Origin of the sequence: Aeromonas sp. R9-2, from assembly GCF_040908025.1 — a bacterium.
GTDB classification, from domain to species: Bacteria; Pseudomonadota; Gammaproteobacteria; order Enterobacterales; family Aeromonadaceae; genus Aeromonas; species Aeromonas veronii.
This window is the reverse complement of sequence record NZ_JBFOCX010000013.1, coordinates 178,510-268,260: the sequence shown is the minus strand read 5'-3', so window position 1 is coordinate 268,260 and position 89,751 is coordinate 178,510. Positions and strand designations below refer to the sequence as shown.

Here is an 89,751-nt window from a genome sequence, read left to right as displayed (position 1 = left end):
TGTTAAAGAGCGTCACGCTTGTCGCGTTGAGGAGGCGCATATTACGCTTCTCACTTCGAAAGTCAAGCGATTGTTTTCGCTTTTCTTTCGGCGCCACTTCGCTAGGAAGCTGGCTCATCAGTTCGGCGTGTTCCGCCGTGCTGGTAGGGGCGCATTATAGTGAGCCGCGCCGCGATGACAAGGGCTTTTTCAGCAAAAAAGTTCGTTCGCTCAGATATCAAGCAACCACCTCTTTTTTGCTCAAAATAGCATCAACCCTGACTATTGCCGGATTTAAATTGAACATTTGAAAAGCCAATTTATAATTGCCATCTCAAATGTTCAATTGGAATACCCTCATGCATCAAATCCTCGATAGCCATAAGGAAGAGCAAATCGTCCCGCTGTTCCGCTTGGGGTTCCGACCCTTCTTCTTGTTCGGGGCTCTGTTTGCTGCCGTCGCCATGTTGCTCTGGCTGGGGCAGCTCAACGGTTGGCTAACCTTGCCAGGGATTGCCAACCCGATCTGGTGGCACGGCCATGAGATGCTGTTTGGTTTCGGGGCAGCCATCGTCGCGGGTTTTCTGCTCACCGCGGTGCAGAACTGGACGGCCCATCCCGGTGTTCGGAGCTGGCCATTGGCACTGGTTGTGGGGTTGTGGATGTTGCCAAGGACGTTGTTACCCTGGCTGGGTGAAGAGAATACGCTCCTGATGGCGGCAGACCTGCTCTGGTTGCCGCTTTGCACCTGGTTCCTTGCCAAGCCGATCTTGATAACCCGGCAATGGCGCAACCTGTTCTTCGTGCCCCTGTTGTTGATACTGACCCTGCTCAATGGCGCCAGCTGGTTATGGCAGGCCGATTGGACCACCGTTGAGCACCTATTGATCACAACGGTGCTGTTGTTTACCACCCTCATAGCCGTGATAGGTGGAAGGGTGATTCCGTTCTTCACCGCCCGGGCAACCGGTCAGGAGAAAGCTGCACCTCAGCTCTGGCTGGAGCGGGCGGCGCTCGCGACACAGTGGCTTATCTTGCTCTGCTGGCTGCTGCTCCCCACCCAATGGGTTACCAGCATATATATAGTGCCTCTCTATATAGTGGCGGCGAGTTTGCATCTGTGGCGACAACTGCGTTGGCATCTGCCATCGACCCTTGCGCATCCCCTGCTGTGGTCACTCCATCTCGCCTATCTGTTTATCCCTCTTGGCCTGCTCGCCCTTGCGGCACATAGCGCGGGTCTGCCCATCACGCTGTCAATGGCCAGTCACCTGCTCAGCGCAGGCTGTATGAGCACCATGATCCTGGGCATGATTGCGCGAGTCTCCCTCGGCCATAGCGGTCGGGCCTTGCAGGTAGGACGCAGGATCACTGGCGCATTCGCCCTAGTTATCGCTGCCGCTACAATGCGGGTGGCGATTCCGCTGTTCTGGCCTGCTTATACCCTGCATGGCTGGAACCTCAGCGCGCTTGCCTGGATCGCTGCCTATGGTCTGTTTGTCTGGGTCTATACCCCGATACTGATCCGCCCCAGAGCAGATGGTCGTCCGGGTTAATGACTGCGGAACATGTTCAGGGTGTTGCCACCGGATAGTGGATGAGGTTGTGGAAAATCGCTGGGGCTATGCCCAGATTGCGATAACCATGGGGACGGTCGGCAGCAAAACGCACAGCCTCCCCTTGCACCAATGAGCGCCACTCCCCTTCCACCAGCACCTCCATCATGCCACTGATGACGATAACATGTTCGGTCACTCCCGGCTCATGGGGCTCCGATTCACGCTGGTAACCCGGCAACAGGGTCAGCTCAAGCAATTCGAAGCCAAACCGGTTTTCATAAGGGAAGAGCGGCGCCACTTGCATGCCCTCTCCCGCTGGCTGCTGGCGAATGGCATCGGCGGCGCGATAGAGCACCTCTGTCTGCGCAGCGGGTGTGGGCTCAATAAAACTGGAAAATGAGACTCGAAAACCGGTGGCTATCTTCCACAGCGTCGCCACTGTCGGGCTGGACTCTCCCCGCTCAATCTGCCCCAGCATCGCCTTGCTGACACCCGTTTCGCGCGCGGCGGCATCCAGGCTCCAGCCGCGCTCGCTGCGCAGCCCCTTCAGTCGAGCAGCCAGATGCTGACTCATCTCTTGCATAACTGCCTCTTTATTACTCTTGCACGATGCGCCTTGTGCGCTATAGCGCACAGCGATATAGTCAAAGCTGTATTGTACGTAATAACGCACAGCGCGTCACAACACCAAGAGGAAGAGTCATGCCCTTCGCACTCCCCCATCTGGTCGCAGGCTTTATCGCCGTGATGGTCGGCTACACCAGTTCCGTCATCCTGATCATCCAGGCCGCCACGGCAGCAGGTGCTGATACAGCTCAAGTCGCCTCCTGGCTCTGGACGCTGGGGCTCGGCATGGGGGTGAGCTGCATCGGCCTCTCTCTCTATTACCGCATACCCATACTAACCGCCTGGTCCACACCGGGCGCGGCACTGCTGATCGCCACGCTGGGCAACTTCACTCTGGCGGAAGCCATCGGCGCCTTTGTGATCTCCTCCCTGCTGATCACTCTTTGTGGCATCAGCGGCTGGTTCGACCGTTTGATGAAACATATCCCGGCTCCACTGGCCGCCGCCATGCTCGCTGGCGTGCTGCTCAGATTCGGATTGGATCTGTTCAAGGTCGCCCCGCAAGATCCCTTGCTGCTTGGCACCCTGCTGCTGGCCTTCCTGCTGGGTCGTCATCTCTGGCCCCGCTATACCATGGTGCTGGTACTGGGAGTGGGGATGCTGATCTGCAGCGTGCGGGGGGATTTGCAAATGGGCACCCTTCACTGGCAACTCGCCAGCCCGCTCTGGACATGGCCAGCCTTCTCCCTTGATGCTCTGTTTGGTATCGCGCTGCCGCTGTTCATTGTCACCATGACATCGCAAAACATGGCGGGAATTGCCATCTTGCGGGCCCACGGCTATCAGCCTTCCACCTCCTCGCTGATCAGCTGGACTGGCCTGACTGGCCTGCTGCTCGCCCCTTTTGGCGGCTATGCCTTCAATCTGGCCGCCATCACTGCCGCCATCTGCATGGGCAAAGAGGTCGACCCGGATACCAAGCGCCGCTGGCCAGCTGCGGTATGGGCGGGTTGCTTTTATCTCCTGACCGGCTGCTTCGGCGCAACCGTCGCGGCCCTGTTTAGCGCCTTTCCGGCAGCCCTTGTCACCTGCGTCGCTGGTTTGGCCCTGTTAGGCACCATCGGCAGCAGCCTGCACTCTGCCTTGCAAGAGGATGAAGCGCGAGAAGCTGCGCTGCTCACCTTTATTATTACCGCGTCCGGGATCAGCCTGCTCGGCATCGCGGCAGCCTGCTGGGGTCTGCTGATTGGTCTGGCTATCTATCAGTTCCAATTATATCGACAAAGGAATCAATTGAACCTCAAACCGTGAACCTCTGCACACTATCCACATAAAATGATTCACAAGTGAAACTAATTTCCTTCTAGTGGCGTCAGGGCACCAATCTTCCCGGACATGGTGCCCTGTCAGGTTCCATGCAACGGAGTATAAAAATGAAAAATCAGGCTGTCTTGTTACTACTGGCCATACTGGGTGCTACGAGCGTCCAGGCTGCCGATACAGATCGAGAGCTGGCTCGCCAGCTCGCACTTCAGCAGAAAAACCTGCTGCCCCTGCTGAGCAATCAGCAATACCAGAGCCCGCTTCCCAACCTGCTGCAGAAGGCCAGCCCACGGCTTAAACGGCAGGCGAGCGATGCCAACCAGGCGGCCATCAGCCGGCAAGGACTGGATGGCGAGGTCAAGCAACTGATGCAGTTGCGACTGGCCAACACCGATCAGGCCACCGCACTGCAACAGGGTGTCGAACCGCTGGTCGCCTATGTTCCAAGTGGAGATGAGAAGAGCTGGAGCGCCATTGAAGCGTTCGACAGCGCTGGCAATCCCGTCTATCTGGATGTGGACAAGGCACCGGCCCGGCCGGTTCTGGTAGTCGAAGCCGATCCCGTCAAAGCCAAGAACGCAGGCTTGAAGGTGATGCGCAAGGCGCTGGCCAATGCGGATCTGCAAAGCGCGCCGCGAGTGGCGGCCAGCACGGCGCCGCTCAAGACCAGTATCCTGAAAAAGATCAGACTGAAGGATGATCAGGAACCCTGGCTGCTCGGCGCAGCCGAAGTGTATGCAGTGGTCGCAGGGGTCAATCCCAGCCGGGATGAACCAGTGGTCGATATTGTCGACATGCCCTACCTCGACTATGACAACACAGACTACACCCCCAACCAGATCCTGGTTTACTGGGATCGCTATCGCTGGGGTGCCGTCGATGTGGTGATGATGGAGCAGGATGACAACGTCAACTACAAGGAGCTGAGCGCCCTGCTGATTGAAGCTCTCAAACTCGGCTTTACTGCGGGTGGCGTGCCGGAAGCCCTGCCCTTCCTCGATCTCGGCGGTCGCATCGTCAAGGCACTGCCCGACTCCTGGATGACCAACAACGACGACTATCTGGATACCTTCTACACACTGGAGCAGGATCAGGTCTATCGCCAGTATCCGGGGGCTGCCGGTAATGCGGTTATCGATCTTGAGCCAAAAGAGATCGCCCCGACCAGACCTTGATAATCGGCCATAACGAAAAAGCCAATGAGCAACTCATTGGCTTTTTGCTTTTATCGCGGTGACCACCGGTCAACCCTTGGGACGAACCCCCAGAGTATGGCAGATGGCATAAGTCAGCTCGGAGCGGTTCAGGGTATAGAAGTGGAAATCCTTCACGCCTTCCTGACTCAGCACGCGCACCTGATCGATGGCGATGCTCGCCCCCACCAGATTGCGGGTCATCTGATCGTTATCCAGTCCCTCGAAACGCTGATGCATCCAGCGCGGGATCTTCACGTTGGTAAAACCGGCAAACTTGGCCAGGGTCTGGTAGTTGGAGACCGGCAGGATCCCCGGCACGATTTCGGCATCGATGCCGATGGCGGCGCAGCGATCCCGAAAGCGCAAGTAAGTTTCCACATCGAAGAAGAACTGGGTGATGGCGCGGTTGGCACCGGCATCAATCTTGCGCTTGAGGTTGAGCAGGTCGGATTGTGCACTCTTGGCCTCCGGGTGCCCTTCCGGATAGGCGGCAACCGAGATATCGAAGTCCGCCTCTGACTTGAGCAGAGCAACCAGATCGGTGGCATACATATCCGGCTTCTCCAACCCCTGCGGCAAGTCACCGCGCAGAGCCACAATATGGCGAATGCCGCTGTTCCAGTAATCGCGGGCGATGGTGCGCAGCTCGTCGCGGCTGGCATCGATACAGGTCAGGTGAGGCGCCGCAATCAGGCCGGTCCGCTCCTTGATGTCCTTGATCACCTTGTGGGTGCGATCACGGGTGCCGGAGTTGGCGCCATAGGTGACGGAGACGAACTTGGGTTCCAGCACTTTCAGCCGTTCGATGGACTGCCAGAGGGTATTTTCCATCCCTTCACTATTGGGCGGAAAAAACTCGAAACTGACCGATATATCGCCATTCAAATCTGCCAAGCTCTGGTTGAGCGCCTCAACCTGACGTGCACTGTGAAATCCCATCTGCTCTTCTCCCTGTCCTGCAATCCATCTGTCTACGTCAAAACGGATGTTTGGACGTCTAAACGTCTTTATATTTATGAGCAAAACGACACAAAGTCAACAGGGATTTACCTCACTTCCGACCTGACGAACTTCATATTTACAAAATTAACGGTACGTAACCGAAAAGTGCCCATCCCAAAATTGCCCCAGTCGAGTTATGATGGGGGCAGATCGTCCTGGACGTTCTGAATCTGCGTGTGATTGTTTGGCCGGAGGTTTCTCCGGCCCCTTTTCATCTATTTCCCACTCCTGCCGATAACAGAATGAGTCTTTGCAGGAGCACCATCATGGATACCCACCCCGGCTTTGCCACCGACTTGCTGTTTGATCGCTACCAGGGCGAGGTCATCCAGCATGAGCAGTTCTGGACGGTTCGCACGCCGGATGCTCCCGACTACTACTTCGGCAACTACCTGCTACTCCCCAACCCACCCAGCGACCGTGACAAAGGCTGGCTGGAAGCCGCCTTTGATCAGCTGATTGGTCACGACCACAGAGTCCGCCATCGCACCTTCCAGTGGCCACTGGCAGCAGGGCAAAACAGCCGGATCGCCGGTTTTGTCGCAACCGGATACCAGTATATGGAGTGCGTGGTGCTGGCGCTGGATAAGCAGAGCTGGCAGCCTCATGGTGATATCAATAGTCCCCAGGCTCGCACCTTCACCACTGCGGATTGGCAAGAGTGGCTCGACTTCGAACTCAATGAGCGGGATGAGGGGCACACGGCAGAGAGTTATCTCCCCTATCTGCAATCCCGCCGTGCGCTCTATCAGGCCATGATTGCCGATGGGCTCGGGGACTGGTGGGGTATCTGGCAAGAGGGGCAACTGGTCGCCAGTTGTGGCCTCTTCTTCTGCGGCCCGCTGGGCCGTTTCCAGTTGGTACGCACTCACCAGGCGTGGCGCAACAAGGGGTTATGCCGCCAGCTGCTGAGTCAAGTGGCTCGCGCAGGATTGTCCCGCGCCAAACAGCTGATCATAGTGGCCGACGAGCACTACCATGCCCAGCGCATTTACCGCTCTCTGGGGTTCGCTCCGGTAGCCCGCATCGGCAGCCTCTGTCGCTGGCCGCACGACACACCATAAAGCGATTCGCTCTGGCCGCGAGCCATCAATAAAAACGGGAGGCTGATGCCTCCCGCTTGTTATTTATGCTGATGAGTTATTGCTGCGGTGCTTCCAGCTCGTTGGAGAGCGCCTGCTCCACATCAGCCGCAGGAGCGGGGACTGGCGCCGTCGCAGCTGATACAGGTTCTGCGGGAGTCACAGCGGGTGTCACCACGGCCGGCGTGTCACTGGTCGCCGGTGCAGCGGACACAGCAGCCGGTGCTGAAACCGGAGCAGGAGTGACGGCATCGCACTGACAATCCGCGCTCTTGGCCTTGCTGCCCTGATGAGGGGCATACCAGCCCTTCAAGCCCCCCTCCAGTCGATCCGCGGCCGCCTTGGGCTCCATCTTGCCAAGCAGCACCGCCTGACTCACCTCGGCCAGTTCATCCCCCAACTTGGGCGTACCACGAGAGAGGATCTGGGTCGCCACCCGAATGGTCGAGTCACACTGATCGCGCCACTCCATCATCTCTTTGGCCGCCGGATTGGTGACATCGAAGAAGTGGTTGGAGAGGGAGAAGAATCCCGGCAGCGAGTTGGTATAGAGCTCGGCAAATTGCGGCGTCGTCAGCCACTGCAAGAAGGCCATCGCCCCCTCTTTGTTCTTGCTGGCCGGGTTCATTCCCATACCGATATCGGTGTGATCGGTAAAGAAACAGCCATCACCCTGTTTGGCCACCGGCGGACGCATGACACCAAAATCGACCTTGCCGGTGAAGGGGGCAATCTCCCAGGAGCCCGCCACGTAGAAGGCGGCCTTGCCCGAGGTGAAGAGCTCGTTACTGGTCGCATAATCGCGGCTCTCACCACCTTCACCGAGGTAGGAACGCCAGCGGGCCAGCTCGTCGAACACCTTCACATATTGCGGGTTGTCCAACCGCTCCTGCCCGCCGATCAGTGCCAGACGACCATCTTCCCCTTTCCAGTAATTGGGGCCAATGTTCTGGAACCCCAGTTCGGAGGCAACCCAGCTCTCGGAACCACTCATGGCCAGCGGCACATAACGCCCGTCGGCCTTGATCTTGTCCAGCACGGCGAAGAACTGGTCGCGGGTTTGAGGCAAGGTGAGTCCCAACTCACTGAAGATCTTCTTGTTATAGAAGAAGCCATGGATCACCGAGGCCATCGGCACACAGAAGGTCTGGGCACCGGAGTCCGTCTGCCAAGGTGACTGGGCAAAACTCGGGAAGTTCTCCATTCCTGCCATTTCGGTCAGCTCGGCCAGATGGCCCGCCTTGAACAGGGCGAGCGAGTCATCAAACGGACGACAGGTAATAAGATCCCCCGCCTTACCGCCTTTCAGGCTCTCCCACAGGGTGGGCATGTAGTTGACGTTCTGCACCGGATGAAAACTCACCTTGATACCGGGATGCGCCGCTTCAAAGGCCGGGATAATTTTCTGCTCCCACAACGCCTTGTCATCAGTTCGCCAGCTTTCAATCACCAGCTCGCTGGCCATCAGCTGGCCACACAACAGGAGACTCAGGGCTCCAATCCACTTTTTAGACATAAGCCCTCCTAGACCTTGAAATGTGCGATCAATTGCTGCTGTTTGGCGACCAGGTCAGCCAACACTTCACTGCTGCTGGCGGATTCCCGCGCCTCCCGCTCTGTCTCGTATGCCACATCGGCAATACCGGCGATATGACGGGCGACCCCCTGACTGACGGAGATCTGCTCCTGAGCGGCATGGGCCACCTGATCCGCCATCGACTTGATGGCCCCCATCCGCTCGGCAATGGATTGCAGCGCCACATCCATCTCTCGGGTCTGATCGACACAGCTCTGGGTCTGCTCCTGGCTACGCCCCATCACTTCAACCACATGCTTGCTGGAGCTCTGCAGGTTCTCAATCATCCCCTGGATCTCTTCGGTCGAAGTCTGGGTGCGATTGGCCAGTGCCCGCACCTCATCGGCCACCACCGCAAAACCGCGACCTGCATCGCCAGCACGGGCCGCTTCGATGGCGGCGTTCAACGCCAGCAGGTTGGTCTGCTCGGCGATGCTGCGGATCACATCGAGAATGCTGCCAATGTTGTTGCTGAATTCGCCCAGCTTGTAGGTGATCCCGACCGCCTCCTCCATGGCACCAGCCAGCTGCTCGGTGATCAGGCGAGTAGTGGCCACTTTCTGGCGACCACTACGAGCCTCTTCATCGGCCAGATCCACTTCGCGCTTGGTGCCATCGGTAGAGCGGGCCACCTCGGTGGCGCTCACTTCCAGCTCGGTAATGGCGGCGGCCACCTGATCGGTCTGGCTCTTCTGCTCCTGTACCCGGGACATGGCCCGTTCGCTGATCTCGGCGGCGCGGCTCGCCTCATCCACCAGATGACGGGAGCCCGCATTGATTTGAGAGAGTAGTTCACCGGTCTTGCCCGCCAGCGTATCGATGGAGCGAGAGAGGCTGCCAAATTCGCAACTGCTGCGGTAGTTGATGCGGCGGGTCATATCACCGGCCGCCATGTAATCGAGCTCCTTGTTGATCATCTGTAACGGGCGCTGAATGCTGCGCGCCGTGGTATAGCCGATCACCAGTGCGGCAGCGGCCGACATAGCGGCAACCACCAGGATCCAGAAGCTGGCGCTACTGACCGCTGCATCGGCATTGATCCGGCTATCGCTGGCGATGGCTCCGGCAGACTTGCCCATCTCATCGAGCAAATTTAGGCTGTTGACCAGACTGGCATCCAGCTGCTGATTTTGCGTGGCCAGCGACAGCGCCAGTTGCTGAGCCTGACGCATGGTTGCCAGCAAGCCCTGAGCGCCAAGTGCCAACTCCTGCATCCGATCCAGATTGGAGACAAAGCGCGCTTTCACATCATCGGGCACCAGCACCCGCTCCAACCGCTTGCGGGCCATCTCGATATCCTTGCTGAGAACCTTTTCCAGCTCGTTCAGGTCGGTTTTGGCATCGGCACGGCGGATATTCTTCAGATCGCGGGCGATACCCGAGGTAATAAGTTCCGCCTTGTTGCGCATGGAGCGTTTGCTGGCGGTCTGTTGCAGCAGCAGATCCGCCGCCCACTGGTAGGTATCCTCAAGGCGGATAAATTCCATCTCCAGCTTGTGGCGCTGCTCCAGCGCGCTGACCCACTGCCGATGCTGGGCCAACACCTGATCAGCCAAGCCATAAAATTGGGTGGTAGCACTTTCGACCTGCTGGAAGCGGGTACGAGCATCCGCTACGTCGGTAAATTTACCCATCTCCTGACTCAGCTGGGCAAAGCGGTTCTGCTGCTCCTTGAACTGATTGGCCAACTGCGGCAACTGGGCGGCATCTTCACTGGTGCGGTAGACAAGCACCCAGCGGTTACTATCCTGCAGTGCCCCCTTGAGACCTGCGACAGCCACCACCAGCGGGGTTGCCCGGTCAGATACGGCAGAGAGGCCGTCATTTATACCCTTGATTTTAAAGGTACTGATCACACCAAGCAGGATCAGCAACAGCAGCATCAACACGAATCCGGCGATGATCCGCTGCACGATAGATAAGCCCATGGAGACATCCTCACTCATTGGGGGAAGGTAAAGTGAACATAGTCACTATCGGCAGGGGTGGCGAATAACTGAAATAAAGCGGCAGGTATTTAATTGATTTGTATCGGGTTGGATCACAGTCCAGACAAAATCAGCCATACGAAAAAAGCCCGGCACAAGCCGGGCTGAAAGAGACGTACTTTGCTATCTTCCGCGGTCCGTTCAGAACCGCAGTCAGAATCATTAGAAGCGGTAGCCAACACCCACCATAAAGGCCATCGGGTCGACCTTGGTATTAATGGTGCCAATCGCTGTATGCACATCGGTATCGATATCCATGATCCAGGCTGAACCGTTGACAAACCAGCGGTCAGTGATCGCCATATCGATACCAACTTGTCCGGCAACACCCCAGGAGTCATCGACTTTGACATCGGTTCCTGACAGTGCACCACGACCCTCTTCATCAAAGAAGGTGGTGTAGTTCACGCCAATACCGACATACGGGCGAACCTTGCTTTGAGCATCGCCAAAATAGTACTGACCCATCAGAGTCGGCGGCAAATGCTTGATCTTGGCAACTTCAGCGCCACCCAGTTTGACTGAATGAGAGAAGGGGGTTGCAGCCAGCAATTCGACACCCCAGTTATCAGTAATCATGTAAGAGAGAGTCAATCCCAATTGCATGTTGTCATTAATTTCCAGCTCTACAGGCGTGCTGCTTTCCTGCGGCGATACAAATGCCAAACCACCACGAACCAGAATATCACCAGCCTGATGGGCCATGGCGAAAGGAGAGGTCACTGCAGCGGCAATCATCAGAGGAAGTAATTTTTTCATCACGTAATCCCTTTTTTTGTTTTCATTTGATGCTGTAAGCCCGCTGACTATATGCCCTTGTAAATGCAAAGTTATTGACTTGGAGCAAAGGTTGCACAGAAATAAATCGATTGGTGTGACATCTTTGCGCGCCATCCCAATCTCGTTGAGTCCCCAGACAACAAGCCGAAATACCTGTTTCGACAGGTTGTAACTACCCGCACCCAGCGCCAAAAGGAGCAAACAAACCACATCTTATTGCACGGCAGTGCGGCGATTAATTGTTGTTTATATGGGTAAATCAGCGTATTTTTTGCGCCATACAAGTTACTGGTAAGTAATGGTTTATTTATGAAAAATGAGTCGAAATGGCAAAAGGTGGGGGCCTTTCTCGCGGCCGTGTGGGGAATCGGATCCTTTCTCTTTATCCTGCTCGGTTTTATTGTCGCCCTGGCCTATCTGGTATTGGTACGGCAGGGTTAATCCGGATTGACAGAGTGCAGCAGGGTGATATGCCCCCCTTCGGCAAGCTGTTCCGGAGTCTGGCCCATTCCCTCCGCAGAGAGGCTACCAGCGTAGCCAAACCACCGATTTCGCCCACCGACTTTGGCCTGATACAGCGCCATGTCCGCCAGTTTGAAGCTATGACTCCAGAATGAATCCGGGTACTCCGGGTGCAACGGATAGCGGCAGAACCCCAGCGACACCGTCAACCAGAGTGGCGCATCCTCTTTGCCAAAGCGGTGCTGAGCGACACGCTGGCGCAGATATTCGACCCGCAGCGCCAACTCTTGCTCGTCATCCACCTGCAACAGCAACAAGAACTCCTCCCCGCCCAGCCGGATGATCGGCTCGCGCTCTCCTGTCACCACCTTGCGCAGCAGATCCGCCAGCTGTTTCAGCACCAGATCCCCGATGTCATGGCCAAGGCGGTCATTGATCCGCTTGAAATGATCCAGGTCCAGCAGCAATAACAGACAAGGTTTGGCCCGGTTGGCCTGCAACCAACCATCGAGATAGCGACGATTGAAACAACGGGTCAAGGGGTCGGTGAATGCAGCCATCTCCATCTGGCTGGATTTTTCCAACAAATCATCGTGTTGCTGACTGACCTTGCTGGCCATCTCCTTGAACTTGCCGCTCAAGGTCGCCATCTCGGCGCTGCTGTCGATATAGGGGATCAAGGTGGCATCTGGCCGATCGCCAAAGCGTTGCAGCGCCGACACCAGCTGCTGCAACGGGGTAAGCACAATGCTATTGAGCCGATACATGGCGATCATGACGCAGATAAAACTGATAAACAGCATGCCGATAAAGGTCCAGAGCGCCCCCTCCATGACGCCACTCAAGATCTTTCTCTCCTCCTCAATCACCAGAGTCAGCACCGGCTGGTTATCGCTGTTGAGCAGTCGCACCTCTCCCCTGAGCCGGGTGAGCCCAAGGTCGATCAGGCGATACGTTATTTGCGATTTCAGTGGTTTGAAGGTAGCGGTGACATCCAGATTGGCGTGGGAGATCGCCAGTGGCAGCGCGGTACGCTCCGATACTTGCTCGAGGTAGGCCTTGTCGAGCCAACGTACAACCAGCAAGAAACCGTTGAACGGTGCCGACTCGTCACTGTTTCTGATCGGCTGCCACGAGTACATCAGCGGCCCCCACTGGGAAGCACGGATCCCGTGCAGATTGATGCCCCCTTGCGCCACCGAGCGTTCTCTCAACTGCTTTTTCAGTTCATCAAGGAAGTAGGGAAACTGATCCGGATTGATCCCCGGCGCATCGGGTAGCAGGGTACGCGTCCAAATTTCGTAGCCGGTGAGATCCATGAAGCTCATCAGGTTGAGACTAAAATCCCGCATCGGCATATCACTGAACAGGTTGGATTCGATGTACCCCCTGCTTTTGTTGTCCATAAAACGATGGCTGTCATCCCAGATGCCCCAATCCCGACTGAATGCGTCCAGAGCTGCCACATCCGCCTGCACCGCCTTGGTCACGCGCAGTAGATGCTCCTTCATTCGCTGTTCTTCAATCCGGCTGGCGGCCGGGATCTGGGCCCATGCCAACAGAACCAGCAATAGCAGGATCGCCCCCAGCCAGATGGGGAACATGGAGTAAGCCAACTGATGATCAATCGTGCGCGGAGCCTGAGCCATAACCCGATATATCCATTACCATGATGCTGAGATGCCAAGCCTGCCCACACTTGACGAGCTTCCCCCTATGCTCCCGATTTTTATAACAAAAAGGGGCCAAAGGCCCCTCGATTATAACGGCTTATCGCGCCAATAGCGGTCGTAAAAAACGAGCTGTATGAGACTCTTTATTGGTGCAAATCTCTTCCGGCGTCCCCGTCACCAGAATGCGGCCACCACCGGCGCCGCCCTCCGGTCCCAAATCGACGATCCAGTCGGCAGTTTTTACCACATCCAGATTGTGCTCGATGATGACGATGGTATTGCCACGATCCCGCAGCTGGTGCAGCACCTTGAGCAGTTGCTGGATATCGTGGAAGTGCAGCCCGGTGGTCGGCTCATCCAGAATGTAGAGGGTCTGGCCGGTATCCCGCTTGGAGAGCTCCCGCGCCAGCTTGACCCGCTGCGCCTCACCGCCCGACAGGGTGGTGGCAGACTGGCCAAGGCGGATATAGGAGAGGCCCACATCCATCAGGGTCTGCAGCTTACGTGCCACCGCCGGCACCGGATCGAAGAACTCGCGGGCATCTTCCACCGTCATCTCGAGGATTTCGTGGATGTTCTTGCCCTTGTACTTCACTTCCAGGGTCTCACGGTTGTAGCGCTTGCCCTTGCAGACGTCGCACGGCACGTAGACGTCCGGCAGGAAGTGCATCTCTACCTTGATGACGCCATCCCCCTGACAGGCCTCGCAGCGGCCCCCTTTCACGTTGAAGGAGAAGCGGCCCGGCTGGTAGCCGCGTGAACGCGCCTCCTGGGTACCGGAGAGCAGTTCGCGGATCGGAGTGAACAGGCCGGTGTAGGTGGCCGGGTTGGAGCGCGGGGTACGGCCGATAGGGCTCTGATCGATATCCACCACCTTGTCCAGATGCTCCAGCCCTTCCACGCTGCGATAGGGCGCCGGGGTGGACTCGGTCGCCTTGTTGAGCTCGCGATGAGCGATGCGGAACAGGGTGTCGTTGATCAGGGTCGACTTGCCGGAGCCGGAAACACCTGTAACGCAGGTCATCACTCCGATGGGCAGATCCAGGTTGACGTTGCGCAGGTTGTTGCCGCTCGCCCCCTTGAGTTTCAACCACTTGCCGGTGAGCGGGGTGCGCTCGGCCGGAATGGCGATCTGTTTGCGACCGGAGAGGTAGTCACCGGTCAGCGACTCCGGATTGTCGATGATCTGCTGGGGGGTGCCCTGCGCAACAATTTCGCCACCGTGCACGCCAGCCCCCGGGCCGATATCCAGCACGTGGTCGGCGAGTCGAATGGCATCCTCGTCGTGCTCCACCACGATCACCGTGTTGCCGAGATCGCGCAGATGGGTGAGGGTCTTGAGCAACCGCTCGTTGTCGCGCTGATGCAGACCGATGGAGGGTTCGTCCAGTACGTACATCACCCCCACCAGACCGGCACCGATCTGGCTGGCCAGCCGAATGCGCTGCGCTTCGCCGCCTGAGAGGGTCTCGGCGCTGCGCGACAGGCTCAGGTAGTTGAGACCGACGTTTACCAGGAAGCCGAGCCGCTCGACGATCTCTTTCAGGATCTTCTCGGCAATCTGGGCGCGCTGGCCGGTCAGGTTCAGTCCTTCGAAGAAGGCCAGTGCATCCCCGATGGACTGCTCGGCAATGGCCGGCAGATTGCGGTTGTCGACGAAAACGTGGCGCGCCTCTTCCCGCAGTCGGCTGCCACCGCAGCTGGTACAGGATTTGTTGGCGATGTATTTGGAGAGCTCTTCACGCACCGAGTTGGATTCGGTCTCCCGGTAGCGCCGCTCCATGTTGTGCAGGATCCCCTCGAACGGGTGCTTGCGCACCACCACATCGCCGCGATCGTTCATGTAACGGAACTCGATCTCGGTGCGACCGGAGCCGCGCAGGATCACCTCCTGGGTCTTGACCGGCAGATCCTCCCACGGTGTTTCCAGATCGAACTTGTAGTGCTCGGAGAGGGATTTGAGCATCTGGAAGTAATAGAAGCTGCGCTTGTCCCAGCCGCGGATAGCGCCATTAGCCAGACTGATGGCCGGATCGCCGATCACCTTGGCCGGATCGAAATATTGCTGCACCCCGAGGCCGTCGCAGGTCGGGCAGGCACCGGCCGGATTGTTGAAGGAGAAGATGCGCGGCTCCAGCTCCGACATGGAGTAGCCGCACTCCGGGCAGGCGAAGTTGGCGGAAAAGGTCATGGGGGCGACCCCCTCCTCGCCGTCCATCGGCACTACCAGTACGATGCCACCGGAGAGGGTCAGTGCCGTCTCGAACGACTCGGCCAAACGCAAGGCCAGATCCTCGCGCACCTTGAAGCGATCCACCACCACCTCGATGGTGTGCTTCTTGTGCAACTCCAGAGTCGGAGGATCTGAGAGATCGCACACCTCGCCGTCGATGCGGGCACGGATGTAGCCCTGAGCCGCCAGATTCTCCAGCAGCTTGGTGTGCTCCCCCTTGCGATCGCGCACCACCGGGGCCAGCAGCATCAGCTTGCTCCCCTCCGGTTGGGCCAGCACCTGATCCACCATCTGGCTGATGGTCTGGGCGGCGAGCGGAATGGCGTGGGTCGGGCAGCGCGGCTCACCGACCCGGGCAAACAGCAAACGCAGGTAGTCGTAGATTTCGGTGATTGTACCGACGGTCGAGCGCGGGTTGTGGGAAGTGGATTTCTGCTCGATGGAGATGGCGGGCGAGAGCCCCTCGATATGGTCGACGTCCGGCTTCTCCATCAAGGAGAGGAACTGGCGGGCATAGGCGGAGAGGGACTCCACATAGCGGCGCTGCCCCTCGGCATAGAGGGTATCGAACGCCAGAGAGGATTTGCCCGAACCGGAGAGGCCAGTGACCACGATCAGCTTGTCGCGGGGCAGGGTCAGATTGATGTTCTTGAGGTTGTGGGTGCGAGCACCCCGGACCACGATCTTTTCCATCTTATTGCACGCTCGATACAGAAACCTGAGCGAGTCAGTATGGCATAGAGACTACTGGATGAATAGACAGTCATGAGATGAAATCCGCATCATCCGGCGCACGCCATCTGCTCTTTTTTCTCCACCAGCAGCCGCTCGTTTTGCCATATCCGGGCGGTGACCTCGACCCGATTGGGGCAACGTAAACCCAGCCCTATTTTGCCAACCGCCATGACCACTCCAGCCTGCAGCGACAGATTACGGCTCTGGCGCTGAGTCGTGCTCCCGGCCGCACCTTCGCTGCGCACCAGCAACCTGACACTCACCGTCACGTCGCGCTTGCTGAACAGCGTCGGTGCAAGTGACAGCACCTGCTCGCTCTGAATCATATTGAGGGACAAGCGGATCGACGGATCGGGTTCTATCTCGGTTTCCCTTGCAGTTACTGGTGAAGGAACGCGATAAACCAGCATCAACCCACAGAGCAGCACCAATAAAAGAGGGGCCCGCAGGCCCCTGAATCCGGAGATGACCATCAGTTGCTACCAGAACCCTGATAGACATAGGCCATGTTATCGCTGCCATAGACAGTCACATTGGCAGTGTTGAGGCTGTCGGTTTGTGCAACGTCGACTTCGTTATTGCCACCGCCCATGCCGCCATTGACGTAAACGTTGGCCACATGTTTTTCACCTAACTGGCTCACGGTGAGCGTGTTGTCGCTACCCAGATAGGATTCGACCTTGGCGCTGTTCAGTTTCCCATCCTGAGTCACTGTCACCACAGAGTCAGAGTGAGACGCATCGGCATAAGCCCAGTTGTCAGTGCCTTTCTGAGCCACGACCAGCTCGTTGTCCGAGCCCCAGGTCCAGGCTCCTTTGCCCTCAACGCCACGCGCGGCGGCAACCTGGTTGCCAGTGCCGTTCTGGTCAATATCGACCTTGTTGCGACTACCCTCCTCTTGCACTGCATTGGCATAGTTGTCGCTACCCAACTGATCGATAGTGACAGATCCACCCACGCTGCTGGCCAGCTGATCAACCACAGCCTGGTTATTGTTGCCACTCTGAGTGACCTGCGCAGTATTGCCAACGCCTTGCTGGTTGGTGTCGGTCTGGTTGCCATTACCCAGCTGAGTCACGACCGCCGTTTCACCAGTACCGCTCTGTCTGGCGTTGGCGATGTTGTCGTTACCATTCTGGGTGATGGTCAACAGATCCTCAGAACCTCTCTGCTCAGAGTCGATCTGGTTACGACTCCCGGTCTGGGTCAGAAGGGCTGTTTCACCGGAACCAGCCTGCTTGGCCAGCAAGTTGTTCCCTTGTCCGGCGGTCGCACCAGACTGCAGGGCTGTCACGCTGCCAGCGGTCCCGCCTTGCTCCACCGTTGCCACGTTGGCCAGCCCCAGCTGAGTGGCCTCGGCAGTGTTGTCATTGCCACTTTGCTTGACGACCGCAGAGGTGCCCTCGTTTGCGCCGTAACCGAAGTTGCTTGTACGTTGTGCGACTAAGGCCGTGTTATTGCCCCCCTCTTGAGCCACGCTGGCAACGGCACCATCGGATTCGCGTTGATCGACATCCGCAATATGCTCGCCTTCTCCTGACTGGGTAATGGTCGCGCTGGCATAATCAGACCAGTAGTTATTGATCTGCGCGCTGTTACCATCCGCTTGCTGCTCAATCACTGAATTGGCACGATCGCCATCATCCTGCTTGATGCGGGCATCGTTACCATCACCAAGCTGGCTCACCCTAGCCGTGGCCTCACCGTTGTAGTACTGCTGGGTAATCGAGGCCTTGTTCAGCTCTCCGTTAGTATCAATGGTCGCGGTCGATTTATTGGTCACCCCCTGCTGCAATACCTCCCCTTCGTTCTTGCCACCGGCTTGCTTGATATCAGCAGTGGAAGCACCGGTATTGCGCTGCTCGGTCAAGGCGAGGTTGTCGTTACCCTGTTGATAGATCGCCGCCTTGTTAGCCGTGCTCTCCTCGACCTGCTGGATGTACGCCAGGTTGCCGGTGGAGAATTGAGCCTGAGTCACCTCAGCCTGATTGCCAGTAGATGCCGCCCAAGCGGTGCTGGTCGCCAGAAGAACTGCCGAGGCAATGATGGTACGTTTAAACATGATTTCCCTCTCGTGCTAATGGTTGAGCCTAGGCTCAGTTGGTTTGAACGACATTTACTTGCTGATTGGCTCCCGTCTGAATAACGGTTGCCGCCAATCCGTTACCGTTTTGCTCGATGCTGGCCTGATTGCCATCACCCAGCTGGATCGCCCGGGCCTGATTGTCTGCCCCTTGCTGACTGATCCAGGCTTCATTGCCGCTGCCTTGTTGCAGCAGCCAAATCCGGTTATTGATGCCCGCCTGATAGAGCTCGGCGCGATTGCCCTCACCCAGTTGCGCGCCATTAACCCAGTTCTCTTCCCCCACCTGGGAGAGCGCCAACTCATTGGCCCACCCCTGTTGCAGCAGGCGCGCCTGATTCAGCTCCCCTCGCTGGGTGAGGTGCAGTTGCTGCTCGCTACCGAGTTGCCACAACAGCGCCTGATTCCCATCGTTCTGCAGACCGGAATCCAGCTCGCTTGCCATCGCCAGTTCATCGAAGGCGGCAGGCTCTGCGGAGAGCTGCGCTGCGCCCGATATCAGCAGAAAAAAGAGAGCACTCAACAGGTGTTTCATCGCGCCATCGCCTTGTTGGAAAACGCCCACAGTATCTCTGCCAGACAAGAGGCGGCCTATCAGGCACTCCGCTGATTCGAGGATGAAAAGCGCCGCCCGGGGGCTGAGCAGAAAGTCTTAAGTCGTACTCGATGGGGACCAAAAAAAATGCCCTCCACTAGGGAGGGCATTGCGAGAGCAGGAAAACTCAAAGCAGCGGGGCATTGTCTTGCAGGTACTCCTGCAGGATCGGATTGTCGATATCCCGCTGGTCGGCCAGTTGCCACAGATTGTCCCGCACGCCATTGGCAATCAGCCGGATCACCCCGGACTCGATAGCCGACATGACACACATCTGTACCGGTTCATTGGTACTGAAACCGGCCTCGGCCTCCAGCAGGCGCTTGTACTCGACGAAACGGAATACCCCGGCCTGCACCTGTTGCGACAATACGGTCTTGGAGGTCGTCACACTATTAAGGATCCGACCAGAACGGATATCGACGGCGCGCAGATTGACCGTCACCTGATCGACCCGGTACTCCCCGCTGGCACCGATGCCAAAATACTTGGCCCCCGCCCCGCCGGTTCGCACATTGCTGTCATAGGCGACGATCCCCCCCTCGATCAGGATGTTGGCGGCAACCAGCGAGGGCAGCTGATTGGCGTTGTTACCGGGAACATTGGGCTTGTTCTGGGCCGCCCGCACAATCTTGCGCTCGGTCAGCAGGTTCTGCAGCCCTTCCCGCTCCAGCGGTACAAACCATTGGGAATCCCACAAGGCCGTGCTCAGCATGGCGACCCCGCCCTGGGTGACCGCCGTGGAGAAGTTGGACGCCGGTGCAGGCAGGTACTGACCGGTCTGGTCGCGAAAATCGTAGACGGCCGCGACAATTTTCCCTTTTGGCTTGGGCAGACTGATCAGCTCCTTGTAAGAGACTGATCGCGGCATCAGGGTTGCCTTCTCATCGGCAACGGGAGAGCCGATATGGGTCGCACAGCCAGCCAGCGCAAGCAGGGGCACTATCAATAACAGTTGTCGTTTCATCGCGCCCTCAGTCGGCAATCAGGCCATTCACTTCGATCATGGTGGTCTGGTTGGTCACCCGGTCGGTGATCGAAACCACCAGGGTGCCATCTTCATCCACCACATTGATGGCAAAATCATCGGTTACCAGACTGCCGCTCTGGCTGCCATCCTTGCCGATATCGGCCAGCAGCTGGCTGATCAGGCGGGATTGCAGGTTGGAGGTCAGGCGATCCAGCGCCGAGGTGCCGCTGCTACCGCTGCCACTGGCGGGATCCTTGTAATCATTCTGCGCATTGGCGGTGCCAAGCAGATGACTGCTGTTGAGAGGGTTACCCCCAAAGCTGGGGTTGACGGGGCGATAGACAAGCTCCGACGCATGGAGCGTTGGCGCTATCAGTGCAGCAACTAGCCATAACCGGGCACGCATGAGAAATATCCTTATAGTTCATCATGTTCCAAATCGAAGGTATCCATGAACAGGGTCGCGATCTTCTGCTGTTCGAGGGTCTGCCTGACCTGTGACCAAGCCAGTTTGGCGCTCTGCTCCTGCTGATTACGGCCGGGAGAGAGCGCGGTTTTAAAAATCACCTTCCGGTTGTGGGTGATCCAGATCAGGCTGCCCCAGCGAGCTGTCGGGCGCTCATGAATCGTCAGATTTTCTCTGGCATCCGGGTCTTCATCGCTGCGCAATCGGGTAAATTCGTTATAAAAGCCCTGACCGAAACGGGTAAAAGTGCGATCCAGCACCAGACCATCCACATCCAGCCGATCACTCTCCTGCTCCGGCTGTACCGACTCCAGCGGTGCATCGGCCTCGGCCGCCACAACGGTCGTGCAGCCCCAAAGCAGCGCGAGGCAACACGCCACAGAGAGCGCTTTCATCAGTGGGAGTCCGGAGCATCGAGATACTCTTTGGCCCAGCTCACCGCCTGGATCCGGTTCTTCACATTCAGCTTTTTAAAGACGTTATAGAGGTGGGATTTGACGGTGTGCTCGCTGACAAACAGGCTGTCGGCGATCTCGACATTGGAGGCGCCCGTCATCAGATAACGGATGATCTCCTGCTCTCTGGCGGTCAGCAGGGTGTCGTTACGCAGCAGATAACTGTTGCCCTGGCGATAGTATTCGACCAGCTCGCACAGCAGGTGGCGCGGCATCCAGTACTCGCCCAACAGGATTTTCTGCAACCCGGCAACCAGTCGGTCGAGCGGATCCTGACGGAAAAACAGACCACAGATCTGCGGCCACATCAGCAGCAGGTCGCGATCCGTCGCAGTAGGAGCATTGAGCAGCACGGTGGTCGCCATGCCAAAGCGTTCGGAGATCGCCCGGTTCCAGCCCAGTGACTGGCCAGAGCGGATATAGTCGAGATCGATGAGAAACAGCGTGCCGTCACACTGGTTATCTAGCTGATTAATCTCGTGGATTAGCTGGACGGGACGGCTCAAATGAGAGATGAGGTATGCAGCAAATGTGCTGGCCTGCACATTATTTTCAGTGACCAGTGCGATCGGGCATGCGGCTTTCATTGTGTGCTCTTCCTTGAACCTGTAAACCACCTAATCTGGCCGACTGAGTCTACCAAGGAGGTATGGGAGCACAATATTAAAAAAGTATGAGAATGGATCTCATAAATATCGTAACCATATGTTTTTAGTCGATTTAAAAACCGATTCCAATTCGCCAATCGGCCAGCATAACAGGAATATATGGCAGAAATGTGATGCAGGACGCGCCGGAAACAGCTGCAACCCGACCATCACTGCAGCAGGAGCCAACAGTTACCTTTGGCACATCAAGCCGGTTAAGGATGCTGCCAATCCGCTTCGCAACTGTTACTATGACCGTCACATGCGTCTGCGGGACATTGCGCCCCGCACACAGCAACTAATCAGGTATCTAGTCGTGTTGGACCAGGTTTCGACCTGGCCGGTAAATAAGGTGGAAGAGAGATTATGGCCAGTCGAGGCATCAATAAAGTCATTCTGATCGGTAACCTCGGGCAAGACCCGGAAGTACGCTACATGCCGAGTGGCGGTGCTGTGACCAACATTACTCTGGCTACCTCTGAAACCTGGCGCGACAAGCAGACCGGTGAGCAGAAAGAGCGTACCGAATGGCATCGCGTCGTCTTCATGGGCAAGCTGGCCGAAGTGGCTGGCGAGTACCTGAAGAAGGGCTCCCAGGTCTATGTGGAAGGCAAACTGCAAACCCGCAAATGGCAGGATCAGAGCGGCCAGGAGCGCTACACCACTGAAGTGCTGGTCGACAGCTTCACTGGCGTGATGCAGATGCTGGGTGGCCGTCCGCAAGGCGGTCAGGGCATGGGCCAGAACATGGGTGGCCAATCCCAGGGTAACTGGGGTCAGCCGCAGCAGAGCATGCCTGCCCAGCAGCCGATGAATCAGCAGCGCCCGGCACCGGCTCCGCAGCAGAACATGCAGCCGCAAGGCGGTTATGGCCGTCCTGCCCAGCAGCCGCAATCTGCGCCGCCGGTATATAACGAGCCGCCGATGGATTTCGACGACGATATCCCGTTTTAAGAACAGAATATTGAAAAGGCCCTGATAACTCAGGGTCTTTTTTTATGCACTCAGGCTGAACCTCTCAGCCCGAAAGGGATATAACGCTTTATGGTTGCCTCCCCTACAGTGATGGATATCCTCCACAGGAGCGCCTTGTGAAAAGTGCAATGAAACTGCTCACCCCTTTATTGCTAATGCTGACCAGCTTGCTCTCCGGCCAGTTGCTGGCAAAGCCACTCAAGGTCGGGGTCAGCTTTGCCATCCCCCCTTATGTCATCGAAAGTAATCAGCGTGGCATTGAGCTGGATCTGCTGAAAGAGGCGTTCGCTGGCAGCGGCTATGAGCCCAACTTTGAATTTCTGCCGCTGGAGCGTACCTTCCGCCTGTTCGAGTCAGGAAAGCTGGATGCCATCATCAACGTCAGACCCGGTATGGTTGATCCTCACGTTCTGACCCAGCCCGTTATCACCTTCCATAACCGGATCTTCACCCTGCGCAGCACCCACATCAGCACTCTGGACGATCTGCATTCAAAACGGGTCACCGCCTTTCAACGGGCAAGGATCATTCTGGGGGGCGCGTTCGCCACCATGGCCAACCAGAATCCCCACTATGAGGAGGTAGCCAAGCAGCAGGTGCAGGTACATCAGCTAATGCGCGGCAGGGTGGATGCAGTCGTACTGGAGGAGCGGGTGTTCTACTACTACCTCGACCAGCTGATTGCCACCGCCCAGGCAGGCGAGCACTACGAGCGCAATCAGGTCAGGCAAGCAGACCTCTTCCCACCCACCGTCTATCACTTTGCCTTCCGAACGGCCGATGCCCGCAATCTGTTTGATAAGCGCCTTGAGGCGATGCGTCAGGATGGTCGTTATCACCAGATTTTCGCGGCTTACGGCGCCACACCGTGAGCCACAAACATAAAAGCCAGCCGGTTAGGGCTGGCTTTGTACTGGCTCCGAAGGAACAGCAGTAGGGTAGCGTTACTTCATTGCGCTGCCGTTTTTCAGTTCTGCTTTCTGACGTTTGGCTTCGCGTTTCTCTTTCAGTGACATCTGCGGTTTTTTCTTGGCATCTTTGCCGTTGTGATGTTCTTTGTTACTCATCATCAAACTCCAAAAATGTTACCCAGACAGTTGGTTCCTCATGGGAGCCAGCATGCCATCCGAATCATCAACTTCAGTACGCTTGGTGGGATGGTGCAAGACCATCACCAGACCCAGCATACCCTCCAGCGGCATCCGGATCCAGCCTCATTCTCGTCCAAAAAATGCCGCGCGCAGCCCCTTGAGCGGGGAGGCCAAACGACCTCGACAGGAAAGACCAAAAAAGAGTAATTCGCATTATTAAATGTTGTCACGCTTATATTAAGTCATCGTTACCTAGATATTTTCACGGATAAATATAAATCCCTCTCATTATTTATTGCCGCGCAAGAGGTCACCATTTTAATAAGCATTCGCAATATCATCAGAAACATCAGGTTACAACACCGAATAGGTTATTTCCGGTCAGCCGGATATAATGCGCGCCGCACCGAAATATCCGTTTTTATTCAGGAAGCTGTACATGAACAGAAAAACCAGAGCCGCCATGGTGTCGGTCTGCTCCAATATCAGTCTGATCATCATGAAAATGGTAGCCGGGTTCGCCAGCGGCTCGGTCAGTATCATCTCGGAGGCGATCCACTCCGCCATGGATCTGGTGGCGGCCCTGATCGCCCTGTTCGCGGTGAAAAAGTCCGATCTCCCGCCCGATGAGAGCCACCCCTATGGTCACGACAAGATTGAAAATGTCTCCGGTGTCATCGAAGCACTGCTTATCTTGCTGGCCGCAGGCTGGATCATCTTCGAAGCCGTCAACAAGCTGATCACCCCCAGCCCGATTGAAAGCATTGGCTGGGGCGTGCTGGTGATGGTGATCTCGGCGCTGGTCAACAGCGGCGTCTCAGCCTACCTCTACAAGGTGGCCCGGGAAGAAGAGTCAGTTGCATTGGCGGCCGATGCGCTCCATCTCAAGGCGGACGTGCTCACCTCCGCCGGGGTCGCTGTCGGTCTTGGCGGGATCTGGCTGGCAGGTCTGTTTGGCCATTCACTCGCCATCCTCGACCCGCTGGTCGCCATTGCGGTCGCCATCTTTATTGTCAGAGAGGCGATCAGCATGCTCAACGAGGCCTTCCAGCCGCTGATCGACCAGAGTATGAGCCCGGAAGAGCTGGCGATGACCAGCCGCATCATCACCGAATGCTGCCCTGCCGCCAGCGGTTTTCACGATCTGCGCAGCCGTCGTGCCGGTCGTCGTCGCCATATCGACTTCCATCTCACCCTGCCCCCGGAGATGAGCATCGGCGAAGCCCACGATATCTGTGATCGCATCGAACACGCCATCATGGCGCAGTTGCCCCACGCCATCGTGCTGATCCACGTCGAGCCGGAGGAGCAAGAGCTGCCCTCACCGCTCGCCATAAATTGAAATGTGGCAAACAGGCGGGAAAGTGGCAGCGAAATAACGGAAAGTTGGCACAAACCCGCATTTTTACTGCCGGAAAGCCGATTGCATAAGAAGTGATCGGCACAACTGTGTTAGGGTGTCTAACCACCCTGCCGCAGGAGCGCGCCGTGAAAAAGCTGGAAATGAAAGATCTGACCGAGGCCGAAAAAGCCGAGATAGCCTTGTTATTACAAAAGGCACAAGCCAATGCAGACCACCAGCTGACCAACGGAGAGCGGAACAAGATCCGCGAAGAGGGTCGCCTGAAAATTGTGGCGGACCGCGCCGAAGCAGCCAAGGCAGCCTCCAAGCTGGCTCGCGAGAAAGCCAAAGAGCGCGCCAAAAATCAGGTACTGCCGGAAACCTTCAGCTGGATTGATTCGGTCAGCAACAAGTTTCGCAGCAAGCGCTGATCCTTTCTTGCAAAACGCCCGCTGGCACTTGTGCCTGCGGGCGTTTGCATGTCTGGGCGATGCTCGATGAGCCAGATTTGGCGCTGCCATTGATTTGCATCTCAGTCGCTAATCGCAGCCGCAGAGGAATGATTCACATTGTGGATTAGAGAGAACGCAAACTGACAATCCCCATCTATCGCCAGCTTTTCATTTTTTCTCATATTTTTTGCCAGAACTGGCTACATAGTCAGGACAAAAAAGCCGAATCTGGCTTGTCACAGGGTGATATGAGTCTGCACTGATTTTTCTATGCCGTTGAAATGCATCATGTTTACTATAAAAAACGATATTTTTGGCTGTTACAAAACATTAATATCGAGATAAAGTTTGCTTTAAAAATGAGAGCGTGTTTTAATCTTTCTCGATGGTTCGGCAGTTCAGACCTGATTATGTTAGGCAGTCATTTTAGTAAAGCAGTGATTAGCATAAGCGTTATCCTCGGATAATTCTTATCAAATAATTCTCCTTCTTTAGTGCTCCCCATACGTATTGCTGACGAAAAATCAAAAATTGCCATTTAGGTGGCATTCAACACTATTTAAGGAAATTATTATGTCTAACAAAATGACTGGTACCGTTAAGTTCTTCAACGCTGAGAAAGGTTTTGGTTTCATCTCCCCGGCTGACGGCAGCAAAGACGTGTTCGTACACTTCTCCGCTATCCAGTCCACCAGCTTCAAAACCCTGGACGAAGGTCAGCGCGTTGAGTTCACCATCGAGCAAGGCCAGAAAGGCCCGGCTGCTGCCAACGTAGTTGGTCTGTAATTCAAGCCGGAGCATGCTGCTGATGGCTCATGCCAACTGCTGACAGCTCTGCAAGAATTTAAAAAAACCCGCTTCGGCGGGTTTTTTGTTGTTCCCCGCTTTTTTCCTCACTGATCTCCCCTCCACAGACCGCGTGATCCCGGCCTTACACGCTCTCACCGCTTGAGTCTTAGAATGAGCTCCGAATGGACTCAAAATGTAAAATAGTGACGAAAAAGTCAGGTTATCCGCTGTATTTGCCGCGAATTCTTGCTATTTTGCGCGCCACCAACGCAAACGATTTCCTTCACACTTTCAGGATTAGTTATGGCAAAGCAAGATATGGCCGCCCAAACAGGGACAGGCGGCTTTCTGGACTCTTATTTTTCCATTTCTGCGCGCGGCAGCAGCGTGCGTCAGGAGCTGGTCGCGGGGCTGACCACCTTCCTGGCGATGGTCTACAGCATCATAGTGGTGCCGAACATGCTGGGTGCTGCCGGCTTTGAGCAGGGCCCGGTGTTTGTGGCCACCTGTTTGATCGCCGCCTTCGGCTCCCTGCTGATGGGGCTGTGGGCCAAGCTGCCAATGGCTATCGGTTGCGCGATCTCCCTCACCGCCTTTACCGCCTTCAGTCTGGTACTGGGTCAGGGGCTGAGCATTCCGGTCGCCCTGGGCGCCATCTTCCTGATGGGTGTGCTGTTTACCCTGATCAGCGTCACCGGCGTGCGCCAGTGGATCCTGGACAACCTCCCATCCGGCATCGCCCACGGTACCGGTATCGGTATCGGCCTGTTCCTGCTGCTGATCGCCACCAACGGCGTCGGCATGGTGATCAAGAACGAAGGGGCCGGTCTGCCGGTGCAGCTCGGTGAGGTCACCGCCTTCCCGGTCATAATGACGGTGCTGGGTCTGGCCGCCATCTTCGGTCTGGAGCGTCGCAAGGTGCCGGGCGGCATCCTGATGGTGATTATCGCCATCTCCATCCTCGGCCTTATCTTCGACCCGAAAGTGACCTGGCAGGGTTTCTTCGCCATGCCGAGCCTGACTGGCGAGAAGGGCTCGCTGGTAGGCAGCATGGATCTGCTGGGCGCCCTCAATCCGGTGGTCATTCCGACCGTACTGGCACTGGTGATGACCGCCGTGTTTGACGCCACCGGCACCATCCGTGCCGTGGCCGGTCAGGCTGGCCTCATCAACGAACGTGGCCACATCATCAGCGGCGGCAAGGCCCTGACTGCCGACTCCGTCAGCAGCATGGTGGCAGGCGCCGTAGGTGGTGCTCCGGCTGCCGTCTACATCGAATCCGCCGCAGGCACCGCGGCCGGTGGCAAGACCGGTCTGACCGCCGCGCTGGTCGGCGTGCTGTTCCTGCTGATGATCTTCCTCTCCCCGCTGAGCTATCTGGTACCGGCTTACGCCACCGCACCGGCCCTGATGTACGTCGGTCTGCTGATGCTGGGCAACGTCACCAAGCTGGACTTCAGCGACTCGGTCGATGCGCTCTCCGGCATGCTGTGCGCCGTCTTCATCGTACTGACCTGCAACATCGTGACCGGCATCATGCTGGGCTTCGTGGCGCTGGTCGTTGGCCGCATCTTCGCTGCCGAGTGGAAGAAGCTGAACGTCGGCACCGTCATCATCGCCCTGGCGCTGGTGGTCTTCTACGCCGGTGGCTGGGCCATCTAACCCGTCCGCATATTCCGGTTATAGCGAAGGGCCCTGCGGGGCCCTTTTTCATGGCTGTGAGTCAGCTAACAGTTTCCCGCCCGTTTGCCCCGCACCGTTTCAGATTGAAACGCCTATCCCTCTTCTGCTGTTTCAAATCCGAACCAAAACGCCCGTCATTTTTATCCCTTTTTCTGTCGTTAGACTGGCTCCATCAACCATTTGTCCACCCGTGCGGTGGCAAGCCAAGGAGTGAGCTATGAAGAAACTGATCAATGCCGTCGATGCCGTGGTCCGTGAACAACTGATGGGGATGGCGGCCGCCCACCCCGAGCTCAAGGTACGTATCGAACCCCACTACATCACTCGCGCCGACTCCCCCGTGATGGGCAAGGTGGCGCTGGTCTCCGGCGGTGGCAGTGGCCACGAGCCGATGCACGGCGGGCTGGTGGGCAAAGGGATGCTGGATGGCGCCTGCCCCGGCGAGATCTTTACCTCCCCGACGCCGGATCAGATGTACGAGTGCGGTCAGGCCGTTGATGGCGGCGCGGGCGTGTTATTTCTGGTGAAGAACTACACCGGCGACGTACTCAACTTCGAGACCGCGGTCGAGCTGCTGCACGGCGACGGCGTCAAGGTGGGCTTTGCCCTGATCGATGACGACGTGGCGGTCAAAGACAGCCTCTATACCGCCGGTCGCCGTGGCGTAGCCACGACCGTGCTGTGCGAGAAGCTGGTCGGCGCCGCCGCCGAGGCGGGCTACGATCTGGCACGCTGCGAGGCGCTGGCCCGCCGCATCAACAACCAGAGCCGCACCATAGGCGTGGCCATGCATGCCTGTACCGTGCCTGCCGCAGGCAAGCCCTCCTTCACCCTGGCGGACAACGAGATGGAGTTCGGCGTCGGTATCCACGGCGAGCCAGGCATCGAGCGACGCCCCTTCACCGACCTCAATACCCTGGTGGACGACATGTTCAGCGAGCTTGCTGACAACACCCCCTATGGCCGCACCTTGCGCCACTGGGATCGCACCAGCGGCAGCTGGCAGGAGGAGCACACCTTTATCGAACCGCTCAACAAGGGCGATCGGGTCATCGCGCTGGTCAACAGCCTGGGTGGCACCCCCATCTCCGAGCTCTATGGCGTCTATGGTCGCCTCGCCACCCTGTGCGAGGAGGCGGGCATCCATCTGGTGCGCAACCTGATTGGCCCCTACTGCACCTCCCTCGACATGACCGGTATCTCCATCACCCTGCTCAAGGTGGATGATGAGCTGATGACCCTGTGGGATGCCCCCGTTCACACCCCCGCCCTGCGTCGCGGCTGCTAAGGAGAACCCATGTTAAGCAAGCATCACATCGTCAACTGGCTGCTCGACTGCGAACACATCTTTACCGAGCAGCGTGACTACCTCACCGCACTGGATACCGACATCGGCGACGGCGACCACGGCCTCAATATGCAGCGCGGCTTCGCCAAGGTGGCCGAGAAGCTGCCAGCAGTGGCGGACAAGGATATCGGTCAGGTGCTGAAAACCACCGGCATGACCTTGCTCTCCTCGGTCGGCGGCGCCAGCGGCCCGCTCTATGGCACCTTCTTTATCCGGGCCGCGGCCAGCACCGACGCCTGCCAGAGCCTGAGCCTCAGTCAGCTGTGCAAAATGCTGAGTGACGGGGTCGAGGGGATCGTCTCCCGCGGCCGCGCCGAGCCGGGCGACAAGACCATGTGCGATGCCTGGTGGCCGGCGCTGGCTGCCCTGCAACAGGCGCAGCAGCAAGAGTTGCCCCTCAACGAAGCGCTGGACAAGGCAGTAGCGGCCGCCGCAGCCGGTACCGAGGCAACCATCCAGATGCAGGCTCGCAAGGGGCGCGCCAGCTATCTTGGCGAGCGCAGCATCGGCCATCAGGATGCCGGGGCCACCTCGACCCTGCTGCTGCTGACCGCCCTGCGTGACAGAGCGAGATTGTGACATGATCGGAATCGTAGTTGTCTCTCACAGCACCCAGCTGGCGGCCGGCTTGAAAGCGCTGGCCGACCAGCTCGGCAGCCCGGCCCGCCTGCTGCTGGCGGCCGGGGTCGATGACCCCGACCACCCCATCGGAACCGATGCCATCGCCGTGATGAGTGCGATTGAAGAAGCGGATGACGGCAGCGGCGTGCTGGTGCTGATGGACTTGGGCAGCGCCCTCTTGAGCGCCGAAACCGCCCTCGAACTGCTGCCACCCGAGTTAAGCGCGAGGGTGCGGCTCTGCCCGGCCCCGCTGGTCGAGGGCACTCTGGCCGCCGTGGTGGCGGCCGGTTCCGGCCTGACGCTGGACGAGGTAGCCGCCGAGGCACTCGGCGCGCTGGGCCCGAAACAGGCGATGCTGCCTGCCAGCTCGGCGCAGGCCGCCACCGAGACAGCCCCCGTTGCCGACGACGGCTGGCTGCGCTGCGAAGTGGTGGTGGATAACCCCCACGGCCTGCATGTGCGCCCCGCCGCCCGGCTGGTGGCCGCCCTCAAGCCCTTTGCCGCCGAACTCAAGCTGCAAAAGGGGGGTAAAGAGGCCAATCCCCGCAGCCTCACCCGGCTCGCCATGCTCAACGTGCGTCAGGGCGACCAGCTCACCCTGCTGGCGCGCGGCGAGGATGCCACCGCCGCACTGACCTGCTTCCAGCAGCTGGCCGCCGAGCGCTTCGGCGACTGACGCCACTGCTTCAAGGGGCTGCACTCGCTCGCTGAGCCTGTGCAGCTTCATTCAAGACGAAGGAGTCCCCGGCACTGCCGCCCCTTCGCCCCGATTCTTAATTCATAAAGAGAGAGGGATAAAATATGGACCGCATTATCATCAGCCCCAGCAAATACGTGCAAGGCAACGGGGCCCTCGCCAATATCGGCAACTACGTCAAAGCGCTCGGCAGCAAGCCGCTGATCCTGGCCGACGCCTTCGTCACCAAGCTGGTGGGCGATACCGTGGCCACCAGCTTCCACGGCGCCGGTATCAAGCCGGAGTTCGACTGCTTCAACGGCGAATGCTCCCGCCCCGAGATCGACCGCCTGCTGGCTCGCTGCAACCAGACCCCGTTTGACGTCATCATCGGCATCGGCGGCGGCAAAACGCTGGATACCGCCAAGTCGGTCGCCTTCTACCAGAAGGTGCCGGTGGTCATAGTGCCCACCATCGCCTCTACCGATGCCCCCACCAGCGCGCTGGCGGTCATCTACACCCCGGAGGGGCAGTTCAGCGAATACCTGATGATCCCGACCAACCCCAATATGGTCATCATGGATACCGGCGTGGTCTCCCGCGCCCCGGTGCGGCTGCTGGTCTCCGGCATGGGGGATGCGCTCTCCACCTACTTCGAGGCGCGCGCCAACAAGGTTTCCGGTTGCCAGACTATGGCCGGTGGCGCCTCCACGCTGGCGGCGCAGGCCATCGCCGAGCTCTGCTACAAGACCCTGCTGGCCGATGGTTACAAGGCCAAGCTGGCGGTGGAGCAGGGGCTCTGCACCAAGGCGGTGGAGAACATCATCGAGGCCAACACCTATCTGAGCGGTATCGGCTTCGAGAGCAGCGGGCTGGCCGCCGCCCACGCCATCCACAATGGCCTGACCCAGCTCGCCGAGTGTCACCACCTCTACCACGGTGAGAAGGTGGCATTCGGTACCCTGGTGCAGCTGGTGCTGGAGAACGCGCCGATGGCGGAGATCGAGACTGTGCTTAGCTTCTGCCGCTCGGTGGGCCTGCCGACCAACCTGCATATGATGGGGGTCAAGGAGCTGGATATGGCGCGCCTGATGGAGGTGGCCAAAGCCTCCACTGCCGAGGGCGAAACCATCCACAACATGCCGTTCAAGGTCACTGCCGAGGATGTGCTGGCGGCCATCGTCACCGCCCACCAGCTGGGGCTGTAACCACGCTACCACTGACCTGCCATATAAAAACGGCCCCGCATCTGCGGGGCCTTGTCGTTTTCTGCGGGCCGATTGGCAACGACCTCAATAAACGTCAGCCGTGATAGTCGGCGGGATCGATCTCGAGCAGCTTGAGTCGCCGCCACAGGGTGGTGCGGCTGATGCCAAGATGCTGAGCCATCTGGCTCACCTGCCCCTTGCAGGCGTGCGCGCAGCGCAAGATAGCTTGCCGCTCCAGCTCCGCCAGCGTGAGCAGCGGTTGCCCCACCACCTCGTCTGCCACCCGCTGATAGCCGTGCCGAATGGCAGCGGGCAGCGCCTCCGGCGGGATCGGCCCCTGACCGGCGTGAAGCAGCGCATGCTCCACGGCGCTGCGCAGCTCCCCCAGATTGCCGGGCCAGGGATAGGCCAGCAGGCAGTCGAGGGCCGCCGGACTGAACTGGCGCACCGGCTCGCGCCCCTGCGCCCCTAGCTGCTGGCTGATAAGGCCCGGCAGATCGGCCGCGCGCTCCCGCAGCCCCGGTAGCCACAGCTCGCACGCCTGCAAGGCATAGAGCAGCTGGCGGCCAAACAGCCCCTCCTGCACCAGCTGCTCCAGCGGGGCGCTGCTGGTGGCGATGATCCGCACCTTGAGCGGCAGAATGCGGGCCGAATCGAAGCGCTGGATGCGACCGGTCTTGAGCAGTTGCAGCAGCGCCGCCTGCATGGGGGCAGAGAGGCACTCCACCTGCTCCAGCACTAACGTGCCGCCGTGGGCCAGCTCGAACTTGCCCGCCCGCTCCTGCCCCGCCTCGTCGGAACCCATCAGCTCCAGCGCCATCCGCTCGCTCGGCAGCGCCTTGCAGTTGAGGGTAATAAGCGGCCCGGCGGCCCGTTCACTGCCAAAGTGGATCGCCTCCGCCAACTGGGCCTTGCCCACCTCCTCCTCGCCACGCAGCAGGATCGGCCCCTGACTCTGGGCCGCCTGCCGGGCGTAGCGCAGCAGCTTGCGCATGGCGCTCGATTCGCCCACCAGCGCCGACAGCTCGGGCACCGTCTGGCGCAGCTGGTGAATAGCCCGCAGCCGATCGACCGGGTGCAGCAGAGCGATAAAGCTGACCCCCTCCGGCCCCGGCAACGGCTTGAGGCTCACCAGCGCATTGATAAACTCCCCCTCCTGCGCGCCGAGCCGCTCCAGCGTCACCTCCACATGGCTGAGCGGCGTCTGCCCCCTGATGGCCAACTGCAACCGCTGGGGCAACAACAGGTGCTGCTCCAGCGGCTGGCCGAGACAGAGTGCCGGATCGAGCCGCAGCCGGTTGGCCGCCAGCGCGTTGAGGTAGCGCAGCCGCCCCTGCGGATCCCAGGCCAGCACACCGTCATCCATGCCATCGAGCAGGGCGTAAAGTTCGCTCAGGTGGTGCTGGGACTCCTGCATCAGGGTCTCCATCTGCAGCAGATGGGCCAGCTCGCGCCCGGCGCTGACGGTGAGCGCCAGATCGCCCGCGCTCGCCTCCTCCACCTTGCAGATCAGGGCGATGATGGCGACCTGACGGCCATTGCTGTTGTAGACCGGACTGGCGCAGCTGTGCCACGGGTGCAGGGTCTGATTGAAATGCTGGGCACCGCTGACGCAGAGCGGCACTCCCTCCAGCGCCGCCAGATTGATGGCATTGGTGCCGATGCGCCCCTCGCTGAAAAAGGCGCCGGGGCCAAACCCCAGCGCCGCCAGCTCGCGCAGGGTGTCGGGATGGCCGGTCTGGGCCAGCAGGCAGCCGCTCTCGTCGGTGAGCAGCAGGGCGCAGGGGCGCCCCTCCATAAATTCGTAGAGATCCTCGAGGGCCATCTCGCCGGTGGTGAGCAGGTCGCGCTTGCGCTGGCGCAGGCTCTGCAAGGTCTGCCCCTTGGCACTGTGGGGCGGATGCCAGAGGGTGGCACTGGTCTGGTGGGCGCAGCGCAGCCAGGATGCCTGCAGATAGTCGGGCCAAGCGAGCAGCGGCTGAAGGTCAGATGGCATGGTCACAGCAATATCCGGCAAGATGTGAGCCGACCATTTAACCACGCCAGCGCCCCCGATTCAGTGACCTGCCTCAGAGGGTGGCAAGCCCGCTCTGCTCTTGGTCGGGTTCGCCCCCGGCAAATTGCTGGCCGAGACACTCCTTCAATCTTTTGATATATAACCCCGCTCACACTACTGACTAGTTTGTGAAAAGGAGGCCGAATGGCGCTTTCCATTGCCGCCCCAAAAGTGTATTTTTGCCAGACGGCTAAAAAAAGAGCCAAAGGAAGACGTCTGGCGAATACGTTCAGCACACGAGATTGGTCGGCAATGTTGTGATTTAAAATGAATTTCTCGTGGCGGTGATTAGGGCGAAACTGAGTTATACGGAAGGCTCTATTAACGGATTAGTACCGCCTTCAAACTAGTCACTTTATATTCAAGGGTATATATGAAACTGCTTCAATGGACTTTATTTATTGATATGTTGGGCTATCGAGACATTAATGGTTCGATAAACTCGGAGGAATCGGCTAAAGAATTCGTTAGCTTTATGGAAGAGAATAAAGCTTTATTCGATTATCAGAATGACGATTGTTTCGTTGAACGCTACAAAAATAATAGCCAGTTTGACCTTTATGAGTTTTATGAAGTTAAACATGCTTTTGTTTCTGACTCAATTATTATTACATTCTATCCTAAAGAGGTTGAGTCATTAGTTAATGTTGACAAAATGTATATGCATTCAGCGAATGCTTTATTCATTATAACCATGAGGCTTCAAGCATTTATTTAAAATTGTTTTAGTCAGAAAGGTGTATTTTTAAGAGGTGGGGTTTCTAATAAGTATTGCTATGTGAAAGATAATTTTGCTGTCGGTGAAGGTTTGATTGATTCTTACCTAGTTGAAAGCAAAATAGCAAGATATCCAAGAATTGCTTTGTCGCAAGACACGAGTTCAAATAAAAAGCTAATGGAAAAGATCAGGTTCCTTTCAAGGGTTATGTACAACGATAATCAACTTGTAGCCAAAGATCCTGTGGATAATGTTTATTACTTGGATTATCTGGCATATAACTTAGCTATTATCGATATTAGCTCAAAGCATGTTCAAGCTAGAGTGCAGGCTGATCGCTCAGGTTTTGATGCTCAGTTTGAATCCATACAACTATTTGTAAAGAATCATGCCAATGGCATCAAAGCGAAGTTAGTAGAACTAAACTCACGAATAGCTCCTTTACAGGGTAAAGATAGGGAGGCTGTAAAAAAGGTAATTGATAAATTTGAATGGTTGAAAACTTATCACAACAGTTTAGTCGTTAAGAGCTCTTTAGTATCAAAATACACGATAGAGTGAATATGACAAACAGTTTAAGCCCGTAGGTTCGATTAGCCGTCAGGCGTAATCGGACGTTCGCGTCAATCAATTCTCCCGCGATAACGGCCACCCGCATTTTCCCTCTGGTAGGCCGCCGCTGACTCACGGAGATAACCGTAAAATTAGGACACCCACCTTCCTGAGAAAACTGCTGTATCGCCAGCACGGCCAGGATGGATGCCCTTTTTATCGATAGTATGTTTCGAAAAATTCACGCCTACATAGCAAAGCATTTCAGAATGATTCGCAACGCTTGACATTTTCGGTGTAAGGTTGGGTTTCGTGTTTACGGTGCAATGGTTTAGGTTAGGTGGCAACGTAGCTCACCCCTTAATATGGCATTATCTCGTTTTAAAGGATTAGACATGATTAAGCTCAGACCCATGATCTCAAGTGAATATCCAGCGTATTGCGATTATTTTATTGATGATTACAGCCGTGAAATATCTCAAAATTATGGTCACTCAATAGATAGAGCGATCGAATTAGCTAATCAGGAGCTTCTTCATTGCTTTCCTAATGGCTTGGAAACCGATAAGCATGAATTATTGTGCATCGAATCAGATTTAGAATTAGTTGGTTATTTGTGGCATTCGATTAACGCCGATGATAAATCTACGTTTATTTATGACTTCTTCATTTTCTCAAATCGTCGCAATAATGGTTATGGGAAATTGGCAATTTCTGTGTTTGAATCAAAATTAACATCAATTGGGATTGCGCAAATTAAATTACGAGTAGCGTACCAAAATCAAAGAGCGTTAAAACTGTATCAAGATGTTGGCTTTGCCATTTCTGGCTACAATATGTCAAAAAAGATAGGCTTAAATTAGGAAATCCACCTTTCTGAACAAACTCCGTATAGCCAGCCCGTAGGTTTGATTAGCCGCAAGGCGTAATCGGACATTCGCGTAAATTAATTCCCGCTATAACGGCTACTCCGATTTCCCATCTGCCAGAGGCCGCTGACTCATGGATACAACCGAGACAGCGGCATCTCGATCGTCCGATTACGCTTCGCTAGTCGAGCCTGCATGCAACGGTAATATATGGGAGATGCAGGTTGGCGCGGATCTGCCAATCTGACGCCATCGCCATAATCAGAATCACCACAAATAACAGAGCCGCCCTTATGGGCGGCTCTTGGTATCAGCGATGGATGGCTGAATCGTCTTGTTACCGAATCGTCACTCGGTCTTGGGCGGTTCCACCGCAGCGGTCGCCGGTTGGTCATCTTCCTTGATCCAGGCATCCAGCAGGGTGTAGCCCACCGCCAACACTACCGGGCCGATAAACAGACCGATGATCCCCATGGTCAGCAAGCCACCGATTACCCCCACCAGAATGAGGATCAGCGGCAAGTCGGCGCCCCGCTTGATCAGGAAGGGGCGCAGGAAGTTGTCCATGGTGCCCGCAATCAGTGACCACACCAGCAGGAAGGTGCCCCAGGTGGTGTCACCGCTCCAGTAGAGGTAGCCGATACAGGCCAGCAGCACCGGGAAGGGGCCGATCTGGGCGACGATCAGCAGGAACATCACCACCACCAGCACCATGGCGTAGGGGATACCGGCAATCAGCAGGCCGACACCGGCTACCGAGGATTGCACCAGCGCAGTCACCACCACCCCCATCGCCACGGCACGGATCGCCTGTGAAGCGAGCACGGTGGCATTGTCACCACGCTGACCCGCCAGCCGGTGGGCAAAGCGGCGAATGCCGGTCGCCACCACTTCACCGGAGTGATAGAGCACACCGCAGATACCGACCGTCAGCAGGAAGTGGACAAACAACAGCCCCAGATTACCGGCCTGAGAGGCCAGCCAGCGGGCGGTCTGACCGAAATAGGGGGCCAGCTTGGCAAACAGCACCTGACCACCGCTCGCCAGAATTTGCTGCCAGAAGTCATAGAGCTTGTCGCCCACCAGCGGGATCTGTTGCAGCCAGAGCAGCTCCGGCGGCGGTGACTGGCTGATATGGGTACCCAGCTCGATCAGCATGGGCGCCTTCTCCGCCACATTGGCCAGCGTCATAAAGAGCGGGATGACAAACATCAGCAGCAGCACCAGCGTCATAAAGAGGGCCGCCAGGGTGCGCTTGCCCCACAACAGGCGCTGCACCATCAGCATCAACGGCCAGGTGGCGATGGTGATCATGGTGGCCCACACCAGCGCAGGCAGGAAGGGCTGCAACACCAGGAAACAGGAGATAATCAGGATGCTGAGAAACAGCACCCCTAGGGTTATCTTGGCCAAATCCACTTTTTTCACATTCATAGAGTTCCCTTGTCAGAGCCATTGCCCTTGGGTCGTGTGTCGCATTTCAAGAAAGAGAGTATCCACCAGAGGCCAGCGCTCAACCAGAGCCCCAGCCCGAAAAAGAGCACAAACTGGCCAAGCAGGATAGCCAGCGAACTGCTGGTCAGCAGCGGCAGCGCCCAGAGCCCCGCCCCTATCACCGCGCCCCCCACCAGGGTGACCGCGCCAGTCACAATGGGGGGATAACCGCCGCGGGTCAGGGTAAGCAAACCGCCAACCCAGATCCCGAGGGCCGCCAGCCCGATCCCGGCCAGATGGGCCGACTGGGTCAGGCCCGCGCAAACCAGTGCTGCAGCGATCAGCAAGCCCCACACGGATGAACGCTGATCCAGCCGCCAGTAGGGACGCGCGGCCAGCAGCAAGGCGCCAATCAGCAGGCCAACCGCCACATCGGAGATAAAGTGCACCCCGAGCCATACCCGCGCCAGACCTGTGGTCAGCGCCAGCAGCAAGGCCAGCGAATAGGCCAGCCCCCGCCGGGCAGGCCAGAGCCAGCCAAGCAGCGCCCCCCAGAACAGCAGGGCCGAGGCGGTATGGCCGCTCGGCATGCCAAAACCTTGCGCGCTCTGGGTTGCCAGCAGCGGTTGCAGATGGAAGGGACGCGGCCAGCCGATCCCCTCCTTGCTCGCCTGCACCAGCAAGCCAAGCCAGAGCATGGCGAACAGCAACTGGCGCAGTCGCGGCCACCCCAGCAGCGGGAGCAGCAAAGGTATCAGGGCAAGCTGAAAGCCGCCTGAACCAAACAGATTGCTGACCGACAGCCACCAGACATCGGGCCCCAGCCACTGCTGCAGGCGCATCATCAGCGGGATCTCGACCTGATGCAGCGCATTGCCCTGCGCCACGAAATCAGCCTGCCAGAGCATCTCGCTCTCGGGCACCTGATCAAGCCGGGATTGCAACCAGTCGAGCTGATCCGGGAAACGGCGCTGCTCGCGGGGCAGCTGGTCGATGGCGATCAGCCGGGCGTTAAGGATCTCCCCCCCCAGATTGGGAGCTTTCAGCAGCGAGACAAAATCGGAATCTTGCTGCGCGACAATCGGCTCCAGCGTGCGACAGGCGAAGATAACCGCCCGCTGCCAGCGGCCCAACTCCTGCACCACCTCCCCCCGCAAGCCGGTCTCCTCAAAGAGTTCGCGCAGTGCCGCCTGCTCGGGGCGTTCGCCGCCATCGATATAGCCACCGCTCAGACTGTAGCGGGAGGAGATGCGATCCTGCACCAGCAGCAGTTGATCCTGATGGCGGATGGCGCAGGCCGCTGCCGTCGGTGCCGCCGGTTCGGCGCTCAGGGCTGGCAGAGAGGCAAACAGCGCCAGCAAGAGTAAAAAGAGGGTTCTCGACATCAATTTGCTTTCCCTATGCACAATGGCGACAAGCCTCCCAGAAATCAGATAGTTGGGCAACGGTAGCGGCCGGATCGCCGCCGTTCCCGCCGCGCTGGCGGTGCACGGAAGATTGCGATGAAGCAGGGCACTCCCTACTATTGGCGGCTATCTTCAATGTCATGCAGCAAATGCTGGAGCCCTCCATGAGACAGTTCGGCTTTTTCCTCGGCATCGCCATCGGTGTCATTTTGATCCTGTTCGGCAGCATCGTCATCTTCCAGGCGCTCCCTGCCGCACTGGATGTACTGGAGATGCCAAGCCGCATCCCGTTCGTGCGCGAGGTCTACACCTGGCTGATGACCAGCGCCAACGGCCTGACCGCCCAGCTGGAGCAGAATTTCCTGGAAGCGTTCCAGACCGTGCTCAAGCTGATCCTGCTCATCACCTTCATGTGGGTCTGCGTCAAGCTGGTCAACATGGGGGTGCTGATTATCCGTGCCGGTGTTGATCTCATCCGCACCGCCATCGCCCACAGCGAAGGCCCCCACGACCAGAAGAAGCCGGATCAGCACGATCACTTCTGACTGAGCCGTGGTCAACGGATGTGAACGCTGCCGCCCCCAACCGGGGCGGCAGCTTTATATGCGCGGTATGAAGGCCCCTCCCAGCCCCCATGAGTACCCGATAAAGCAGCGGCTTTCCCTTGTGAATCAGCAAACTGCCCATATGTTGCATCACCTTGACATGGTTTGCGCCCCGCGCGGCGGCTGCCCGGTTTCTATCCCGACCCCGTGCTCTGGTATAATCGACCACCTCTTTTCCCCGTTATGGAGCCTGTTCATGCCCAATCATGCAGAAAGTGCCCTCGAGGTTCGTCTCGACAAGTGGTTGTGGGCAGCCCGTTTCTACAAGACCCGCTCCATTGCGCGGGATCAGATAGACGGGGGCAAGGTGCACTACAATGGTCAGCGCAGCAAACCGGGCAAACAGGTGGAAGTGGGTGCACTGATCCGCTTCTGGCAGGGGCAGGACGAACGCGAAGTGCGGGTGCTGGCCTTGAGCGAGCAGCGCAAATCGGCCCCGCTGGCCCAGCAGCTCTATGAAGAGACCGCCGAGAGCCTGAAAAAACGGGCCGAGAACAGCGAGGCGCGCCGCTTCAACAGCCAGTTTGCCCCCAGCCCCGAGCGCCGCCCCGACAAGCAGGAGCGACGCCAGTTGCTCAAGGTCAAACAGTACTGACCGACCCCGATTTGATAGCGGGCTGGCATCAACCCCAGCCCGCCCGATTTACCTCACCGAAAAGCCAGGAATACATGATGAGCAACCAAGATCTGCTGTATCGCTATCTGTTTGAAGAGTACGAAGTGCGTGGCGAGCTGGTCCAGCTGGATCACACCTACCGCCACGTAGTGGAAGCCCAGAACTACCCGGTGCAGGTGCAAAAACTGCTGGGCGAGCTACTGGTCGCCACCAGCCTGCTGACCGCCACCCTCAAGTTTGAAGGCTCCATCACGGTGCAACTGCAGGGCGATGGCCCGGTGCGTCTGGCCGTGATCAACGGTGACAACAACCAGCAGCTGCGCGGCGTGGCCCGCTATGAAGGCGAACTGCCGAGCGATGGCAAGCTGCAGAGCCTGATCGGCAACGGCCAGCTGATCATCACCATCACCCCGGAACAGGGCGAGCGCTATCAGGGCATCATCGCGCTGGACGCCGACACCCTGGCAGGCTGCCTGGAGCACTACTTCGCCCGCTCCGAACAGCTGGCCACCAAGCTGTGGATCCGCACCGGCTATCACGAAGGTGCGCCGCGCGCTGCCGGCATCATGCTGCAGGAGCTGCCAGCCCAGAGCGAGGATCACAGCAACGATTTCGATCACCTGACCCAGCTCACCAGCACCATCAAGGATGAAGAGCTGTTCGGCCTGCAGGCAGAAGAGATCCTCTACCGTCTCTACCATCAGGACAAGGTGCGGGTGTTCGATCCGCAGGCGGTCGAGTTCCGTTGCACCTGCTCCCGCGAGCGCTGCGAAGGGGCCCTGTTGCAGATAGAAAAGGAAGAGGTCATGGAGATGGTGCAGGAGCTCGGCAAGATCGACATGCACTGTGATTATTGCGGCGCCCAGTACCAATTTAATGGGATCGATGTCGAAACCCTGTTCAGCAGGGCTCCCGGCAATGATGCAAACCAGTTACACTAATTAAAGGCGGGCAAAACCCGCCTTTAACTTTAATAACAAAAAAATACCCTATTTTATAAAGTTTGATGGCGATCGCTAAACTCTACCACCTAAGTGATAGGATGACCGTCAGATAGAACCCTACCAACCTCTGAACCCAGGAGAATACAATGACAATCGTGGCAGAACCCACCCTGGCCCAACAATTAGGACTGGACCAGTACGGCATCAAAAACAGCCAAGAAATCGTTCGCAACCCCTCTTACGAGCAGCTTTTCGCCGAAGAGACACGCCCTGACCTGGAAGGGTTCGAGCGCGGTGTGGTGACCGAGCTGGGCGCCGTCAACGTAAACACCGGTATCTTCACCGGTCGCTCCCCGAAAGATAAATATATCGTCAAAGATGCCACTACCCAGGATACTGTGTGGTGGTCTGACCAGGGTAAAAACGATAACAAAGCCATTACCCCGGAAGTGTGGTCACATCTGAAAGGGCTGGTCACCAAACAACTCTCCGGCAAGCGCCTGTTTGTGGTCGACGGTTTCTGCGGTGCCAACCCGGATACCCGCCTGGCCGTGCGCATCATCACCGAGGTGGCCTGGCAGGCACACTTCGTGAAAAACATGTTCATCCGCCCGAGCGATGAAGAGCTGAAAACCTTCAAGCCTGACTTCGTGGTGATGAACGGTGCCAAGTGCACCAACCCGAACTGGAAGGAGCAGGGTCTCAACTCCGAGAACTTTGTTGCCTTCAACATGACCGAGAAGATGCAGCTCATCGGTGGCACCTGGTACGGTGGCGAGATGAAGAAGGGCATGTTCTCCATGATGAACTACTTCCTGCCCCTGCGCGGCATTGCCTCCATGCACTGCTCCGCCAACGTGGGTCAGGACGGCGACGTCGCCATCTTCTTTGGCCTCTCCGGCACCGGCAAGACCACCCTCTCCACCGATCCCAAGCGTCAGCTGATCGGCGATGACGAGCACGGCTGGGATGACCACGGCGTGTTCAACTTCGAAGGGGGCTGCTACGCCAAGACCATCAAGCTCTCCGAAGAGGCCGAGCCGGACATCTACCACGCCATCCGTCGCGATGCGCTGCTGGAGAACGTGACCGTTGCCGCCGATGGCACCATCGACTTCGATGATGGCTCCAAGACCGAGAACACCCGCGTCTCCTACCCCATCTATCACATCGACAACATCGTCAAGCCGGTCTCCAAGGCAGGTCACGCCACCAAGGTGATCTTCCTGACTGCCGACGCTTTCGGCGTGCTGCCTCCGGTCTCCAAACTGACCAAGGAGCAGACCAAGTACCACTTCCTGTCTGGCTTCACCGCCAAACTGGCCGGTACCGAGCGCGGCATCACAGAGCCGACTCCGACCTTCTCCTCCTGCTTCGGCGCAGCCTTCCTCTCCCTGCACCCGACCAAGTACGGTCAGGAGCTGGTGAAACGGATGGAAGCGGCAGGGGCAGAGGCCTATCTGGTCAACACCGGCTGGAACGGCACCGGCAAGCGCATCTCCATCAAGGATACCCGCGCCATCATCGACGCCATCCTGGATGGCTCCATCGAGAAGGCCGAGACCAAGGTGCTGCCGATCTTCAATCTGGAGATCCCGACCGCGCTGCACGATGTGAACTCGGCGATCCTCGACCCGCGCGACACTTACGCCGACAAGGCCGAGTGGGATGCCAAGGCCGTCGATCTGGCAGGGCGCTTCATCAAGAACTTCGAGCGCTTCACCGATAACGATGAAGGCAAACGTCTGGTTGCGGCAGGCCCGCAGCTGTAACAGGCTCGCTTCGTATCAGTGACATCATGCCGGTCAGCCACGCTGACCGGCATTTTTGTTTTTGTGGAGCCTCGAACGCCGCCATCGGCCCCATTCAAGGGGCCAAAACCTTGCCTTTGCCCATTGTGACAGGTTAGATTCAGCCAAACTTTATACAATATACAATTCTGTAACGCCCAATCGTGACCCGACCATGACCCCACCCTACAAGACCCGAACCCAGATGGTGATGGAAAACCTCCGTGGCCGGATCCTCCGTGGGGAGTTCCCCGCCGGCGCCCCCTTGCGTCAGGATGCCATTGCCAAAGAGCTGGCCGTGAGCCGCATCCCGGTGCGCGAAGCCCTGATGCAACTGGAAGCGCAGGGGCTGGTCAAATTCGAGGCCCATCGCGGTGCCGTGGTCACCATGCTGGACGCCTCGGCCATTGAAGAGCTCTTTTATTTGCGAGCGCTGCTGGAAGCCGATACCCTGTTTCACGCCGTCGACAAGATGACGGAAGCCACCTTCGCACAAGCGGAGGCGATCCTCGCCCAGTTTGATCACGCCCTGGAGTCAGGCACCCAGATCGAACATTGGGCCGAGTTGAACCATAGCTTTCACGCCACCCTCTATCAGGCAGCCGGTCGCCCCCAGGCACTTGAACTGATCGCCCAGATCAATCTGAGCTGTGACCGCTATGTCCGCTTCGAGCTGCTCTTTGCCAGCGACGGGGTGGACAAGGCGGAGCGTGAACACGCCCAATTGCTGGAACTGTGCCGCGCCCGGCGCAAGCACGAGGCGGTGGTGCTGCTCAGGCAGCATATCGAAGCGGCAGGTCAGTCGATCAAGCGGATCCTGGCCAGCGGCCATAAAAACTGAACACTCATATAGCAACCATCTGGCACTAACGACATGAATAATTTCGAGATAATTGAAACCCGCGTCGCCCAAGTCAGGGCCGAGCTGGCCATGCAGGAGTTGGACGCATTTATCGTCCCCCACGATGATGAGCACCTCGGCGAGTACATCCCCGCCTATGCCGAGCGGCTTGACTGGATCACCGGTTTCAACGGCTCTGCCGGCGTCGCCATCATCATGGCCCAGCGGGCAGCCCTCTTTGTCGATGGTCGCTATACGGTACAGGCGCGGATGCAAACTCCCGCCGAACTATTCGAATTCCTCCACCTCATTGAAAATCCTCATGTGCAGTGGCTGGCCGAACAGCTGCCGTCAGGCTCCCGGGTTGGCTTCGATGCCCGCCTGCACAGCCTGACCTGGTACAAGAATGCCAAGGCCGTGCTGGCCGATCGCGGTATCGAGCTGATCCGCGTCGAGCAGAACCCCATCGACCTGAACTGGAGCGATCGCCCGGAGCCGACCAAGAGCCCGGTCATCCTCTACAGCGAGGAGCTGGCAGGCCAGTCCAGCCAGTCCAAACGTGAACAGCTGGCGGCCGACCTGCGCAAGCGCGGGCTGGATGCCGTGCTGCTGACCCAGGCCGAGCCTATCAACTGGCTGCTCAACCTGCGCGGCCGCGATATCGACCGGCTGCCGGTGGTGCTGGGCTTTGCTGTGCTCTACGCCAACACCAGCATGGATTTCTTCGTCGATACCGACAAAATTGACTGCTTCGCCTTTACCCAACACGTGGGACAGGATGTCTCCGTCTACCCCATCGACAAGCTGGGCGACGTGTTGCAGCGCATCGGTGAAGATCAGCAGAAGGTGCTGGCCGATCCGGACAGCGCCAACGCCTGGACCCAGCTCGTCATGGAAGAGGCGGGCGCCATTCTGGTGGCAGGGCAAGATCCCACCATGCTGCCGAAAGCGTGCAAGAACGAGATCGAGCTAACGGGTATGCGTGCCGCTCACCTGCGTGATGGCGTGGCCATGACCCGCTTCCTTGCCTGGCTGGATCGGCTGGTCGCCTCCGGCGAGTTCGAAGGGGTGGATGAAGGCACTCTGGCAGATCAGGTGGAAGCGTTCCGCCGCGAGCAGGAGCACTACGTCGAGCCGAGCTTCGATACCATCTCCGCGCTCGGCCCCAACGCCGCCATGTGCCACTACCACCACACCAATGGCACCCCCCGTGCGTTTGGTCAGGACAGCCTCTATCTGCTGGACTCCGGCGCCCAGTATATGGATGGCACCACCGACATCACCCGCACCATCAAGGTGGGTGAGGTGAGCGACGAGCAGAAAGCGATGTTTACCCGGGTTCTGCAGGGTCATATCGCGCTGGATCAGGCCCGCTTCCCGCGCGGCACCGCCGGTATCCAGCTCGACGTGCTGGCCCGCATGCCACTGTGGCAGGCCGGTTACAACTATGACCATGGCACCGGTCACGGCGTCGGCCACTTCCTGAGTGTCCACGAAGGGCCCCAGCGCATCGCGCCGAAAGGGAGCATGGTCGCCCTGCAACCGGGCATGGTGCTCTCCAACGAGCCGGGCTACTACCGCGAAGATGGCTTCGGCATCCGTTGCGAGAACCTGGTAGTCGTGACCGAGCAGGAACAGGTTGGCGAGCTGCCGATGCTGGGCTTCGAGCGTCTGACCTACGTGCCGTTCGATACCCGACTGATCGACCGCAGCCTGCTGAGCCCGGCCGAATTCCGCTGGATCAACGAATACCACGTCGAGGTGTTCCGCCGCCTGAGCCCGCTGCTCGAGGGCGAGGATCTCGCCTGGCTGGAGCAGGCAACCAGCCTCATCTGATGACACAGGGCCTGCGGGCCCTGTTTTTTTATCCCCCCTTTTGACCTGTATCAACACCCAAAGCGAGCAGGTCAGGAGAATGGCGACCATGAAAAGTCATCATGCCAGCCCAGCCCGGGGCTCACACGCCGCAGCCAGCAAAAAGGCGAGTGACCATCCCAGACTCATGCGCGAGCAGCAGACGGTCAGCGCCATGATCCGCCTCTACTGCCAGCACCATCATCAGGATCCCCATTGCCGCCACTGTCGCCAGTTGCGGGATTTCGCCCATCAGCGCCTGCGTCGCTGCCGTTATGGCCACGGCCACAAACCCACCTGCGCCAACTGCAATATCCACTGTTACGCACCGGCGATGCGCAAACAGATCCAGCAGGTGATGAAGTGGAGCGGCCCGCGCATGTTGCTGCGCCACCCCTGGCTCACCCTCCGCCACCTGCTCGACGGCTTGCGCAAGGCTCCCAAACTGCCCCAGAGCCGCCCCCTGCCGCCATAACCGCCAATCCCTTGCATCCGGCAGGGGATGACCACTACCCTATGACTCCTTTTCTGCCGTTGACCCCAAGGTCAGCGGCGTTGCCGATCCGTTTGCTGCCAATGGAGTCCTGATGCACCACAACCCGCCCCTGCTACGCCCCGCCACCCACCATGACATGCACGCCATCTGGCAGATCGATGCCAAGGTGTTTGGCGAAGATGTCTATCCCGCCTTCTTCTTCCGTCAGGCGATGGATTTGTGGCCCGAGTTGTTGCTGGTGGCTGAATACGAGGGGCAGCTGGTGGGTTATGTGCTGGGGGGATTCGGTCAGGAGCGGTCGCAAGGCTGGGTGCTCTCACTGGCGGTGCTGCCCGAGGCACGCGGTTTTGGTCTGGCCGAGCGAATGATGCGCCAGATGGAGGCCAACCAGCAGGCGCTGCAGATCAGCGAACTGCGGCTCACAGTCGATCCGGCCAATCCGGCCCAGCGCCTCTACTACCGGCTCGGTTACACATTGCAGGCGGAAATAGCCGACTATTTCGGCCCCGGAGAAGACCGCCTGCTGCTGGTTAAAACCCTCTCCGGTACAGCTGCGATTCAAGGACAAAACCGGTTACAGAACGCATAATTGGTTACATTTTGCCGATTTCATGTGTGACGGGGTTGGAGTAAAGTTCACTCATCAACCGGATTGTTCAAATTACGTGCAGCCCAGGAGGCCCACCATGTTGAAGCGTATGACCCTTATTGCCCTGCTGGCGGCGACCACCATCACCGGATGCGCCAACAGTGACGTTTACTCCGGCGATGTGTACACCAAAGACCGCGCCAAACAGGTGCAGACTGTCAGCTACGGCACCATCATCTCCACCCGCCCGGTGAAGATCCAGGCCGATGAGAACTCACTGATTGGCACCATTGGCGGCGCCGTGGTCGGCGGCCTGCTGGGCAGCACAGTCGGTGGCGGCACCGGACGCGACATCGCAGCCGCAGGCGGCGCCATCGCCGGTGCAGCGGCAGGTAACGCCATCGGCAACAAGATGAATCAGGTCGACGGCGTCGAGCTGGAGATCAAGAAAGAGAACGGCGAAGCCATCGTGGTCGTGCAGAAAGCCAGCCCCACCTTCACCCCGGGTGCTCGCGTGCGAATGACCCAGGGCAATGGCAGCATCAACGTGGCCGTCGTGAACTAAGAGCGTGAACTCAGGCTTTGCAGCTCTCGAGTCATAAAAAAACCGCCGATCCCGGCGGTTTTTTGTTGCCTGACGTTAGGGATTACATGCTGTAAGCCTTCTCGCCGTGGGAGGTGACATCCAGCCCTTCCCGCTCGGCATCGCCGTTCACCCGCAGGCCCACCAGCATGTCGACCGCCTTGAAGGCAATCGCCGCCACTGCACCGGACCAGAGCAGGGTGACACCGACCCCGATGGCCTGGATCTTCACCTGAGTCAGGATGGAGTAGCCCTCGGCAACCTGATTGGTGACATAGTCCCAAACCCCGGTGCCGCCCAGATCCGGGCTGGCAAAGACGCCGGTCAGCAGGGCGCCGAGAATGCCGCACACCCCGTGCACACCAAACACGTCCAGACTGTCATCGGCCCCCAACATGCGCTTGAGACCGTGGACCCCCCACAGACCCGCCACGCCACTGATAAGGCCCATTACCAGACCACCGCCCACACCGACGAAACCGGCTGCCGGGGTGATCACCACCAGACCGGACACCGCACCGGATGCCGCACCCAGCAGGGAGGGACGTCCCTTCATCACCCACTCGGCCAACGTCCATGAGAGAGCTGCCGCCGCCGGCGCTACCCAGGTGTTGATAAAGGCGAGTGCGGCGATACCATTGGCTTCCAGCGCGGAGCCGGCGTTGAAACCGAACCAGCCGAACCAGAGCAGGGAGGCACCAATCATGGTCATGGTCAGGCTGTGGGGGGTCATGGGATCACGACCGTAGCCCAGACGCTTGCCCACCAGATAGGCACCCACCAGACCCGCCACGGCGGCGTTGATGTGCACCACTGTGCCGCCTGCAAAGTCCAGCGCACCATGCTGGAACAGATAACCGGCAGTGGCGGTCGCTGTGGCCGCAGCCTCGGCGCTGGTATAGGCATCCGGACCCGCCCAGTACCACACCATATGAGCCAGCGGGATATAGGCGAAGGTGAACCAGATCACCGAGAAGAGCAGCACGGCAGCAAACTTGATGCGCTCGGCAAACGCCCCCACGATAAGGCCGCAGGTGATGGCGGCAAAGGCCCCCTGGAACACCACATAGATCAGCTCGCTGATCCCGACACCCTTGCTGAAGGTGGCGGAGATGGAGTCAGGGGTCACCCCCTTGAGCAGCACCTTGCTGAAGGAGCCGTAGAAATTGCCCCCCTCGGTAAAGGCCAGCGAATAGCCGTAGATCACCCAGAGCACGCAGATGAGGCAGAACAGGGTAAAGACCTGCATCAGCACGCTCAGCATGTTTTTGGCCCGCACCAGACCACCGTAGAAGAGGGCCAGACCGGGGATCGACATCAGGATCACCAGCGCCGCCGAGAGCAGCATCCAGGTGTTGTCACCCTTGTTGATTGTCATGGCGGCAACCGGCGCCACCGCCGCCTGTACCTGAGCGACCTCTTCGGCCCAACTTGGGGTAACCAGCAAGGCAGGCAACATCGTCAGACCCGCCATCATCCATTTTTTGACCATAGAGCACTCTCCTTCCCTGTCGTACCGGTACAAGACCGGCTCCGTTTCCCTGATTGAATCTGTGGCGAATCGCAAGGTGTTGCTGCAACCCGCCAGAATCACACCCGCGCCCTGCACGGGGATGCCTCTTGCCACTTCCTCATCACTGCGTCTGCCGTCGATGACCGCAAGAGACCGTCTGACATCTAAAAAGCATAAAGTGGGCCATAAATTTAAATCCTTTTAAATCATAGCATTAGCAAGATCACGCATCATCAACGCACCAATTTGGCGCATGAGCTGCGCTAACCTGCCCAGGGTCGCCCTGTCACAGGGCAGGCGATACGTCGCGCACCAGAAGTGCGCAAACCCGGAGCCAGCCCACAAGCTGACGTCATCGATATCGCGCGCTGCGGGCCCGCTCGTTTACACTGACAGACCAGCCGTTTCCTGTTATCCGACCACGGCATGCCATTACGCAGCCTCTTGTTTGCAAGGTGATGGCAGGCCCAATCCGAGGAACACCATGCAGTTCGATCGTCTCGACATCAGCCTCTCCCACTACCGTCATCTCGACCGGGAGCATCGCGCCCACATCGCGCTGCTGGGGATAGTGATGCTGGCCATCATGTCCCTTCATCTGTTGCTGCTGCCCCACTTCCCCTACGAGCGCTTTTACGCCGTCAGCTTTGGCTTCGAGGTGATCAACTGGCTCACCATGCTGTTCCTGTTCTGGGTGGTGCAGTGTGCCCACCTGCCCACCCACACCTACCGCATGCTCTCCTGCGGTCTGATGTTGTGGATCATGGGGGCCACCGCCGACATCATGGATGAGCTGGTGGCGCAGCCACTCTGGCTCGCCATCTATGCCGAGGATCTGCTGAGATCCAGCGGCATCCTGCTCAGCAGCATCGGTATCCTGAGCACCATGCACCACCTCTTCCACATCAATACCCAGCTCAGACAACAGGCGCTGTTCGACGATCTGACCCGGCTGCCAAACCGGCGCTACTTTCATCAGCAGCAGTTTCTGGAACAGGGGATTTGCCACGCCCTCATCCTGCTGGATCTGGATCACTTCAAGGTGATCAATGACAACTACGGCCACGATATCGGGGATCGGGTGTTGCAGCAGTTTGGCGAGCTGTTGCAACAGCACTGCCCGCCCGGTGCGCTGGCGGCCCGTGTCGGGGGTGAAGAGTTTGCCCTGCTGCTGCCCGTCGCCCACGAAGCCGAGCTGCAGCAACTGGCCAACACCCTGCTCACTGCGACACGTACCATAGCCCCAGATCCGGCCCATACCATGACGGTCAGTCTGGGAGTGGGGATCCGCGAGCCCAAGGAGCCGGCAGTCTCGCTGTTCAAACGGGTGGATCAGGCGCTTTATGGCGCCAAGGAGGCGGGCAGAAACTGCGCGGTATGGGCGATGCCGACTAACAAGGAGGTATGAAGATCTGCAGGTTGATTGCCGATCACGGCGAAACATTGCTGCTGGAACAGGGGCCCAATGGCCCCTGTTTCATGGGGAAAATCCCCTCACCTAAAAGCGGAAGGTAAGACCGATATTGGCCTGCCACTGGGTTACCAGCTCCCCGCGCACCTTGAACACGCACTGCTCCGGGTTGCAGAGAAACTGGTTGTTGTCGTTGACCAGCGAGCCATAACCGCGCACCTCGGCCCGCAGGGCCAGATGCTCGGCGAGGCGCGGTTGCACCCCGAGCGCCAGCGACATGGAAGGGGTCACCTCACTGTCGTAGGCGGCAAAGCGGGTCACCCCGATCCCGGCGCCGATGTAGGGCGCCATCAGGTTGTCAGAGAGGGTCAAGGCACCGGAAAAGTGCAGGGTATCGACCGTCAGGCGATCCGGCTGGTCGGGAGAGAGGGTGGTGGACTGATGGCTGTAGAGCAGCTCAATCATGCCGGGATCATCCACCTCCTTGCTGATAAAGAGGCCCCAGCTGCCGGAGCCCTGTCCCTGCAGTGAATCAAACGATGCAGAAAGCGGCACCGGCTGCACCACATCGTCACTCTTCTCGAAGTCGATGGCTGAGCTGTAGCCGAAAAATGGCGTCACCTGCCAACCGGATGTGGTCGCGGCCTCGCTACTCCAGGCCTGCCCCAGTGGCAGCAACAGCCCCATCATCACTATCCCGGCTCTCTTCATCATCATCCCCTGCTCCCTGTGTGATTGTGCAGAAAGCATACCAGAGGCGTCCTGCGCCCATCCTAAACGGCGGCTGTACCGGATCACTTTCATCGCGCGATTTTCCCCTCGCCTGAACCCTGCCGCTCCGCCCCACTGGCGCCGCTATGCCCCCCCGCCACCATTCATCGACGGTTAACCTCTGCCACGTATGCTGGCGCCAAATCGGGTCATCGGGGCCCGTTATCACTACTCAGAAGGACATCAGGGAATGGTTGCCGCGCAACTCAACGACCCCAAAACTACCCTCGCGGATACCCTGCGGGCCACTGCGCATGCCATCGACGAGAGCCACATCAGCCTGCGCCAGATGCTCGCGCTGGTGGGCGAGCAGGGCATGCTGCTGTTTTGCGTGCTGCTCACCGTCCCCTTCCTGCTGCCGGTCTCCATTCCCGGGGTCAGCACCCCGTTTGGCCTGCTGATCCTCTTTATCGGCATCGGCATCACCCTCAATCGGGTGCCCTGGCTGCCCGCCATGCTGATGGAGCGCCGCTTCGCTGCCGACCAGCTCAAGCCGACCCTGCACAAGGGGGCGGATCTGCTGGCCCGGGTCGATCGCGTTATCCGCCCGCGCCTGCTGGTGCTGACCGGCAGCAACACGGTCAACCGCTGCAACGGCCTGCTGATCATGCTGGCCGCCCTGCTGCTGATGCTGCCCCTGGGCGCTATCCCGTTCACCAACGCCATGCCTGCCTGGGCCATCCTGCTGCTGGCCACCGGCATGTTGCAGCGGGACGGTCTGTTCGTCGCCAGCGGCTATCTGCTGGTAAGTGCAACCCTGATCTGGTTCAGCGTGCTGGCCATCGGCTTGCTGATGGCGGGCCAGAGCGCCAGCGGCCTGCTCGGCTAACCCCGATGCACAGAAAAAGGGCGACCAGATGGTCGCCCTTTTTGATTTGTGCGGGATACCGCTCGGTCAAAGCAGATCGTAGATAAGGGCCGAGATGGCAAGCAGCCCCATCACCAACACAAAAAGGGTACTCGGCCCGCGATAACGCTTGAGTGCGGGCAAGCGATAGATAGAGCAGGCCGGCAGCAGAAACAGGATCACCGCGATCAGCGGGCCACTGACGCGCTCGATGATGTCGAGCACATTGGGGTTCAGATAGGTGATGACGGCGGTCACCATAAACAGGATCACCGATGACACCCGGGCGATGGTCGACTCCTTGAGGGAGAGCCCCAGCCCCTGACAGGCACCGCTCACCATGCTCACCGTACCCTCGCTCACCCCCATGGAGGTTCCGAGGAAGGATTTGGACATGGCCAGAATGGCGATAAGCGGCCCCACATAGGCGATCAGCGGATTGGAAAACTTGTTCGCCAGCGCCGACAGCACCGAGATATTGTCGGTGCGGGCCAGCGCCATCTCGGCCTGACTCAGGCTCATCACGCAGCTCACCACGAAAAAGAGCACACTGCCGCAAATCAGCATGCTGCTGCACTTGATGATCCGCTTGGCACGCAGGTCGGCACTCTCCTGACAGCGCTTCTTCTGCGCCGCGCTGAAGGAGGAGATAATGGGCGCATGGCTGAAGGAGAACACCATCACCGGCACGATCAGCCAGAGGGATTTCCAGAACGCCGGGTCACGCCACTCCACTGCCTGACTCTCTGTGAAATAGGAGAGGCTCCACTGGGGCAGCAGATAGATGGAGAGGCCAATCAGAAAGGCGACCATGGGCAGCGCCAGCACGCTGATGGCCGACACTACGATCTGTTTGCCGGCCAGCAGCACCAGATGCAGGCCCAGCATCACCCCCAGCACCAGCAAGCCGCGCGGAAGCTCGGCATCCCCCAGCTGGTGAACCACGAAGCTCTGGATCGCGTTGGTGATGGAGATGCTGTAGACCAGAATGATGGGGTAGAAGGCCATCAGATAGACCAGCATCAGCAGTTTGCCCGCCTTGGCACCGAAGTGCTCCTCCACCACATGGGTGATATCCCCTTCCCGATGGGAGCTGGAGAGCACAAAGCGGCTCAATGCCCGGTGGGAATAATAAGAGAGCGGAAAAGCCAGCAATAAAATAAACAGCAAAATAACCGGAGAATTACTGCCAACCGTAATAGGGAGAAATAACGTACCGGCACCGACAGCAGTGGCATATAGGCCCATGGTCCATACCGAATCGCTTTTCTCCCATTTCAATTTTGAAACAGGGTTACTCTTTTCAGCAATAGAAACACTCATTGCAATATATACCTTATTAATCTGTCATCATTATTTTTATTGGCCCGAATAACAGGCTGGAGATATGTCGTTGCATATCGCCCTGCACATGAAAAAACAACGCCGCCAGCGGCCAACAGGGCCACCGGAGAGAAACGGAGCTGCCACGCTACCATCGTTGAAATCGCTATCCGGGTCAAGGTTAATAATTCATGACTGTTTGAATCGGAATGTTTCAAAAGACAACAGGATGTATCACATTCGTCACCCAAAACCAGATTCACGCCTGTTTGATAACATACCGATAAAACCTCATGCTGTTGCCCAACAACACAAATAAGACCAGCGATCAGGCCGATAATATTAACACCTTAAGCTGTGGAATATGAGTTAAATAATACGGCCAACTTTTCTACTAATTGACAGTGATGTCAGCCAATTTATTCAGAGTAAAAGCGCAGGCTATTTCCGACAGCGACCGGGGTGGCACTCTCAACCTGCCGGGCAGTGCGCCACCCGGTTGCGGCCTGCCCGCTTGGCCCGATAGAGCCACTCGTCGGCCCGGGCCAGCGCCTGATTGATCTCCTCCTCCGGCTGCACCAGGGTTGTGCCCAGACTGACCGTGATGGCAACCGGATCGGCAGGCAGCGCTTCGACGGCGGCACGGATCTGCTCCGCCATCTGCAGCAAACCGGCTTCATCGATCCGCGGCAGCAGGATCAGAAACTCCTCGCCACCGCTGCGTACAAAGAGGTCATCCGCCCGCAACAGGGCATCGATACAACAACTAAAGCGCTGCAAGGCCCGATCTCCCTGCTGATGGCCGTAACGATCGTTGAGCTGCTTGAAGTGATCGATGTCGAGCATGATAAGACCACAGGGGGCCTCCCCTGCCCGCAACGGCTGGCAGTGCTCAAAGAAGAACCGGCGGTTGTAGAGGCCGGTCAGCTGGTCGGTTTCACTCTGGCGCAGCAGTCGCTGCTGCAACTCGTACTGGCGGGTGATATTGCGGGTCACCCAGGCCACCGCCCGCTTGCCGTCATAGAGGGAGGGCAGCGGCGCAATCTTGCCCTCGAAACGCTGTATCCCTTGCGGCCCGACGGCAGCATTGATCCCCCCCACTTCGACGGCGGAGAGCTCATACTCCACCACCCGCACCTGACCGTTTACCAGCGACTCGGCCACCTGCGCCTTGACCCACATGGCCATCTCGGGTGGCAGCACATCGGCCAGCTGCTTGCCCGCCAGCGGATTGCCATCGTGATAGGATTGCTGCTCCATACCGCCGATATATTCCACGTAATAGCCATCTTCACTGAGGATAAAGACGGGATCTGGCAGCTGGGCCATCACTTCATAAAGCTGGGTTACCGAAAGCGCCACGGAGACTCCTGTACTTCAACGTCAAACAGGGGGGAGATATTCTGCCTCAAGAGGACTCACTCGCCCTCATCGGCAGCGCAGAAAAATCTGCGGCCACAGCCAACAATCCTTTACATCTAGCAGCCCGCCAGCCTCTCGGCCACCACAGGTGGCCAGCGCGTTGCTACTCCCGCCACTACGCTCGCTCACGGCGGCGAAAGCCCCCTCACCCGGTCGCGCATATCCCATTGTTTCAACTCACAAGTTCATTTACGCTGGCCGTCCTGAGTCCAGTTTTCACCTCATCAGCCATCAGGGAGCCAGCCACCCGCAACCGCAGGGGCTGTACCACGGAAAAGGAATCGCCAGATGAAAAACGCCATCGTTACCGCCCGCTTCGACGCCATCAGCACCGAAGGGGAACAGCTCACCATCAAGATCGCCATCAAGGCCCCCGAGCCGGATCCCAAGTCCGCCAGCGGTGACTGGCGCTGCAAGGTGAAGCTGGCGGGGCTGAGCGACAAGACCTTTATCTACGGCATCGACAGCCTGCAGGCCCTGAGCCTCGCCATCAAGTTTGTCGAAACCGAACTGCGCGCTTTCTCCGATGCGGGCTGGCAATTCTATCTGCCCAATTGCCCAGATCACCCCATCGACATGAGCGCCTGCTACTTCCCGGCGCTCTAGCCCAAGGTCAACTCAGGGAGCATGGGGTGCAGCCCAGCTCCCACAATATCCCTTTCATCGACAACGAGCTCATCATAGGCAAGTGCTGCCCCACAACCCGCAATGCCAAGGGTACCGTTAGAAAATTTGACAATTAAATCAATAGCATACATCTAAAAACAATTGACAATAATTCTCAATTAATCAATGATTGATTCCAAAATGAACCACTCTGGAGATAGTGGATGAAGCTCTGTTTAGCCACAGCATTATTGCTGTGCAGTATTTCAAGTGCCAATGCCAATACTTGCCCATTGAGTAACTGCAACACACTACACGCTGGTGAACATTACTCTATTAATGCCGATGGAAAGTATTGCATCAATTTCAACAAAGAAAACATCACGGTGGTAAACCTTTCGAGTCGATACATTGAAATAGAAGACAAAAATTCAAATCCAACTGTTATATACCCTGGTGAATTTGTTGATGTCGATACCATATCAACAATCGCAAATTCAACCAAGGTAGTTATCAGCATAGAGCACGATAGCTTTATCGTGATAAGAGATATAAATGAAAGCAAGCGTAACAAGAGAGCGGCACCCGCATTGGTATGGGCGGGCGGCGGGGCCGTTATGGGGGCGATGGGCGTCATTGCCAACAATCCTGATGCCAGCATGAGAGAGATTGCTGCAGGTGCATTTGGTGGTGCCGTTACCGGTAGGTTAAGCCCCATCATGGGAAGTGGTGTCGCAGGCATGATGGCTTCAGGCAGTGCTGGCCTGGCAGCAAGCGGTGGCTGTGCCTCATGTCACTAGTGATGATGATCGTCACATTGATAGCGGCCGTTGTAACACCCTTTCTTTTAAGCAACAACCTTGCCCATCGAATTGCATTGCTACTAATTTCAAGCGGTTCAATACTATTTAATTATTTCTCGGGCACTTTCTCAGCCTGGATATATTTAACCTTTATTGTATTTACAGTTATTTTAAAGGCTAACTATCGTTCTACTCTGGTGCGTTGTGATGATGCAATACTAGGTTGCTATATAATTTTCTACATCCAGCCATTAGTTTTCAGGATGATTTAAAACTCTCTATTTAAATGAAGCTGACAAAATAAACTAGCCATAAAAAGAGCGCATATTATGCGCTCTTTTTATTTAAGGCCTGTTTGGTAATATTTATCAACCCGTATTACGCATCCCTGCGGCAATACCGGCGATGGTGACCATCAGCGCCTTGTCCAGCTCGGGGTGCAGGGTCTCCGGGTGGTTGCGAGAGCGGTTGAGCAGCTCGGCCTGCAGCACGTTGAGCGGGTCTGTGTAGGGGTTGCGCAGCTTGATGGACTCCTTGATCCAGGGCTGATCCTCCAGCAGATCCCCGCGCGGGCTCAGCTTCAGCACCACCTCGATGGATTCGGCGAGCTCCTGACGCAGCTGTTTGCCAAGGCCCCACAGCTCCTGCGGCACCAGACGGGTGTCGTAGTACTCGGCGAGCCAGACGTCCGCCTTGAGGAACACCATCTCCAGCATCTCGAGGCGAGTGCGGAAGAAGGGCCACTGGGCGCTCATCTCCTCCAGCACCGCCAGCTTGCCGCCGTCGATGGCCTGTTGCAGCGCCTTGTGGGCACCGAGCCAGGCCGGCAGCATCAGGCGGTTCTGGGTCCAGGCGAAGATCCACGGAATGGCGCGCAGGCTCTCGACGCCGCCGTTGGGCTTGCGCTTGGAGGGACGGGAGCCGAGCGGCAGCTTGCCGAGCTCCATCTCCGGGGTGGCGGCACGGAAGTAAGGGACGAAGTCCGGATGACCACGCACGATACTGCGGTAGTGATCGCAGGAGTCGGCGGCCAGCTGTTCCATCACCTCGCGCCAGCACTCTTTCGGCTTGGGTGGCGGCAGCAGGTTCCCTTCCAGCACGGCGCTGGTGTAGAGCTCCAGACTCTTGATCGCCACTTTCGGCAGACCGAACTTGAAGCGGATCATCTCCCCCTGTTCGGTGGTACGCAGACCGCCGCGCAGGGATCCCGGCGGCTGGGAGAGGATGGCCTGATGGGCAGGCGCACCGCCACGACCAACGGTACCGCCACGGCCATGGAACAGGGTGAGTCGGATATTGTTGGCTTCGGCCAGCCCCACCAGGGATTCCATGGCGGCGTACTGGGCCCAGCCAGCGGCCATCATGCCCGCATCCTTGGCAGAGTCGGAGTAACCGATCATCACGTACTGACGGCCCTGAATGTAGCCACGATACCAGTCCACCGAGAGCAGCCGCTCCATCACGGCGGTGCCTGCCATCAGGTCATCCTGGGTTTCAAACAGCGGGGCGACCGGCATGCGGAACTTGCAGCCCGCCTCTTTGAGCAGCAGTTGCACCGACAGCACATCGGACGGCGCACCGGCCATGGAGATGATGTAGATACCGAACGCATCGGGGTCGTGCTGGGCGATGACCTGACAGGTATCCAGCGTCTCGCGTACCTCGGCGCTCGGCTCCCAGTCGTGGGGAATGAGCGGGCGACGGGAGTTCAGTTCGTTGAGCAGGAAGGCCTGCTTGTCATCTTCGCTCCACTCGGCGTAGTCACCCAGACCCAGATAGCGGGTCAGCTCGGAGAAGACCAGACCGTGACGCTCGCCATCCTGACGGATATCCAGCTTGACCAGATGGATGCCGAAACAGGCGACCTTGCGCAGCACGTCCAGCAGCATGCCATCGGCGATGTTGCCCATGCCGCAAGCGTGCAATGAGTGGTAGCAGAGCTCCAGCGGCTCGCGCAGCTGGGCGGTGGTTTTGACCAGATCCTGGCTCTCGCTCGCCTGGCCCTGCACCTTGGCGGTGAGATGCTCCTTGGTTTCGCGCAGCGCTTCACGCAGCTCGCGCACCAGCGCACGGTAGGGCTCGGGGTGATCGCCAACGCGAGCGCGCACGGCGTCGGTACAGTCGGACATGGAGAGCTCGGAGGTGAGCTCCTTGATGTCTTTGTAGAACAGGCTCACCGCCATCCAGCGGCCCAGCTCCAGCACTTCGGCAGTCACCTTGGCGGTGACGAAGGGGTTGCCGTCGCGGTCACCGCCCATCCAGGAGGTGAACTTGACCGGCGCGGCATCCAGCGGCAGCCGCACACCCAGATGGTGTTGCAGACGCTCGTCCAGATTGCGCATGAATTCGGGAATGGCAGGCCACAGGCTGTTCTCCACCACGGCGAAGCCCCACTTGGCCTCGTCGACCGGTGTCGGGCGCTGTTCGCGGATCTCGTTGGTGTGCCACGCCTGATTGATGAGCTGCTCGATGCGATTGAGGATCTTGTCCCGCTCGCGTGGCAGCAGGTCGGAGAGCTCCAGCGCCTCGAGGCAGTCGTTGAGCTGTACGTGCTTGTGGATCAGGGTGCGACGGGTCACCTCGGTGGGGTGAGCGGTCAGCACCAGATCGATATCCAGCTCGCGCACAGCCTGAATGATGGCCTCTTGCGACAGGTTGGAGGCTTTCAGCTTGTCGAACATCTGCTCCAGCGGATCCGGGGTACAGACCTGCTCTTCGCAGCGACGGGAGATGGTGTGGAACTGTTCCGCCACGTTGGCCAGATTGAGGAACTGGCTAAAGGCGCGGGCCACTGGCAGCAGTTCGTCATCGCTCAGGGTGCGCAGGGTATCGAGCAGACGTTCCCGGTCTGATTCATTGCCCTTGCGGGAGGACTTGGCCAATTGGCGAATGGTTTCGATCTTGTCGAGAAAGGCCTGACCCTGATGATCCTTGATGGATTTACCCAGCAGCTGACCCAGCATACCTACGTTGGCGCGTAGTGCGGCGTACTTTTCGTTCATTCCACATCCTTATCTTGTTGGTGCCTGACACCCATCCGGGGTGCTAGACGACCTCACTTATTGTTGTGCGATTACAACATATGCTCCGTCATCTTAGGGTGACAATCTACCCAGATTGTCTGCGCAAGGTCAAATAACAGGCCGATTCAGAACATGTATTTCCCTCACCACTCCACAACCGGCTTGTTATGTAACTTACTTACAGTTTTTACGCCCCTTTCACCGCCGCCGCTACAGGCAAAAACGTCTGATCAGGTGCTGCAAAACCGAGGTGGTCGGCTTGACGAAGGAGAGGTCGAGATACTCATCCGGCTGGTGCGCCTGGGTGATATGACCGGGGCCCATCACTATGGTCTCGCAGCCAAGCTGCTGGATAAACGGAGCCTCGGTGCAGTAGTTGACCGACTCGGCGGCGCGGCCGCTCGCCTTCTCAGCTTCGCGCACCAGCACAGAGTCGTCGGCGCAGGCATAGGCGGGAATAGGCTCGTGCAGATGTTGCAGATGCAGGCAGCCCGGCTGGTGGATCTCGATGGGTGACAGCGCCTCTTTGAGCATCCCCATCAACTCGTCCGGCCCCACCTGCGGAGTGGGTCGCAGGTCGATATGCAGCTCGCAGCAGCCGCAGATGCGGTTCGGGCTGTCGCCGCCCTGAATGTAACCCAGGTTCAGGGTTGGCTGCGGCACGGCAAAGCGGTGGTCGGCGTAGCGATCTTTCAGATCCTGCTGCAAGCGCAGCACCTGTCCCATCGCCTTGTGCATGATCTCCATGGCGTTGACGCCGTTGGCGGGATCCGAGCTGTGACCGCTCTTGCCGGTAATGCGGATCGCCTCCGACATATGCCCCTTGTGGGCCACCACCGGCACCAGTCCGGTCGGCTCGCCAATCACGGCGTAGTCGGGTTTCAATTCGGCCGCCGCGGCGATGGCGCGGGCCCCCGCCATGGTGGTCTCTTCATCGGCAGTGGCGAGAATGCGAAGGGGCTTGGTCAGCTTGGTGAGATCGATCTCTTTGAGCGCTTCCACTATGAAGGCGAAGAAGCCCTTCATATCGATGGTACCGAGACCATAGAGACGGTTGCCCTCTTCCGTCACCTTGAAGGGATCCTTGCTCCAGCCCCCCTCATCGAACGGTACCGTATCGGTGTGACCCGCCAGCAGCAGACCGCCCTCCCCCTGACCGATCGTCGCCACCAGATTGAACTTGCCCGGCAGATCGGGGAGTGCCGTCACCTCGCACTGAAAACCGAGCTGACCGAACCAGTCGGCCAGCAGCCGAATTACCGCCTCGTTGCTCTGATCCCACTTGGGATCCGTGCTGCTGATAGAGGGAATCGCAATAATATTCTTATAAAGTGAAAAAAAATCCAGATTGGCCATCAGCTCCTCCTTGCGTCCCCGGAATGTTTCTGTTAGAAAATACAAATGCAAAGTGAGTGCATGAATATTCTGTAATTTTACCTGAATATCTGGCTCGTCAACAAAGGCTTCTAGTTGTAAGGGAAAGTTAATGTTCTGTCACCTGATCTATAACCGACGACACACACCCGCCTGAATTGCCCCTCCGCACTTGTGCAAAGGGGCGCTCGAACCCCCTTGTGCACTGCAGCGTCATGCTGTGAATCTCAAACTCTGACTTGGAATATTCAACATGCTTAACACCGTTATCGTCGGTGCCAGTGGCTACGCGGGAGCCGAACTGGCCGCACTGGTACAGAACCACCCACAACTCAAGCTGTTCGGCCTCTATGTCTCCGCCGGCAGTCAGGATGCCCACAAGCGCTTCTCTTCCCTGCATCCCCAGTGGGTCGGCGCCCTCGATCAGCCTCTGCTGCCGCTGGACGACGACGGCATGACCCGGATCCTGACCCAGGCCGATCTGGTGCTGCTGGCTACCGCCCACGAGGTGAGCGCCGAGCTCGCGCCCAAGTTTCTCGCCAAGGGGCTGCCGGTGTTCGATCTCTCCGGCGCCTTCCGGGTCAAGGATCAGGGCTTTTACGACAGATTCTACGGCTTCACCCACGACAGCGAGCAGTGGCTGGATCAGGCCGTCTATGGCCTGGCGGAGTGGAATGCCGATGCCATCGCCACCGCCCAGCTGATTGCGGTGCCCGGTTGCTACCCGACCGCATCGCTGTGCGCCCTCAAGCCGCTGCAGCAGGATGGCCTGATTGCCAAGGGGTGGCAGCCCATCATCAACGCCGTCTCCGGGGTCTCCGGCGCCGGGCGCAAGGCGGCCATCAATACCAGCTTCTGCGAAGTGAGCCTCAATCCCTACGGCACCTTCAATCACAGACACCAGCCGGAGATCAGCCACCACCTCGGCAAGGAGGTGCTGTTCCAGCCCCACCTTGGCAACTATGTGCGCGGCATCCTGGCCACCATCTATGTGCAGCTGGCGGACGGCGTAACCCCCACGCAAGTGGATCAGGCCTTCCTCAAGGCTTACGAAGGCAAGCCGCTGGTGCGCCTCACCGGCCAGATGCCCTCTATTCGCGGTGTGGCAAACACCCCTTACTGCGACATCGCCTGGCAACAGCAGGGCAACATGCTGGTGGTGGTCTCTGCCATCGACAACCTGCTCAAGGGCGCAGCCTCGCAAGCCATTCAGTGCATAAATATCAAATTCGGATTTGAACCGGCCACCGGCCTGATTTAAGGACTTAGGAAGGATCTCGAACATGGACAAACAGACGTTGGTAATCAAGCTGGGCGGCGCCCTTATCGAGAACGACGAGGCGCTGACCGCCCTGTTCGCTACCCTCAAAACCTTTCTCGACGATCAGCACCGTCCGCTGGTGCTGGTGCACGGCGGTGGCTGTCTGGTGGATGACCTGCTCAAGGGGCTGGGTCTCACCTCAACCAAGAAGAACGGCCTGCGGGTGACCCCGTTCGAGCAGATCCCCTTTATTGCCGGGGCGCTGGCGGGCACTGCCAACAAACAGATGATGGCCAAGGCAATCGCCACCGGCATTCCGGCTGTGGGGCTCTGTCTGGCAGATGGTGGCCTGTGTCAGGTGACCCAGCTCGACCCGGATCTCGGCGCGGTCGGCGAGTGCAAGCCGGGCAATCCGGCTCTAGTGGCAGGCATCCTCGGTCAGGGCTTCCTGCCGGTGGTGAGCTCCATCGGCATCACCGCCGACGGGCAACTGATGAACGTCAACGCGGATCAGGCGGCCACCGCCATTGCCGAAGCGCTCGGCGCCGATCTGGTGATGCTCTCCGACGTGAGCGGCATCCTCGATGGCAAGGGCAAGCTGGTGCCCCAGCTCGACAAGCTGACCGCGCTGGATCTGATGGAGAAAGGGGTGATCCGCGATGGCATGGCGGTCAAGGTAGAAGCCGCCCTGCACGCCGCCCAGACCCTCGGCAAGCCGGTCTGTGTCGCCAGCTGGCGTTACCCGGACCAGCTGCTCAAGCTGCTGGCTGGCGGCGCCGTCGGCACTCAAGTGGCCATTTGATCTCCACCGGAACAAGGAACATCCGATGCAACATCTTCTGAAAGACAGTGATCTGAACAAAGCCCAGATCGAAACGCTGATTGCGCTGGGCAAAGCAGTGAAAGCCGACCCGAAGAAGTACAGCCAGGCGCTTGCCGGCAAGAGCGTGGTTACCCTGTTCGAGAAACCCTCCCTGCGCACCCGGGTCACCTTCGACATCGGCATCGCCAAGCTGGGCGGCCATAGCGTCTATCTGGATCAGCAGAACGGCGCGCTGGGCAAGCGGGAGTCGGTGAAGGATTTCGCCACCAACCTGTCGCGCTGGTGTGATGCCATTGTCGCCCGGGTGTTCGATCACCAGACTCTGGTCGAGCTGGCAGAGCACGGCACAGTGCCGGTGGTGAACAGCCTGTGCAACCTCTACCACCCCTGTCAGGGGCTGGCCGACTTTATGACCATTGCCGAGCACTACGACGACCTGTCGAAGGTGAAGCTTGCCTACCTCGGTGATGGCAACAACGTCAGCCACTCTCTGCTGCTGCTGGGGGCGACACTGGGCACCGACGTGACCCTCATCTGCCCGAAAGGCCACGGCCCGGATACCCAGATCTTCCTGCAGGCGCAGGCACTGGCGGCCAAGTCGGGGGCGACCATCCACATCAGCGATGACGTGGCTGATATCGAAGGGTTCGACGTGGCCTACACAGATACCTGGGTCTCCATGGGCGACAACACCCCGATGGAGCAGGTCAAAGACCTCTTTATGCCTTACCAGATCAATCAGGCCCTGCTCGACCGCACCGGCATCCAGCATGTGCTGCATTGCCAGCCGGCTCATCGGGAGCTGGAGATCACCTCGCAGGTGATGGATGGCCCCGCCTCCCTCATCATGGACGAGGCCGAAAACCGGATGCATATCCAGAACGCCGTGTTGCTGACCCTTCTTGGCGGCAAGTAACGCGGTACTCAACCTGAATCACGACACCTTTATTGAATCATCATCGAATCATCATGGAGAGAAGTAAAATGAGCGGAATCAACAAGATCGTACTGGCTTACTCGGGTGGACTGGATACCTCGGCCATCATTCCCTGGCTGAAAGAGCACTATGACGCCGAAATCATCGCCTTCGTAGCTGACGTCGGTCAGGAGCGCGACGATCTGGAAGGGATCGAGCAAAAAGCCATCGCCTCCGGCGCCACCAAGTGCATCATCAAGGATCTGCGCGAAGAGTTCGTCAAAGAGTACGTCTACCCGACCCTGAAGACTGGCGCTGTCTATGAGGGCACCTATCTGCTGGGCACCTCCATGGCCCGTCCGGTGATCGCCAAGGCGATGGTCGAGGCCGCGCTGGCGGAAGGGGCCGATGCCATCTCCCACGGCTGCACCGGCAAGGGTAACGATCAGGTGCGTTTCGAAGGTGCGGTTGCCGCGCTGGCGCCCCAGCTGAAAGTCATCGCCCCGTGGCGGATCTGGGACATGCGCTCCCGGGAAGATCTGCTCTCCTATCTGGAGACCCGCAACATCCCCTGCAAAGCGACCCTGAAGAAGATCTACAGCCGCGACGCCAACGCCTGGCACATCTCCACCGAGGGGGGCGAGCTGGAGAGCACCTGGAACGAGCCGTCCGAAGCGGTCTGGCAGTGGACCGTACCGGCCGAACAGGCACCGGATCAGCCGGAGTACGTCAAGCTGACCGTGGCGCAGGGTGAAGTGGTGGCCGTTGACGACCAGCCGCTCAGCCCGCACCAGATCCTGATGACCCTGAACGAGCGTGCCGGCAAGCACGGCGTGGGCCGCATCGACATCACCGAAAACCGGATGGTGGGGATGAAGTCCCGCGGCTGCTACGAGACCCCGGGCGGTACCGTGATGGTCGCCGCGCTGCGCGCCGTGGAAGAGCTGGTACTGGATCGCCCGACCCGCGCCTGGCGGGAAAAGCTGGGTGCCGAGTTCTCCCATCTGGTCTATGACGGTCGCTGGTTCACTCCGCTGTGCAAGGCGATCCTCGCCTCGGCCAACGCCATCGCCGAAGATCTCGACGGTGAAGTGGTGCTGAAGATGTACAAGGGTCAGGTCACTGCGGTGCAGAAGAAGTCGCCGAACAGCCTCTACTCCGAAGACTTCGCCACCTTCGGCGCCGATGAAGTGTATGACCAGAGCCATGCCGAAGGCTTTATCCGTCTCTACACCCTGGCCAGCCGGATCCGCGCCATGAAGGAGCAACATCAGGCTATCGGTGGCGATCACACCCACGGCTAAGCAAGCGCGATAACCCGTTGATTCCGTTGAGGGGGCATGGCCCCCTCTTCTACTGGCAGAGGACATAACCCCTGAGCCATCATCGGCGGGTGTGACAAGAGCGGCAGCGCCCCGGCCGCTTCTGTGAGATAACAGGCTCGCAGAAAAACAGGGCACGATTTCAAGCTCGGTGGCCAGGGCGCCGCCGACAACGCATTCAAGGAGAGCAGTATGGCACTTTGGGGTGGACGCTTCAGTCAGGGAGCCGATAGCCGGTTCAAGCAGTTCAACGATTCGCTGCGGTTCGATTACCGGCTGGCGGAGCAGGATATTCAGGGCTCCATGGCCTGGGCCCGCGCGCTGGTGAAAGTGGGCGTGTTGACCGCCGATGAGCAGGGCAAGTTGCAGCAGGCGATGGAAGTGCTGCTCGCCTCGGTGCAGCAGGATCCCCAGCAGATCCTGAGCTCGGACGCCGAAGATATCCACTCCTGGGTCGAGAGCCAGCTCATCGCCGCCGTCGGCGATCTTGGCAAGAAGCTGCACACCGGCCGCTCCCGCAACGATCAGGTCGCCACCGACCTGAAACTCTGGTGCAAGGCGCAGGGCGAGCTGCTGCTCGGCTCCATCACCGCCCTGCAGCAGGGGCTGGTCGCCTCCGCTCGCGCCAATCAGCCTGCGGTGCTGCCCGGTTACACCCACCTGCAGCGGGCACAGCCGGTCACCTTCGCCCACTGGGCGCTGGCCTATGTGGAGATGCTGGAGCGGGACTACTCCCGGCTGCAGGATGCCCTCAAGCGCCTCGACACCAGCCCGCTCGGCTGCGGCGCGCTGGCGGGCACTGCCTATGCCATCGACCGCGAAGCCTTGGCGCTCGACATGGGCTTTGCCGGTGCCACCCGCAACAGTCTGGATTCGGTCTCCGATCGGGATCACGTGGTGGAGTTGATGCACGTGGCATCCCTCTCCATGACCCACCTGTCGCGCTTTGCCGAAGATCTCATCTTCTACAACACCGGCGAGGCGGGCTTTGTCGAGCTCTCCGATGCGGTCACCTCAGGCTCCTCCCTGATGCCGCAGAAGAAGAACCCGGATGCGCTGGAGCTTATTCGTGGCAAGACCGGCCGGGTGGTCGGCTCCCAGATGGGCATGCTGATGAGCCTCAAGGCGCTGCCGCTGGCCTACAACAAGGACATGCAGGAAGACAAAGAGGGGCTGTTCGATGCCCTCGACACCTGGCACGACTGCCTCGATATGGCGGCGCTGGTGCTGATCGATCTGAAAGTGAATGGCGAGCGCACCATGGCTGCGGCGCAGGGCGGCTATGCTAACGCCACCGAGCTGGCGGACTATCTGGTGGCCAAGGGGATCCCGTTCCGTGAAGCGCACCATATCGTCGGTGAAACCGTGGTCTTTGCCATCAGCGTGGGCCGCCCGCTGGAGGAGCTCTCCATCGGCGAGTTCCAGCGCTTCAGCCCGGTGATCGAGTTCGACGTCTACCCCAATCTGGAGCTGGAAGCGACCCTGGCCAAGCGGGTCGCCAAAGGCGGCGTCGCCCGCGAGCAGGTTGAGGCAGCCCTGACCGCAGCCGAAACTTGGCTGGCAAAACGGACGGGTTAAACCAACCTGCTTGTCATTCGAACTAGAAAGCAAAACGGCAACCTCGGTTGCCGTTTTTTATTGCTCACCGCAGTTCAGGCGCTGGCATTTAGCAGCTTGCCAACCCCCTCTCCCTTGCCATTTGGCAGGGTCTGTTTAAAGGCACCGAGCAGCTGATCGAGGTTGAGATGGCTGGCACCGAGGGAATCCTTGAGGGTATCGAGCTCACTTTGCAGGGCATCGAGGCGGGTGCTCTGGGTGCCGCTCGCCAGCTGGTTGCGGGCGCTGTCGATGGCAGCCGGGAGGGATTGGCCACCATTCTCCTGCCCCAAGGTCTGCATCAGCTCCCCCATAAAGTGGTTGATGGCCGAGCGGTTCTGCTCGCTGTCGGCATCCTTGACAGCCAGCCGCTGGAACAAGCTCTGGACGGTCGGGGCAAGGCGATCCTCCTGCACGGTTTGCTGCACAGGCTCGGGTTTGGCACTGCTGCCAAGCAGCTGGCTGCCCAGTTTGAGGGCAATCGAGGCAAGGGGAAGCAGGCTGCTGATCATGATAACTCTCCGCGACAACGACCCTTGATGATGTTGCCAAGAGATGTGCATAAGCGGGGCCAGCACGGCAATAAAACGCACCGCACCGGCTAATCCCTTGAATGGCTGATCTATTTATTCAACCAGCACACCAGCACGCAGGAGATAGCCGAGCGCAAAGGGGAGTCAGGCGGCCAGTAGCTGCCGCCACGGGCGGTAGTGGCAATGTGGTGGCAAAGTGTTTTGTCGCCCACCCGAGCCGCGCCCCCTTCCTTTCACACCCGGATCGCCAACTCTTTTAGCCACTTGCGCAGCCGCCCGTTGGCGTTGAGATAGGGGGAGGCGCTATTGAACTGGATCATCCGCCCGAGCGTCCACTTCTCATACCAGAGGCAGCCATACAGCTGCTGGTCGCTGCGCGCCTCCACCAGTTCGATGATGCATCCTCTGGCGGCAGCCAATCGCTGCAACAACGCCGGATAGCAGAGCCCCTCGTAATCCCGATAGAACTTTTGGGCCAGCCTGCCCAACTCGTTCCACTTAAAACCGGTTTCGGGAAAATCCACTGGCAGACCTGCCGCATCCCGCTCGATCCACTTGATCAGCAGTTCACTCCAGCCGATAAGGTAGGCCAGCAGATTGGCGACGCTCATGGTGGTTCCCTTGCTGTGCCCTGCCAGGGTCGGCTCCCGCACCCGGCTCTCGGGGACGGCCTGCAACGCCTTGAACAACTTGCTGAAATTGGTATCGATCGCGAGTAGCAGCTCGGCCTTGTTTTGCGGGATCCCCATTGCTCTCCCCTTTTCAGGTTTGCTTGCGGCGCAACCGAAGCGATTGCCGCAACCAAGGCAGCACGTTACGCTAGCCCTCTTCATCCTGTACAGCTCATCCAGTACAGGTCAACCATCACGGCAAGATCGGCAATGAATCAACTAATCAGCTATATCAGGGCCATTCATCGACAGGCGAGCCCCGTCACCCTCACACGCCAAGAGAGTGAACACTATAGCGAGCATGATGAGAGCGGCACTGTGATCCAGCACCAGATAACCACCAGCTGGTTTGCCAATGGGGTCGTCATCCGCCAGCAAACCGAACAGGACGAAGCGCCATCGCAGCAGCTTTGTGCCGAGTGCTGGATCAGCTATCGGGTCATCGCCAGTCCCATCCCCATCACTCCAGCCAGCAAGCTGTTTCACAACCACTGTCAGGAGCGATTCTGGTTGAAGGTGCAGGGCATCACGCAGCAAGGGTGATTGGTGCGCCCGTGAGCAGGGCGCGGCAGGGGGAAACAAAAAGAGGCTCCAAAGAGCCTCTTTTTATGTCCGTATCTGAACCCGGCTCAGCCCAGTAGCAGATAGAGCTGGTGAGCGGCCACCCCGGCGCACAAGCCGCCGACCGTGTGGGCGACAATGGCGCGGGAGGTGAGGTGGCGATAGCCGAGGGCATCGAGCATGGCGGTGTGGGTGCTCAAAAAGCCACTCCAGCACATCCCCATGGCGGTAAACACTGCAACCTCGTTACCGGTGATCCACCCCTTGGCGATAAAAGGCGGCACCAGTGACATGGCGGCACCGACCGCACCAAGCGAGGTGGCCGGGAAGGCAACCAGCTCCGGCTGCTGGAAGCCGAACAGCAGGTCAAACAGCCAGCTCACCTTGGCGGCCAGCACCGGCAGCAGGGCTACCCCCTGAAACGCTTCGCCGGTATAGCCCTTGTCGCCGGGGCCGAAGGTGAGCAGCATCACGAAGGTACTGATGATCAGCACCCCGGGGATCACCGCCATACCCAGCTCCACGCCAGATTTGCCGCCATCAAGCAGAGAGTTGAGGATCCGCAGCCAGCCGGGAGCCGCCTCTTTGGTCACCCCTACCTTGCGGCCGTCGGACGATACAGCGTCATCGTTCAGCACTTCCCCCACCAAGGGGCGGATCATCCGCTGCATCAGCCGGGTAGAGACCACCGAGCCCACCAGAGCACCCAGCAACCCGATCAGCGCCGCGCTGGCAGTGGATTCACCGCTCGGCAGCTGCAAGGTGGCCATAAAGGTCACCACGATAAGCCCCATGCCAAAGGCGGTGCCGAAGTTGGTGAGCGACACCAGTTGCCACGGAGTGAAGCCCTTGCGAAAGCGGCTGTCCTTGGCGAGGCTGATCACCGCCGGGTTGTCGGAGAAGAAGGTCATCAGGGCCGCCAGGGCGGTGCGACCGGGCAGGCGAAACACCGGCTTCATCAGCGGGGCCAGCAGCACCTCCAGCAGGCGGATCACCCCGAATTCGCTCAAGAGCTGGCTCAGGGCACCGGAGAGCACCGTGATCCCCATGATAAAGAGCACGGTATTGAGCAGCAGCTGGTGGGCGGTATTGAACAGGGTGTTGACCATGGCAGAAAGACCCATCTGACTACCGAGGTAACCGAACAGGCTGCCGAGAATAAGCAGCACCAGCACGGGTTCCATCCAGTTCCGAATGGCGGCAAGTCGCCCCTTTGACTCTATAACTACATGATTTTCCATATCTATCCTGCGGTTCATCTGTGCGTGTGTGGTTGTTTTTATGGTTAAAAAATGGCTGCGCCAAATAGAAAAAAGCCCTTGTCTTGCGACAAGGGCTTTTTGAATTGGCTCCTCCTACTGGACTTGAACCAGTGACATACGGATTAACAGTCCGCCGTTCTACCGACTGAACTAAGGAGGAATTGTAATTGGTGCCCAGAGACGGAATCGAACCGCCGACACGGGGATTTTCAATCCCCTGCTCTACCGACTGAGCTATCTGGGCAAATGGTGCCGGCTACCGGAATCGAACTGGTGACCTACTGATTACAAGTCAGTTGCTCTACCTACTGAGCTAAGCCGGCACACTTTAAACCATTGTGCATGAACAAATTTTTTATTTCATGGCACCAAAATTGGTGCCCAGAGACGGAATCGAACCGCCGACACGGGGATTTTCAATCCCCTGCTCTACCGACTGAGCTATCTGGGCGTGGGCGCTATTAAACGGATTTTAAGGCGGATGGTCAACGGGAAATTTCACTTTTTGTCTCGTTCGTCTCTTTTTTGCGCAACATCGTCCATTTCTGCCACTTCTTCGGCACAGGCCGCGCGTTTTCGCCCCCAGACTCTGGGTTCCTCCCCCTTGAGCAGGCGGGAGATGTTCTCGTGATGGCGGATCAGAATGAGGCAGGAGAGCAGGGAGACTGGCAGGGTATATTCGGGTTTGAGCAGATAGGTAAAGAGCGGCGTCAGCAGCATGGTAATGATGGAGGCCAGCGAGGAGTAGCCGCTCACCAGCAGCACCAGCAGCCAGGTGCCAATCACGGCGCCCCCCATGGTAAAGCCGATGGGCATCATGGTGCCAAGAGCGGTGGCGACCCCTTTACCACCACGAAAATGAAAGAAGATGGGATACATATGGCCGAGGCAGGCGGCGACCCCGATAAAGCCGAGGTAGACGGGTTTGATCTGCAGATACCAGGCGAGATAGACAGGCACAGTGCCCTTAAGCACATCAAGCAGCAGCACCACCAGCGCCGCCATCCGGCCACCGAGGCGCAGCACATTGGTTGCCCCCGGATTATGGGAGCCATGATCCCGCGGGTCGGGCAGACCGGTGCAGCGGGAGACCAGCACAGCACTGGATAGTGAACCACCCAGGTAGGCCAGAATAATCATCAAAATCGTCAGGGCCGTCATCTTGGTCGTTTTTACCACGATATGAATGGGGTATGATGCGGGCCACATACGCTGGCATGGGCCCATGCCCACCCAGAGCGCCTCGGCAAGCCTGTTGCCCGGCCAGCATCCCTGCGCTGTCATCACAGCCCATCAAGAGTAAAGAAGAAGTACAGTCATGGACAAGGTGTTTATTCGCGGACTCGAAGTTTTGACCACCATCGGTGTATATGAGTGGGAGAAGGGCATTCGCCAAAAGCTCCGTTTTGACCTCGAGATGGGGTTCGACAACCGCCCCGCGGCAGCAACCGACGACATCAATCTGGCACTGGATTATGCCGACCTCTCCAACAAGATTTGCGAGCATGTCACCGGCAAGGTGGTCGAGCTGGTCGAGACCATGGCCGAGCAGGTTGCCATGCTGGTGCTCGCCGACGAGCGGGTACTGTGGGTCAAGGTGACCCTCACCAAGCCGGGCGCCGTGCCCAATGCCGCCGGGGTCGGTGTCGAGATCCTGCGCCATCGCACCCCGGCCGCGAGCAGCAACTGATGACCACCATCTATATCAGCCTGGGCTCCAACATCGAGCGGGAGCGCCACATTCGCGCCGGGCTCGATGCCCTGCACGCCGAATTTGGCGAGCTGCGGGTCTCCCGGGTATTCGAGAGCGAAGCGGTCGGCTTCAACGGCCGCCCCTTCTACAACCTGGTGGCGGCTGCCGAGACCGATCTGCCGCTGGCCACCGTCTGCCAGCGACTGCGGGCCATGGAGTTCGCCCACGGCCGCGAGCCGGATGCCAAGAAGTTCGCCCCGCGCACCCTGGATCTCGATCTGCTGCTCTATGGCGATCTGGTCTGCGACACCCCGCTGGTGCTGCCGCGCGGTGAAGTGCTCACCAACGCCTTCGTGCTCTGGCCGCTGGCCGAGCTGGCCCCCAAACTGCGCCACCCGGTCAATGGCCGCACCATGGGCGATCTGTGGCAAGCCTATGACAAGGCCTCCCAGCAGTTGTGCCCCATTCCCTTTCACTGGGAAGCGTGCGAATTGCAGCATCACTGATCCGCAAGGGCGCCTCACAGCGCCCTTGTTGTTTCCACGGACAGGGTTGCTTATCACGGATAAGAAAGTGTCATTGGGCCTGCCCCTGCGAGGCTGGCAGGATAGCGCCCACTACAGGAGAACCCCATGCCACTCGATACCATTCACCATTTCAACTGCCAGCTACTGGCCGAACTGCCCCACCAGCGCTATGAGCATGAACCCATCCTCGACTACGCCACCGATGAAAAGGTCAAGGCCCGCCTCGGCTGGCAGGCGGAGTTCAGCAAGACCCTGTTTCTCAAGTTCAAGGATGGCCGCTTCGCCCTGCTGCTGACCCACAGGGACGGACGGCTCGACAACAAGGCGGTCAAGGCCGCACTCGGTGCCAAGCCCTCCATCTGCACCGCCGAAGAGATGCAGGCGGAGATCGGCTGCCTGCCGGGGGCGGTCTGCCCCTTCCTGCCCCGCGCCGATATTCCGCTACTGGTGGATCCGCAACTGCTCAACCACACCGCCTTCACCTGGACTCCGGGCCACCCGGAGCAGACCTTTCTGCTGGCGACCGAGCATCTGGCCGAAGTGCTGGCGCAGCTCCCCTGCGAGGTCAGCTATCTGCCCGCACCGACGGCGTAGCCCCATCACGCGCCAGCTGGGCGAAGATCAGCGCCGCCAGCATGGAGAGCAACCCGACACAGAGGTAGGTAAGATGGAACCCGGCCAGCCACTGCCCCTCGGCCGCTAAGGTGCCCGCTGAGGTGCCCGCCGAGAAGAGCCCGAGCAGGCTGGCGGCAATCGCCACCCCCAAGCTCATGGAGAGCTGCATCACCACCGAGAGCAGGCCGTTGCCACTGCTGGCCAGGGTCGGGCTGAGATCTTGCAGCGTGAGAGTGTTCATGGCGGAGAACTGCAGCGAGTTGATGGCGCCGAAGATCGCCAGCCAGCCCAGCAGGACCCCGTAGGGGAGCTGGTTGTCGATAAAGTAGAAGCTGGCGATCATCGCCCCCAGCAACAGGGTGTTGCCGATCAAGATGCGGCGATAACCCACCTTCGGAATCAGCTTGTTCACCAGCGTCTTGGTCAGCATGGCGCCAATCACGGTGGGGATCATGGTCATCCCCGCCTTGCTCGGGGAGAAGCCGAGCCCCAGCTGCAGAAACAGCGGGGTGAGGAAGGGCATGGCGCCGCTGCCGAGGCGGGCAAACAGGTTGCCCCAGATGCCGATGGCAAAGGTGGTGGTCTTGAACAGGTTCAGGCTAAAGAGCGGCTGCTGTGCATTGGCGGCATAGAGCCAGTAGCTCGCCATCGCCGCCAAGCCGAAGATCAGTGCAAACAGCGCCCAACCGGTGGAGATGCTGTGCTCCCCCAGCCCCTGCAAGCCGACCGACACCAGCACCATGCCGACGCTGAACATCACAAAGCCCTGCCAGTCGAACCGGGCGGTCTGCTGCCGCAGCTCCGGCATAAAGTGCCAACTGGCGATAAAGCCGAGCAGCCCCACCGGCAGGTTGATGAGAAATACCCAGTGCCAGCTCGCCACTTCCACCAGCCAGCCACCGAGTGCCGGCCCCATCAGCGGGCCGAGCAGCCCCGGGATGGTGACAAACGACATCACCCGCAGCAGCTCGTGCTTGTCATAGACCCGCAGCACCGCCAACCGTCCCACCGGCATCAGCAGCGCACCGCCAATCCCCTGAAGCACCCGGGCGGCCACCAGCATGGAGAGCGAATTGGAGGCGGCACAGGCGAGCGAGCCGAGGGTAAAGAGCGAGATGGCGGCCAGATAGATACGGCGGGTGCCGAACCTGTCTGCCAGCCAGCCGGAGGCCGGGATCAGCAGCGCCACCGTCAGCATGTAGGCGATGATCACCGACTGCATCTGCAGCGGGCTCTCTCCCAAGGTCTCGGCCATGCTGGGCAGGGCGGTGTTGAGAATGGTGCCATCCAGCGCCTGCATAAAGAAACCGACCGCCGCCAGCAGGGGCAGCCACTTGCGCTGGGCAGGGGTCACCCCGAGTGAAACTTCCGCCATAACAGACCACCTCCACTTCAGGAATAAAAAGACCCGCTCTCGTTGTTACGGGCGGGTCATCTCAAACATCAGGCATCCGGTTGGCCAAGCATGGCCTTGAGCTGCTCTTCGAGGCTGGGCTCGGGAGCCTTGAGCGTATCAAGGAACAGCCGCTCTATCCCCGCCTTGTCCTGACTTTTCACGATAAACACCAGTCGGGACTGGGCTTTGCCCTCCGGCCAGTCGCCCAGCGCCTGCAGCGGATAGAGCTGGCCGTGGACGCCGTGGATCACCACCGGCTGGCTCTCCCCTTCCAGCTGCAAGATCCCCTTGAGGCGCAGCAGGGCATCGCCATACTGTGCCTGCACCGCATCGATGGCGGCCAGCAGGCGAGAGGGCTTGAGCGGCTCACCGATACGCAGGGAGAAACTCTCGATGTTGCCGTGCTCGAAGTGGGTGGGCGCAGCTGTGCCCACCTTGGCGGCGAACGGCTGCATCTTCGGTTGCATCGGTGACGCCAGCCCCTGCTTGGGGGATTCGGTGCGCAGCCAGGCCAGCAGCTGGCGCACATCGCGCCCCGCCGCTTCGTTGTAGGCGCCGAGCTTCTCCAGCACTGCTGGCGACAGTTCGCCATTGGTTACCTGCTGGATGGGGGCCGCCGGATTGAGTGCCGCCAGCTGGGCTTCGACCCGCGCCAGCTGCTCGCAATCCACCATATCGCCTTTGCTCACCACCAGCAGATCCGCCAGCGCCACCTGTTTCACCGCTTCATATTGAGCCGCCAACTGCTGCTCGATATGGCCGGCATCCACCACGGTGACGGTGCCATCGAAGCGGTAGCGCTGGGCGATAAAGCCCTCTTCCCTCAACGTGAAGAGCACGGGGGCCGGATCGGCCAGACCGGTGGTCTCGATAATCAGCCGCTTGAACGGTTTGATCTTGCGCTGGATGGCCTTCATAAACAGCCCCTGCAGCGCCTCCACCAAAGAGCCCTGTACCGAGCAGCAGATGCAGCCGGAGTCGAGCAGCACCACCTGCTCATCCACCTGTTGCACCAGATGGTGATCCAACCCCACCGAGCCGAACTCGTTGATCAGCACGGCGCACTCGCCAAGCTCCGGCTGCTTGACCCAGTGGTTGAGCAGAGTTGTCTTGCCGCTGCCGAGAAAGCCGGTCAGCAGGGTCACTGGGATACGGGTATCTTGCATATCGGTCATGTCAGATCCTTACCGGTTGGCAAACAGGTCGCTGAGCCAGCGGTTTTCAAAGCGGCCGTGGGGGTCGAGCTCGGCTTTCAACGCCACAAAGTCGTTCCAGCGCGGCAGCAGGGCCGGGAAGTCATACAGATCCATCGCCAGATGCTTGCCGAAGTGGGGAATGCCGCCGAGCGGCGCCAGCAGTTGCTGCAACTCGCGCATCTGCTCCATGGAGCCGTTGACGAAGGTGCCGTCCGCCGCCAGATAGACCAGAAAACCGATCCAGCAGACCGGCTGGCCGTAAGCAGCGCTGAGCCAGGCCTCGGAGGGGCCGGTGCAACGCAGAATAAAGGGGTAGTGCAGCACGCCCGGGTTGGCCTGCTGCCACGCTTGCAGGGTCTCCAGCGCCTCGCTCATGCGATGCAGCGGCACCGCCACCTCACAGTTGATCTGAGGTGCCGGGATCCCCTTGCAGAGAATTTGGTAGACGTTGCCCACCAGATCGGAGGCATCCTTGAAGCGGCGCACCGTCTCGAAGTGCTCCCCCGCCAGCGCCTCATCCTTGGTGTCTTTCGCCATCTTCTGCAAAGTGGCATCAATGGTGGCATTCATGCGGGCGTCGATATCACCATCCAGCAGCAGCGGCTCGCTGCCGCCGGCGCGGTAACGGGCCACCTCCTCATCAGAGGCGGGATCCACCAGCCAGATGTGGCTCTCACCGGTCCAGGCAAACCACCAGCTCTTCACAAAGCCGTGCTCGCGGTTGAGCCGTTCGTTGTGCTCCAAGAGGAAGGGGTAGTCGGTGGTGAACTTGGTGCAGCGCATAATGCGGTTCGGTACGGTGCGCAGGGTGACGTCGAGCAGGATGCCGAGCATCCCCATCCCCATCACGAAGGCGCCGAAGCGCGGATCGGTGCGATCCACCCGGATGATGTCGCCATTGGCCAGCATCACCGTCATCGCCTCCACCGCATCGCACAGGGCAGACTGGTGCAGCCCCTGACCGTGGGTACCTGTGCTGAGGGCGCCGCCCAGGGTCTGGATGCCGATAACGCCCGGGGATGCGGGCAGCATCCGCTCCATGGCGATCAGCTCGGCATAAACGGTATCGAGCGGCGTCCCCGCCTGATAGGTCACGGTATCGGCCGTTTTCGCCAGCTGGCCGCGCAGGTGGTGCAAGTCCACCAGCAGCGCCTGACTACCTTCGGCATAGACGCTGTGGATGGGTTCAAAAGAGAGGCCGGAGCCGATAAGGCGCAGCTTACGCTCGGGATGTTCCCGCAGCAACGCTTGCAACTCGTCGCGGCTTTTCGGGCGCCATACCTGATCCAGCGCCCCGAGGGGATTGGTTCTCGACCAGTTGAACAGCACCTCCCGATTACCGATCGCCTTGATGCTGTGAAATGCCTGGAACTGAACCGTCATACCGCGCCTCATCTTTTACTGACGTCAAAATGAGCGCTGATTCTACCGAAAAGCGAGCCGCAAGGCATGAAAAACAAGCCCCTGCACTCGAGGGGGGATATGGAGAGAGCACTCCCCTACCCTGCCAGACGGGAGCTTGTCCGCCCGTCTGTCACCGATAGATCAGGTGGCGTTCGGGATGCCTCGTACCCCATCTGGCTGGCGGGTCTGCGCCTCTTCCGGCAGCAGCTCCTCACAGAACTGGCGCAGCGGCATGGGGCGGGCAAACAGGTACCCCTGCAGATAGTCGACCCCTTTGGCCCTGAGGTAGTCAGCCTGACGCTCGCTCTCCACCCCTTCCGCCACCAGCGCCAGACCGAGCCGGGTCGCCAGATCGATCACGTTGTCCACGATATGTTCCGAGAGCGACTCGGTACCGATGCGGGCGATAAAGGATTTGTCGATCTTGAGGTAATCCACATGGAACTGTTGCAGGTAAGCCAGGCTGGAGTGGCCGGTACCAAAGTCGTCGATGGCGAGTTTGACCCCCATCTCGTCCAGCTGGCGGAACAGGGAGAGGGTCTGGGGATCTGACATCAGCAGCTCCCGCTCGGTCAGCTCCAGCACCAGTACCACCTTGCCGGGGAGGAAGTGACCGAGAAAGGCGCGGCACTCGGCCAACAGGGCAAAATCGTGGCAATGGGCGGCGCTGATGTTGAAGCTGATATGAAACCCATCGGGCAACTGCTCCTGAGAGCGGTTCAACCGTGTCGCCACCTGCTTCATGATATGGGTGGTCATGGGGACGATCAGTCCCGACTCCTCCGCCTGCGGAATAAAGAGATCGGGCCGGATCACCCCTTCATTGACATGCTCCCAGCGCATCAGCACCTCGGCGCCCATCATCTTGCCGTCGTGGCTGGCAATCAGCGGCTGCAGATAGGGAACAAACTCCCTGGCCCGCAGGGCGCGTCGCAACTCATCTGTTGGCGAGCCGGGCCGCCCCAGCACCCACCACACCAGCCAGGCCAGCAAAAGCGAGGAAACCGCCAGCCACGACAGCGCCACATGCCGCGCGGCCCACAGCGACTTCCAGTAGACCGGCATGGCATAACCGGCATGGATGGTGAAAGGATAATGGGATGAGGTGAGGGCCTGGCTGATCCCGCGATGGAGGGTGGGCGCCTCGCTCAGATAGCGGCCAGACTCATTGAGCCAGGCAGACCCCACCTGCAGATAGAGCGCACTGGACTTTCCGCTCATGGAGAGCATGAAGCTGAGCTGGGTACTGTCGATGGCGCTCAAGGCGGCATCCTTGCCCCGCTCGGTGCGCACCACCAGCAGCGGGTGATTTTGCCGCACCCGGTTGCCACTCATCAGCAGCAGCTTGCGGCCGGTGTAGATCTCCGGCTCATCGGCATCATCGGCTTCACCAAACAGTGAAGTGCAATTGATGATGCCGTTTCGCACCAGATTGACCGAACGCAGGAAGGGCTCGATGGCGACCTTCTTGCGCAGCACCAGCAGGTTGTCGCGACAGGGAGCCTTCATCAGAGGCAGCACGGAGCGATTGGCCTGCTCCGCATGATCCAGCATCGACTCCATCAGGGTTCTGGCCTTGTGGGCCGAGGCGCTGGATTCCGCTTTCAGCTCCTGCAGATAAGTACTGTGGATGACCGCCCCCCCCCCCAGCAGCGGCAGAGCAAAAACCAGCAAGGCACCGCCGAAGCGTAACCCGGTTCGGGAGAGATCGATCCTGAACAGAAACATAAAGAACCACGCCGCAATTTGTCAGGCCTGCCAACGCAAGCACCCAGTGAACAGATAAACACTTTCCCTCGATAACGATGCCTCATCATTACCGCACATAGCCGAGCAACATAACCCAAAGCGTTTATAAAACGAACCACCCAACAGGTGATTGACCTTCTCGAGCAGGAACATTTAAGCCCCCCCAAGAAAGACGACAAATAACGCTCAAATAAATAATGCCGCGTAAATACGCGGCATTATTGGCTTCTTATCGCGCAAATCGCGCAAGAACTCCGTTAAACGGCTTGTTGCAGGATCACCGCATCGGCCTTCTTGGTGTAGGAGGCGATCTCGTTGAAGTTGAGGTAGCGGTAAGTATCTGCCGCAGTGGCATCGAGCGCCTTGGCGTATTGCAGGTACTCCGCCACGGTCGGGATCTTGCCAAGGATGGCGGCAACGGCGGCCAGCTCCGCAGAGGCCAGATAGACGTTGGCACCTTTACCCAGACGGTTCGGGAAGTTACGGGTGGAGGTGGAGACCACGGAGGCTCCTTCCGCTACCCGCGCCTGGTTGCCCATGCAGAGGGAGCAGCCCGGGATCTCGATGCGGGCACCGACGCGACCAAAGATGCCGTAGTAGCCCTCTTCGGTCAGCTGATCCTTGTCCATCTTGGTGGGCGGCGCGATCCACATGCGGGTCGGCAGCTCGCCCTGATACTTCTCGAGCAGTTTGCCGGCGGCACGGAAGTGACCGATGTTGGTCATGCACGAACCGATGAACACCTCGTCGATCTTGTCGCCAGCCACGTCGCTCAGCAGACGGGCATCGTCCGGATCGTTCGGCGCGCACAGGATCGGCTCCTTGATGGTAGCCAGATCGATCTCGATGATTTCGGCGTACTCGGCATCCTTGTCCGCTTCCATCAGGGTCGGGTTGGCCAGCCACTCTTCCATCCCCTTGATGCGACGGGTGATGGTGCGCACGTCACCGTAGCCTTCGGAGAGCATCCATTTCAGCATCACGATGTTGGACTTCAGATACTCGATGATCGGCTCTTTATCCAGCTTGATGGTGCAACCGGCGGCAGAGCGCTCGGCGCTGGCGTCAGCCAGTTCGAACGCCTGCTCTACCTTCAGGGTCGGCAGGCCTTCGATCTCGAGGATGCGGCCGGAGAAGATGTTCTTCTTGCCCGCTTTCTCGACTGTCAGCAGCCCTTTCTGGATGGCGGCGTAGGGAATGGCATGAACCAGATCACGCAGGGTGATGCCCGGTTGCAGCTCGCCCTTGAAGCGCACCAGCACGGATTCCGGCATATCCAGTGGCATCACGCCGGTAGCAGCGGCGAAAGCCACCAGACCGGAGCCCGCCGGGAAGGAGATACCGATGGGGAAACGGGTGTGGGAGTCACCACCGGTACCCACGGTATCCGGCAGCAGCATGCGGTTCAGCCAGGAGTGGATGACGCCGTCACCCGGACGCAGAGAGACACCGCCGCGATTCATGATGAAGTCCGGCAGGGTGTGGTGGGTCTGTACGTCGATGGGCTTGGGATAAGCTGCGGTGTGACAGAAGGACTGCATGGTCAGATCGGCGGAGAAGCCGAGACAGGCCAGATCTTTGAGCTCGTCGCGGGTCATCGGGCCCGTGGTGTCCTGGGAGCCGACCGTGGTCATCTTGGGCTCGCAGTAAGTGCCTGGGCGAATGCCCTTCACGCCGCACGCCTTGCCCACCATCTTCTGGGCCAGGGTGAAGCCTTTACCGGTATCGGCCACCGGCTGCGGGCGACGGAATACGGTGGAGAACGGCAGACCCAGCGCTTCGCGGGCCTTGTCGGTCAGGCCGCGACCGATGATCAGCGGAATACGGCCACCGGCGCGTACTTCGTCGATCAGCACGTCGGTTTTCAGTTCAAACTGCGCCAGCACCTGTTCGGTGCCGTGTTTGCAGATCTTGCCGGCATAGGGGTAGATGTCGATCACATCGCCCATTTCCAGCTTGGAGACGTCCACTTCGATAGGCAGTGCGCCGGCATCTTCCATGGTGTTGAAGAAGATCGGGGCAATCTTGCCACCCAGACAGACACCGCCAGCGCGCTTGTTCGGCACGAACGGAATGTCATCGCCCATAAACCAGAGCACCGAGTTGGTGGCGGATTTACGGGAAGAGCCGGTACCGACCACGTCACCGACATAGGCCAGCGGGAAGCCTTTCTCTTTCAGGGCATCGATGGTCTTGATGGGGCCGACGGCGCCATCCTTGTCCGGAGTAATGCCGGGACGGGCGTTTTTCAGCATTGCCAGCGCGTGCAACGGAATATCCGGGCGGGACCAGGCGTCCGGTGCCGGCGAGAGGTCGTCGGTGTTGGTTTCGCCGGTCACCTTGAACACGGTGACAGTGATCTTCTCGGCCAACTCCGGGCGGGAGAGGAACCACTCGGCATCAGCCCAGGACTGCATCACCTGTTTGGCGTGGACATTGCCCGCCTTGACCTTCTCTTCCACGTCGTGGAAGGAGTCAAACATCAGCAGGGTGTGGGAGAGCCCCTTGGCGGCAAGCGGCGCCAGAGTGGCGTGATCCAGCAGGTCGATCAGCGGCTGAATGTTGTAACCACCCTGCATGGTGCCCAGCAGCTCAACGGCTTCGGCTGCAGTCAGGATGGGAGAGTGGGCTTCGCCCTTGGCGACGGCGGTAAGGAAACCGGCTTTGACATAGGCCGCTTCATCAACACCGGGGGGAATACGGGAGGACAACAGCTCTTTCAGAAAGTCTTCTTCGCCAGCGGGCGGGTTCTTGAGCAGCTCAACCAGGGCGGCGACCTGCTCTGCATCCAGAGGTTTGGCAACCACGCCCTCGGCGGCACGTTCTGCGACGTGTTTACGGTATGTTTCAAGCACGACTAATTCCTCTTTGGTCTTTTTTTGGGGTTCGCCCACGCTCGCGGCGATCGTCCTTGCGGGACACCCCGTAGGGTGCTCCCCACTATATAAGTTTTAACGACTAATTAAAATCCAAACCCTGTTTACTTATTCACCACAAAATCGTAACCAATTAAACAGACTGGTATTTTTTGAAAATTAATTGAACGCCCTCAACCATAGTTAACAAATTGGCATCATTTCGGCATTATTCGAACGTACTGCCCAATTGCAGATAGAAGACGTCATTGCCCCCCTCCGCCATGCCGTAGCCGAGGAACACAGGGCCGAGGAAGCTCTCCACCCCGACATAAAGCGAACCGGCGGTGAAGGAGCTCTCCAGACTGATATCCTCACCCTTGTTCCAGACCCCGCCCTGCTCCAGAGATCCACCCAGATAGAGCGGCATCTTGAGGGCACCGAAGTCGTTGTCCGCCACCCGATAGATGTAACGCAGGCCACCAAACAGGCTGTAGCGACCGCTCAGCTGGTAGCGCTGGAAACCGGAGAGGCGGAACAGCCCGCCCAGATCCTGAATATGCAGCGGCACCACCTCTTCACTGCCCGAGCCCCCCCCTTCGAGGATCAGGTTGAGGCTGTGCCTGTCCCATGACCAAGGCTTGATCATCGAGAGCTGATAATTCCAGCCTTCACTGCGGCCATCTGCTGACTCGAGTCCATCCACACTGACGTGTGAGTGGCCCAGTTTCATGTCCCATTTCATCCCCTGATAGGGGAAATAGCGGCTATCCAGATTGTCGTGTTCAAAGCGGACATAGGGGCCCCACGCCGTGGCATCCATCTCCAGCCCCTTGAAGTTCTTCACATCAATCGTGCCCAGTTGTCCCTCCAGTCCCATCGACAACCGGCTCCAGGGCTGGCGGTTCCAGCCCACCGCCAGATCACCGCTGAAAAAGGAGTATTCGGAGTCGAGATAGCTTATCGAAACCATCTCGGGATCCGGATTGGGGAAAAACAGGCGGCGCAGGGTCTGGTCATAGGCCAGACTCGCCTCACCATAGAAGGTCTGGGAGGGTTCGAGCGGGGTATAGAAGTCGGTCTTGATATGTTTGGCCGTGCCCAGCGACGCCTCGGTCAGCCACTCGGCACCCCACTCGTTGACGTTGGTGAGGGTATAGGACATGCCGACGTTGTAGTTGGAGGTGTTCTCGAAGTCATCGGTGAAACCGAACTGGAAGTTGAGGTAGCCCGGCCCCCAGTTCTTCTCGCTGGCATCCACCAGCAGCACATTCTCCCCATCACGCTCCTCCACCTCGTAGGTGATGCGATCGAACGACTCAAGGGCATAGAGGCGGCGAATGCCCGCTTCCAGACTCTCGTTGGTCTGTACCTTGTCCGGCCGCACTTTCAGCATGGCGCGCACCGTCTCGTCGGAGAGGCGCGACTTGTTGATGATCTCCACCTTGTCGATGAAGTAGGCGGGCTGACCGCTACGCTCGGCACGACGGCTCAGCTTCTGGTTGCGATAGGCGTTGTACTGCGCCTTGGTGAGCGACAGCTTATCGAGTTGCAACGACACCTTGTCAGCCGCCGCCTCACCGATCTTGATCCCCTCCGGCATCCGGGCAAAGTCGGCGATCCCCATATCGCCAAACTCGGGAGCGATCAGTATGTCTTTCGGCCCCATCAGCGCCTTCTGCTTGTCGGTGCCCACCTGGGTCATGTAGGTGGTGAGCTGGTCGATCATCGCCAACCCTGACTTGAGGGACTCTCGAGTACGCAGCTTGGCACCGATATCCACCGCGATCACCACGTCGGCCCCCATCGCCTTGGCGACATCCACCGGCATGTTGTTGACGCTGCCGCCGTCCGCCAGGATGTGCCCCTCCCACTCCACCGGTTTGAGGGCGCCGGGAATGGACATGGAGGCCTGCATTGCCTTGGCCAGGCTGCCGTGATCCAGCACGAAGGGGGTGACCGTCTCCATGTCGGTCGCCATGGCGCGGTAGGGAATGGGGAGATCATCGAAGCTCTCCTGCACCGGCAGGTTGGAGGTGGCCCCCCGCAGCAGGCTGGCCATGGATTGGCCCTGGAAGAAACCGTCCGGCAGCTGGGTGGTGTCGCCATTCACCCCTATGTCGGTGCGCAGTTGGTACTGCTCGTTCTGCTGCTTCTTGCGCAACGACAGCTCGTCGCGGCCAACCTTGTCCTGATACCCCTTGTTCCAGTCGATGGCCAAAGTGGTGCGCTCCACCTCCTCGGCACTGAGCCCCATGGCGTACATCCCCGCCACATAAGAGCCCATGCTGGTGCCGACTATGATGTCGACCGGAATCCGTTTCTGCTCCAGTACCTTGAGGATGCCGATATGGGCCGACCCCTTGGCACCGCCGCCACTGAGCACCACCGCAATTTTTGGGCGATCCCCCTGTGCCGCCACAGCCAGCAGCGGCATCGCCGCCAGCATCACCAAAAGCAGACGGGTCCATCCCGCACCTAAGCTGCGCATCATATTTTCCATATTATTCAGAGGGTCAGTCACCAAGGATGGCCTCTACTATAAGGGGCCCGGCAGTTAGCGCAACCGTCAATCCGCATCCCGCGAGTGCAGCATGGCGAAGGGGCACGCCGCCGCCCCTGTGAGCGCAAACGTAATCCGCAAATAAAGGTCTGCAAGCCTCATGGGTAGCACCGCGCTGCCGCTAATATGAGCGTCGTCAATCTCAACCTTTTGAGCACCTTTATGCTGGCAACCCTCACTCTTAAACAGAAAATACTGGCCACGGTCACCCTGGCTGTGGTCGTCTCCTGCTTGCTGGTAGGCTACTTCAGCCAACGCTCGGCCCAGCAACTGATCGAAAACCGGATGTTCGAGCAGGAGCTCCCCAACCTGACCCAGCGGATCAGCAAGGAGATTGAACAGGATCTCCACGGCATCGCCCAGGCCGCCCGCCAACTGGCCACCGACCGCTTTATCCTCGACTGGGTGGATCGGGGCATGCCCAAAGAGCAGGAGCCAATCCTCATCAACCAGCTCAAGGATGTGGCCAACCAGTATGGTCTGGTGACCGCCTCCTTCGCCGATCGCCAGACAGCCGCCTACTACAACCAGGATGGCTTTCTGCGCAACCTGACCCCCACGCAAGACGCCTGGTTCTATGACTACACCAAGAGCCAGAAGGAGATGACCCTCAGCATCTTCCGCGAGAGCAACGGCGAGGTGAAGCTGTTCGTCAACTTCCAGCAGCTCAACGGGCGCGGGCTGGCCGGCTTTGCCAAATCCCTCGACACCATGGTGACCATGGTCTCCAACTTCCGGCTGGAAGAGAACGGCATCGTCTTTATGGTCGATGGCAGCGGCAAGGTGAAGCTGCACCCCGAGGCCAACCGCATCGAGCGTGACACCCTTGGCAACATTGCCAGCGGTGATACCGGCAGCCTGCTGGCCAAACGCCCCTTTGCCGTTATCAACGCCGAGGTAAATGGCGAGCCCATGGTACTGGCCAGCAGCTATATCCCGCTGCTCGACTGGTATCTGGTGGCCCAGGTGCCAGAAGCCGAGATCTATGCCGAGCTGGATCAGACCCGCAACGAGATCCTGATGATCTCGCTGGTGATTGCGCTGGCCATGGGGCTGATGGGGATGCTGCTGGCAGGCTCGGTCAGCCGCCCGCTCAACGAGCTGGCCCGCCTGTTCAAGGAGCTGGGCAGCGGCGATGGGGATCTTACCCAGCGCCTGAAAGTGGAAGGACGTGACGAACTGAGTCAGGTCGCCACCGGTTTCAACAACTTCGTCGCCAAGATCCACGGCTCCATCGAGCAGGTGGCGGAGAACTCCCGCCAGCTCGCGGCCACCGCCAACGAGGTGGCCAACAAGGCGCAGCTGACCCAGCACAACTGTACTGCCCAGCGTGACCGCACCGTGCAGGTGGCCACCGCCATCCACGAAATGGGGGCCACGGTGAGCGAGATCGCCGGTAACGCTTCGCTGGCAGCCGAAGTCGCCAGACAGGCCAACGATCAGGCCGATGCGGGTGCGGTAGTGGTGGCGCAGGCGCGCCACGGCATCGTCGACCTCTCTGGCGAGATTGAGCAGGTGGCAGGGGTTATCGAGTCGCTGGCGAGCCAGACCGACTCCATCGGCAGCATCCTCGAAACCATCCGCAGCATCTCGGAGCAGACCAACCTGCTGGCATTGAACGCCGCCATCGAGGCCGCTCGCGCCGGTGAACAGGGTCGCGGTTTCGCCGTGGTGGCAGATGAGGTGCGCAATCTGGCCAACCGCTCCGCCGCCTCGACCGCCGAGATCCAGGGGATGATCAACCGCTTGCAGGAGCAGAGTGCCCGCGCCGTCAGCGCCATGGCGCAGGGGCGTAACCAGAGTCTGGAGGTGGTGAGCCAGGCCGATGAGGCCAACGCAGCCCTCGGCCAGATCACCGCCCACATCACCCAGATCAACGACATGAACATCCAGGTCGCCACCGCCACCGAGGAGCAGTCCAGCGTGGTCGGCGAGATCAACCGCAACGTGGAAGATATCAACCAGCTAACCATGGAGACCGCCGATATCGCCCACCAGCTGACCGAGTCCAGCCGCAGCCTGCAGCAGCTCTCCGGTCAGCTGGACAAGCTGGTTGGCAACTTCCGGCTCTGACCCCGACCTTGACCTGAGTCATCAACAACAGAGAGCGCCGTGGCGCTCTCTGTTGTTTTGGTGGCGACTAATCCGGAATAGCAGTCAGCCCTTGCCATCCCGTTTGCGCTGATACATCAGCTCATCCGCACGGGTGAGCAGCTCGGCCAGGGAGACACAGCCGTGCCCGTCATAGCAGACAATACCGGTGCTGCAGGTCAGCGCATAACCGCAACCACTGCGTTGATTGTGCTCGGCCAACATGGCATTGAAACGCTCATAGGCCAGTTGTGCCTGCGCCTCTAGCACATTGGGCAACAGGACGACGAACTCATCGCCGCCCATGCGGGCAAACACATCGGCGCCCCGAAAAGCCTGCTTGAGCAAAGTGGCAAAGGCGATCAGAGCCCGATCCCCTTCTGCATGCCCCCACCGATCGTTGATCCCCTTGAAGCCATTGAGATCCAGATAGAGCAGCGCCAGCGGCATCTGCAAGCGACTGGCCAGCGAGAGGCTCTTCTCCGCCAGCATCACGAACCCGCGCCGATTGGAGATCAGGGTCAACTCATCAATGGTGGCCAGCTGCACCGCTTCGAGCTCACGCACCACCATCGCCGCCAGATCCTTGAGCAGCCCCACATCCTCGTCGCTCAATTCCCGCGGCTCCGTATCTATGATGCAGAGCGTCCCCAGTTTGCAGCCGTTGGCGATCCGCAGTGGCTGTCCGGCATAGAAGCGGATGCCGGGCACGCCTACCACCAGCGGATTGTCGGCAAAGCGGGGATCCTGCGAAGCATCCGGCACGATAAAGGTCTCATTGCCCATGATGGCGTGGCCACAGAACGAGATGTCCCGGGCAGTCTCACGGACCTCCAGTCCGATACAGGATTTGAACCACTGGCGATCTTCATCCACCAGACTCACCAGCGCGATGGGGACATTGAACACCCGTCGGGCCATGCGGGTCAGCCGGTCAAACCTCTCCTCGGCCTCGGAATCCAGCAAAGAGAGCCGCCGCAGGGTCTCCAACCGCAATGCCTCATCGGGTGGAATAGGTGCTTCTAGCATCGTGCCTCTCTCATCAGTGCCAAAACCTATCTTTAGCATATTGGTCTTTGTCGAAGTCGGGGCCGCAAGGAGAAAACAAAAAGCCGCTCGATTGAGCGGCTTTTTTACAGGCAGGGGAAGAAAATTACTTTTTCTTCTTGGCCTTGGCGTTCGGCAGGTCGGTGATGGAGCCTTCGAACACTTCGGCAGCCAGACCCACGGACTCGTGCAGAGTCGGGTGAGCGTGGATGGTCAGCGCGATATCTTCGGCGTCAGCACCCATCTCGATGGCCAGACCGATTTCACCCAGCAGTTCACCACCGTTGGTACCCACGATGGCACCACCGATGACGCGGCCGCTCTCCTTGTCGAAGATCAGCTTGGTCATACCGTCGGAGCAGTCGGACGCGATGGCGCGGCCGGAAGCAGCCCACGGGAAGGTGGCGACTTCGAAGTTCAGGCCCTGTTGCTTGGCTTCCTTCTCGGTCAGACCCACCCATGCCATCTCTGGCTCGGTGTAGGCGATGGACGGGATCACTTTCGGGTCGAAGTAGTGCTTCTTGCCGGCGATCACTTCGGCGGCAACGTGACCTTCGTGAACACCTTTGTGTGCCAGCATCGGCTGGCCAACGATGTCACCGATGGCGTGGATGTGCGCCACGTTGGTACGCAGCTGCTTGTCCACCTCGATGAAACCGCGCTCGGTCACGGCAACACCTGCCTTCTCGGCATCCAGCATCTTGCCGTTCGGCACACGACCTACGGCAACCAGCACGTTGTCGTAACGAACCGGCTCGGCAGGAGCGTGCTTGCCTTCATAGGAGACGTACAGGCCGTCTTCGCGCGCTTCAACTGCGGTGACCTTGGTCTCCAGCATGATGTTGAATTTCTTGGCGACGCGCTTGGTGTAGATCTTGACGATATCTTTGTCGGCAGCCGGAACCAGCTGGTCGGCAAATTCCACCACGTCGATCTCGGAACCCAGAGAGGAGTAAACGGTACCCATCTCCAGACCGATGATGCCGCCACCGATCACCAGCAGTTTGCCTGGAACGGTTTTCAGCTCCAGCGCATCGGTAGAGTCCCATACGCGCGGGTCATCGTGGGGGATGAACGGCAGCTTCACCGGACGAGAACCGGCCGCGATGATGGCGTTGTCGAAGGTCACGGTGGTCTTGCCGTCGGCACCTTCCACTTCAAGGGTGTTCGGGCCGGTAAATTTACCCAAGCCGTTAACAACCTGAACTTTACGCATCTTGGCCATGCCAGCCAGACCGCCGGTCAACTGGTTGATAACCTTCTCTTTCCACAGACGGATCTTGTCGATGTCGGTCTGCGGGGCACCGAAGACGATGCCGTGCTCGGCCAGCGCCTTGGCTTCTTCAATCACTTTGGCAACGTGCAGCAGCGCCTTGGAGGGGATGCAGCCCACGTTCAGGCAGACGCCACCCAGGGTGGAGTAACGCTCGACGATAATAGTATCCAGACCCAGATCGGCTGCACGGAAAGCAGCGGAATAACCGGCAGGGCCAGCACCCAGTACTACGACCTGGGTTTTGATTTCTTTACTCATCATGACCTCTTTGTCGTTCTTATATCCCCGGACAGCGCAGTCTTATACCGAAACGGGTGGCTGCAGCCGTGAAAAAAACGGGGCAAGTTTACGATCATGTTAATGAAATGAGAAGTAAAAAGGGCAGGCTCTGGGCCCGCCCTCTCACTTACAGGACCAGTCGACGAATGTCGGACAGCACGCCGTTCATGGTGGTGATGAAGCGAGCCCCATCGGCACCATCGATGACGCGGTGGTCGTAGCTCAGAGCCAGCGGCAGCATCAGGCGCGGCGCGAACTCTTTACCGTTCCACTTCGGCTTCATCTCGGACTTGGATACGCCCAGGATGGCCACTTCCGGCGCGTTGACGATCGGGGTAAAGCTGGTACCGCCGATGCCACCCAGGCTGGAGATGGTGAAGCAACCGCCCTGCATGTCGGCAGCGGTCAGCTTGCCGGCACGGGCCTTCTTGGAGATCTCGGCCAGATCGCGAGACAGCTCCATGATGCCCTTCTTGTTAACATCGCGCACCACGGGCACAACCAGACCGTTGGGGGTATCTACCGCCACACCGATGTGGATGTACTTCTTCATGATCAGCTTGCTGCCATCTTCGGACAGGGAGCTGCAGAAGCGCGGGTGGGCTTCCAGCGCCTTGGCAGCGGCTTTCAGGATGAACACCAGCGGGGTGATCTTCACGTCTGCCTTCTGCTTCTCGAGCATCGCGTTCTGCTCTTTGCGGAACGCTTCCAGCTCGGTGGTATCGGCTTCGTCGAACTGGGTGACATGAGGGATCATGACCCAGTTACGGTGCAGGTTCGGACCGGAGATCTTCTGGATGCGGGTCAGCTCGACCTCTTCCACATCACCGAACTTGCTGAAGTCTACCTTCGGCCACGGCAGTACGCCCAGACCGTTGCCACCGGCTACACCGGCAGAGGCAGGAGCGGACTCGGCACGCTTGATGGCATCCTTCACGTAGGCTTGCACGTCTTCTTTGACGATGCGGCCCTTGCGACCGGAGGCTTTCACCTTGGCCAGGTTGACGCCGAACTCGCGCGCCAGACGGCGTACCGCCGGAGAGGCGTGCACGTAGGCGTCGTTGGCAACGAAATCGGTCGCAGCGGCAGCAGCCTGGGCAACCGGAGCCGGAGCAGCGGCAACAGGGGCTGCAGCGACCGGAGCGGCAGCTTGAGCAACCGGCGCGGCAGCAGGAGCAGCGCCAGCCACTTCGAATACCATGATCAGGGAACCGGTGGAGACCTTGTCACCCGCCTTCACCTTGATCTCTTTGACCACACCGGCGAACGGCGCAGGCACTTCCATGGAGGCCTTGTCACCTTCCACGGCGATCAGGGACTGGTCGGCTTCAACCTTGTCACCCACAGCAACCATGATCTCGGTGACTTCCACTTCGTCGCCACCGATATCCGGTACGTTGACCTCTTTGGCAGCAGCGGCAACCGGGGCAGCAGCCACGGGCGCGGCAGCTTGAGCCGGAGCAGCAACGGCAGCAGGCGCAGAGCCAGCCACTTCAAATACCATCACCAGGGAACCGGTAGAGACCTTGGCGCCAGCGGCCACCTTGATCTCGACTACGCGGCCTGCGAACGGTGCCGGTACTTCCATGGATGCCTTGTCACCTTCCACGGCAATGATGGACTGTTCGGCTTCGACCATGTCGCCCACGGCAACCATGATTTCAGTCACGTCCACTTCGTCGTCACCGATGTCCGGTACGTGCACATCTTTGCGCACGGCTGCGGCAGGTGCGGCGGCCGGAGCAGCTGCAACAGGAGCGGCCACTTCTACAGGAGCAGCAGCGCCTTCGGCTTCGAAGATCATGATCTGGGAACCGGTGGCAACCTTGTCGCCTACCTTGATCAGGATCTCTTTGACGATACCGGCAGACGGGGCCGGTACTTCCATGGAGGCCTTGTCGCCTTCTACCGCGATGATGGACTGGTCAAGCTCGACCTTGTCACCCACGGCCACCATGATCTCGGTGACTTCAACTTCATCGGCGCCGATATCCGGCACCATAATCTGTTTGGACATTGTGCTTTATCCTCTTGCGTCGATCCGCGTGACTGGCTGATGCCGCCACGCACATCTCGCGTTAACCGTTTTAAATCCTGGCAGGGTCGCGCCGTC

The 89,751-nt window shown here is 59.0% G+C and carries 79 protein-coding genes and 4 tRNA genes; 42 read left to right on the top strand and 41 right to left on the bottom strand.

Annotated elements, in window-relative coordinates:
• Together AB5Y71_RS04675 and AB5Y71_RS04670 are read left to right on the top strand one after the other, a co-directional pair.
• Positions 1 to 290 (top strand): hypothetical protein (locus tag AB5Y71_RS04675; RefSeq protein ID WP_368171102.1); only part of this gene is annotated, 290 nt, incomplete at its 5' end.
• A 48-nt stretch (positions 291 to 338) separates the two neighbouring features.
• The gene (locus AB5Y71_RS04670; protein WP_368171101.1) at positions 339 to 1,535 is read left to right on the top strand and encodes an NnrS family protein; all 1,197 of its coding nucleotides are present in this window, start codon (positions 339 to 341) and stop codon (positions 1,533 to 1,535) included.
• Between the two features lie 16 nt (positions 1,536 to 1,551).
• Here AB5Y71_RS04670 and AB5Y71_RS04665 read toward each other — a convergent pair whose 3' ends face one another.
• On the bottom strand, positions 1,552 to 2,121 hold the full coding sequence (locus AB5Y71_RS04665; protein WP_368171100.1) for a helix-turn-helix domain-containing protein: 570 nt from the start codon (positions 2,119 to 2,121) through the stop codon (positions 1,552 to 1,554).
• 119 nt (positions 2,122 to 2,240) lie between these two features.
• Between AB5Y71_RS04665 and AB5Y71_RS04660 the strand changes: the two genes are divergently transcribed.
• Positions 2,241 to 3,416, top strand: coding sequence for a benzoate/H(+) symporter BenE family transporter (locus tag AB5Y71_RS04660; RefSeq protein WP_368171099.1), 1,176 nt, complete (start codon positions 2,241 to 2,243; stop codon positions 3,414 to 3,416).
• Positions 3,417 to 3,538: 122 nt separating this feature from the next.
• Positions 3,539 to 4,603: a DUF3103 family protein gene (locus AB5Y71_RS04655; RefSeq protein ID WP_368171098.1), complete on the top strand. Its 1,065-nt coding sequence runs from the start codon at positions 3,539 to 3,541 to the stop codon at positions 4,601 to 4,603.
• Between the two features lie 69 nt (positions 4,604 to 4,672).
• On the opposite strand, the gene metF is transcribed toward AB5Y71_RS04655, so the two are convergent.
• Positions 4,673 to 5,563 carry a methylenetetrahydrofolate reductase gene (gene metF / locus AB5Y71_RS04650; RefSeq protein WP_005340191.1) on the bottom strand — a complete coding sequence of 297 codons (891 nt, stop codon included), beginning with the start codon at positions 5,561 to 5,563 and terminating at the stop codon, positions 4,673 to 4,675.
• Positions 5,564 to 5,892: 329 nt separating this feature from the next.
• On the opposite strand from metF, the gene AB5Y71_RS04645 reads away from it, so the two are divergent.
• A complete protein-coding gene (locus AB5Y71_RS04645; protein WP_368171097.1) occupies positions 5,893 to 6,690 on the top strand; it encodes a GNAT family N-acetyltransferase in 798 nt (265 codons plus the stop codon).
• Between the two features lie 76 nt (positions 6,691 to 6,766).
• On the opposite strand, the gene AB5Y71_RS04640 is transcribed toward AB5Y71_RS04645, so the two are convergent.
• The 3 genes from AB5Y71_RS04640 to AB5Y71_RS04630 all read right to left on the bottom strand — a co-directional run bounded on the left by AB5Y71_RS04640 (position 6,767) and on the right by AB5Y71_RS04630 (position 11,031).
• Entirely contained in the window at positions 6,767 to 8,224 is a 1,458-nt protein-coding gene (locus AB5Y71_RS04640) for an ABC transporter substrate-binding protein (protein ID WP_368171096.1), read from the bottom strand.
• 8 nt (positions 8,225 to 8,232) lie between these two features.
• Complete coding sequence (locus AB5Y71_RS04635) at positions 8,233 to 10,212, bottom strand: methyl-accepting chemotaxis protein (protein ID WP_368171095.1); 1,980 nt, start codon at positions 10,210 to 10,212, stop codon at positions 8,233 to 8,235.
• 222 nt (positions 10,213 to 10,434) lie between these two features.
• Entirely contained in the window at positions 10,435 to 11,031 is a 597-nt protein-coding gene (locus AB5Y71_RS04630; protein WP_005340187.1) for an OmpW family outer membrane protein, read from the bottom strand.
• Positions 11,032 to 11,361: 330 nt separating this feature from the next.
• On the opposite strand from AB5Y71_RS04630, the gene AB5Y71_RS04625 reads away from it, so the two are divergent.
• Positions 11,362 to 11,493 (top strand): hypothetical protein, encoded by a 132-nt coding sequence (locus tag AB5Y71_RS04625; RefSeq protein ID WP_019445201.1) that lies wholly within the window; start codon positions 11,362 to 11,364, stop codon positions 11,491 to 11,493.
• On the opposite strand, the gene AB5Y71_RS04620 is transcribed toward AB5Y71_RS04625, so the two are convergent.
• The 9 genes from AB5Y71_RS04620 to AB5Y71_RS04580 form a co-directional block, all read right to left on the bottom strand.
• Positions 11,490 to 13,163, bottom strand: coding sequence for a diguanylate cyclase (locus AB5Y71_RS04620; protein ID WP_368171094.1), 1,674 nt, complete (start codon positions 13,161 to 13,163; stop codon positions 11,490 to 11,492). The two genes, AB5Y71_RS04625 and AB5Y71_RS04620, sit on opposite strands and share 4 nt — an antisense overlap.
• A gap of 121 nt (positions 13,164 to 13,284) precedes the next feature.
• A complete protein-coding gene (gene uvrA, locus AB5Y71_RS04615) occupies positions 13,285 to 16,113 on the bottom strand; it encodes an excinuclease ABC subunit UvrA (RefSeq protein WP_064341415.1) in 2,829 nt (942 codons plus the stop codon).
• 89 nt (positions 16,114 to 16,202) lie between these two features.
• Positions 16,203 to 16,628, bottom strand: a complete 426-nt coding sequence (csgH, locus tag AB5Y71_RS04610; protein ID WP_368171093.1) for a curli-like amyloid fiber formation chaperone CsgH — start codon at positions 16,626 to 16,628, stop codon at positions 16,203 to 16,205.
• Complete coding sequence (locus AB5Y71_RS04605; RefSeq protein WP_368171092.1) at positions 16,628 to 18,217, bottom strand: curlin; 1,590 nt, start codon at positions 18,215 to 18,217, stop codon at positions 16,628 to 16,630. Before AB5Y71_RS04605 ends, csgH begins: the two co-directional genes overlap by 1 nt.
• A gap of 34 nt (positions 18,218 to 18,251) precedes the next feature.
• On the bottom strand, positions 18,252 to 18,773 hold the full coding sequence (locus AB5Y71_RS04600) for a curlin (RefSeq protein ID WP_368171091.1): 522 nt from the start codon (positions 18,771 to 18,773) through the stop codon (positions 18,252 to 18,254).
• 187 nt (positions 18,774 to 18,960) lie between these two features.
• Positions 18,961 to 19,800 (bottom strand): CsgG/HfaB family protein, encoded by an 840-nt coding sequence (locus AB5Y71_RS04595; RefSeq protein ID WP_005355003.1) that lies wholly within the window; start codon positions 19,798 to 19,800, stop codon positions 18,961 to 18,963.
• 7 nt (positions 19,801 to 19,807) lie between these two features.
• Positions 19,808 to 20,209 carry a curli assembly protein CsgF gene (locus AB5Y71_RS04590; protein ID WP_019445195.1) on the bottom strand — a complete coding sequence of 134 codons (402 nt, stop codon included), beginning with the start codon at positions 20,207 to 20,209 and terminating at the stop codon, positions 19,808 to 19,810.
• Between the two features lie 11 nt (positions 20,210 to 20,220).
• Positions 20,221 to 20,664: a curli production assembly/transport protein CsgE gene (locus tag AB5Y71_RS04585; RefSeq protein WP_058059297.1), complete on the bottom strand. Its 444-nt coding sequence runs from the start codon at positions 20,662 to 20,664 to the stop codon at positions 20,221 to 20,223.
• Entirely contained in the window at positions 20,664 to 21,311 is a 648-nt protein-coding gene (locus AB5Y71_RS04580; RefSeq protein ID WP_042080923.1) for a LuxR C-terminal-related transcriptional regulator, read from the bottom strand. The genes AB5Y71_RS04585 and AB5Y71_RS04580 overlap by 1 nt, the downstream gene beginning before the upstream one ends.
• Positions 21,312 to 21,737: 426 nt before the next feature.
• Between AB5Y71_RS04580 and AB5Y71_RS04575 the strand changes: the two genes are divergently transcribed.
• Positions 21,738 to 22,325, top strand: coding sequence for a single-stranded DNA-binding protein (locus AB5Y71_RS04575; RefSeq protein WP_005340181.1), 588 nt, complete (start codon positions 21,738 to 21,740; stop codon positions 22,323 to 22,325).
• A 149-nt stretch (positions 22,326 to 22,474) separates the two neighbouring features.
• Complete coding sequence (locus AB5Y71_RS04570) at positions 22,475 to 23,218, top strand: substrate-binding periplasmic protein (RefSeq protein WP_368171107.1); 744 nt, start codon at positions 22,475 to 22,477, stop codon at positions 23,216 to 23,218.
• A gap of 72 nt (positions 23,219 to 23,290) precedes the next feature.
• On the opposite strand, the gene AB5Y71_RS04565 is transcribed toward AB5Y71_RS04570, so the two are convergent.
• Entirely contained in the window at positions 23,291 to 23,416 is a 126-nt protein-coding gene (locus AB5Y71_RS04565) for a hypothetical protein (protein ID WP_019445191.1), read from the bottom strand.
• A 460-nt stretch (positions 23,417 to 23,876) separates the two neighbouring features.
• Between AB5Y71_RS04565 and AB5Y71_RS04560 the strand changes: the two genes are divergently transcribed.
• The 8 genes from AB5Y71_RS04560 to AB5Y71_RS04525 all read left to right on the top strand — a co-directional run bounded on the left by AB5Y71_RS04560 (position 23,877) and on the right by AB5Y71_RS04525 (position 31,556).
• Positions 23,877 to 24,779 carry a cation diffusion facilitator family transporter gene (locus AB5Y71_RS04560; RefSeq protein WP_236318040.1) on the top strand — a complete coding sequence of 301 codons (903 nt, stop codon included), beginning with the start codon at positions 23,877 to 23,879 and terminating at the stop codon, positions 24,777 to 24,779.
• Positions 24,780 to 24,925: 146 nt separating this feature from the next.
• The gene (yjbD, locus tag AB5Y71_RS04555; protein WP_005340165.1) at positions 24,926 to 25,210 is read left to right on the top strand and encodes a DUF3811 domain-containing protein; all 285 of its coding nucleotides are present in this window, start codon (positions 24,926 to 24,928) and stop codon (positions 25,208 to 25,210) included.
• A 594-nt stretch (positions 25,211 to 25,804) separates the two neighbouring features.
• Positions 25,805 to 26,017 carry an RNA chaperone/antiterminator CspA gene (gene cspA / locus AB5Y71_RS04550; RefSeq protein WP_005316548.1) on the top strand — a complete coding sequence of 71 codons (213 nt, stop codon included), beginning with the start codon at positions 25,805 to 25,807 and terminating at the stop codon, positions 26,015 to 26,017.
• A gap of 306 nt (positions 26,018 to 26,323) precedes the next feature.
• A complete protein-coding gene (locus tag AB5Y71_RS04545; protein WP_005355011.1) occupies positions 26,324 to 27,682 on the top strand; it encodes an NCS2 family permease in 1,359 nt (452 codons plus the stop codon).
• Between the two features lie 238 nt (positions 27,683 to 27,920).
• Entirely contained in the window at positions 27,921 to 28,991 is a 1,071-nt protein-coding gene (dhaK, locus tag AB5Y71_RS04540; RefSeq protein WP_064341830.1) for a dihydroxyacetone kinase subunit DhaK, read from the top strand.
• Positions 28,992 to 29,000: 9 nt separating this feature from the next.
• Positions 29,001 to 29,630 (top strand): dihydroxyacetone kinase subunit DhaL, encoded by a 630-nt coding sequence (gene dhaL / locus AB5Y71_RS04535; RefSeq protein ID WP_005355013.1) that lies wholly within the window; start codon positions 29,001 to 29,003, stop codon positions 29,628 to 29,630.
• 1 nt (position 29,631) lies between these two features.
• Positions 29,632 to 30,348, top strand: coding sequence for a dihydroxyacetone kinase phosphoryl donor subunit DhaM (dhaM, locus tag AB5Y71_RS04530; RefSeq protein WP_368171090.1), 717 nt, complete (start codon positions 29,632 to 29,634; stop codon positions 30,346 to 30,348).
• Positions 30,349 to 30,473: 125 nt separating this feature from the next.
• Positions 30,474 to 31,556, top strand: coding sequence for a glycerol dehydrogenase (locus tag AB5Y71_RS04525; protein WP_368171089.1), 1,083 nt, complete (start codon positions 30,474 to 30,476; stop codon positions 31,554 to 31,556).
• Between the two features lie 94 nt (positions 31,557 to 31,650).
• On the opposite strand, the gene dhaR is transcribed toward AB5Y71_RS04525, so the two are convergent.
• Complete coding sequence (gene dhaR / locus AB5Y71_RS04520; RefSeq protein WP_368171088.1) at positions 31,651 to 33,552, bottom strand: dihydroxyacetone kinase operon transcriptional regulator DhaR; 1,902 nt, start codon at positions 33,550 to 33,552, stop codon at positions 31,651 to 31,653.
• Positions 33,553 to 33,985: 433 nt separating this feature from the next.
• Here dhaR and AB5Y71_RS04515 point away from each other — a divergent pair, with 433 nt between their 5' ends.
• The 3 genes from AB5Y71_RS04515 to AB5Y71_RS04505 all read left to right on the top strand — a co-directional run bounded on the left by AB5Y71_RS04515 (position 33,986) and on the right by AB5Y71_RS04505 (position 35,745).
• On the top strand, positions 33,986 to 34,330 hold the full coding sequence (locus tag AB5Y71_RS04515; RefSeq protein ID WP_368171087.1) for a hypothetical protein: 345 nt from the start codon (positions 33,986 to 33,988) through the stop codon (positions 34,328 to 34,330).
• 60 nt (positions 34,331 to 34,390) lie between these two features.
• The gene (locus AB5Y71_RS04510) at positions 34,391 to 34,891 is read left to right on the top strand and encodes a hypothetical protein (RefSeq protein ID WP_368171086.1); all 501 of its coding nucleotides are present in this window, start codon (positions 34,391 to 34,393) and stop codon (positions 34,889 to 34,891) included.
• A 386-nt stretch (positions 34,892 to 35,277) separates the two neighbouring features.
• Complete coding sequence (locus AB5Y71_RS04505; protein WP_107682202.1) at positions 35,278 to 35,745, top strand: N-acetyltransferase; 468 nt, start codon at positions 35,278 to 35,280, stop codon at positions 35,743 to 35,745.
• 354 nt (positions 35,746 to 36,099) lie between these two features.
• On the opposite strand, the gene ydiK is transcribed toward AB5Y71_RS04505, so the two are convergent.
• Both ydiK and AB5Y71_RS04495 read right to left on the bottom strand, forming a co-directional pair.
• A complete protein-coding gene (gene ydiK / locus AB5Y71_RS04500) occupies positions 36,100 to 37,185 on the bottom strand; it encodes an AI-2E family transporter YdiK (RefSeq protein ID WP_368171085.1) in 1,086 nt (361 codons plus the stop codon).
• Positions 37,182 to 38,570: a phosphatase PAP2 family protein gene (locus tag AB5Y71_RS04495; RefSeq protein ID WP_368171084.1), complete on the bottom strand. Its 1,389-nt coding sequence runs from the start codon at positions 38,568 to 38,570 to the stop codon at positions 37,182 to 37,184. Before AB5Y71_RS04495 ends, ydiK begins: the two co-directional genes overlap by 4 nt.
• A gap of 185 nt (positions 38,571 to 38,755) precedes the next feature.
• On the opposite strand from AB5Y71_RS04495, the gene AB5Y71_RS04490 reads away from it, so the two are divergent.
• From AB5Y71_RS04490 to AB5Y71_RS04450, 9 genes are all read left to right on the top strand, one after another.
• Positions 38,756 to 39,136 carry a hypothetical protein gene (locus AB5Y71_RS04490; RefSeq protein ID WP_005340143.1) on the top strand — a complete coding sequence of 127 codons (381 nt, stop codon included), beginning with the start codon at positions 38,756 to 38,758 and terminating at the stop codon, positions 39,134 to 39,136.
• Positions 39,137 to 39,392: 256 nt separating this feature from the next.
• Positions 39,393 to 39,791 carry a ribosome-associated heat shock protein Hsp15 gene (gene hslR / locus AB5Y71_RS04485; protein WP_005340141.1) on the top strand — a complete coding sequence of 133 codons (399 nt, stop codon included), beginning with the start codon at positions 39,393 to 39,395 and terminating at the stop codon, positions 39,789 to 39,791.
• A gap of 77 nt (positions 39,792 to 39,868) precedes the next feature.
• A complete protein-coding gene (gene hslO / locus AB5Y71_RS04480) occupies positions 39,869 to 40,753 on the top strand; it encodes an Hsp33 family molecular chaperone HslO (protein WP_005340140.1) in 885 nt (294 codons plus the stop codon).
• A gap of 149 nt (positions 40,754 to 40,902) precedes the next feature.
• On the top strand, positions 40,903 to 42,528 hold the full coding sequence (gene pckA / locus AB5Y71_RS04475; protein WP_368171083.1) for a phosphoenolpyruvate carboxykinase (ATP): 1,626 nt from the start codon (positions 40,903 to 40,905) through the stop codon (positions 42,526 to 42,528).
• 193 nt (positions 42,529 to 42,721) lie between these two features.
• A complete protein-coding gene (locus tag AB5Y71_RS04470; RefSeq protein ID WP_005340138.1) occupies positions 42,722 to 43,387 on the top strand; it encodes a GntR family transcriptional regulator in 666 nt (221 codons plus the stop codon).
• Positions 43,388 to 43,420: 33 nt separating this feature from the next.
• Positions 43,421 to 45,223, top strand: coding sequence for an aminopeptidase P family protein (locus AB5Y71_RS04465; protein ID WP_139428947.1), 1,803 nt, complete (start codon positions 43,421 to 43,423; stop codon positions 45,221 to 45,223).
• 88 nt (positions 45,224 to 45,311) lie between these two features.
• Positions 45,312 to 45,716, top strand: coding sequence for a nitrous oxide-stimulated promoter family protein (locus tag AB5Y71_RS04460; protein WP_005356534.1), 405 nt, complete (start codon positions 45,312 to 45,314; stop codon positions 45,714 to 45,716).
• A gap of 112 nt (positions 45,717 to 45,828) precedes the next feature.
• Positions 45,829 to 46,326 carry a GNAT family N-acetyltransferase gene (locus AB5Y71_RS04455; RefSeq protein ID WP_199415447.1) on the top strand — a complete coding sequence of 166 codons (498 nt, stop codon included), beginning with the start codon at positions 45,829 to 45,831 and terminating at the stop codon, positions 46,324 to 46,326.
• 97 nt (positions 46,327 to 46,423) lie between these two features.
• Complete coding sequence (locus AB5Y71_RS04450) at positions 46,424 to 46,891, top strand: glycine zipper 2TM domain-containing protein (protein WP_005340126.1); 468 nt, start codon at positions 46,424 to 46,426, stop codon at positions 46,889 to 46,891.
• Positions 46,892 to 46,973: 82 nt separating this feature from the next.
• Here the strand turns inward: AB5Y71_RS04450 and amt are convergent, their stop codons facing one another.
• Entirely contained in the window at positions 46,974 to 48,401 is a 1,428-nt protein-coding gene (gene amt / locus AB5Y71_RS04445; RefSeq protein WP_368171082.1) for an ammonium transporter, read from the bottom strand.
• A 505-nt stretch (positions 48,402 to 48,906) separates the two neighbouring features.
• On the opposite strand from amt, the gene AB5Y71_RS04440 reads away from it, so the two are divergent.
• Entirely contained in the window at positions 48,907 to 49,830 is a 924-nt protein-coding gene (locus AB5Y71_RS04440) for a GGDEF domain-containing protein (protein ID WP_368171081.1), read from the top strand.
• 90 nt (positions 49,831 to 49,920) lie between these two features.
• Here AB5Y71_RS04440 and AB5Y71_RS04435 read toward each other — a convergent pair whose 3' ends face one another.
• Positions 49,921 to 50,544: an outer membrane beta-barrel protein gene (locus AB5Y71_RS04435; RefSeq protein ID WP_041235112.1), complete on the bottom strand. Its 624-nt coding sequence runs from the start codon at positions 50,542 to 50,544 to the stop codon at positions 49,921 to 49,923.
• Between the two features lie 250 nt (positions 50,545 to 50,794).
• On the opposite strand from AB5Y71_RS04435, the gene AB5Y71_RS04430 reads away from it, so the two are divergent.
• Positions 50,795 to 51,433, top strand: a complete 639-nt coding sequence (locus AB5Y71_RS04430; protein WP_058059744.1) for an exopolysaccharide biosynthesis protein — start codon at positions 50,795 to 50,797, stop codon at positions 51,431 to 51,433.
• 66 nt (positions 51,434 to 51,499) lie between these two features.
• Here AB5Y71_RS04430 and AB5Y71_RS04425 read toward each other — a convergent pair whose 3' ends face one another.
• Together AB5Y71_RS04425 and AB5Y71_RS04420 are read right to left on the bottom strand one after the other, a co-directional pair.
• Positions 51,500 to 52,774 (bottom strand): amino acid permease, encoded by a 1,275-nt coding sequence (locus AB5Y71_RS04425; RefSeq protein ID WP_368171080.1) that lies wholly within the window; start codon positions 52,772 to 52,774, stop codon positions 51,500 to 51,502.
• A 471-nt stretch (positions 52,775 to 53,245) separates the two neighbouring features.
• Positions 53,246 to 54,136, bottom strand: coding sequence for a diguanylate cyclase (locus AB5Y71_RS04420; RefSeq protein WP_368171079.1), 891 nt, complete (start codon positions 54,134 to 54,136; stop codon positions 53,246 to 53,248).
• Between the two features lie 348 nt (positions 54,137 to 54,484).
• Between AB5Y71_RS04420 and AB5Y71_RS04415 the strand changes: the two genes are divergently transcribed.
• Positions 54,485 to 54,802, top strand: coding sequence for a hypothetical protein (locus AB5Y71_RS04415; RefSeq protein ID WP_368171078.1), 318 nt, complete (start codon positions 54,485 to 54,487; stop codon positions 54,800 to 54,802).
• Between the two features lie 224 nt (positions 54,803 to 55,026).
• Complete coding sequence (locus AB5Y71_RS04410) at positions 55,027 to 55,602, top strand: hypothetical protein (RefSeq protein WP_113740576.1); 576 nt, start codon at positions 55,027 to 55,029, stop codon at positions 55,600 to 55,602.
• A 371-nt stretch (positions 55,603 to 55,973) separates the two neighbouring features.
• Here AB5Y71_RS04410 and ppc read toward each other — a convergent pair whose 3' ends face one another.
• Together ppc and argE are read right to left on the bottom strand one after the other, a co-directional pair.
• Complete coding sequence (gene ppc / locus AB5Y71_RS04405; RefSeq protein WP_005341594.1) at positions 55,974 to 58,607, bottom strand: phosphoenolpyruvate carboxylase; 2,634 nt, start codon at positions 58,605 to 58,607, stop codon at positions 55,974 to 55,976.
• A 231-nt stretch (positions 58,608 to 58,838) separates the two neighbouring features.
• Positions 58,839 to 59,984, bottom strand: a complete 1,146-nt coding sequence (argE, locus tag AB5Y71_RS04400; protein ID WP_005341595.1) for an acetylornithine deacetylase — start codon at positions 59,982 to 59,984, stop codon at positions 58,839 to 58,841.
• Between the two features lie 271 nt (positions 59,985 to 60,255).
• On the opposite strand from argE, the gene argC reads away from it, so the two are divergent.
• The 5 genes from argC to argH all read left to right on the top strand — a co-directional run bounded on the left by argC (position 60,256) and on the right by argH (position 65,902).
• Complete coding sequence (gene argC / locus AB5Y71_RS04395; protein WP_368171077.1) at positions 60,256 to 61,263, top strand: N-acetyl-gamma-glutamyl-phosphate reductase; 1,008 nt, start codon at positions 60,256 to 60,258, stop codon at positions 61,261 to 61,263.
• A 22-nt stretch (positions 61,264 to 61,285) separates the two neighbouring features.
• A complete protein-coding gene (gene argB, locus AB5Y71_RS04390) occupies positions 61,286 to 62,065 on the top strand; it encodes an acetylglutamate kinase (RefSeq protein ID WP_043851575.1) in 780 nt (259 codons plus the stop codon).
• Between the two features lie 25 nt (positions 62,066 to 62,090).
• Positions 62,091 to 63,002 carry an ornithine carbamoyltransferase gene (locus tag AB5Y71_RS04385; protein WP_368171076.1) on the top strand — a complete coding sequence of 304 codons (912 nt, stop codon included), beginning with the start codon at positions 62,091 to 62,093 and terminating at the stop codon, positions 63,000 to 63,002.
• A gap of 68 nt (positions 63,003 to 63,070) precedes the next feature.
• Positions 63,071 to 64,306, top strand: coding sequence for an argininosuccinate synthase (locus AB5Y71_RS04380; RefSeq protein ID WP_033115910.1), 1,236 nt, complete (start codon positions 63,071 to 63,073; stop codon positions 64,304 to 64,306).
• 210 nt (positions 64,307 to 64,516) lie between these two features.
• The gene (gene argH, locus AB5Y71_RS04375; RefSeq protein WP_368171075.1) at positions 64,517 to 65,902 is read left to right on the top strand and encodes an argininosuccinate lyase; all 1,386 of its coding nucleotides are present in this window, start codon (positions 64,517 to 64,519) and stop codon (positions 65,900 to 65,902) included.
• A 74-nt stretch (positions 65,903 to 65,976) separates the two neighbouring features.
• Here the strand turns inward: argH and AB5Y71_RS04370 are convergent, their stop codons facing one another.
• Entirely contained in the window at positions 65,977 to 66,432 is a 456-nt protein-coding gene (locus tag AB5Y71_RS04370) for a hypothetical protein (protein ID WP_236292469.1), read from the bottom strand.
• Between the two features lie 254 nt (positions 66,433 to 66,686).
• Entirely contained in the window at positions 66,687 to 67,202 is a 516-nt protein-coding gene (locus tag AB5Y71_RS04365; protein WP_128815834.1) for a ClbS/DfsB family four-helix bundle protein, read from the bottom strand.
• A gap of 132 nt (positions 67,203 to 67,334) precedes the next feature.
• Here AB5Y71_RS04365 and AB5Y71_RS04360 point away from each other — a divergent pair, with 132 nt between their 5' ends.
• A complete protein-coding gene (locus AB5Y71_RS04360; protein WP_139747733.1) occupies positions 67,335 to 67,667 on the top strand; it encodes a nucleotidyltransferase family protein in 333 nt (110 codons plus the stop codon).
• An 86-nt stretch (positions 67,668 to 67,753) separates the two neighbouring features.
• Here the strand turns inward: AB5Y71_RS04360 and AB5Y71_RS04355 are convergent, their stop codons facing one another.
• The 6 genes from AB5Y71_RS04355 to plsY all read right to left on the bottom strand — a co-directional run bounded on the left by AB5Y71_RS04355 (position 67,754) and on the right by plsY (position 70,108).
• Positions 67,754 to 68,926 carry a nucleoside recognition domain-containing protein gene (locus AB5Y71_RS04355; protein WP_040068962.1) on the bottom strand — a complete coding sequence of 391 codons (1,173 nt, stop codon included), beginning with the start codon at positions 68,924 to 68,926 and terminating at the stop codon, positions 67,754 to 67,756.
• Positions 68,927 to 69,031: 105 nt separating this feature from the next.
• Positions 69,032 to 69,107 (bottom strand) — tRNA-Asn (locus tag AB5Y71_RS04350).
• A gap of 8 nt (positions 69,108 to 69,115) precedes the next feature.
• Positions 69,116 to 69,191, bottom strand: a tRNA-Phe gene (locus AB5Y71_RS04345).
• Between the two features lie 3 nt (positions 69,192 to 69,194).
• A tRNA-Thr gene (locus AB5Y71_RS04340) sits at positions 69,195 to 69,270 on the bottom strand.
• A 52-nt stretch (positions 69,271 to 69,322) separates the two neighbouring features.
• Positions 69,323 to 69,398, bottom strand: a tRNA-Phe gene (locus AB5Y71_RS04335).
• Between the two features lie 47 nt (positions 69,399 to 69,445).
• The gene (gene plsY / locus AB5Y71_RS04330) at positions 69,446 to 70,108 is read right to left on the bottom strand and encodes a glycerol-3-phosphate 1-O-acyltransferase PlsY (RefSeq protein ID WP_368171074.1); all 663 of its coding nucleotides are present in this window, start codon (positions 70,106 to 70,108) and stop codon (positions 69,446 to 69,448) included.
• A gap of 157 nt (positions 70,109 to 70,265) precedes the next feature.
• Between plsY and folB the strand changes: the two genes are divergently transcribed.
• The 3 genes from folB (at position 70,266) to AB5Y71_RS04315 (ending at position 71,761) form a co-directional block, all read left to right on the top strand.
• A complete protein-coding gene (gene folB, locus AB5Y71_RS04325) occupies positions 70,266 to 70,637 on the top strand; it encodes a dihydroneopterin aldolase (protein ID WP_322862853.1) in 372 nt (123 codons plus the stop codon).
• Positions 70,637 to 71,146, top strand: a complete 510-nt coding sequence (gene folK / locus AB5Y71_RS04320) for a 2-amino-4-hydroxy-6-hydroxymethyldihydropteridine diphosphokinase (protein ID WP_368171073.1) — start codon at positions 70,637 to 70,639, stop codon at positions 71,144 to 71,146. The genes folB and folK overlap by 1 nt, the downstream gene beginning before the upstream one ends.
• 126 nt (positions 71,147 to 71,272) lie before the next feature.
• Positions 71,273 to 71,761 carry a YbaK/EbsC family protein gene (locus tag AB5Y71_RS04315; protein WP_005336108.1) on the top strand — a complete coding sequence of 163 codons (489 nt, stop codon included), beginning with the start codon at positions 71,273 to 71,275 and terminating at the stop codon, positions 71,759 to 71,761.
• Here the strand turns inward: AB5Y71_RS04315 and mdtD are convergent.
• From mdtD to AB5Y71_RS04285, 6 genes are all read right to left on the bottom strand, one after another.
• On the bottom strand, positions 71,733 to 73,157 hold the full coding sequence (gene mdtD / locus AB5Y71_RS04310) for a multidrug transporter subunit MdtD (RefSeq protein WP_368171072.1): 1,425 nt from the start codon (positions 73,155 to 73,157) through the stop codon (positions 71,733 to 71,735). The genes AB5Y71_RS04315 and mdtD overlap by 29 nt on opposite strands.
• Before the next feature lie 68 nt (positions 73,158 to 73,225).
• The gene (locus tag AB5Y71_RS04305) at positions 73,226 to 74,353 is read right to left on the bottom strand and encodes a GTP-binding protein (protein WP_368171071.1); all 1,128 of its coding nucleotides are present in this window, start codon (positions 74,351 to 74,353) and stop codon (positions 73,226 to 73,228) included.
• Positions 74,354 to 74,362: 9 nt separating this feature from the next.
• Positions 74,363 to 75,757 carry a D-arabinono-1,4-lactone oxidase gene (locus AB5Y71_RS04300; protein WP_368171070.1) on the bottom strand — a complete coding sequence of 465 codons (1,395 nt, stop codon included), beginning with the start codon at positions 75,755 to 75,757 and terminating at the stop codon, positions 74,363 to 74,365.
• A 162-nt stretch (positions 75,758 to 75,919) separates the two neighbouring features.
• Positions 75,920 to 77,506 (bottom strand): EAL domain-containing protein, encoded by a 1,587-nt coding sequence (locus AB5Y71_RS04295; protein ID WP_368171069.1) that lies wholly within the window; start codon positions 77,504 to 77,506, stop codon positions 75,920 to 75,922.
• A 278-nt stretch (positions 77,507 to 77,784) separates the two neighbouring features.
• The gene (acnB, locus tag AB5Y71_RS04290; protein ID WP_368171068.1) at positions 77,785 to 80,382 is read right to left on the bottom strand and encodes a bifunctional aconitate hydratase 2/2-methylisocitrate dehydratase; all 2,598 of its coding nucleotides are present in this window, start codon (positions 80,380 to 80,382) and stop codon (positions 77,785 to 77,787) included.
• Between the two features lie 229 nt (positions 80,383 to 80,611).
• The gene (locus AB5Y71_RS04285; protein WP_368171067.1) at positions 80,612 to 82,873 is read right to left on the bottom strand and encodes a patatin-like phospholipase family protein; all 2,262 of its coding nucleotides are present in this window, start codon (positions 82,871 to 82,873) and stop codon (positions 80,612 to 80,614) included.
• Between the two features lie 234 nt (positions 82,874 to 83,107).
• Here AB5Y71_RS04285 and AB5Y71_RS04280 point away from each other — a divergent pair, with 234 nt between their 5' ends.
• Positions 83,108 to 85,018: a methyl-accepting chemotaxis protein gene (locus AB5Y71_RS04280; protein WP_368171066.1), complete on the top strand. Its 1,911-nt coding sequence runs from the start codon at positions 83,108 to 83,110 to the stop codon at positions 85,016 to 85,018.
• Positions 85,019 to 85,102: 84 nt separating this feature from the next.
• On the opposite strand, the gene AB5Y71_RS04275 is transcribed toward AB5Y71_RS04280, so the two are convergent.
• The 3 genes from AB5Y71_RS04275 to aceF all read right to left on the bottom strand — a co-directional run bounded on the left by AB5Y71_RS04275 (position 85,103) and on the right by aceF (position 89,655).
• The gene (locus tag AB5Y71_RS04275) at positions 85,103 to 86,065 is read right to left on the bottom strand and encodes a sensor domain-containing diguanylate cyclase (protein ID WP_368171065.1); all 963 of its coding nucleotides are present in this window, start codon (positions 86,063 to 86,065) and stop codon (positions 85,103 to 85,105) included.
• 124 nt (positions 86,066 to 86,189) lie between these two features.
• Positions 86,190 to 87,617 carry a dihydrolipoyl dehydrogenase gene (gene lpdA, locus AB5Y71_RS04270; protein WP_005336123.1) on the bottom strand — a complete coding sequence of 476 codons (1,428 nt, stop codon included), beginning with the start codon at positions 87,615 to 87,617 and terminating at the stop codon, positions 86,190 to 86,192.
• A gap of 148 nt (positions 87,618 to 87,765) precedes the next feature.
• A complete protein-coding gene (gene aceF, locus AB5Y71_RS04265) occupies positions 87,766 to 89,655 on the bottom strand; it encodes a pyruvate dehydrogenase complex dihydrolipoyllysine-residue acetyltransferase (protein WP_368171064.1) in 1,890 nt (629 codons plus the stop codon).
• Between the last annotated feature and the right edge of the window lie 96 nt (positions 89,656 to 89,751).

Coding starts and splice junctions, on each gene's coding strand:
- AB5Y71_RS04630 (WP_005340187.1), bottom strand. CDS start 11,031: ATGAAAAAATTACTTCCTCTGATGATTGCCGCTGCAGTGACCTCTCCT.
- argC (WP_368171077.1), top strand. CDS start 60,256: ATGCTTAACACCGTTATCGTCGGTGCCAGTGGCTACGCGGGAGCCGAA.
- csgH (WP_368171093.1), bottom strand. CDS start 16,628: ATGGTCATCTCCGGATTCAGGGGCCTGCGGGCCCCTCTTTTATTGGTG.
- AB5Y71_RS04625 (WP_019445201.1), top strand. CDS start 11,362: ATGAAAAATGAGTCGAAATGGCAAAAGGTGGGGGCCTTTCTCGCGGCC.
- AB5Y71_RS04285 (WP_368171067.1), bottom strand. CDS start 82,873: ATGCGCAGCTTAGGTGCGGGATGGACCCGTCTGCTTTTGGTGATGCTG.
- amt (WP_368171082.1), bottom strand. CDS start 48,401: ATGGTCAAAAAATGGATGATGGCGGGTCTGACGATGTTGCCTGCCTTG.
- AB5Y71_RS04365 (WP_128815834.1), bottom strand. CDS start 67,202: ATGGGGATCCCGCAAAACAAGGCCGAGCTGCTACTCGCGATCGATACC.
- argB (WP_043851575.1), top strand. CDS start 61,286: ATGGACAAACAGACGTTGGTAATCAAGCTGGGCGGCGCCCTTATCGAG.
- AB5Y71_RS04590 (WP_019445195.1), bottom strand. CDS start 20,209: ATGCGTGCCCGGTTATGGCTAGTTGCTGCACTGATAGCGCCAACGCTC.
- AB5Y71_RS04385 (WP_368171076.1), top strand. CDS start 62,091: ATGCAACATCTTCTGAAAGACAGTGATCTGAACAAAGCCCAGATCGAA.
- folK (WP_368171073.1), top strand. CDS start 70,637: ATGACCACCATCTATATCAGCCTGGGCTCCAACATCGAGCGGGAGCGC.
- ydiK (WP_368171085.1), bottom strand. CDS start 37,185: ATGAATGTGAAAAAAGTGGATTTGGCCAAGATAACCCTAGGGGTGCTG.
- argH (WP_368171075.1), top strand. CDS start 64,517: ATGGCACTTTGGGGTGGACGCTTCAGTCAGGGAGCCGATAGCCGGTTC.
- AB5Y71_RS04360 (WP_139747733.1), top strand. CDS start 67,335: ATGAATCAACTAATCAGCTATATCAGGGCCATTCATCGACAGGCGAGC.
- AB5Y71_RS04355 (WP_040068962.1), bottom strand. CDS start 68,926: ATGGAAAATCATGTAGTTATAGAGTCAAAGGGGCGACTTGCCGCCATT.
- lpdA (WP_005336123.1), bottom strand. CDS start 87,617: ATGAGTAAAGAAATCAAAACCCAGGTCGTAGTACTGGGTGCTGGCCCT.
- AB5Y71_RS04660 (WP_368171099.1), top strand. CDS start 2,241: ATGCCCTTCGCACTCCCCCATCTGGTCGCAGGCTTTATCGCCGTGATG.
- cspA (WP_005316548.1), top strand. CDS start 25,805: ATGTCTAACAAAATGACTGGTACCGTTAAGTTCTTCAACGCTGAGAAA.
- AB5Y71_RS04460 (WP_005356534.1), top strand. CDS start 45,312: ATGAAAAGTCATCATGCCAGCCCAGCCCGGGGCTCACACGCCGCAGCC.
- AB5Y71_RS04435 (WP_041235112.1), bottom strand. CDS start 50,544: ATGAAGAGAGCCGGGATAGTGATGATGGGGCTGTTGCTGCCACTGGGG.
- dhaL (WP_005355013.1), top strand. CDS start 29,001: ATGTTAAGCAAGCATCACATCGTCAACTGGCTGCTCGACTGCGAACAC.
- AB5Y71_RS04455 (WP_199415447.1), top strand. CDS start 45,829: ATGCACCACAACCCGCCCCTGCTACGCCCCGCCACCCACCATGACATG.
- AB5Y71_RS04415 (WP_368171078.1), top strand. CDS start 54,485: ATGAAAAACGCCATCGTTACCGCCCGCTTCGACGCCATCAGCACCGAA.
- dhaR (WP_368171088.1), bottom strand. CDS start 33,552: ATGCCATCTGACCTTCAGCCGCTGCTCGCTTGGCCCGACTATCTGCAG.
- AB5Y71_RS04440 (WP_368171081.1), top strand. CDS start 48,907: ATGCAGTTCGATCGTCTCGACATCAGCCTCTCCCACTACCGTCATCTC.
- AB5Y71_RS04640 (WP_368171096.1), bottom strand. CDS start 8,224: ATGTCTAAAAAGTGGATTGGAGCCCTGAGTCTCCTGTTGTGTGGCCAG.
- dhaK (WP_064341830.1), top strand. CDS start 27,921: ATGAAGAAACTGATCAATGCCGTCGATGCCGTGGTCCGTGAACAACTG.
- AB5Y71_RS04595 (WP_005355003.1), bottom strand. CDS start 19,800: ATGAAACGACAACTGTTATTGATAGTGCCCCTGCTTGCGCTGGCTGGC.
- AB5Y71_RS04450 (WP_005340126.1), top strand. CDS start 46,424: ATGTTGAAGCGTATGACCCTTATTGCCCTGCTGGCGGCGACCACCATC.
- uvrA (WP_064341415.1), bottom strand. CDS start 16,113: ATGGAAAAGATCGTGGTCCGGGGTGCTCGCACCCACAACCTCAAGAAC.
- AB5Y71_RS04490 (WP_005340143.1), top strand. CDS start 38,756: ATGAGACAGTTCGGCTTTTTCCTCGGCATCGCCATCGGTGTCATTTTG.
- AB5Y71_RS04300 (WP_368171070.1), bottom strand. CDS start 75,757: ATGACGGTTCAGTTCCAGGCATTTCACAGCATCAAGGCGATCGGTAAT.
- folB (WP_322862853.1), top strand. CDS start 70,266: ATGGACAAGGTGTTTATTCGCGGACTCGAAGTTTTGACCACCATCGGT.
- AB5Y71_RS04370 (WP_236292469.1), bottom strand. CDS start 66,432: ATGATCAGCAGCCTGCTTCCCCTTGCCTCGATTGCCCTCAAACTGGGC.
- AB5Y71_RS04430 (WP_058059744.1), top strand. CDS start 50,795: ATGGTTGCCGCGCAACTCAACGACCCCAAAACTACCCTCGCGGATACC.
- AB5Y71_RS04275 (WP_368171065.1), bottom strand. CDS start 86,065: ATGCTAGAAGCACCTATTCCACCCGATGAGGCATTGCGGTTGGAGACC.
- AB5Y71_RS04305 (WP_368171071.1), bottom strand. CDS start 74,353: ATGACCGATATGCAAGATACCCGTATCCCAGTGACCCTGCTGACCGGC.
- AB5Y71_RS04620 (WP_368171094.1), bottom strand. CDS start 13,163: ATGGCTCAGGCTCCGCGCACGATTGATCATCAGTTGGCTTACTCCATG.
- AB5Y71_RS04635 (WP_368171095.1), bottom strand. CDS start 10,212: ATGGGCTTATCTATCGTGCAGCGGATCATCGCCGGATTCGTGTTGATG.
- AB5Y71_RS04515 (WP_368171087.1), top strand. CDS start 33,986: ATGAAACTGCTTCAATGGACTTTATTTATTGATATGTTGGGCTATCGA.
- plsY (WP_368171074.1), bottom strand. CDS start 70,108: ATGACGGCCCTGACGATTTTGATGATTATTCTGGCCTACCTGGGTGGT.
- AB5Y71_RS04655 (WP_368171098.1), top strand. CDS start 3,539: ATGAAAAATCAGGCTGTCTTGTTACTACTGGCCATACTGGGTGCTACG.
- AB5Y71_RS04645 (WP_368171097.1), top strand. CDS start 5,893: ATGGATACCCACCCCGGCTTTGCCACCGACTTGCTGTTTGATCGCTAC.
- AB5Y71_RS04580 (WP_042080923.1), bottom strand. CDS start 21,311: ATGAAAGCCGCATGCCCGATCGCACTGGTCACTGAAAATAATGTGCAG.
- AB5Y71_RS04560 (WP_236318040.1), top strand. CDS start 23,877: ATGAACAGAAAAACCAGAGCCGCCATGGTGTCGGTCTGCTCCAATATC.
- AB5Y71_RS04470 (WP_005340138.1), top strand. CDS start 42,722: ATGACCCCACCCTACAAGACCCGAACCCAGATGGTGATGGAAAACCTC.
- AB5Y71_RS04670 (WP_368171101.1), top strand. CDS start 339: ATGCATCAAATCCTCGATAGCCATAAGGAAGAGCAAATCGTCCCGCTG.
- aceF (WP_368171064.1), bottom strand. CDS start 89,655: ATGTCCAAACAGATTATGGTGCCGGATATCGGCGCCGATGAAGTTGAA.
- AB5Y71_RS04410 (WP_113740576.1), top strand. CDS start 55,027: ATGAAGCTCTGTTTAGCCACAGCATTATTGCTGTGCAGTATTTCAAGT.
- AB5Y71_RS04315 (WP_005336108.1), top strand. CDS start 71,273: ATGCCACTCGATACCATTCACCATTTCAACTGCCAGCTACTGGCCGAA.
- AB5Y71_RS04495 (WP_368171084.1), bottom strand. CDS start 38,570: ATGTCGAGAACCCTCTTTTTACTCTTGCTGGCGCTGTTTGCCTCTCTG.
- AB5Y71_RS04605 (WP_368171092.1), bottom strand. CDS start 18,217: ATGTTTAAACGTACCATCATTGCCTCGGCAGTTCTTCTGGCGACCAGC.
- metF (WP_005340191.1), bottom strand. CDS start 5,563: ATGGGATTTCACAGTGCACGTCAGGTTGAGGCGCTCAACCAGAGCTTG.
- AB5Y71_RS04525 (WP_368171089.1), top strand. CDS start 30,474: ATGGACCGCATTATCATCAGCCCCAGCAAATACGTGCAAGGCAACGGG.
- AB5Y71_RS04425 (WP_368171080.1), bottom strand. CDS start 52,774: ATGAGTGTTTCTATTGCTGAAAAGAGTAACCCTGTTTCAAAATTGAAA.
- AB5Y71_RS04545 (WP_005355011.1), top strand. CDS start 26,324: ATGGCAAAGCAAGATATGGCCGCCCAAACAGGGACAGGCGGCTTTCTG.
- mdtD (WP_368171072.1), bottom strand. CDS start 73,157: ATGGCGGAAGTTTCACTCGGGGTGACCCCTGCCCAGCGCAAGTGGCTG.
- argE (WP_005341595.1), bottom strand. CDS start 59,984: ATGGCCAATCTGGATTTTTTTTCACTTTATAAGAATATTATTGCGATT.
- AB5Y71_RS04380 (WP_033115910.1), top strand. CDS start 63,071: ATGAGCGGAATCAACAAGATCGTACTGGCTTACTCGGGTGGACTGGAT.
- AB5Y71_RS04295 (WP_368171069.1), bottom strand. CDS start 77,506: ATGTTTCTGTTCAGGATCGATCTCTCCCGAACCGGGTTACGCTTCGGC.
- AB5Y71_RS04600 (WP_368171091.1), bottom strand. CDS start 18,773: ATGAAACACCTGTTGAGTGCTCTCTTTTTTCTGCTGATATCGGGCGCA.
- dhaM (WP_368171090.1), top strand. CDS start 29,632: ATGATCGGAATCGTAGTTGTCTCTCACAGCACCCAGCTGGCGGCCGGC.
- hslO (WP_005340140.1), top strand. CDS start 39,869: ATGAGCAACCAAGATCTGCTGTATCGCTATCTGTTTGAAGAGTACGAA.
- AB5Y71_RS04565 (WP_019445191.1), bottom strand. CDS start 23,416: ATGATGAGTAACAAAGAACATCACAACGGCAAAGATGCCAAGAAAAAA.
- hslR (WP_005340141.1), top strand. CDS start 39,393: ATGCCCAATCATGCAGAAAGTGCCCTCGAGGTTCGTCTCGACAAGTGG.
- AB5Y71_RS04585 (WP_058059297.1), bottom strand. CDS start 20,664: ATGAAAGCGCTCTCTGTGGCGTGTTGCCTCGCGCTGCTTTGGGGCTGC.
- AB5Y71_RS04465 (WP_139428947.1), top strand. CDS start 43,421: ATGAATAATTTCGAGATAATTGAAACCCGCGTCGCCCAAGTCAGGGCC.
- AB5Y71_RS04505 (WP_107682202.1), top strand. CDS start 35,278: ATGATTAAGCTCAGACCCATGATCTCAAGTGAATATCCAGCGTATTGC.
- AB5Y71_RS04575 (WP_005340181.1), top strand. CDS start 21,738: ATGGCCAGTCGAGGCATCAATAAAGTCATTCTGATCGGTAACCTCGGG.
- AB5Y71_RS04570 (WP_368171107.1), top strand. CDS start 22,475: ATGAAACTGCTCACCCCTTTATTGCTAATGCTGACCAGCTTGCTCTCC.
- AB5Y71_RS04280 (WP_368171066.1), top strand. CDS start 83,108: ATGCTGGCAACCCTCACTCTTAAACAGAAAATACTGGCCACGGTCACC.
- pckA (WP_368171083.1), top strand. CDS start 40,903: ATGACAATCGTGGCAGAACCCACCCTGGCCCAACAATTAGGACTGGAC.
- AB5Y71_RS04665 (WP_368171100.1), bottom strand. CDS start 2,121: ATGCAAGAGATGAGTCAGCATCTGGCTGCTCGACTGAAGGGGCTGCGC.
- ppc (WP_005341594.1), bottom strand. CDS start 58,607: ATGAACGAAAAGTACGCCGCACTACGCGCCAACGTAGGTATGCTGGGT.